This window comes from Pseudoalteromonas sp. NZS11_1 (assembly GCF_015864275.1).
In the GTDB taxonomy this organism is placed as follows: domain Bacteria; phylum Pseudomonadota; class Gammaproteobacteria; order Enterobacterales; family Alteromonadaceae; genus Pseudoalteromonas; species Pseudoalteromonas arctica.
In genome coordinates this window covers 1-115,343 of record NZ_JADYXK010000009.1, presented here as the reverse complement: position 1 = coordinate 115,343, position 115,343 = coordinate 1, and the positions used below count along the sequence as shown (strand labels likewise).

Genomic DNA, 115,343 nt, shown 5'->3' with positions numbered 1-115,343 from the left:
GCAACTGCTAGGTGGGATTAAGTTTTCAAGAGAAAACGACTATCCAATCAGGGGCACATTTATTAAATAGTATTCATTTTAAATGGTTTCAAAAAAGGCACTCTTCAGTGCCTTTTTTATTTATTTTTTAATAAATTTACTTGAAAACAATTTTACTGTCCATATATAGTTAAGTAGGACGCCTGATGGGTCCTAAATTAAACTTAAATAATTGAAATTTATATTATTAATTAAACTTTGCTTGAGCTTGTTCAATAGAAAAGCACATGCAAAATATCGCTTAAATATGAGGATATTATTATGCGTACAGTAGACTTATCACCACTTTATCGTTCATTTATCGGCTTCGAACATTTAGCATCACTTATGGATGCGGCAGCTAATACAGACAAGCAGCCGAGTTTTCCTCCTTACAATATAGAAGCACTCGATAAAGACAAATACAGAATCACTATGGCCGTTGCCGGTTTTAGTGATAGTGAATTGACCATTGAGTCAGAAAACAACACATTAAAAGTTGCAGGTATTAAAGCTAATAAAGATGAAAATAATGAACGTAAGTTTATTCATCAAGGTATAGCAGAGCGTAACTTTGAACGTAAATTTCAGCTTGGAGACCATGTAAAAGTACTTGGTGCCGATTTAGCTAACGGCTTATTGAGCATAGAGTTACAGCGTGAAATTCCTGAAGCACTTAAACCACGTAAAATAGAAATTGGTAATAGTAATCTAATAGAAGGTAAATAGTCTTCTAAAGTACATATTCCCCTGATTATTTAGCCGCCTCATTTGAGGCGGTTTTTTTACTTAAAGCGCTTCTAAATTATTAAGGTAGTATGTTGCTTGTTGCAGCGTTTGTTCTTGAAGTGTTTCATCTTGTTTATCCCAGTTTTTATATACCATACCAATACGTGGATTCTTCTCTAGCCTGTCTCTGTGTCTATTCATGAAATGCCAATACAAGCTATTTAGCGGGCAGGCCTTATCTCCTACTTTTTGTTTAACATTGTACTGACAGCTTTTGCAGTAATCGCTCATTTTATTAATGTAGTTACCGCTTGCAGCATAAGGCTTTGTTGCAATTATTCCATCATCGGCAAACTGGCTCATGCCTCGGGTGTTGGGCATTTCTACCCATTCTATGGCATCTATATAAACGCCTAAGTACCAGTTGTCTACGTCATCAGGGTTAATACCTGTAAGCATGCAAAAGTTCCCAATAACCATTAGGCGCTGAATATGATGAGCATAAGCGGTTTCAAGGCTTTGCTTGAGTGAGTGGCTTAGACAATTCATTTTTGTAGAGCTGTTCCAAAAATAAGATGGCAGTTTATTTTTGGCTTGTAATTGATTTTTAACTGCGTAGTCGGGCATGTTAATCCAATAAATGGCACGTACATACTCTCTCCAGCCTAATATTTGCCTGGTAAAGCCCTCTACTTGCGAGAGGGATATTTCATTGGGTCTTTGTTCGTATTCGCTTATTACACGTTTGATTACATATAACGGGTGGAGTATTTTTGCGTTTAGGGCAAACGATAAACGGCTATGGTACAGGCTGGTATTGTTTTTACTTTGATCTGTCATCGCATCTTGAAAGTGACCAAAGCGACTAAGTAAGTGCTCACAAAAGTATTCAAGAGATTCAATCGCTTGTTTACGCGTTGTTGGCCACTCCAGTGAATGTTCATTTATTTCACCCAAATAAGCGACGTTGTGCTTATTTAAACGAGAAATAATACTGCTAACATCAGTATTGAATAACTTAGGCTCTGGGATGTCGGCTAAGTCTTTTTTGGAAAATTTATTACGATTATTACTATCAAAATTCCATTTGCCACCAGTTGGCTTTGCATCATCAATTAATATATTAAATTGCTTACGCATAGCACGATAAAAGTGCTCCATTGTTACATGCTTGTTTTTTGTAAAGCGTGTTTTTATATCGGTGAACGGTAATAAAAAGTGTTCAGTATCTGTAGCAATTACATTTAATGAGCTATCACTTTTAAACTTAGCTAATTGAGATTTTAGCCTAAACTCGTCAGGGTATTGATATTCAATAGAGTCGCATTGGTATTTATCGGCAACTCGCTTGAGTAATTCAATCAAGTCCTTGTCGTCATCGGTATCATCAAGTGTTAAATGCAAAACATTAAAACCTGCCGTGTTTAATGCAGTTGCAAAGTTTTCCATAGCATTAAAAAAGGCACACAGTTTTTGAATGTGATGTTTAACGTAGTCAGTTTCTTGTTTTAGTTCTGCGATGAGGTAAAGCGTGTCGTCGTCTTTTTGCTTGTACCATGAATGAGATGGGTTTAGCTGATCGCCTAGTATTAGTCTGAGTGTTTTGTGATGGGTCATAGTAAAGCCAAATTTTTTTATACGGACGTATTTAATTAAAGGATCGTTTTACTATTTAACTACGAGTGAATAGAGCAAAAAGGCTTAACCGATTATCAAGGCAATAAAGGCGTGTTGGATCATGGTGTGCAAATGAGTTTAATTAATGGGGAGGTTAAGTAAGTTAAATTGCCACCCCTAAAAATTGTATATTTAAATTTTATTACTTTGCTTTTGCTGCATTTTTTGTTGTAACGAAACCACATTAGATACATTAAATAGAATATTGCTGGCAAAGTTTTCAAAATATTTAAGGGCTTTTTTCCAAGCGAGCTGGCTCTCAGGAGTAAAGTGCTTACCAAGGTGCTCTTTAAGGGTTTCGTAAAACGCATCAGATAATAGTGCAATGTCATTTTGTGAAACACTGCTTTTTTTTAGGTACATTAAATGATGTGCTAAAAAAGGAGCTACCGATGCAGGCTTATCTAAATGTTTAACAATTCGTTCTAACACACAAAAAAGGGTAAAACTCTTTTCGTTAAATTGTAAGGCTGTTGGGTAATTCATTTCAATGGTAGATTCAGCCAATTTACTGTGAAATCGAGCCGTGAATGCATGAAAATTTGGCTTAATAATTGTTAAGTTATTTAACAATGCTGATTGTTGTTGGTTCATTTTTATCTCGCTGCAGTGAGTAATAACTATTATTATTAAGTGGCATAAAATTGATTATAGCGGGCAGATAAAATTCTGCACGTTTTTTTAGTGTTAAAGTATGGGTTTTAGTTATATCAATTTATTTTCTGGTAAATTGTAAGCATCTAAAAGGTACTAAGGTAGCTCAAATTTAGTTTGTTTGATTTTCACTAAAAATAATAAGCTGTAATATTTAATAATTTAGAGACAGCATTTTATAAAATTGATTGATTACTTATGTTACTTATATATACATTAAATTAGCATCTTGACGAATTGGAAATTTTATAAACTAATTGCGTATTATAGTTGCTAATCATCCCGTACATCCTTATAATAGCGGCCATTGTTTAGCATGTTGTAAAACAGCTAACAGCGATATTAAATTTAAAGTTTGATATCTATTGGCGCGGGATGGAGCAGTCTGGTAGCTCGTCGGGCTCATAACCCGAAGGTCGTCGGTTCAAATCCGGCTCCCGCAACCAATTCTACTAGTAGGTATTACCTTACTAATTTATATCGCGCATTCTAAGTAATGCGCGTTTTGCGTTTTAGACTATGTAGTTTAATTAGGTCAGTTTACTGACTCGCAACCAAGCTTGGCCCTAGGCCACACAGTTTTATGCTTTATTGGTGTGACGCCCCGCTTGGTTCGGGGCGTTGTTGTATCTGCACCTTGCGATTTGTGGCAATTGTCATCAAATTAAAACTTAAACTCAGTATTTTAGGGCTATAAGCCCTTTTTTTGTTTGTATGGAGGATTTTCGTGACAAAACTTGAACAAGATTTAGTAACCATGTTAACGCCTGCGGTAGAAATGTTAGGCTTTGAATTGCATGGTCTTGAATTTGTGCAAGCGGGTCGCCATTCTACCTTAAGAGTATATATTGCTCATGAGGATGGGATCTCAGTTGATAACTGTGCGGATGCAAGTCGCCAAATTAGTGCGATTTTAGACGTCGAAGACCCAATTACAAATGAATATGATTTGGAAGTATCGTCTCCTGGTGTTGATCGTCTATTATTCAAACAAGATCACTACGAGCAGGCGCAAGGAGAGGAAGTACGCGTGCGTACTAAACTTCCACAGGATGGTCGTCGTAATTTTAAAGGCGACTTAGTAGCAGTTAGCAGCGATATGATCACACTATCTAGCGATGGTGCAGAGCATCTGATCATGCTTAGTAACATCGAACGTGCGAATTTAATCGCGAAGTTTTAAATTCGAGTGCGAAGGAATAGGGCAAGCGAGGCATTACCCATGGCAAAAGAGATATTATTGGTTGCTGAAGCCGTTTCCAATGAGAAAGCGGTTCCAAAAGAAAAGATTTTTGAAGCTCTAGAGTTCGCTTTAGCGACAGCTACAAAGAAAAAACACGATGGCGAAATTGAAGTACGCGTAGCAATTGACCGTAAAACCGGTGATTACGATACGTTCCGTCGTTGGCAGATTGCCGCTGTATTAGAAGATGGTTCTCTAGAGAACCCATACAGCGAAATCACTCTAGAAGCAGCACAGGTTGAAGAACCTGATTTGCAAATGGGTGATTATGTTGAAGAGCAAATCGACTCAATCAAATTTGACCGTATTACAACACAAATGGCTAAGCAAGTTATCGTACAAAAAGTACGTGAAGCTGAGCGCGCTTTAGTTGTTGAAGCATACAAAGATCAAGAAGGCGAGCTGGTAACGGGTGTTGTTAAAAAAGCAACTCGCGATGCAATCGTGCTTGATTTAGGTAACAACGCAGAAGCGGTAATTTACCGTGATGACATGTTACCACGTGAAAACTTCCGCCCGGGTGACCGTATCCGTGGTCTTTTATATGAAGTTAAGCCTGAAGCACGCGGTGCACAATTATTTGTAACGCGCTCTAAACCTGAAATGCTAATGGAATTATTCCGCATTGAGGTGCCAGAAATTGGCGAAGAGATGATTGAATTACGTGCAGCAGCACGTGATCCAGGTTCACGCGCTAAAATTGCTGTTAAATCTAACGACAAACGCATAGACCCAATTGGTGCATGTGTTGGTATGCGTGGGGCACGAGTTCAGGCTGTATCGTCAGAACTTGGCGGTGAGCGTGTTGATATCGTACTTTACGATGACAACCCGGCACAATTTGTTATCAATGCAATGGCGCCAGCAGAAGTTGCTTCAATCGTAATGGATGAAGACACTCACTCAATGGATATCGCTGTAGAAGCAGATAACCTAGCGCAAGCAATTGGTCGTAATGGTCAAAACGTTCGTTTAGCAAGTCAGTTAACTGGCTGGGAACTAAACGTAATGACTGTTGAAGACATGCGTACTAAAAATGAAGCTGAATCTGATAAGTTACTTAACTTATTCACTGAAAATTTAGAAATTGATGATGAGTTTGCATCATTACTTATCAACGAAGGTTTCTCGACACTTGAAGAAGTGGCGTATGTACCAGCGTCTGAATTTTTAGAAATTGATGGTCTTGATGAAGAGACTGTAGATTTACTGCGCTCACGCGCAAAAGATGCATTGACAACTAAAGCACTTAAAACGGAAGAAAGCTTAGATGGCGCAGAGCCAGCTGAAGACTTACTTGCGCTTGAAGGCTTAGAGCGTCACTTAGCATTTGTTATGGCAAGCAAGGGTGTTGTTACACTTGAAGACTTGGCAGAGCAAGGTATTGACGAATTAGTTGATATCACAGAACTTTCATCTGAAAAAGCGGGTGAACTGATTATGGCTGCACGAAACATTTGTTGGTTTGCAGACGAGTAATTTATTAACGGAGGTATTACACACTATGGCAGAAGTAAATGTTGAAAAACTAGCCGGCGATATAGGTACGACTGTTGATAAATTGCTACAGCAGTTTTCACAAGCAGGTATCACTAAGCAAGCAACTGATAACGTAACAGAAGCTGAAAAAGCAACGTTACTTGATCATTTAAGCAAGCATCATGGCGGTACAGGTTCAGATGGCCCAGCGCGTATGACTTTACAACGTAAGAGCAAAAGCACTTTAAGTGTTACGGGCTCTACTGGTAAAGCAAAAGATGTTCAAGTTGAAGTTCGCAAAACACGTACTTACGTGAAGAAAAGCGCAATGGAACAAGAACAAGAGCAAGCTCGCTTAGCTGCTGAAGAAAAAGTGCGTCTTGAAGAGCAGCAAAAAGCTGACCAAGAAGCCGCAGAATTAAAAGCGAAACAAGAGGCAGAACGCAAAGCGAAAGAAGAAGCCGACCGTAAAGCCAAAGAAGAAGCTAAACGCAAAGCTGATGCAGAGCGTAAAGCGAAACAAAAGCAGATGACCCCAGAGCAAAGTGCTAAGTCTGAGAAAGATCGCATAGAAGCTGAGCGTCTGCAAAAAGAAGCAGAAGAGGCCGCATTGAAGAAAGCTGAAGAAGAAGCGAAACGTCAAGCAGAAGAAGCAAGAAAGCTAGCTGAAGAAAACTCGGCACGCTGGAAGAAAGAAGAAGAAGAACGTAAGAAACGCGAAGAAACAGCGGATCACCATCTTACGACTTCTACTTATGCACGTGAAGCAGAAGATGTTGCCGATGCTCGTGATGAGCAAGGTACACGCCGTGCTAAGAAAAAGAAAAAAGCGCCAGCAAAAGATAAATTTGCAGCGTCAAGAGGCCGTAACAAGTCTAAGTTAAAAGCACCTGCATCATTACAACATGGTTTCCAAAAACCAACTGTTGATGTTAAAAATGAAGTGCGTATTAGCGAAACAATTACAGTAGCTGAGCTTGCATCACGCATGGCCGTTAAAGGCGCTGAAGTTGTTAAAACAATGATGAAAATGGGTGACATGGTTACTATTAACCAAGTGATTGACCAAGAAGCTGCACAATTAGTTGCAGAAGAAATGGGTCACAAGGTTATCATTGTTAAAGAAAACGAATTAGAGCAAACAGTACTTAATGACCGCCACGAAGATGGTAAGTCAGAGCCACGTGCTCCAGTAGTAACTGTAATGGGTCACGTTGACCATGGTAAAACATCAACTCTTGATTACATTCGTTCTGCGAAGGTTGCTTCTGGCGAAGCCGGTGGTATTACACAGCATATTGGTGCATACCATGTTGATGTAAACGGTCACATGATCACCTTCTTAGATACACCAGGACATGCTGCATTTACTTCAATGCGTGCTCGTGGTGCTAAAGCGACTGATATCGTAATCCTAGTAGTTGCAGCAGATGATGGCGTTATGCCACAAACTAAAGAAGCGGTACAGCATGCTCGTGCAGCTGGCGTTCCTTTAATCATCGCAGTAAACAAAATGGATAAAGAAGGCGCAGATCCAGATCGTGTTAAAAACGAACTTGCTGTACTAGACGTTATTCCAGAAGAATGGGGCGGCGATACGCAATACGTTCATATCTCAGCTAAAACTGGCTTAGGTATTGACGACCTTCTTGAAGCAGTATTGAACCAATCTGAACTTTTAGAGCTTTCTGCACCTACTGAAGGTATGGCGGCTGGTGTTGTTATTGAATCTCGTCTTGATAAAGGCCGTGGTCCAGTAGCATCAGTACTTGTTCAATCTGGTACGCTTAACCAAGGTGACATTGTATTATGTGGTCTTGAGTATGGCCGTGTTCGTGCAATGCGCGATGAAAACGGTAAAGACATTAAGTCAGCTGGTCCATCTATCCCAGTTGAGATTTTAGGTCTTTCTGGTATTCCAGCTGCAGGCGACGAAGCGACTGTAGTTAAAGATGAGCGTAAAGCGCGTGAAGTTGCTTTATACCGTCAAGGTAAGTTCCGCGATGTTAAACTAGCACGTCAGCAAAAAGCTAAGCTTGAAAACATGTTTACTAACATGACTGAAGGCGATGTTTCTGAAGTTAACGTGGTACTTAAAGCAGACGTTCAAGGTTCTATCGAAGCAATCTCTGATTCACTAACTAAACTTTCTACTGATGAAGTGAAAGTGAAGATTGTTGGTTCAGGTGTTGGTGGTATTACCGAAACTGATGCAACACTAGCTGCAGCGTCTAACGCAATTGTAGTTGGCTTTAACGTTCGTGCTGATGCTTCAGCTCGTAAAGTTATCGAGACTGAAAACTTAGACCTACGTTACTACAGCGTAATCTACAGCTTGATTGACGAAGTTAAACAAGCAATGTCAGGTATGCTAGCGCCAGAGTTTAAACAAGAAATTATTGGTCTTGCTCAAGTTCGTGACGTATTCAAGTCTCCAAAAATTGGCGCAATCGCTGGTTGTATGGTTACTGAAGGTGTTATTAAACGTAGCGCTCCAATCCGTGTACTACGTGAAAACGTTGTTATCTATGAAGGTGAACTTGAGTCACTTCGTCGCTTTAAAGACGATGTTGCTGATGTTCGTAACGGCATGGAATGTGGTATCGGCGTTAAGAACTACAATGACGTACGTGTTGGTGACCAAATCGAAGTATTCGAAACAGTTGAAGTACAACGTACTCTATAATTGTTACTAGGGAGTATTGAACGCTCAGGTCAACGCCGGACGTTCTACACACCCTACGCTAAGATTTTAAATGGGGGCTTAGCCCCCATTTGCATATCCATTATTTAGTTAACTTATTATTTAATTTCAATAAGTTATTATTTTAGGACAAGTATAATGAGAGAATTTTCTCGCACTGATCGTGTTGCACAGCAAATCCAAAAAGAGATTGCTGTAATTTTACAACGCGAAATTAAAGATCCACGCTTAGGTATGGTGACAGTGTCAGCGGTAGAAGTATCGCGCGATTTATCTTATGCCAAAATTTTCATTACTGTGTTTAACACACAAGATGAAGACGCAGCAAAGCAAAGCGCAAAAGTACTTAATGAAGCAACGGGCTATATTCGCTCGTTACTTGGTAAGCGTATCCGTGCACGTATAATGCCTGAGTTAAAGTTTGTAGTTGATAACTCATTAATGGAAGGTATGCGTATTTCTAACTTAGTGGATTCTATTATCCGCGAAGATAACGCAAAGCATGTAGATGAAGACGTAGAAAGTGTTGATGCTGCTGATATTTCGGATAGCGAAGAAGGTACTGATCACGTAGACGATACAGATAGCGAAGAAGGCACTGATACAGATGGCAAAGCGCAGTAAAGGCCGTGCAGTTGACGGTATTTTGTTGTTAAACAAACCTGAAGGCATTTCATCAAATAAAGCATTACAGCAAGCCAAAAGTGTTTATTTTGCGCAAAAAGCTGGACACACAGGTGCTTTAGATCCACTTGCCACAGGTATGCTGCCAATTTGTTTTGGTGAAGCGACTAAGTTTACGCAGTTTTTACTCGATACAGATAAAACCTATATCGTTCGTGCACAACTGGGTGAGCGTACAACAACATCAGATTCTGATGGCGAAATTGTTAGCACTAAAGATGTGAACGTTACGCGTGAACAGCTAACAAAAGAAATAGCTGCTTTTGTTGGTGAGTCTGAACAATATCCGTCAATGTACTCAGCTCTTAAGTACCAAGGTAGACCGTTATATAAGTACGCGCGCGAAGGTATTGAAGTTCCTCGTAAATGCAGAAAAATAAACGTGTTTAGCTTATCGTTTGACGAATTTGATGAACAAAGCAACGTATTACAAATGACGGCCCATGTATCTAAAGGGACCTACATTCGTACAATCGTTGATGATTTAGGCGAAAACCTAGGCTGTGGCGCACACGTTATTATGCTCCACAGAACCGCTGTTGGTCAGTATCCGGCAGATAAAATGGTCTCGCTTGGTGAGATTGAAGCGTTGCTTGCTAAAGCGAAAGAAGAAGAGCTTGCGCCTTCAACTTATTTAGACTCTCTATTGCTACCAATTGATACTGCTTTAACTGATTTACCCGTTGTTGAAATTACAAAAGAACAAGGGGGAATTTTTAGTCACGGGCAAGCTGTAGAATTATCAATCGCTTTACCTGATGGTGCAATTAAAGTTGTTGCGGATAATATATTTATTGGTACTGGTGAGCGTAACTCAAACGGTCATTTAAAGGTTAAACGTGGTCTTGCTAGTCAGCAAGACGATTACGTGAAGCCTGAATAAGCAACTAATGTGCCTAACGGTGGCTTATTAGTTGTAGTTGGGGATAATTAGCTTGTAGTTATTCCTACAGTTGGTAGAATACGCCCGCTTAATCGTTTTGGCTGAATTAGTGATCGGCTAAGACACCTTTTAAATTTAATTTTTGGAGTTACTATGTCACTAAGCAATCAAGAAAAAATCGATATCATTGCTAAATTTGCACGTGCAGAAGGCGATACAGGTTCATCAGAAGTACAAGTAGCATTACTTACTTTTGACATCAACAAGCTTCAAGGTCACTTTGCTGATCACAAGCATGACTTCCACTCACGTCGTGGTCTGCTTCGTAAAGTAAGCACTCGCCGTAAACTACTTGATTACCTTAAAGGTAAAGACATCACTAGTTATACTGCGTTAATCAAAGAACTTGGCCTACGTCGCTAAGAACTAGATTATAGAAAAAGGAGCTTTTTAGCTCCTTTTTTTGTGCCTAAAATTTGTGTTTGAAAATAAAACAAATATATAAACCTATTGAATTATATTGTAAAACTCCTATTTCATAGCTTATCAAGCATCGTTGTATTTACCCGCTAATTAGCCAAGCTTAAATCTAGTGGCTAGGTTGAACAAATTTCAATCCACAAAGATCAACACACCCTAGACTCGCATTTTGAAGCAGCTTTGGTATATACTATGCGCGTAGGTAAAAAGGTTTATCTACGCTTATTCACATCATTGCCAATTGTAGTACTTAATTGATTTCCAACTGAATACAATTATGTACTGTAATTGGTACTTTGATGACAACTTATTAGAATACATTTAAGGAATATTTTAAGTGCAAGCAATTATTAAAGAATTCAAACTAGGTCAACATACAGTGACTCTAGAAACTGGTGCAATCGCTCGTCAAGCAGACGGCGCTGTACTTGCAAGCATTGGCGACACTTCAGTTTTAGTAACTGTTGTTGGTAAGCGTGAAGCACAACCTGGCCAAGACTTTTTCCCACTAACAGTTAACTACCAAGAGCGTATGTACGCTGCTGGTCGTATCCCAGGTGGTTTCTTAAAGCGTGAAGGTCGTCCTAACGATGGCGAAACACTTATTGCACGTCTTATTGACCGTCCAATTCGTCCACTTTTCCCAAGCGGTTTTGTAAACGAAGTACAAGTTATTGCTACTGTTGTTTCTGTTAACCCTGAAATCCAACCTGATATGGTTGCGATGATTGGTACTTCAGCAGCACTTGCTATCTCTGGTATCCCGTTCAGTGGTCCAATTGGTGCATCTCGCGTTGGTTACATCAACGGCGAATACGTACTTAACCCTACATTAAAAGAGCTTGAAGAAAGCCAACTTGATTTAGTGGTAGCCGGTACTGATAAAGCGGTACTTATGGTTGAATCAGAAGCTAACGTACTTGCAGAAGACGTAATGCTTGGCGCTGTTGTATATGGTCATGAGCAATCTCAAGCGATCATCACTGCAATCGAAGAATTTAAAGCAGAAGCAGGCAAGCCTACTTGGGATTGGACTGCACCAGCTAAAAACGTTGCACTAGAAGATAAAGTTGCAGCAATTGCTGCTGATAAAGTAGGCGCAGCTTACTTAATCACTGATAAAGTAGCGCGTAAAGAAGCACTTGGCGTAGCTAAAGATGAAGTTGTTGCAGTGTTAACAGCTGAACTTGCTGAAGGCGAGTCTTTAGATAAGCAAGAAATTGGTAAAATCTTCGGTTCACTTGAGAAGAAAATCGTTCGTGGCCGTATCGCTTCTGGCGAAAAACGTATCGATGGTCGTGAACCAGATATGATTCGTGCACTAGATGTAATGACTGGCGTATTACCGCGTACTCACGGTTCTGCTATCTTTACTCGTGGCGAAACTCAAGCGTTAGTAACAGCTACACTTGGTACAGAACGTGATTCACAGTTAATCGACGATTTAACTGGTACTCATAAAAACCACTTTATGCTTAACTACAACTTCCCTCCATTCTGTGTAGGTGAAACTGGTTTTGTTGGTTCTCCTAAGCGTCGTGAAATCGGCCATGGTAACCTTGCTAAGCGTGGTATTGCTGCTGTAATGCCAACATTGACTGAATTCCCATATTCAATCCGTGTAGTATCTGAAATCACTGAATCAAACGGTTCATCTTCAATGGCTTCTGTATGTGGTACTTCACTTGCACTTATGAATGCCGGTGTACCAATTAAAGCGTCTGTTGCCGGTATTGCGATGGGTCTAGTTAAAGAAGACGATAAATTCGTTGTTCTTTCTGACATCTTAGGTGATGAAGATCACTTAGGTGACATGGACTTTAAAGTTGCCGGTACTGCTGCTGGTATTACAGCACTTCAAATGGATATCAAAATCGAAGGTATCACTCAAGAAATCATGCAAATTGCGCTTAAACAAGCAAAAGCTGCACGTTTACATATCTTAGAAGTGATGGATGAAGCAATTTCTGCTCCTTCTGAAGAGCTATCAATGTTTGCTCCTCGCATATACACAATGAAAATCCCACAGAAGAAAATCGCTGAAGTTATTGGTAAAGGTGGCGCAACTATTCGTCAGCTTACTGAAGAAACTGGTACAACGATTGAAATCGGTGACGACGGTACAATTAAAATTGCCGCTACTGATGGCGAAAGTGCAGCTAATGCAATTAGCCGTATTGAGCAATTAACAGCTGAACTTGAAGTAGGTACTATCTATGAAGGTAAAGTTGTACGTATTGTTGATTTCGGTGCGTTTGTAAACATTCTTCCTGGTAAAGATGGTCTAGTACATATTTCTCAAATTAGTACTGAGCGCGTTAATAACGTGGCTGATCACCTTTCTGAAGGTCAAGAAGTTAAAGTTAAAGTACTAGAAGTAGATCGCCAAGGCCGTGTACGTCTAAGTATTAAAGAAGCAATGGAATCAGCAGCACCTGCAGCTGACGCGCCAACTGACGCGTAATTGTTAACTTATTAATCTAGTTATATTAGCTAGATGATAAAAAAGGGGCTGTTTAGCCCCTTTTTTTATGCTTTAATGAAACCTTATTGGACAAGGTCTGTCTTATATTAATCGCGATATATCTTGGTATTAAGGATTTTAATGATACTCAAACATTTAGCTTTGGCATCTTTTGCTATTTTGTCTTTAAGCGCTTGCCAAACTACAACAGAATCAGAACCAACCCCGATTGTTAATGTGCCATTTACTGCACCTTTAGCCTCTGACTTCAGAAGTGAAATTGCTATTGCACGCTACTCAGAGTTATTGAATAGGGCTGACTTAAGCGAAGAGCAACAAGCTAAGCTTTATTACGACCGTGGTGTACTTTTCGATAGTCTAGGTATGACCACTCTTTCGCGTATTGATTTTAACCGCGCAGTAAAACTTAAGCCTGATTTAGCTGAAGTGTATAATTTTTTAGGTATTCAACATACGCTTATGCAGCAGTACGAAAAAGCCTATGAGTTTTTTGATTCAGCTCTAGAACTTGATGAAGAGCATGAATACGCCTATTTAAATCGAGGAATTGCACTGTATTACGGCGATAGAGCTGGCCTTGCTAAAAATGACTTTAACGAGTTTTTAGCCCGTTCTCCTAAAGATCCGTACCGTGTTTTATGGGTTTATTTAGCCCAGGCACAAGAGGATAATGTAATCGCACTTGATGCCCTTAAACAAAATGCGACTGCGCTTGATGAATCGCAATGGGCGTATCAGTTAATTTCTCTTTATACGGGCGATATGAGTGAACATGCGTTTTTATCAGGCATTAGTGATGGTGTTAGAACTGAGCAAGAATATGCGCAGCGTTTATGTGAAGCTTATTTTTACTTAGCCAAAATGCATCAAGCAGCGGGTGAGCTGTACTTAGCATCAGACTATTTTAGACTTGCGCTAGCAACCAATGTACATGAGTTTATTGAGTACAAATATGCGCGTTTAGAACTTGAGTTGATGGAAGGTGTTGACGCAAGTTAAGCGTTTTAAATTAATAGGTGTATTACTATGTTGTTTGTTAATTACAGGCTCGAGTAATCACCTTGGCGCTATTGGCTTTTGGCATGTTTTAAATACAAAAGCCAATGTTCTACAAAGTTATTGGAATTCACCAGCTTATTTTTCTGATCACCTAGAGCAGTTACCAAAGACCTCTTTAGCTATACTTGCTCGCAGTAAAATTTCCTCAGCACAATATATGTATTCTCTTAAGCTTATTAAAAGCAGTCAGAGTGATACTGCAAAACAATTTTGGCTCTCCGCTATAAATGACTTAACAATCCCAGAGCGTAAAATATTAGCAACAAAGTTACTTGATCAATCACGTTGGAGCGATTTAGAGTTACTCGCTAGTAAAAACAAATTACCAGCAGGGGATGTACTAAATCATCTAAAACTTCAATTAAAAACACCACAGAGTAAAATATCTACCGCGTTTATTCATGATCTTGGTTTTTCATCTTTAAGAAATATAAGCAAAACTAATAAGCAATGTATGTTTAACGTGCTGACTATGAGCGATCATCGCAGTGGCTTATATAAACTTACAGAGTTTATTAATGCTTATAATAAACAACCAGAGCCCCGTGAAAATATTTTTTGCTTTTCAAAACCCGTTTACGTTGCGGGTATGCTTGAGTGTAAAAGTAGTACTAGTCAAATAGCAAAGTGTGACTGGCAATCATCTAAAGTTAATAGCCAGCTTCCTAACAATTTTGATTTTATAGTGATGATGCCTAAAGATGGAACGGCTAATGTCACGAAGGGAACAATGCTAATAAACTCAAAAGCAAAATACAGTATATTTTTGCATGAGCTGATGCATTTTAACGGTTTTGAAGATGAATACGCTTTGCCTAAAACTAAGCAAGCATGGTTGTGTGCAAAAACGGGTTTTGTTGCACCTAATTTATTTATTTCTCATGGTGAGTCGCCGCCAACAGGTTGGCATAAAGCAAATAGTTGCCAAGTAGGGGGTACTGCTTATAAACCTAGTGAAAATTGGTCTATTATGCAATATCAGCAGTTAGGCCTCTCAGCGCAGTATAGACAACTTTGGTTGAAACATTTAGATATGACCAATGGTAACTTTTATCGTCACCCTGGCGCGCTTACATTTGCAAATAAGGCCATATTAAATTAACAATTATCAGTATTAATTAATTGTTTTTTTAGGCTTAATAAATTGTTAGTTCTTGTTTAAAAAACACCCATACAGAACCGCTTTTTATAGACAAAATCAGTGTTTTTCAGTATAACTATAGTCATTAATGTCGTTTAAAAACAGGCAGTAAAAGCATCACTTAGTATTAAAAAGAGATGCCCTAATAAACTTATGATAATAAAAGGCCCTACATTATGACTTTGCTCTGGATACCCTTGTTATCCTTAATTGGCAGTGTTATTTCTGCATGCACAGGTAAGTTATCCCGCAATTTAAGCACTAGTTTAACGGCTCTTGCGCCTTTGACGGCTTTGGGGATTACTCTATACCATGCACCTGCCGTTTTAGCGGGCGAAACCATTCGTTATTCTTTAGCTTGGATCCCGTCAATAGGACTCGATTTGTCTCTGCGGTTAGACGGCCTCAGTTTATTGTTTATGTTTATGATTTTAGGCATAGGCTTGCTCGTTATCCTCTACACCCGTTACTACCTAAGCGCTAATGACTCAATGGCTAAGCTATATAGTTACTTAATGCTATTTATGACTGCAATGCTTGGTATTGTTATGTCTAACAACGTCATTCAACTGTGGTTGTTTTGGGAATTAACGAGCATCAGCTCATTTTTATTAATTAGTTTTTGGTGGCATAAATCAGAAGCGCGAAAAGGCGCACGTATGGCGCTTGCTGTAACAGGCGTGGGCGGCTTAGCGTTACTTGCTGGATTGATGCTATTAGGTGATATTGTTGGTAGTTACGACCTAGATGTTATTCTAGCGAGTAAAGCAATAATTCAATCTCATGATTTATACGAAGTAGCATTGGTATTGGTGCTACTGGGTGCGTTTACTAAATCGGCACAATTTCCATTTCACTTTTGGCTTCCTCATGCAATGGCAGCGCCTACGCCAGTAAGCGCGTATTTACATTCTGCGACGATGGTAAAAGCCGGTATATTTTTGTTAGCACGTTTTCATCCTGCTTTGGCAGGCACCGATACTTGGTTCTTGCTCGTTGGGTTAACGGGTTTAGCTACGCTGTTGTTTGGCGCTTATATAGCATTATTCAAACACGACTTAAAAGGCTTGTTAGCCTATTCAACAATAAGCCATTTGGGTTTAATAACGCTATTACTCGGACTTGATACTGAGCTTGCGACTGTTGCTGCTATTTTTCACATAATTAACCATGCAACGTTTAAAGCGTCGTTATTTATGGCCGTTGGTATTATTGATCACGAAACGGGCACGCGCGATATGCGTAAATTAAATGGTATGTGGCGATACTTACCATACACTGCAACGCTTGCGATGGTCGCGGCGGCTGCAATGGCAGGAGTCCCTTTACTAAATGGCTTCTTGTCTAAAGAAATGTTTTTTGCAGAAACGCTGCATCAGCAAGTGCTTGGTTCTATGTCGTGGTTAATTCCAGTACTGGCAACTGTTGCAGGTGCATTAGCTGTTGCGTACTCAGCACGCTTTATTCATGACGTGTTTTTTAATGGTGAACCAATTGATTTACCTCGTACGCCGCATGAGCCACCGCGCTATATGCGTGTACCAATAGAAATACTCGTTGTGATTTGTTTGTTAGTGGGTATGTTCCCGCACTTTACAATTGATGGCATTTTATCTGCGGCGTCTTTAGCTGTACTTGGAAAAGAAATGCCAGTGTACGAATTGGCTATCTGGCATGGGTTTAACTTGCCTCTACTAATGAGTGCGATGGCGATTGCTGGTGGCTTATTTATTTATATTAATCGTAAATATCTATTTCAATTTCAAGCATCATTACCACCTCTAAACGCTAAAAAAACGTTTGAACGTGTGATATTAAGCGTTATTGCTTGGTGTCAGTCAAAGGTAAGCAGTATCGAAAATGGATCGCTACAGCGCTACCTTGTAATTATGCTAGCAGTAGTATTACTGTGTGCGGGTTGGCCATTATTTGAAATGCAACAACTTGCCGGTAGCATGCCACTTACGCCTGTTGATGTGCACAATGCAATTGGTGCAGGCTTATTGATTATTGGTGCTCTTGCTACCGTTATTTGGCATCGCTCTCGAATGGTGTCGCTATTAATGCTCTCAATTGTAGGATTAATGGTGTCGGTTGTATTTACACGCTTTTCTGCTCCAGATTTAGCGCTTACGCAGCTAACTGTTGAGGTTGTTACTATTATTTTACTTATGCTGGCATTGTTTTTCTTGCCTCAGCATACGCCAAAAGAATCAAGTTCATTACGCGTACTTCGAGACTTAGCAATAGCCTCTACGTTAGGTGTAGTGATAGCGAGTATTTGTTATGCATTACTTACACGTCCATTAGATTCAATCTCAGACTTCTTTATTGCTAACGCTAAAATTGGTGGCGGTGGTACTAACGTAGTTAACGTTATTTTAGTCGACTTTAGGGGCTTTGATACGCTTGGTGAAATTACCGTATTAGGCATTGCCGCATTAGGTATATTTAAAGTACTTTCTCGAATCCCATTATTTATGCCAGCGAGCGACAGCGAAGGGCGCCCATGGGCACGAGAGCGCCATCCAATATTACTGGCGAGTATTTCACAAAGTTTATTACCGCTTGCGTTATTAGTTTCTGCATATATTTTCTTACGTGGGCATAACTTACCTGGTGGTGGCTTTATTGCTGGGTTAGTAACGTCAATCGCGTTTATTTTGCAATACATGGCGCATGGTACAGCATGGATAAACGAACGCTTTGATGTTAATTATCGCAAAATTATAGCCTCAGGCATTGGTATTTCTTTGTTTACAGGTGTGGGTAGTTGGTTCTTCGATAAGCCATTTTTAACAACTTGGTTTGACTACTTTGATATTCCGTTTGTCGGTAAAACAGAGCTTGCCAGCGCGATTGCATTTGACCTAGGTGTTTACTTAACTGTTGTAGGCGCTACGTTAATGATTTTAGCAAGCTTAGGTAATATGACAGCAGATACCCAGAAAAAAGAGGTAAATATTTAATGGAATTATTGTACGCATCTTGCGTTGGAGTATTGGTCAGTTGCGGTGTATTTTTACTGCTGAGAGCTCGTACATTCCCTGTAGTACTTGGGCTTACTATGATTTCATACGCTGTTAATCTATTTTTGTTTTCAGCAGGTCGCCTTACTATTAATAAAGCGGTAGTACTTGGTACTGGCACAGAATACGCCGATCCTCTACCTCAAGCATTAGTACTAACTGCAATAGTGATTGGTTTTGCGATGACCGCATTTGTGGTTATTTTGGCAATACGTGGGCGCGCCGATTTAGGTAGTGACCATGTTGATGGTTATGTGCCTAACACCTCTGCAGATAATAAGGAGCAAAAATGATCCAACATTTAGCTTCGCTACCTATTTTATTACCTATGTTGACGGCAGTTATTTTATTGCTGCCGCCATGTGGTAAAAGCGTCAAAATTCGCCGCTTAGTTTCAATTGTAATGGCAATAGCTACTTTTGCCATTAGTGTGCTTTTACTTGTACATATTAATAATACAGGTATTAATGTTTACGCTATTGGTAGTTGGTCTGCACCATTTGGGATAGTCTTAGTCGCTGACATGTTATCTACCTTATTGGTTACGTTAACTTCACTTTTAGGTTTGGGCGCTATTTTATATGGTAGTGCTGGCGATGATGAAAAGGGCAGCTTTTATCATCCACTTGTTCATTTTTTAATATTGGGTGTAAATGGCGCGTTTTTAACTTGCGATTTATTTAACCTATTTGTATTTTTTGAAGTGTTACTGATTGCATCATATGCACTGTTAATGCATGCAGGTGATAAACAAAACACTCGTGCGGCACTGCAATATGTAATATTAAATTTAGTTGGCTCAAGCGTATTTTTAATCGGTTTGGGTATTTTGTACGGTGTACTTGGTACGCTTAATATTGCAGATATGGCGCAAAAAGTATCACAGCTTTCGGGCGATGATGTATACCTAGCAAAAGCAGGTGGTTTATTACTATTAATTGTATTTGCTTTAAAGGCCGCACTATTACCTCTGCATTTATGGCTTCCAAATACGTATTCAAGCGCTAAACCTGTGGTTGCTGCATTGTTTGCGATTATGACCAAAGTAGGCGTTTACGCCATGCTTCGTGTTTACACGGTGATATTTGGCGAACAAGCAGGAGCGCTTGAACATATGGCGCAGCCTTGGCTTTGGGGCTTAGCAATTGCCACCATTATAGTGGGTGCCATTGGCGTTATGGCAGCGCAAGACTTACGTAAACTCACCTCTAACTTAGTATTAGTATCGGTAGGTACGTTGGTTGCGCTAATTGCATTGCAAAATGTAAATGCCACTGCTGCACTTTTATATTATTTAGTGCATTCAACACTTGTTAGTGCCGCACTGTTTTTACTAGCAGACCTTGTTTCTACGCAGCGCGGTAAAGTTGGTGATAGGCTAGTAGCGGGTCGCTCTGTTAAACAACCATTTTTATTAGGTGTGTGCTTTATTGTTGCGGCTTTAACTGTAGTTGGTATGCCGCCACTATCAGGCTTTGTAGGTAAAATTTGGATACTTAAAGCCACATTAAATAGTGAGCAAGCTTTACTATTTTGGCCTGTATATTTAGTAACAAGCTTCGCGTTGTTGGTAGCGCTTTCGCGTGCTGGCACGACCTTGTTTTGGGAGCATAAAAGTAAAAATAGCGAAAACGCAGATTGTGCAAATGCACACCCGTTGCAGGTAATTGTAATTATAGGTTTACTTGCGTGTTCGCCATTGCTCGTTATTTTTGGCGGACCAATAAGTGAATACATGCTAGGTGCTGCTACTCAGTTACATGATATAAGCGGCGGTATTAATGCTGTACTTAAAGGAGGCATGTGATGAGATTACAAGCCCGTTTTCGTTGGTTACCAACGCCATTTCGTAGCTTATTTTTGTTTATGGTTTGGCTATTGTTAAATAATAGCGTGTCGGTAGGGCACTTAGTATTAGCGACTATTTTTGCAATACTTATCCCGATATTAAGTTTTTCGCTTCGCGAGCCTCAGCCACTAATTTTAAAGCCGGGCTTGGCTCTTAAGCAGTTGCTTATTGTGCTGTACGATATTGTCGTAGCAAATTTACAAGTGGCTTTACTTATACTTGGGCCATCTAAAAATTTGCGTCCGGCATTTATAAAAGTACCGATAGATTTAACTCATGATATGCCAATTACCATATTGGCCAGTAGTGTATCGCTTACACCCGGTACAGTGAGTGCAGAGGTTTACCCAATTGCTGAATCGTTACCTGAGGGTGAAGAGCCAACACAACGCTACTTATTAATACATGTGCTTGACCTTAAAGATGAAGAAGCACTTATCAAACAAATAAAACAACGCTACGAAGCTCCACTAAAGGAGATATTTCAATGTTAGACACCGTATTACTCATTGTTTTTTCGATGATTGGCTTATCATTATTGCTTAATTTATGGCGATTGATCATTGGTCCATCAGTGCCTGATCGTGTTTTAGCGCTCGATACAATGTACATTAACGTCATTGCACTGATTATTTTATATAGCATTAGTATGGATACAGGGCTTTATTTTGAAGCTGCACTGCTTATTGCCATGCTAGGTTTCATAAGTACAGTTGCAGTGTGTAAGTATTTACTACGTGGCGATATAATTGAATAAGGTGAAAACATGATCAGCGAATGGGTTGTATCAATATTATTGTTATTTGGTGGTACGTTTATTTTAATTGGCTCAATAGGCTTAGTTAAACTACCTGACTTTTTTATGCGTTTGCATGGGCCAACTAAAGCAACAACGTTGGGCATGGCAAGTATGCTAATTGCAGCTATGGTTTATTTTGCAAATTCAGGGCATGGCCTAAGTGTTAAAGAAATACTCATTACTATATTTTTACTAATTACGGCACCGATTAGTGGTTACATGCTAATAAAGTCAGCTATTCATCATAAGCTAAAAGCCAAAGAAGGCACTAAAGGCCTAGATAATGTAGAAGACGATTAACATAAAAATATATTTATAAAAGGCCGAATAAATTCATTTTATTCGGCCTTTTTAGTGACTGCTTGTACCCTTTACAAGACTAATTAATAATGTAACTATAAAACGATTATTTATATGAAAGGATATTATTATGGGTAAGGTACTACTTTTATCATTACTGATTTTTTCTAGTAGTTTGTATGCTGAACAAAATACTAAGCAGCAAAAAATAGATGAACTTATTAGTGTAATGAATTTAGATTCAATGGTTGATTCTATGTACGGCCAGGTTGAAGGCATGATGAAAGGCATGTCAGACCAAATGGGCGTTAAGCCTTCTGAACAGGCAATTTTTGATAAATACTACAGCGACATGACGACGGTATTAAAAACCGAAATGAGCTGGGCCAAAATGCAGCCGATGATGATTAGCGTGTACGACAAACATTTTAGTGAGCAAGAAATTGCCGATATGTTAGCGTTTTATAAAACAGATACAGGGCAAAAAATACTTGAAAAAATGCCTGTTGTAATGCAAGAGTCTATGCAAATGTCACAAAGCTTAATGAAAGATGCTATGCCTAAAATACAAACTTTAGCGCAGCAACTAAGCGACGAATTAGAGCAAAGCCGTAGCGAATCAAACTAGGGCTGCGCATGTTTGGTATTTATGCTGCGTTATCGCCTATTTATGGGGAGTAACCACACTACATAGGCTCTGCCTTGCCTAAAGACCAAACAGTCTGCTGTAAATTAAACCACCAATGATCAACACGCCCTTAGATTAATACGCGCCTTACTTAGGCGCTTCTCTCCTAAATTACCCCCCTCCAGATAATACACGGCCGATATCAGCTTAAGTTAATTATGTTTGTGTCACTATACCAATAACCAACAATACTTAATCAATTTGAGGGATTAAATTCGGCGTTAACTGCGTTAAACATTTTGATATACGACTGCATGGATGCAGAGGCAATTAGTGATAACAACTAAATAACGAAACCTTTGCCTTGTTATCAACACTATTTTCTTGTCTTAAATAGGTTACTTAATTAAGCGAATTGGTATTATTTTATTAGTTTTAAAATAGTCATTGACCTATGTGTTGCACCTAGGTTTATTATGAAGCTACTGAAACACGACGGAGCTAAATTATGTATGTTAAACAACTCGCCAAGTTAATGGGCGTGACTGCCGATACTGTTCGTCATTACACACGTGTTGGGTTACTTAACCCAATACGCAGTGAAGAAAATGGCTATCAAGAGTATACAAAGCAAGACCAGCAGCGTTTAAAGTTTATTATTAGCTCTCGTCAACTTGGTTTTTCACTCAAAGATATTCAACACATTATAGGCGAGTCAGAGCAGGGGAATTGTCCTTGTCCGTTAACGCGTAAACTCATTACTAAACGCCTAGAAGAAACCGAAGCACTATTTCAAGAAACATTAAAATTACGAAACAGAATGCATGCAGCTCTGGCGCAATGGGATACATCAGCCGATGGTGCAAATGCCAGTGACGTGTGTAGTTTAATAGAATCATTTGTTGATCCAATAAACGATTCTGCAAATAAGGAGCAGCGTAATGACGACTAATACAAAAGACACCGCGCAAAACTTTATTATTGAAGGTGCTAATTGCGGCAGTTGTGTGGCTAAAATTGAAAAAGCCCTTAATAGCGTGCAAGGCGCGCAAAATGTAGAAATGAACTTTGCTGAGCGTACAGTACGTGTAGAAGGTAAAGCTTGCGAAAGCACGCTTATTAAAGCAGTCGAAAACATTGGTTATTCAGCTAAGCCAATGAGTAACGAGTCTGATCAAGATGCACTTGATGAAAAAGCAAAGTCGGACGAGGCACATTACAAAAAGCTAATGCGTAATATGATATTAGCGTTAGGGGTCGGTGCACCGTTAATGATATACGGGCTTATTTTTGACATGAGTGTGACCACCGACACACAACGAATAGCATGGTTTTTAGTGGGTATAGTCACGCTTGTGGTTATGGCTATATCAGGTAAACAATTTTACAACGGTGCATGGCAGGCATTCAAAAACCATGCTGCCAATATGGATACATTAATAGCGCTTGGTACAGGTACTGCGTGGTTGTATTCAATGTTTGTGGTAATAGCACCAAACTTATTACCACAAGTCGCAAGACACGTATATTTTGAAGCATCATCGATGATCATCGGTTTAATTAGTTTAGGGCTCGCTTTTGAAGTAAAAGCACGTGGGCGCACCTCACAAGCAATTAAACGCTTAATTGGCCTGCAACCAAAAACTGCACGCGTAATTCGCGATGGGCAAGAGCAAGACATCGACATTAGTGATGTGGTAAAAAATGATGAAGTACGCGTACGCCCGGGTGAAAAAATCCCTGTGGATGGCGATGTTATTGAAGGCAGCAGTACGGTTGATGAGTCAATGCTTACTGGTGAGCCAATGGCTGTAAGCAAAAAAACGGGCGACAAAGTCGTTGCCGGAAGTATTAATAAAAGTGGCACTTTATTATTTAAAGCCACGCACATTGGTAGCGAAACCACACTGGCTAATATTATCAATATGGTAAAACGTGCACAAAACTCTAAGCCATCAATAGGGCGCTTAGCTGATGTTATATCAGGAATATTTGTACCAACAGTCATGATTATTGCAGTACTTGCGGGTCTTGCATGGTTAAACTTTGGACCTGAGCCATCAATTGCTTATGCCGTTGTTGCAATAACCACTGTACTTATTATTGCGTGTCCTTGTGCGCTAGGACTCGCAACCCCTATGTCGGTTATGGTGGGTATTGGTAAAGCTGCAGAGTCAGGAATATTAATTCGAAATGGTGAGTCGCTGCAAACAACATCTAAAATCACCACCATTATTTTAGATAAAACAGGCACTATTACTCAAGGTACACCGCAAGTTACCGATGTAGTTACGTTTAATAACAGTGATGAAAATACAGTAATGCAACGTGTTGCAAGCCTTGAAAGTAGCTCAGAGCATCCACTGGCAGAAGCAATTACGGCACACGCTAAAAAGCAGGGCTTAGCTTTAAGTAAAGTAGCCGACTTTAACGCAATTACAGGTAAAGGTGTAACTGGCAGTGTTGACGGGCAAACATTGTTGTTTGGTAATAAAGCGCTAATGGATAAATACGATGTAGCCGTTGATGATGCAACCGAGCAAGCTCAAACACTTGCCGGTGATGCTAAAACGCCCATGTATTTTGCAAGTAATAATAAGCTCCACGCTATTATTGCAGTAGCAGATCCTATTAAAGAGGATTCAGTTGAAGCTATTAAACGCCTGCAAGATAAAGGTATCCACCTAGTTATGCTAACTGGTGACAACAAAGCCACTGCACAAGCCGTTGCTAAGCAAGTTGGTATTGATGACTTTATTGCAGAAGTAATGCCCGATGACAAAGTAAACGAAGTAACAAAGCGCCAAGCAAACGGTGAAATAGTGGGTATGACAGGTGACGGTATTAACGATGCCCCCGCACTTGCGCAAGCCGATGTAGGGTTTGCAATTGGCACAGGTACCGATGTTGCAATAGAAAGTGCAGACATTACCTTAATGCGTGGTTCGTTACATGGTCTTGCTGATGCAATTGCAGTGAGTAATGCAACTATTTCAAATATTAAACAGAACCTATTTGGTGCCTTTATTTATAACGTGGCGGGTATTCCGATTGCAGCCGGCGTGTTGTATCCATTTTTTGGAATACTACTTAACCCTGTTGTTGCAGGTGCAGCTATGGCACTTTCATCGCTTACAGTGGTAAGTAACGCTAATCGCTTACGTTTTTTCAAACCAAATAAATCGTAATTTAAGCTAAGGAGTACATTATGTTGATGATTAATATAGGTGGTGCACTGTTAATAGCCGCAATTATTTATTGGTTTTGGCTATACAAACCAGAGCAAACACAAAGTGATGACAACAAAGTAACGATAGTCGTTGATAACGGTGTTTATAAGCCAGGACACATTAAAGTGGCAGCCAACAAAGAGGTTGTACTTACCTTTGATAGAAAAGATGGCGCGCCGTGCGCCGAAACTGTGGTATTTCCACAGCTTGATATAAGTAAAACGCTGGCAATGGGTGATGACAATACAGTTAAACTACCTGCGCTTGAAGCCGGTGAGTATGACTTTCATTGCCAAATGCAAATGTACAAAGGCAAGCTAGTTGCGCAGTAGTCTGAACTAAGTAGGTGTTGGGGTCGTATAGTTGCCTCATATAAGTTATGAGTAGGAGTGGTTACATTAAATGAATAAATTAAACCCTAAAAAATTATTGAATAGTAAATGGACCGCAACACCTTCTATAAATAAAGAAAAACACTTCATTATTGTTGAGGTGGAATTTGATGAAGATGGCAATGTAATTGAATGTATTACCGAGGCTGTTATGTCAAAAAATCAATACCCAATTAGTTGGCGAGATTTAAAAGATAACCAAAAGTGGCTACAAGGGTGGAAGTAGTTTAAATCTACATAATTTATCTCACTCCAATAGCGGCACATTTGCAGATAGCTGGAACACGATATAGGTTTGCTTAACTCAAGCGAACCTATATTTTACGGCGCATTAAGTTATGAACTCAATGCTATAACTTAGCTCATATATCACATTCTTTCTGAGTAATTCGCCATTTGGCAACAAAACAGTTAATTTCAAAGTATCCTTCCAAAATTTTTATAACAAATCTCAAAAACAATGTAACTTACTGATTATAAGTAAATTAATTTTTTAATAGCCGCGAATAAATCCTATGTTACTTCCATGTTCATATTCAGTTTATTTTGAAGACTAACCCGAACGCCCCCGTTATTGGCTTTTTAGCTAAAGTGTGTCTTTTTAATTAAACTTAACCAATTGATTTATAGTGGTTTATTATTTTTAGTTAAATGGCTGTTGCTAAATAGCAACAATAACACCTCCCCAAATTAAGTATCTTTTGCTTTATATCGTTTAACTCATTGTTTTTAAGTAATAAATAAAAAGTGGCACCGAAGTTGTAATACCTAGAGTGTATTAAGCAAAACGTGATGAAAGCCAAAGGCCTTAATCGCAACAACCCAATGAAGGAATACTATTATGAAAACATTTCAATCAACATTAGTACTAATGGCGCTAGCTTCTTCATCAGCGGCTTTTGCAGCAACAGATTTTGATACGCTAGACGTAGATGGTAATGGCGCAATCAGCCAAGCCGAAGCTTCAGTAGATGCTGAGCTTTTAAGCAAATTTGAAGAACTCGATACAAACCAAGATGGTGAGCTATCCGAAGATGAGTTTTCTAAGGCCTAAAATTAAAGCCTTAAGCAGTTAATGCTCTGTAATGTTATCTAAATTCTGAGTTGCCAAAGACAACCTAAGTAGGCAAGGGAGCCTACTAAAAAGAATAACCAGGAAGTGACTAGAGAGCACTATAGAGCAAATTTATTTAGGACACCGCATACTTTTGAAGGATTAAATTATGAAAAAGCTACAATCAACATTTGTACTTATGGCTATTGTTTCTTCGTCAGTAGTATTTGCAAACACAGACTTTGAAACACTCGACGCAGACGACAACGCTTCAATTAGCCAAACTGAAGAATCGGCGCAAGTGATAGAGCAATTTGACGAGCTGAATGTTCAAAGCAGCGGTGGTCCGACAGAAAATGATTTTTTTGAATATTAATTTATAAACACTTTACTCCTAAAGGATCTTTGAAAAGGACTTCTTACCCCTAATCAGGCTCATAGCCTAAGGAAACGATTATGAAAACAACTCTAGCTTTTGTAGCCCTAGCTTCTTCTTCAGCGGCGTTTGCTGCGGTAGATTTTGATTCTTTTGATGCTGATGGCGACGGCGTAATTAGTAAAACAGAAGCCCAAGTTAACTCTCAACTAGTACAGCTTTTTGATCAATTAGATGCAGATGGAAATGGCGAGTTATCTAAAGAAGAGTTTTCGAAGGTTCAGTAACAGGCTTTATATTTAAGTTAGTCGTAAAGCCTTACCAGTCATACTCACAAAGCAGCTAAGTAATTAATACTTAGCTGCTTTTTTGTGCATTTAATTTAATATATTACTATTTAGTCACCAAAGTAGTGCAAAAGTTGAGTTTGAATAGTATCAAGTTGCTGATTATTAAGTTATTTTATTGTTGGTTTTAAACTTGCAAATCTATTTATAACTTAGGTCAATGAGTATTTAAAATGGCGCGAATGAGTTATATCAGTAGTGTTGAGCGCTACCACGAATATGAGCATGTAATACACAGCTTACTTGAATCTATTTTGATGAGTATTGAGGATGGGTTAACTAAAGAGCGTGATACCCGCTACCTGATTAAGCAGTACCCATTTTTAGAATTACAATATTGTTTAAATGCAGAAGGTTTGCAGCAGGGTAATAATGTCTGCTTTAAACGGGCATATAGCAAAAAACTAGGTGAAAGTGGTAATCAACAAGATTTAAGCGAGCGACCCTATTTTTTGAACGCTAAAACAAGTGATAGAGTGTGCTTTACTGATCCCTACATTTCTATAGCGACTAACCATTTATGTATATCGGCGATTAAAGAACTAAAAAAACCAATTAATAATCAACATTACTTGGTCGTTGATGTGAGCTTAACGCAGCTTATTGAGTTTGTAATGGGTGATACTGCGCGCGCTAATATGTCGCCTTACTTCAAAGCGGGTTACGGTATTATTGTTGCATGCTTATTTTGCTTAGTATTATTTTTACTGAATATCGTTTTTAATGATATATACGCGCTATTAACCCATGTAGATACCTCATCAGACCCACTTGAACCCTTTAGTATCATTATTTACATCACCCTAGCATTAGCAGTATTCGATTTAGGTAAAACAATACTCGAAGAAGAAATCCTTATGCATAAGGATATTTTTAGGCACTCATCTACGCGGCGCACTATTACACGGTTTATATCTACCGTGTTGATTGCTATATCAATTGAGGCGCTGTTAACTATGTTTAAAGCGGCGCTGGGGCAATCGGAATATTTAATGCCTGCAATAGCGATGATGCTTGCAGTAGTGGGGCTTTTAATTGCACTGGCTATCTATGTTTACTTAGGGGCAAAAGCCGAAACGCTATTAATGCGGGCTCGTTTAAAACAAAAATCCTCCAAGTAGGAGGATTTTTATATTACATAACTATCAATAGTTATTTATTGTTTATCTTGCGCGCGTTTGGCTTTAAAGTCAGACTCGCTCGTCCACTTTGGCCAATCGCCATTGTTTGCAAGTTGAGTGGCTATATCAACAATAAGATCTATATCTTGCTTAACGCCACCTAACGACCAATCAGCTGAGTAGTCGTCTGCTTCTTTATGGTATTTATGCGCAATGTACTCAGGATCGGTATCGCCCAGGCTCATAAATAATAGACTAGGCACACCTTGCTTAGAAAGTGAGAAATGATCAGATCTAAAAAATAAGCCATTTTGCGGGCGAGGATCCATTTTAACAACACGGCCTTGTGATTTTGCAGCCTTTGCTAAATAGTTTTCCATTGTCGATAAATCTTTACCGTATTGTAAAATGTAGTCAGTGCCATCAAGCACGTTCATGCCATCAATATTTAATAGACCGACCATTTTTTTTGTAGGTACAACCGCACCCGATGCAAATTCTTCAGAACCAATTAACCCCGTTTCTTCTGCTGTAAAGTTAGCAAAAATAATTGAGCGTTTAAATGGTTTTTGCTTATTCATTTTGCTCATGATGCGTGCTATTTCAAGCGTGGCTGCAGTGCCTGAAGCGTTATCTACTGCGCCGTTATAAATCTTAGGGCCAGTATCAGTTTGTTTAGTACCAAAGTGGTCCCAGTGAGCGCTAATAACAACGTATTCGTCAGGTGATTCGCTACCTGTAATTTGTGCAACTACGTTATGCGATTTTGCATGAGATACTTCGTTTTTAAAGGCAAGGTTTGCTTTTAAGTTAAGTGGCGTCGCTTTAAAGTCATCATTTAATGCTGCTTGTTTTAAATCTTGATAGTTAAGCTTTGCGGCGTTAAACATTTTCTCAGTCGCATCAAGTGTTAGCCAGCCCATAACCGGTAATTTAGACGCGTTTAAATTGTTATCCATTAACGTGTATTTAGTGCCGGTGTTTGAACTTTCAACTACGCCCCAAGGGTATGCCGCAGGTGCTGTTTCATGAACAATAAATACAGCCTTTGCACCTTGGCGAGCGGCTTCTTCATATTTATAAGTCCAGCGACCGTAGTAGGTCATTGCATTGCCAGTAAAAAGGGCATCGTTTTGAGTAGCAAAGCCTGGATCGTTAACTAGCACAACCACTGTTTTACCAGTTACATCAATATTTTTATAGTCATTCCAGCTATATTCTGGCGCATTAATACCGTAGCCCGCAAATACAACGTCAGAGCTTCTTACATCAATTAATGGCTGAAGTTGCTCGGTACGTGCCGTAAAGTCTTTGCCTGATTCAAAGCTCAAATCACCTACCTTTAACTGCATGTCCTGATTAGCTGTCACCATTGCCATTTTTACAGGCTGTAAGTATTTACCTTTATAAGCACCGGTTAAACCCAGCGCTTTATATTGCTCGCTTAAGTAGCCTACTGTTTTCACTTCGCCATGAGTAAGCGGGCCTCGGCCTTGAAAGTCATCAGAGGCTAGCGTTTTAATATGCTGTTTAATATTGCTAAGGCTTACACCGGCTGTATTTTCTAATGGGGTTTGTTGGCTTGCAGGCTCTGAGCAGCCAAAGAGTGCAACTAGCAGGCTTAGGCTAGCGCTTTTTAAAAGAGTAGATGCCATAGTCTTCATATTGTTATTTAATTAGGCTTTCAATATAAAGGAAGCACCGCAGCGATGTCGAATTTTTATAGAGAACTTTTCATTCAATTGCAGATTGATTTGATAAGGTGTATAAATAACGAACAACCTAAGGGAGCACATAATGAGCCAATGTAAAAAAAGTGGGTATTTATTTATAGCTAGTGGCATTGCATTTTTTGCTGCTGCAATATTAGCTGAGCAGGAGACATTTTTTGTGCTGTCTGCTTCTTTTATAATATTGGGCACTATAAGTATAAAAAAAGCGGCTTAATAACCGCTTAGTTTTTTTAGCTAAATATAAAGCTTAAATACAATACTTGGCACTAAAAGCAAAAAACCAGCATTAGCTGGTTTTTTAGTATAAGTTGCAGTTAGCTTTATGCGTCTGCAAGCTTTACGCGGATCTTACTTTTATCAACAGTAGATTGGTTAAGTGCTTTAATGGCGCTTTTACTTTCTATGTCGTTTGGCATTTCTAAAAAGGCAAAGCCTTTAGATTGGCCAGTTTCTTTATCAAGTACCAAGTTGCAGGTAGTCACTTTACCGTGCTCTGCAAATAAAGTACGAAGCTCATGCTCAGTGGTAGCACGAGACAAGTTACGAACTAATAGTTTCATAATGAACCTAAATAATTATGTCAGTATTAATTATCTCAAGTAACTCAGCTTTAACCTAATTTTATTTTAAAACATATATAAATAAACGTTCTATAGGAATAATTGTTTGTATCACACTGAAAAAACATAGCTTTTATAATTTCAAATGGATTGTCATCAAATTGGTCATGTTAATTGGTAATTGAGTTGTGGTTATTTGCATAGTTAATTGGTAAGTTTATGTTTTATTAACTTACTATTAACTATAAAGCTAACAATGCCTAAATATAATCTTAAACTGTGTAATGTAATTACAACCGCACTTCTATCTTATTTAGTTGTTGGTTGTGGCAGCTCTGGCTCTGATTCTACGGTGCAAAATAATGAAGCGATTACTTTACAAACTCCTGCAATAATTGGTGGTAATAGCCGAGGCGAAGTTATTAGTGATAGTAATGATGCAATAACAGGCTCATTAACTATTACTGATCAACAACCCGGCGAGTCTGCTTTTATAGCACAAGAAAATAGCGCTACAAGCTATGGTTTTTTTAGCTTAAATGCTGGTGGAGATTGGTCATACACACTTGATGATTTAAATACTTTAATAACATCTCTTAATGAGGGTGAAACACTGCAAGACACAATAACAGTAAACTCTGTAGATGGTACTAGCGCACAAATTATCATAACAATTGTAGGTGCACCAATAGCTCAACCTGATGGCTTTGAGAACATTTCGAACGTGTTATTACAATCAGATGGTGTAGATTCGGGTCTTGACGCATATACACTTATTGAAAATGCATTCGGCGAAGGGTCAATTGAATCTCCAGACTTATACGCTGGCAATCATGAAAGTGTTGTCCATATTATCGAAGATACCGATACGATAATTGGTAACCATTTTGTATTTTTAGCCCACCGAGATGATGACCAAGATAAAGACAAAGGTGCAAGTGACAGACAACGCAACGAAATAAAAACCTACGATAAATCACCACAAGAAACACTGGCGTTTGAGGGTGAGACATTTCAATACAGCTGGAAATTTAAAGTAAGCAGCGAGCTTGAGCTTACGAGTAAGTTTAGCCATTTTTTTCAAATAAAAGCCCGTAACGAGAGTAACGACAACACCAATGGTAATGACGATCAGCCTATTATCACTCTCTCAGGTGCGCAAAAAAATAGTACAGGTAATCAACTACAGGTTCGATATAGCGCAGGGTTTGATGAAAACGGTAACGGCACGGGTCTTGATAAAAACTTAATTGAAACCGACTGGTCTTTAATTACAGATGAATGGGTCGAGGTATTTGTACAAGCTACATTTAGTGAAAGTGGTAAGCTTGATATGACATTAACGCGCTTAAGCGACAACGCAGAGATATTTAATATAAGCGAGCAAAACATAGATATGTGGCGCGGCTTTAATGATGATGATTTTGCTCGTCCTAAGTGGGGAATATACCGCTCAATTGTTGAAACCGACAGCCTTCAAGTTGATGAAGAACGTGTTAGGTTTGCTGATTTTTCTATCACAAGAGGTAAGTTAGCGCAGTAAGCTATTTTATCAATTAGCATGAAAAAGCCGTTAATAATTATGCATTATTAACGGCTTTTTTTATTCTTTGATAAAAGTGGTTATTTTACTTCTTTGCCCGCTGCTTGTTGATCAGCATGGTAGCTTGAGCGTACAAACGGACCTGAAGCCGCGTGAGTAAAGCCAATTTCGTCTGCATACGCTTTTAAGCCGTCAAACTCTACTGGTGGCACGTAGCGTTTAACCGGTAAGTGATGCTTAGAAGGTTGTAGATATTGGCCTACAGTTAGCATGTCAACGTTGTGTGCACGTAAATCGCGAAGTACTTCTTCAATTTCGCTAATTTCTTCACCTAAACCTACCATTAAGCCTGATTTAGTTTTAACTTCTGGGTGAGCTTCTTTAAAGCGACGAAGTAATTCTAATGACCATTTGTAGTCAGCACCTGGGCGAGCTAGTTTGTACAAACGTGGCGCAGTTTCAAGATTGTGGTTAAACACATCTGGTGGCGTCTCGATTAATATTTCTAATGCGCGGTCCATACGACCACGAAAATCAGGTACTAAAATTTCGATAGTGATAGTTGGGTTATGTTTACGAATCTCGCGAATACAATCGGCAAAATGCTGAGCACCGCCATCTCGTAAATCATCACGGTCAACTGAAGTGATTACAACGTAGCTTAGCTTCATATCTTTTATAGTAAGTGCTAGCTTTTCAGGTTCAGTGGCATCAGGTTTTAATGGGCGACCATGGGCAACATCACAAAATGGGCAACGACGAGTACAAATAGCACCTAAAATCATAAAGGTAGCTGTACCGTGGTTAAAGCATTCAGATAGGTTAGGGCACGAAGCCTCTTCACATACCGAGTGTAAGCCATGCTTACGTAGCGCTTTTTTAATGCCGTCAATGCGATCGGTTGATTTAGGTAAGCGAATTTTTAACCATTCTGGCTTACGCAACATTTCAGTTTTTTCTGTAGGTAAAACTTTTACTGGGATCAACGCCATTTTTTCTGCGTCGCGTAGTTTTACACCTGGTTCCATTTTGACTGGTTTATTCATTCGTTTTCAAACCCTTCAGTATGCTTAACCTGTGTTGCATTAAGCTTCTTGATCATGTGTTTCACCAATCCTTCACCTGCACTTTCTAGGTTTTGAGGACCATCTAATTCTTTAGTTTGCACCATATTCATGCCCGCATAACCACATGGGTTAATGCGTAAAAATGGACTTAGGTCCATGTTAACATTTAATGCTAAGCCATGAAACGAGCAACCACGACGAACTCGTAATCCAAGGGATGCAATTTTGCTGTCGTTAACGTAAACACCGGGTGCATCAGCTTTAGCATAAGCTTCAATACCATACTCGGCGAGTGATTCAATAATGCACTCTTCAAGCCATGTAACCAATTCACGTACACCAATCTTTAAACGACGTAGATTAAATAATACATACATCATTTGCTGGCCAGGGCCGTGATAAGTTACTTGTCCACCACGGTCAACTTTAATCACCTCAATGTCGCCAGGAGCTAGTAAGTGTTCGTCCTTACCAGCCTGACCTTGGGTGAATACACTCTCGTGCTCTACAAGCCAAATTTCATCTGGCGTATTTTCATCACGGGTGTCGGTAAAGTCCTGCATTTTTTGCCAAATTGGCATATAACGCTGACGACCCAGTTGGCGTACGATCAAAGTGTTTTCGTTCACAACAAATCTCAACTATGGCTTAAAGCATGTGGCGTACGTCATCAATATTGCTGATCACGTTGTAAATTTCTTCAATGTGTTTGCCACTGGTAACCGTTGCTACAAGGCTTACTGACTCGTAATTACCTTTGCTGCTTGGTTTTACTTTAGGGGCGTAATCGCCAGGTGCTATTGGTTGTAACTTAGCTAAAATTTGATCAGTTAAGTTTACATTAGCTAAACCCATTATTCTGAATGTAAATGGGCAAGGGTACTCTAGGTACTCATCAAATTTAGTATCTTTAACAGGTTGAACCACGACGGTGACTCCTCATACAAAAGTGTGGACTCTATGCAAGCTCGAAGCTTAATACAGATAGGCAATTAGCAGTCTTGCTTATATGGGGCGCATTCTAACATTTTTCAAGTAAAAAAAAACGCCTCACAGTGGAGACGTTTAAATTAGTTACCCTAGTTAATAGGGGAGCTATAAATTACTGCATGATCTGTAAACGTAAGTAATCATAAATTTTGCTAAAGAAGCTGCCTTCTTCCACTTCTTCAAGTGTTACCAGTGGGTATTGAGCAATATCTTCGCCCTCTAGTTGTAAGAATAACGTACCTACTTTAGTACCTTTAGCAAGTGGTGCTTCAAGCGTATTATCTAGCTCAAAGTTAGCTTTAAGGTTTTTATGCTGACCACGTGGGATAGTAATCGGTGTATCTTCTAAAATACCTAAAGATACATTTTCTTTGTTACCCATCCAAATACGTTGTTCTGCAAAGCTATCGCCTGCTTTGTACGGAGTAATTGTTTCATAAAAACGAAAACCATAGTTAAGTAGTTTTTTACTTTCTACTTTACGAGCTCGTTCGCTGGTAGTACCCATAACAACAGCAATTAAACGCATATCGTTTTTAGTTGCTGAGGTAACTAGGCTGTAGCCAGCTTCTGATGTATGACCAGTTTTAATACCGTCAACATCTAAGCTTTCGTCCCACAATAATGAGTTACGGTTATATTGCTTAATGCCGTTATAAGTAAACGATTTTTGCTTATAAAGTGCATATTCATCTGGCACATCACGAATAAGTGCAGCACCAAGTGTCGCCATATCGCGAGGCGTTGTGAAGTGCTCGTCAGTATCAAGGCCGTGGCTGTTGATAAAGTGGCTGTTGCTCATACCTAATTTAGCAGCATGGGCATTCATTAAATCAGCAAATGCGCTTTCGCTTCCAGCAATATGCTCAGCCATTGCAACACATGCATCATTACCTGATTGGATAATAATACCGTGGTTAAGCTGATCAACACTAATTTGCTTACCTACTTCAATAAACATCTTTGAAGATTCTGGGAAGTTTTTAGCCCATGCTTTTTCGCTTACCGTTACCATATCGGTAGTGGCAATATTACCTGCTTTAATTTCAGTACCAATTACATAACTGGTCATCATTTTAGTTAAACTTGCAGGTGCTAGCTGTGTATCGGCTTCACCTTCAGCAATAACTTTACCTGTTGTAAAGTCGACCAAAAAATAACCTTTTGCATTAACTTGAGGTGGTGCCGGAATAATTTGGGCGCTGGCTGAAAATACGGCGGCTGTACAAACTAGGCCGCATACACCTTTGAGGATTTTATGTTTAATAGATTTCATCATACTCATTAATGGTTAAAGTTAAAGATTCGCGTTACGCCATTTTATACCCAAACCACCCCAAGATGCGAGCATCCTGGGGTAGTTTGGGTATTAGTCTTACTGAGTGTAAAGCAAGAACGCGTTTTGAAATTGATTTTGTTTTAATTTTTTTAATACTTCGTCTGCATGAGGGGTGTCTTTTATTGGCCCTAAATGCAGTCTGTAAATGTCGTCTTTTTGAACGATATTTGTTGGTAATTTGTATTGCTCTCGCAATGTGCTGGCAAGCGCTTCAATATTAGCAAGTGTACTACCTGCAGCTACCTGAATATAGGTTTGACGCGCAGTTGCGCCCGCAAGCGTAACTGCCTCTAGCTTAACCTTTGCTGTACCATGGGTGTAATAGCCAAGCTTATAAGCGGCTGCGTACGAAAGGTCAATTATTCTATCGTCATGAAACGGGCCCCGGTCGTTTACGCGCACAATTACCGATTTACCATTTGCTGTATTGGTTACTTTAACAAAGCTAGGTAGCGGCAGCGTTTTATGCGCAGCGGTCATGGCAAACATATCGTACGTTTCACCATTTGAGGTGTGATAACCATGAAATTTACGACCATACCAAGAGGCAACACCTTCCTCGCTAAAGCCAGTCTCATCAAGCATGGGCGAATAACTTTTACCAAGCACTGTATACGGACGGCTGGCGCTGGCACTTTTAGTTACTTCGGTAACTATAGCGTCTTGCATCTCAAGTGTAGTTGGGGCTCTTAATGGCGCTGCATCATGACGCATGCTATAACGGCTACTTGAGCCGCTACTACATGCACTTAAAAGCAAAATTAATAACGTGGTAAATATAAGCTGATTAGTGTGTCGCATTATTTTAAAAGCATCCTTTTATCTGTTGCGATTGACATAATAATGCCAAATCCTGCCATTAACGTCACCATCGATGTACCACCATAACTAATCAGTGGTAAAGGTACGCCTACAACAGGTAATAAACCCGATACCATGCCTATGTTTACAAATACGTACACAAAAAAGGTGAGGGTGAGTGCGCCTGCGAGCAATTTACCAAATGCATCTTGTGCATTAACAGCAATGTATAAACCACGGCCAATAATAAATAAATAGAGACTAAGTAAAACACATACGCCAAATAAACCAAATTCTTCGCTTAAAACCGAAAATATAAAGTCGGTGTGGCGCTCTGGCAAAAATTCTAATTGCGATTGCGTACCAAGCAGCCAGCCTTTACCTTCTATACCGCCTGAGCCAATAGCAATTTTAGATTGAATAATATGATAACCCGAACCGAGCGGATCGCTCTCAGGGTCTAAAAAGGTGAGTACACGCTGCTTTTGATAATCGTGCATACCGTAGTGCCAAAATGGCCATGCGGCAAGCGCTACAATAGAGCTTAAAAAGCCGATTAAACGCCAACTTAATCCAGACAAAAACAAAACAAATATACCTGAACTTGCAATAAGTATAGCGGTACCTAAATCGGGTTGTTCTTTAATTAATAATGTAGGGAGCATTACAATCATAAAGCCAATAATTAAGTGCATTGGCCGAGGAGGTAAGTGGTTACGCCCTATATACCAAGCTACCATCATCGGGACTGCCAACTTCATTAATTCTGCAGGTTGAAACCGTGTCACCCCTAAATCGAGCCATCGCTGTGCGCCTTTTGAGCTTACGCCAAATAAAAGTACACCCACTAGCATTAATAAACCAACGCAATAAAGTGGGATCACTAAACGCTTTAATGTGGCAGGCGAAAATTGGGCCAAAACAACCATAGCAACAACCGCACCGCCCATACGAGTCATGTGCCTAATCATCATTGAAGAGTCTTGGCCGCTTGCGCTGTAAACAACCATTATGCTACCAGCCATCATTATGAGTAATGCAATAAGCAGTGGTAGGTCTAGATGCATACGCATCCAAATAGAGCGTTTATCGTGCAAAGCGGTCATGGTGTATCGTTCCTTGCAAGATTAACTGGATTGGCTGCAAAGTAGTAATCCATAAGTTGGCGAGCAATTTGAATACCACCGTGGTTGTTTTCTAATACAACAGAAACCACAATTTTAGGATCGTTGTAAGGTGCAAACCCTACGTAAATTGTGTTGTCACGCTGGCGCTCTTTAAGCGATTCTGCATCGTAGCGTTCACCTTGGGCAATACTAACTACCTGTGCAGTACCCGTTTTACCAGCCGAGTCGTAGTTAGTGCCTTTAAATGCTTTGTGCGCTGTGCCTGATATTTTTTGAACTGTATTATGCATTGCATCTAACGATACTTGCCAATGGCGTGGATCTTTTAAAATAACAGGGGGTTTTTCTTCGTTGTTAATTTGCGTTATGTCGCTATCTTTTTTTATTACTTGCACCAAATGAGGTGGATGATTAATACCACGATTAACTAATATGTTAGTCGCATTTGCAATTTGAATTGGTGTAGCAGTCCAGTAACCTTGACCAATACCTACCGAAATAGTATCACCACGCCACCAAGACTCTTTAAAGCGTCCTTCTTTCCATTCTTTTGAAGGTAGAATAGCAGTAGTTTCTTCATGAATATCAATACCTGACAAATCGCCGTAGCCAAAACGGGCCATAAAATCACTGATTTTAGTAATGCCTAATCGATAAGCCGCATCGTAAAAATAGGTATCGCACGACTCTTCAATCGCCTTGTATACATCCACATGACCATGGCCCCAACGTTTCCAATCTCGCCATTTGTGTTCAACATTTGGAATTTGAAAAAAACCAGGATCCCACATTGATGTTGATTCATTTACTATATTTTCTTCAAGCGCTAATACAGCCATTAAGGGCTTTACCGTAGAGGCAGGCGCATAACGACCTTGCGTAGTGCGGTTTATTAGCGGACGGTCTTGGTTAAGTAACGCTTTATAATTTTTGCTGCTAATGCCGTGTACAAATAAATTTGGGTCATAACTTGGGTTTGAATAAAGTGCCAGCACGCCACCATCTTTTGCATCCATAACTACAACAGCGCCACGCATATCTTTAAGCCCATGCTGTGCAATTTGTTGCAAGCCAATGTCTAAGGTAAGTACTAAATCGCTACCAGGTTGTGGCTGGGTCATGCTTAGAGTGCGAATTACACGGCCACGGTTATTAACTTCTACCCGTTGTGAGCCCACTTTACCGTGCAATGTCTCTTCATAGTATTTTTCTAATCCGAGCTTGCCAATATCATATGTAGCACGGTAATTGGTTGCACGATCTTCTTGTTCTAATTGGTTTAGCTCTTTTCTATTAAGCTTGGCAACATATCCAAGCGCATGCGTTAGCGTGTCGCCAAATGGGTAGTAGCGAGCCAGACGTGCCTCAATACTAAAACCAGGAAATTTATGCTGATTAACCGAAAATTTCGCCACTTCTGTTTCGTCTAAGCGGGCTTTTAGTACTTGCGATTTAAAACGACGGGTGTGTTTTATATCTTTTAAAAAGTCTTGTTTGTCTTGCTCTGTAATCGCAATTATTTTACTTATTTTATCAAGCGATTCGTCAAGGTCGTCTACTTCTTCGGGGATGACTTCAAGGTTGTAAACAGGTTTGTTTTCAGCAAGTAGCACACCGTTACGGTCGTAAATTAAACCACGGTTGGGTGCAATAGGAATAACTTTAATGCGGTTATCGTTGGAGCGGGTTTGGTAGTCTTGGTGATCTTCTACCTGAATAGTATAAAGATTAGAAAGTAGTACAGCGACTAATCCTAATACAAAAACAAAACCCACGAATGCTCGCCTAGCAAATAAGTTTGCTTCTGCGGAGTGGTCACGAATAGTGGGTCTATGTTTTAGCATGGCAAGGGGTTACTCGCGATGATAAGGATGGTTGTTATTTAAGCTCCAGCCTCGGTAAAGGCTCTCTGCAACAATTATACGCACCAAAGGGTGCGGCAATGTTAAATTAGATAACGACCATTTTTGCTCAGAAGCTGCAATGCACTCTGGAGCAAGTCCTTCAGGTCCGCCAATAAGTAAACTTACATCGCGGCCATCGAGTTGCCATTTTTCCATATTTTTAGCAAGTTGGTGAGTATCCAGCGCTTTCCCTGTTACCTCTAACGTTACAATACGATTGCCTTTTGGAATAGCCGCTAATGTTTTTTCACCTTCAATGTGTAAAATACGTTTTATATCTGCATTTTTACCACGTTTTCCGGCTTGAATTTCAATTAACTCTAGGGCCATATCTTTAGGGAAACGTCGCTGATATTCTGCAAATCCCGTTTCTACCCATGCTGGCATTTTAGTACCAACAGCAATCATTTGTATTTTCACGTATTACTTCCAAGCATTGTCTAAAATGAGTGAGCGTTTAGCCCCACAGTTTTTCTAGATCGTAATAGCTACGTGCTTCGTTTTGCATCACGTGTACAACCACATCACCTAAATCAACCAGTGCCCATTCGCCGTCGCCTTCACCTTCATAACCTAGTGGCTCTGAATCTGCATGACGCGCTTCTTTTGCTAAGTGATCGGCAATTGACTGTACGTGGCGTTTAGAAGTACCAGAACAAATTACCATGTAATCTGTGATATCTGATGTTCCAGTAACGTCAATATGAACGATGTCACGCGCTTTCATATCGTCAATTTTGTCCATAGCAAAGGCGAGTAGTTGTTTTGAATCCAAGGTTTTGTCTCAATTTAAAAATTTAATGGCGCGCATTTTAACACGCTAGGAGTTTTTAAGCATCAATTTGATAGAGCTGATGCACTTCTATGTAATGACTCACTGCATCGGGCAATAGTTCATTCTTTTTATTACTTTTTTTCAGTTGTTCGCGAATGGTGCTTGAGGCCGCATCGAGCATTTCGCCCGGTAAAAAATAAAGTTTACCTGCAAGTGAGTGTTTAAGTGCCGCTACTTCGCCGGCATTTGCGCGTTGCATATAGCTTTTGAGCTCACCTTTTACAGTGCAATGTTGAGCAGGGCGCTGGTACACCACAATATGGCAAAGCTGCGTTATTGCCTTCCACTCAAACCACTTATCGAGATTGTTAAACGAGTCCATACCAATTAAAAATAAAATAGGTGTAGTGGGGTGCTCTTTACGAAGTTCTTGCAAACTAAGTAGCGAATACGATGGACCAGCTCGGTTAAGCTCTCTTAAATCGAGTTCAAAATGAGGATAAGGTGCAATGGCTGCGTTTAGCATATTAATACGGTGCTGAGTACTAATTCCCGGCGCTGCTTTATGTGCAGGTAATGCACAGGGCATAAAATAAAGCGTATTTAAATTAAACGCATTTACGCATTGCTGCGCCATATTTAGATGGCCTAAATGGACTGGGTCGAAAGTGCCACCAAAAATTGCGATCATTTTACACCCATTAGCTATTTATTAATTAACCGCGTGGCACGGCATAGGAATGTTGAGCGGCTGGCAAAATTTAATACAAATATGAGCAAGCGCTTGGTAAGGTGCAATTAAATTACCTTGCTTGTAACTGGCATCAAACAACGCAACATCACTGTTTATTTGTTCTAGTGTATGCATGTTTAAACGGTTAATAGCATTTTGAACTGGACCTTGTTGGTTTTTCCAAATTGCTTTTTGTTTAAATAAATTAGCGATAGGTTCGCCATTCAGTAAACCAAGTTGCACACTTATAAGTGTATTAAGCTCTTTGGTTATAGCCCACAAAATACTCACCACTTCGGTGTTATCGCTGGCAAGTTTGTTTAATACTTTTATAGCTTGTTTGGCGTGACCATTTAATAGCGCATCGCTTAAATCAAAAATATCAAACTTGGCTTGGTTTAACAGACCTTGCATTACTAATTGCTGAGTAATTAATGCATTGCCGTGCAGTAGCGAGAGCTTCTCAAGTTCCTGAAAACAGGCTAACAAGTTGCCTTCGGTGGCATTTATTAAGCTTACTTTGGCGTCGCTTTGCATATTAAGTGATAAACGTTGGCATTGCTCATCAAGCCATCGTTTTACATGAGAGCCCGTAAGCGGGTAGCAAGGTACAAATACACCTTGCTTATCAAGAGCTTTAAACCATGCTCCACGTTGTACTTCTTGGCTGGCTTTAGCGCCTTTAACAATTAAAATAGTATCGGGATTAACCAGCTCAACTACTTTTTTAAAGGTGTTGCTGCCAATAACGCCTGGCTTTTGTTGGTTTAAATCAAGCTCAATAATAGTGCGGGCGCTAAACAGCGACATACTTTGGTACTGGGCTATAATTTCTTGCCAATCGAATCCTTGCATTAAAGTAAACTTAATTACTTCATCAAAACCTTGTTGCTTAGCACTGTCGCGAATTTGTTGTACGCACTGCGCTTCTTGAAAAGGCTCTTCTCCAAATACTAAATAAAAGGGCTTTAGCCCTTTATTTAATTCACTCGGTAGTTGATTAGCGTAGCAGCGCATTATAGTTGCGACAGCTCTCTAACAATACGACGACTGGCTTGCTCACGAATTTCGCTAATAAGTAGCTCAAGCTCTTTTGCTTTTGCTAATGCATGATCCGGATCATCTTGGTAATTACGATAAAGCTCAAAACGTTTTTCTATCGCTTTTTCGCCTGGGCGTTTAACTACATACGATACGCCATAAGCGAGCTCATATTCAGCAACTTGGCCGTTTTGAAACAGCGAAAGTGTTTGGCGTTCAATGCTTTCTTTGCGTAAATACAATTGGGCTTTATCTTTAGCTGACGATACTAACTCTACGTTACTCGCTTTAAGCTCTTTTTTAAGCTCAGTGAATAAAGTCGATTTTTCGTCATCGCCTACAAGTGTTAGCTGTTTTAAGTTATCAGGCAGGCTAGAGGCTTTTTTTAAATGAAAGCCACAGCTTGATAACAAAAAACAGACTAGCACTAAGGCTAGTCCATTTTTAATGGCGTTAAATGCAGCCATATTAGTTAGCTACCACGTTAAGTAGCTTGCCTGGTACGTAAATGATTTTACGAATGGTTGAGCCATCAGTAAATTTAGTTACGTTAGATTCTGCAAACGCAAGGGCTTCTACTTGCTCTTGAGTTGCACCAGCTGCCACTGTTAACTTAGCGCGAAGCTTGCCGTTTACTTGTACGATGATTAGTTTTTCATCTTCAACAAGTGCAGACTCGTCAACTTTTGGCCATGCAGCATCTAAAATTTCGCCTTTTTTACCAAGCTCTTTCCAAAGCTCATGCGATAAATGCGGAGTAATAGGTGCAAGCATAATAACTAATGCTTCAAGTGCTTCGTTAGCAATCGCTACATCTTGTTTGTCGCTCAGTGGTGCTTTTAATAACTTATTAGAAAGCTCCATAATAGCTGCAATAGCGGTGTTAAAGGTTTGACGACGTTCAACATCATCAGTCACTTTAGCAATTGCTTTGTGTAAGTCTCGACGTAGTACTTTTTGCGGATTAGTTAGCGCTGATTTATCAAGTGCTTGGTAACCTACTGTTTTAACGTCTACCGCGTACTTCCATACACGTTTTAAGAAACGATGCGCGCCTTCAACGCCTGAGTCAGACCATTCAAGCGTTTGCTCTGGTGGTGCTGTAAACATCATGAATAAACGCACTGTATCTGCACCATACTGGGCAATTACATGTTGTGGGTCTATACCATTGTTTTTAGACTTAGACATTTTGCTCATGCCTGATGAGAATACCGGCTCGCCGTCTTCCTTGTGCCATGCTTTAGTAACGCGGCCTTTTTCGTCGGTTTCGGTGTTTACATCAGTTGGCGAAATCCAAATATCGCCGCCTTTTTCATCTTTACGATAAAATGTTTCAGCAAGTACCATACCTTGACAAAGTAAGCGGTCAAACGGCTCGTCTGAATTAACTAAACCAAAGTCACGTAATAATTTATGGAAAAAGCGCGAGTACAATAAATGTAAAATAGCGTGCTCAATACCACCAATGTATTGATTTACTGGTAACCAGTAGTTAGCAGCAGCAGGGTCTAGCATGCCTTCATCGTAGCGTGGGCTACAGTAACGAGCGTAATACCAAGACGACTCCATAAAGGTGTCAAACGTATCAGTTTCGTGAAACGCCGGTGCGCCATTAACTGTTGTTTTAGCCCACTCTGGGTCTGCTTTAAGTGGTGACGTTACACCGTTCATCACTACATCTTCTGGTAAGCGAACTGGTAGCATATCTTCTGTTGCGGCAAGTTCTTTACCATCTTCATCGCTAAGCATAGGAATTGGAGAACCCCAATAGCGCTGACGGCTCACACCCCAGTCACGCAGGCGAAAGTTTACTTTACGCTCACCAACACCGAGTGCTTCTAATTTATCGGCAATCGCTTTAAAACCAGCTTCAAAATCAAGGCCGTTAAATTCATCCGAATTTACAAGTACGCCTTTATCGGTAAATGCTGATTCTTTTAGGTTTACTTCAAGATCTGAACCTTCAGCAGGCGCTATGACTTGTTTTATATCTAGGCCGTACGCTGTTGCAAACTCAAAGTCGCGTTGATCGTGTGCAGGTACTGCCATTACAGCGCCTGAGCCATAATGCATTAATACAAAGTTAGCAACCCAAATTGGTACTTGCTCGCCCGTTAATGGGTGAGTGGCGTAAAAGCCTGTTGCTATGCCTTTTTTCTCCATTGTTGCCATGTCTGCTTCGGCAACTTTGGTGTTTTTGCATTCTTCAACAAACATTGCAATAGCATCGCTATTTTTAGCGGCTTCTTGCGCAATAGGGTGACCACCAGCAACAGCAACATACGTAACACCCATAAAGGTATCTGGACGAGTTGTGTATACGCTAAATGTTTCGTCGTTATCGGTGCGTTTAAATTCAATATCACACCCTTCAGAGCGGCCAATCCAGTTGCGCTGCATTGTTTTAACTTGCTCTGGCCAATCTTCTAACTTGTCTAAATCGTCAAGTAGCTCTTGTGCGTAGTCGGTAATTTTAATAAACCACTGTGGAATTTCTTTTTGCTCAACCACAGCGCCTGAACGCCAACCACGACCGTCAATAACTTGCTCGTTAGCGAGTACAGTTTGATCCACTGGATCCCAGTTAACTGTCGACATTTTTTTATACACTAGGCCTTTTTCGTAAAGCTTAGTGAAAAACCACTGCTCCCACTTGTAGTATTCTGGATGACATGTCGCAATTTCGCGATCCCAGTCATAACCAAAACCTAATTGCTTAAGTTGGGTACGCATGTAATCAATATTTTCGTATGTCCACTTAGCTGGTGCTGTTTTGTTTTTAATAGCAGCGTTTTCTGCAGGTAAACCAAACGCATCCCAACCCATAGGTTGCATTACGTTTTTGCCTTGCAGGCGCTGGAAACGAGAAACAACATCACCAATGGTGTAGTTACGCACATGACCCATATGCAGTCGACCACTCGGATAAGGGAACATAGAAAGGCAGTAATACTTTTCTTTGCTCTCATCTTCAGTGACTTTAAATACCTGGTTTTCTTCCCAGTAGCTTTGTACTTTTGACTCTATATCTTGCGGGTTATATTGCTCTTGCATCTATGGTTCCAGACTTCTTGCAAACTAATAAAAAATTGCCGTTAGGATACCCCAAATAAAACACTATTCACAGCGTCAAAAACATGCTTTTATTAAATTGTAACTTTCAGTGCAGGTTAACCTGCCTTTTTATAGTGTGGTTAGCTAAAGACATAAGTTACAGACTGATTTAACAGCAATTTTGAAGGAGTAAAAAATGACTGATTACAAAACATGGCTTAGCAGTTTTACCCATTGGATAAAAGATGTGAAAGAACATGGTTTAAAAGATGTGGTTTCTGGGTTTGTTGAATCTGAGCAGGCGCTTAAAGATTTAAGTCAAGAAAGATATGAGCTCTACAAAAGTTATTTAAAGAATGATATTGAACATATAGTAGAGAACGAATCACACTATAATTCGCTTGCATGGCAAGAGCTTAAAGAGTCTCTTTGGTTTGAACTTTCGCACATAGAAGATAAAACTCAACTTGAGTGGCAATCTCTTAGCCAAGATTTTAAGCACAATGGTGTGTATCACGCAGGCGAATGGATAGCCATGGGCACATTAGTATGTAAGAATTGCACCCATAGTTACGATGTTTATCACGCTACACAAATTACACCGTGTATTGAATGTGATGGAATCTATTTTAGTCGTAAGGCACTGCACCCTTAAATATAAGTATTAAGTGGCTGCGGGCCACTTAATACGCCCAAAGGCCAGCGAATATGCTGGTAAAAAAAGAAGTTAGAATGACGAAAAAATTGCTGCCACTATCTGTTTCAAAGCTCGCACCGAGTATTTCTACTAATCACGTAAACACGTGTATGAACAATCCATACCCAGAGCAACTTACGTTTATAGGCCAACAACGCGCCCAAAGTGCTTTAGATTTTTCATTAGGGATGGAACTGCCGGGTTACAACGTTTATGTAATGGGCGAGGCCGCTCACGGGCGCTTTACGCTTGTTAAAGATAAACTTAAACAACACGCAAAAGACCGCTCAACTCCAAACGAATGGTTATACGTAAACAATTACGATGACCACAGAGAACCTATTGCGCTGTTTATGCAACCAGGTCAAAGCAAGCAACTTAGTGACGATATAGATTCATTTTTAGATGAAGTACTCGACACCTTTCCTGCGGCATTTGATAACCCAGCGTATCAGCGTAAGAAAAAATCAATCGATCGTGAATTTAACGATGCCTACGACAGTGCTATTACCGCAGTAGAAATTGCGGCGTTTGAGCAAAGCGTTGCATTAGTTGAAGAAAAAAATTCAGTAGGGTTTGCACCACTTGTAGATGGTAAACAATTAAGCGACAGCGAATTTGGCGAACTTGAAGAAACGTTACGTGAAGAGTTTTTTGAAAAAATTGAAAAGCTAGAAGATGCATTAATAGAAGCGTTAATAGAGCTGCCACGTTGGAAACGCGAATCAAAAGAAAAACAACGCAATCTTAAAAAGTCGACTGCTGAGCAAGCCACTAAACCACTTTTAAAAGACTTAGAACATAAATATGCCACGCATATTGGTGTACTGCGCTATTTAAAAGATATACGCGTTGAAATTATAGACGCGGTACTTGAATGGCTAGATGACGAAGATGAAAGTGAAGAAAGCAAAGAAGACTTTGATCGCAAAGGCATGCTTACCGACTTTTTTGCACCTAACATTTTAGTTGAGTTTAAAGAAGACGACGCAGCACCGGTTGTGTACGAGCCCAACCCAACGTTTGGCAATATATTTGGCAAAATTGAGTATTCAACATCGCAAGGCTCTTTAATTACCTGTTATCGCTCAATTCAGGCTGGTGCATTGCATCGTGCTAATGGCGGTTATTTAATTATGGACGCTGAAAAAATCATGGCAAACCCACAAGTGTGGGATGGTTTAAAACTCGCGTTAAAAACACATCAAATTAAAAACGATTTACCGTACCAAGACAGCACAGTAGGGACTAGCTTTACACTTCGCCCGCAGCTTATACCGCTTGATGTTAAAATTATTTTATTAGGTTCGCGCGAGTTGTACTACACCATAGGTGAATACGATGAAGAATTTGCAGAGCTATTTAGAGTATTAGCCGACTTTGATTACTACTTGCCAAGTAGCGATAAATTGCAATACCAGTTTATTACTAAAGTAACCGAGTATTGCGAGCAAACATTAAAGTGCACTGCAACGCAGGCTGCTATGGTGCGTTTACTTAAATTTAGTTACCGCCAAGCTGAGCATCAAAATAAATTATCAGCGCGTTTTGCTGATGTACTTGAACTTATTGCAGAAGCCAGTTACTACGCAAAGCAAGACAAATTAGCCGTTATTGACGCGCACCATATTGACGAAGCCATTGAAGGCAAGCAATACCGTACCGGCCAAATTAGCGAAAATATGCTCAGTGATATAAAAGAAGGTCACACACTTATTGCAACCGACGGCCAAGCCATTGGTAAAGTAAATGGCTTAACCGTATTACACATTGGTGATACCTCATTTGGTACCCCTGCGCGTATTACGGCAACTGTTTATGCTGGCGCCGATGGCGTAATAGATGTTGAACGCGAAGCTGAGCTTGGTAAAGCAATTCACTCAAAAGGTGTTATGTTGCTTACCGGTTATTTAGGTAATAAATATGCGCAGCACTTTAGCTTAACGCTTAGCGCTAATATTGCCATTGAGCAAAGCTATGGTTACATAGATGGCGATAGCGCATCTTTAGCAGAGTTGTGTGCGCTTATTTCGTCTATTACAAGCCTACCTATTAGCCAATCAATTGCGCTTACAGGCTCTATTAACCAACACGGTGATGTACAAGCCATTGGTGGCGTAAACGAAAAAATAGAAGGCTTTTTTAAACTATGTAAAATGCGTGGTTTAACAGGTTCGCAAGGCGTTATCATTCCTAAATCAAACCAAGTTAACTTAGTGCTTGATGACGAAATACTTAATGCGGTTGAAGCGGGTAAATTTAATATTTACGCAGTTGAAACCGTAGACCAAGCGCTTAATTTGTTAATGGATATAGAAGCTGGCGATATTATTGATGACCAGTATCCAGAAAACTCAGTAAACGGTATTGCACTTGCTCGTCTTAAAGAGATTGCCGACATAGTAAACGGCGATGATGACGACGAAAAAGACGAAGAGCTAGATAACGAAAAAGGTTAATGATGATTAATATAATTTTGGCGGTAGTTATCGCCATTTTTTGTTTTTTAATATTTCAAAATAGTAAAAAAGCAAAACAACAAGCAGGCATAAATGCACAAATAGGTGCAGACTATTTAGCCGCTAACGCAAAGGTAGAAGGCGTAGTAGAAACGACTTCTGGCTTGCAGTATAAAGTAATCCATAAAAGCGAAAACGAAAACACACCAACCCCAAAAAGTATGGTTAACGTGCATTATCATGGCACACTAATCGACGGCACTGTGTTTGACAGTTCAGTAGAGCGTAAAACACCGATTAGCTTTGGTTTACACCAAGTTATTAAAGGCTGGACTGAGGGTTTACAACTTATGAGCCCCGGCGATAAATACACGCTATATGTACCGCACCAATTAGCGTACGGCGAAAAACGTGTAGGGAGTATTCCTCCTGCCTCAGTACTTATATTTGAAGTAGAGTTACTGGCAATTGAGTCTTAGTGATCAAATAACAAGGAAGTAAATTATGAATAAAGACGAATTACTTAAAATAGCCAAAGGTGATATTAACTTTACCTTTCAATCTATTATTTATGCATTAGCGCTGTGCTTACTCGTTGCAGCTGTTTTTTTACTAGAGATGAGCGTTAACCTACAAATGGGTTTAATAGTTTGTATTATCGGTGTGTTTGGAATGACTATTTATAATAATTTAAATACTCGCCTAAATGCGGCGCTTGCACTTATTGCGCTCTCACAAGATAACTAAAGCACTAAGTAAGCAACGAGTTAGTTTAATAAATTGGTATAAGCCCTACTTTAATAAAGTGGGGCTTTTTGCTTTTAGCTAACAATAAAATTTACTCAAGAATTTTAATACGAGGTCGATACCCATAATAGTTACAAAGCTATTTTAGGGATAAAATAATGAAGATTTCACTGACTCCCATTGCATACCAAGTACACAGCTCAAATACTCAACCTTTAGCGCAATCAGATAAACTACCTGTTGAAAAAGCGAGTGAAGAAAAGAGCGAGGAAGAAAATGAGGAAGAGCCAAAATATGTGTCATCAAAGTTTCTAGATACCAAAGCGCAAGAATATAGTGAAGATAACGCAACGTTTGGCAATCAATATAAAAACCTAGAAAAAGTATACAAGCACTTCACTGGGCGAGTTATTGCGCTGCAAGAGCAAATTAACAAACTTAAACAAAGCCCTGTACAACATAGTTTAACTATAAGTACTTCTGCAAGTGAGTTAGATAAAAGTGATGCAAATTCAGTTTTAGATGCTGACCACCTAGGTGCAAAAAAATATAAAAACACACCGCAACAAGAGCAGATAGATATGTTAGAGCTGCAATTAGGGGAGTTAAAGTCAGAGCAAGCAGCAATAAAACAACAAATGGTTGAGCTGGTTATTAGTGAAATGAAGAGGCGGGGCGACGACTATACTATTTAGCGCCGCCAACATGCTGGTGGGCTAGCTTTTAAACTCAATTTTACCCACTTCAAGTTTAAACCTACCTTCTTGCTTGCCTGCAATCATAAAGCCTAGCTGTTTTATATCGTCAAAATCAATAATAACCTGCTGCTCAAGCACGCGGCCGCGATACGTTAAAGTAAAATCACTCGGAGCAAAGTTTATATCTACCCATTCATTTTTTACTGTTTTAAATGAGTGGGTGTACGCTGCGCCATCAAGGTAATTGGTAGTTCTGAGCCTAAGCTGATAGGTTTGTCCATCCCCTTTAACGCGCAGTGCTATAGCTTTAGTATTTTGGCTTTGTGTATTTAGCTCTGTACGTATTGATGCAAAGCCGCCGTTATTATCAAGCGAAACATTGCCCGTAAAAAGCAAACTTTCTTGAGTTTGTGTTACTTGGCTATTAGATACACCGCCCATTACTGAGTCATTAACAACGTACCAGCGCTGATTTGCATTCGCTTGTGTACTTACAACTAATAAATTAAATACAAAAAGTGACGATAGTTGCTTTGTTGTCATACGTGTTTCCTAATTGGCATTAAGTAAGTGGAGTACTTATAACTAATACGCTTTAATAATGTATTTGTTCACTAATTTAAAACTAATTATTTTTACGAGCCCACTTATCCATTATTTTATTAAATAATATTTCATCATCAGTTTGCTCGCCAGGGCAGGTCTGCGCGCTACCTTGAGGCATGCCATTACTACCAAATACGGTTGAAGTATCAATTAAATAGCATTTACCGTTAAATTTTTCTAATCGTCGTGTGCCTATTGTATTTTGGCTAATAACTTCCGATTTTTGTGATTTAACCGGTGATTTAACCGGTGATTTAATTGTGGGCGTGGCAGCTATTGCATCATCAGTACTATCTGAGTTATCTGCTTCGCCAAACGTGACCATTTTTTTATGCGTTAAGTTATTTATAGGTGCGCCATAAATAGGCGCATACGGGTTAAGTTTTTTAAACGTTTGCGTGTTGGTATTAATGGTGTGGGCAGGGGGTTGAGGTTTATTTGTAATAGTGGGCTTTGTTACTGTTGCTGTTTTTGGTTTTTCGTCACGTTGTTTGGGTGTTTTAGTAGCTTGTGTTTGAGTTGTAGGTATTTTATTAGTGCTTACAGATTCAGGTACTTTTTTTACCTCTAACTTTGCAGGCTCAGCAATCGGTGCGTTAGTGGTGGTGTTAACGGTGCTTAACTTAGGTTGGGTTGATAAGTTAACCATTACATAAGCGTTTATTACGGTGTCTTTTTTTGTTTGAGGTTCTTCAACCTTTATTTTTTGCGAAAGTAATTTATGTGAAAGTAATAAGTACAGCAACACGCCATGTATACATAACGAGATAACCCACGGCCACGCATTCCCTTTATTCACATCAAACCCTCAACTTAATAGTGCTGTTAAGAGTCAATAAAATACATTTAGTTCACCTAAAGTTAATGTGTTTTACTTTGTAGCTTTATTGCAGATACAACAAAACTATTTTGCAGTTTTTGTTGTTTTTGCATGTGCTTGGTTACGTTATTATGAGCGCAATCAAACTTAGGAGGCATTATGATATTACTTTTTGAACCAATAGAACTTGCAGGTAAAACATTAAAAAACCGTATTGTTATGCCCCCAATGACCCGCTCGCGTTCAACACAGCCCGGCGATATAGCTAACGACTTAATGGCAACATATTACGCACAGCGCGCAAGTGCCGGGCTAATTGTAAGCGAAGGTACGCAAATTAGTGAGCTTGGTAAAGGTTACGCTTGGACTCCGGGTATTTATTCAAATGAGCAAGTTGCAGGCTGGAGTAAAGTAACAAGCGCAGTACATAGCGCTGGTGGCGTGATGTTTGCTCAGCTTTGGCATGTTGGTCGCGTAACTCACAGTGACAACACCGGTGGCGTGCAGCCTATTTCAGCCTCGGCCATTGCTGCAAAAGACGTAAAAGTATTTGTAGATACAAACGGCACACCGGGTTTTGTAGATACTCAGTTACCACGCGAGATGAGCAAACAAGATATTACGCAAGTCATAGGCGAATTTCGTCAAGCTGCTAAAAATGCAGTTAATGCAGGATTTGATGGCATAGAGCTTCATGCTGCAAATGGTTACCTTATTAACCAATTTTTAGACTCAGAGTCAAATGCTCGCACCGATGAATATGGTGGCAGCGTGCAAAACCGTATACGCTTTTTAATTGAAGTCGTAAATGCTGTTAGCGACGAAATTGGTAGCAGCAAAGTAGGCGTAAGACTAGCCCCGTTAACAACCCTTAATGGCACAGTAGACGAAAACCCTGAGGAAACTTATTTAGCGGTTTCTGAGGCATTAAATAAAGCCAGCGTAGGTTACATGCATATAGCTGAAGCAGATTGGGATGATGCACCTTTAATGAGTGTTGAGTTTAAACACGCCATTCGTAAAGCCTACAACGGTGTATTAATTTACGCAGGCAAGTACACCAAAGAACGTGCAGACAAAGCACTTAGCGAAGGTTGGGCCGACATGATTGGCTTTGGTCGCCCGTTTGTATCAAACCCAGACTTACCAGCACGCTTAAAGCAAGGCAAGCCTCTTAACAACCACAACCCCGACACTTTGTTTGGTGGTGCAGAGCAAGGCTATACCGATTATCCAACGGTATAATTACAAGTAAGTAATAAACATTTAGTAAAAACATGAAGGGCTGCATTTTATGCAGCCCTTTTTTGTGCACTGATTCTATTAGCTTTATCTTGAGCAAAAAATAAAAAACGCGTAAGTTAACCGGGTTACCTATTTTAATAACAAGAAAATAAATGAAAGCCAAAGAGATAGAACAATTAGAATTATCAAATTCTGAAACCCGAGAAGTTATTACCCCCTACGCCTTTAAAATTGACAGTGCTTTACTAGGCTTGCCTTTGGCTACACCAAGTAGGCGTGCATTAGCGATTATTATTGATGTTGCACTGATATTTTTAGCCGCCAAGCTCAGCGCGGCTTTAATAGCATTTGTCGCTGCAATGGCTTTTTATAAAGGTACGGCTCAGCAATACCTTCCAAAAATGTCGAGTGTGTGGCGAAGAATCTTAAAAGTAACGGCAGCAAGTATTTTATTTGTAAGCGCACTTACTGTGCTTTCAATTGGCATAGATTACCTAGAAGACGATAACGCTGATCAAGGTTTGGCTGTTCAGGGCGTAAAAATACAAGATGAAATTCAGCTTACCGCCACAGAAAAACAACGGGTAAATACTTATTTAGCGCAAACAGCCGATGACAGCTGTGATCAACCTTGCCAACAAACCGCGCTTGATAATTTAATAGGGGAAGTTCCCAAATTAGCAGAAATGGACGACCTACAAAACCCACAACTTGCTACCGTGTTTTTACAGTTATTAGTACTCAGTGAAAATAACGAAATAAAGCCTGCAGAGTTAATAGAAGAAAAACCAGCGCAAACAACTACAAATAGTATTTTGCAGTGGAGCAAAGGCATTATTCAAGACCTAGGCTTGGGTTTTGGCTGGGCTGCGGTTTACTTTACGTTGTTCTCGCTGCTTTGGCGTGGCCAAACACCAGGTAAAAAAGCATGTAACATCCGCGTAGTTGCCCTAAGCGGTGAGCCATTAGGTTTATTAGATTGTTTTGGTCGCTACGGCGGCTACGGCGCAGGCTTTGCCACAGGCTTGTTAGGGTTTTTACAGATATATTGGGACCCAAACAGACAAGCGATTCAAGATAAAATATCAGCGACAGTAGTTATTAAAGGTTACTTGAATCAAGTTGTAAATGTTGAAACGGTAGAAGAGACAGTTCAAAATTAGTTAAGAAAGGACTAAAATAAGGTCTTAATTTAGTTCTTTATAGATGTTTTTTGAGACAATCAGAATAGTCGTCTCTGTATAACTTATCTAAATGTTTAATGGTTTGAAATATACAATTTATTGACATATTCGTCAGGATGATTAATATCAGTATCGTAGTAGATTTGAATTAAAAGCTACATCACAATCTATTTGTTAAATTATGTTTCTTATAAGGAGCGCCGTTATGAGCTGGTTCAATTTCTTTCGTTTGTCTCCTAAAATAGATAAACAGTTAAAAGAACTCTCAACTGAGTTGAGTGATCATCAAATCAAAGAAGTAAAAAAATTATTTGCTCAACACGCTAAAAGTGAAATTGATGTATATATGCCTAGGAATGACACATTTAGAGTGGATATGAAGTCTTTAAGAGACAGCCCTGTTGTAAAAGAGCAATTACAAGCCGCTAGTAGGTTGACTCATCCAACTTCTTAAAATTTAAAATAAAGTGCCTATATTTAATAAGGCACTTTTTAGTTGCACCATATGATAAAGCCTACAATATTACTATTACTTGTTTTTGGAGTCTCAGGGTATAGCCTGCTGAATCACTACCACAAAACACACTTTCCTCTTCATAGAAGTAATGGTTATCATACATTTTTTAAGTCTACTTCCGTAGGCTTGTTTGCATTCCTTATAAGTGCATTTATTTTCTTACTTATCAGTGAAGTAGCAACGTTATGCGATATTAATGTCGACTTGGGGCATTGGTTTTTAACGGAAGTTTTGTTATTTTCCCATGTAGAAAAGCATTGGGTTGCTATTGTTGATATCAGTACAATAAGTTTTTTCATGTCGATTGTATTACCATGGTTGATATACAAGTTATTTGATAGGGAACACCTCCTAGAGGATGAGTTTCTAAAAGATGCTGATAGTCCTGAATTTTCTCGATTATTCCACCGTTCAAATAAAACGGGGCTCCCAATTTTATTTACTATGTCTGATAGAAAAGTTTATATAGGTTATATCTATGAGATACAGGCGAAAATACAATCTAATGATATATATATTCTTCCTGTAATGGCTGGCTATCGTGACAAGGATAATTTAAAGTTTATTGAAGTTACACCTTATGAAAGTGTAATTAAAAATATAGAGAAAGAAAAAAAACTAGAGTTATTGGATAATTTGAACTCTTTAGCTTTGGACGAGGTTTCCAGAGATAAATTATTAGAATATAGCTCTGTATTGTATGAAGCATGGGACAAGTTCTTAGTCGCGTTACCATTAAGAGAGATTACATACGCACATTTACACGATTTGAGCCATGAGCAAAACTTTAAACTGGGTGAGGAAGCACTTAGATCATCAGTGAAAACACAGTAATTTAATATTACTCTATGCGCAGACAGAGCTAATATTAAAGGTATCTTAAAATTTATAGTTATACTCAGTGCAGGTGAAATTATAAATTCAAGTAGCAAGAGATACTCAACCCCTTGCTACAGACTATAGCCATCAGTATTTACTTATTTTCTAAACCTAACCCCAAACCCAAACCCGACAACCCCCATCAACAACACAAATCCCCACACAAACATGTTGCCGTATTGGCTGTACACGCTGTCGCCTTTTATAAGCTTAATGTTGGCTTTCAATATGGTAGCTTCAAACTGAGGCATGGTTTGCTGTGTGTGGCTTATTGGGTCGTATACGGCGCTTACCCCATTGTTGGTAACACGTACTAGAGGGCGTTGTAGCTCGAGCGCGCGCATACGGGCTATTTGCATGTGCTGCAAAGGCCCAATGGAGTCGCCAAACCAGGCATCGTTACTGACCGTAAAGAGTAGATCGGAGTCGTTTTTGTAATTTCCGCGTACTAAGTCGGCAAAAACAATTTCGTAGCAAATAGCAGGGAGTAAGTTATAGCCGTTGGCGCGCAAGTTATTTTGCACTTTGTCGCCACGGGTAAACGATGACATAGGCAAATCGAATAATGGGGCAATAGGGCGCAAAAAGTCTTGAAACGGTACAAACTCGCCAATAGGTAATAGCTGGTGTTTTTGATAGCGGTTTTTATCAAGGTAATGATAATGCCCGTGATCGTCGCCGCGCTCTTTATTACCGACTACAATAAGCGTATTGAATATGTTTTTGGTGTCTCGCTGGTAGTCAACAATACCGGTTACAAGGGCGGTTTTATTAAACGAGGCGGCACTGTCTAAATTGGCTAGGTAGGAATCAGCAAGCATTTCTATTTCAGGCACTGCGGCTTCGGGCCATACTATTAAGTCGGCATCCCAATGTGGGCGTGTCAGGTCTTGGTATTTGCTCATTGTGGTCCAAAACTCACTGGGCTCAAAGCGCAGGTGTTGCTGTATGTTGCCTTGTACGAGCAATACTGACATGTTTTTATCTGTGTAATGAATACTGCCTGTGGTGTTTGCACCTGTAAAAATAAGCGCAACAGCTGTCGCAGTAACCGCCGGGGTTTTAAAATCTTTTTGGGTAAGTCTATACAGTGCAAAGCCAATAGCGACACAGGTAAGGGTTAAGCCAAACTCGCCAATATAAGGGGCAAGCAGCCTTAAAGGTCCGTCGGTTTGTGTGTAGCCAAAACTTAACCACGGGAAACCGGTAAGTACGGTGCCACGTAAATACTCACTAACTGCAAAGCAGGCAATTAGTAATGCGCCAAAGCTTTTAGGACCAGTGGCAAAGCGTGTAGTTGCCCAAAAGGCAAGTGCGGGAAATAACGCTAAGTAGGCGCACAAAAATGCCATTAACGAGAGTGACGCTATAAGCGGCATACCGCCAAAGGTGGCAATTGAAACATGTACCCAGCTTATACCAGCACCAAACCAGCCTAGGCCAAATATAAAGCCATATTTAGCAGCGGTTTTTGCGTGTGCTTTACCGGTATTATTGGGGTTAACGCAAAAAATTATGGCACCAAGGCTAATAAATACGATGGGCCAAATTTCAAAGGGGGCATAGCCAAAAGTTAAAACAAGGCCCGCAACGAGTGCGAGCCATGCTTTTTTATCTTTTGCTAATAGGGTAAGTCTAGTTAGCAGTTTCTTCACTGTCGTTATCATCAGCCTTAGGAACGGTGACTTGCAGTTGCAAAATACGACGATTATCGGCGTTGGTTACTTTAAATTGGTAACCTTCTATGTCAATCGTTTCACCACGGCTTGGCATATGGCCAAATGCGTGCAGTACAGTTCCGCCAATAGTATCGGCTTCGTCTGTGCTGTAGCCTGTTTTAAAATGCTCGTTAAAGTCATCTACAGGTGTGAGTGCTTGCACTACGTGAACATGTTTAGCAAGTCGACGAATATCTTGATGTTCTTCTTCTTCGTCGTGCTCATCTTCGATTTCGCCAACAATTATTTCAAGAATATCTTCAATAGTTACTAAGCCCGATACGCCGCCGTATTCGTCAATAACAACAGCCATATGGTAGCGTTGCTGACGAAATTCGTTTAGCAATGTATCAACACGTTTGCTCTCAGGTACTACCATTGCTGGGCGTAAATAATCGCGTATTGATGGTAAATGCTCGTCTTTATTTAAGATCAGTGGCAATAAATCTTTAGCGAGTAAAAAACCTTCTACATGGTCTTTGTCTTCAATCACCACTGGAAAACGTGAGTGAGTTGAGTCAACCATCATTGGAATTAGCTCTTCAAGCGGGCTGTCGATCTCAAGAGTGATCATTTGTGAGCGCGGAACCATTATGTCTCGCACTTTAAGCTCAGACACGCCAAGCACACCTTCTATCATCTCTTTTGTTTCAGGATCGATTACGTCTCGTTCTTGCGCATCGGCAATAACTTCGACCAGCTCTTCTCTATTCTGGGGTTCCCCTTGCAACATTTGAGCTATTCTGCCCAACCACGTTTTGCCAGAAGAACCCTGGCTAGATTGCGAGTTACCGTCGCTCATTGCGTCTAATTGCTCCGTTAATTTAAATATCGTCCCGGTATGGGTCTGCTATGTTTAGCTCTGCAAGTAATTGCTTTTCGATGCTTTCCATCTCTAAAGCATCGTCACTCTTTATATGGTCAAATCCAAGCAAATGCAAGCATCCGTGAATAACCATGTGGGCAAAGTGGTCATGAAATGACTTCTCTTGCTCAATTGCTTCAGCTAATACAATGGCTGGGCAAATAATTAAATCACCAACCAGGGGAATATCTATTCCTGGTGGTGCTTCAAATTCAAACGACAGTACGTTGGTCGGTTTATTTTTACCGCGATAGTCGTTATTAAGTTGTTGCGATTGCGCTTCGTCGCTAATAACGATACTGAGTTCTGACTCGTCACGGTATTGGCTAAGGGCTTTGTCAGCCCACAGTGCAAATTGCTCTTCGCTTGGGAGGTTGTCAAACTCACAGGCTATTTGTAAATCAAGTTCGGTTGTCAAAGTATTACTCTTTAGTAGTAGGCTGTTGAAGAGCAGCAAGTGCGTCTTTTGCATTTTGCTTTTCAATGCGCTTTAGTCGCTCGCTTTCGTCGTTTCGCTCGTAGGCTTCAACTATGCGTGCTACAACAGGGTGGCGTACTACGTCTTGGGCTTTAAAGTAGTTAAAGCTAATTTCGTTTACGCCATCAAGTACTTCCATTGCATGGCGAAGGCCTGAACGTGTGCCACGAGGTAAATCGACCTGTGTTATATCGCCTGTAATAACCGCTTTTGAGTTAAACCCTATACGGGTTAAAAACATTTTCATTTGCTCGGCGGTGGTATTTTGGCTTTCATCTAAAATAATAAAGGCATCGTTTAAAGTACGTCCGCGCATGTAAGCAAGTGGGGCGACTTCAATGATATTTTTTTCGATGAGTTTTTCTACTTTTTCAAAACCTAGCATTTCAAAAAGAGCGTCGTAAAGAGGGCGCAGGTACGGGTCTATTTTTTGACTTAAATCACCGGGTAAAAAACCAAGCTTTTCGCCCGCTTCTACAGCAGGACGCGTTAATAATATGCGGCGTATTTCTTGGCGCTCAAGGGCGTCAACGGCGGCAGCAACTGCAAGGTAGGTTTTACCAGTACCAGCAGGGCCAATACCAAAGGTAATGTCGTGGTTTAAAATATTAGCCACATAAACACCTTGGTTATCGTTACGTGGTTTAATAACACCACGGCGCGTTTTAATCACCATTTCTTTGCCGTAAGCGCTGCTTGATGCGTCTTGCTCTAGGGCTTTTGATTCGGTAATAGCTAAATGAACGGCTTCGGGTTCTATTTCGCCTAAAACACCACGAACTGGCTGAGTATCAACATAAAGGTTTTTTAAGATTTCTACAGCGCCGGCGCAGTTGTGTAGTTTACCGGTTACTTTAAAAAAGTTGTCGCGGTGAATTATTTCAACAGCCAGGTGGCGTTCAATTTGTTTGATGTTTTCGTCAAACGGGCCACATAAAGAAGAAAGGCGTTTGTTATCGGCAGGTTCTAAATAAATCTCTAATGTTTTTAACTGATTACTCAAAATTGCTTCCTATAGTACTGCGCCAGCGTTAACTGGCGCTAATAGTGTGACTAAGGAACGAAAGAAGCTACGCCAATTTCGTTAACAGTGTCTGGTTTTGGCTCTGCAGCTGCAGCTTTAGTTAAAATAGCTGAAGGAGCGATTTCACGTCGTAAGTTCATTTCTGATTCTGTACGAATTAAGTCACCACGTAAAGAGTTAGGTAGTGCTTCGGTAATACGTACGTCAACAAACTGTCCGATCACTGTGTGCGGGCCAACAAAATTTACTACACGGTTATTTTCGGTACGGCCACGTAATTCCATTGGGTTCTTTTTAGAAGGACCTTCAACAAGTATACGTTGCTCTGTATCGAACATTTGACGGCTAATTTGCTGCGCCATTTGTGTAATACGGTTTTGTAGTAAGTATAAGCGTTCTTTTTTCTCTTGCTCTGTTACGTCATCTGGTAAATCTGCCGCTGGCGTACCTGGGCGTGCACTGTAAATAAAGCTAAAGCTCATATCAAAACCAATGTCGCTAATAAGCTTCATGGTTGCTTCAAAGTCTTCTTTACTTTCGCCTGGGAAACCAATAATGAAATCTGACGACATGCTTAAGTTAGGACGAATTTTGCGTAACTTACGAATTGTCGATTTGTATTCAATTGCCGTATGGCCACGTTTCATTAGGTTTAATATACGGTCTGAACCACTTTGTACTGGTAGGTGTAAGTGATCTACAAGCTCTGGTACATCAGCGTAAACGTCAATGATGTCTGGCGTAAATTCTACCGGGTGCGATGTGGTGTAACGAATACGGTCAATACCATCAATAGCGGCAATAAGACGAATTAAATCTGAGAAATAACATATTTCGCCATCGTGTGTGTCGCCGCGGTATGCGTTTACGTTTTGGCCTAGTAGGTTTACTTCACGTACGTTTTGCTCAGCAAGTTGTGCAATTTCAAGTAGTACGTCATCTACTGGGCGGCTAACTTCTTCGCCGCGAGTATACGGTACAACACAAAAAGTACAGTACTTAGAACAGCCTTCCATAATTGATACAAACGCAGATGGGCCATCCGCTTTTGGCTCTGGCAGGCGGTCAAACTTTTCAATCTCTGGGAATGAAATATCAACAACCGATGAGCCTTTGTTGCCTTGCACTTGTTTAATCATTTCTGGTAAACGATGCAATGTTTGCGGGCCAAAAATAACATCTACAAATGGTGCGCGTTGGCGAATAGAGTCACCTTCTTGTGAGGCAACACAACCACCTACACCAATTATTAAGTCTGGCTTGTCGTCTTTTAACAACTTCCAGCGACCTAACTGGTGAAATACTTTCTCTTGTGCTTTTTCACGAATTGAACAGGTGTTAAGTAAGATTACGTCGGCATCTGTTGCATCATCAGTTAGCTGGTAGCCGTTGGTGGCATCTAAAAGTTCAGCCATTTTCTGAGAGTCGTATTCGTTCATCTGACAACCCCAGGTTTTAATATGCAGCTTTTTGCTCATTGAAATATTGCCTCGTGTTCAATTCGATAGTGGCACAAAAATGTGCTAGAAACAGGATTAAGGAGCAAGCATGCTCACTTAAAGGAGGCGTATTTTAGCTGGATACCCGCCCAGATCCAAGTATAGTTTTCATGTTTGTGATCTCAAATCAATACGGGGCGAGTTTAATGTGCTGTTAGGGATATCCTCTGGTATAAAACAAATTAATTTTGATACAATCAAAACAGACTCAAGTAATAATAAAATGATGAAAAACATGACTAAAAATAATGTGATAGTGGTTGGCGGGGGCATGGTTGGCGCGGCTATGGCGATAAAGCTGGCTCAGCAAGGCTTTGGCGTGCGCATAATTGAAAAACACCTAATAGACCCATCGCACATTCTTAGTAGCGATAAGGTGGATATTAGAGTGTCTGCTATTAATCGTTTTTCAGAAAATTTACTTGATGAATTAGGGGCAATGCCTCTTTTAAGGCAAAACCGCATAGCACCTTATCAACAATTAGAGGCTTTTGAGCGCGGTGGTGACAATTTATTATTTGATTGCGCCGACATAAACACGACACATTTAGGCCACTTGATTGAAAATAGTTTAATTCAAGCAAGTTTGTGGCAGCAATTTGGGCATTATAAGATTGAGGTTATTGAGCAATCATTGCCGGTAACTAAAATAGAGCAAACGGATGATTTAATTACGCTTGTGTATGGTGATCGAACTTATACGGCTGATTTAGTAGTTGCCGCCGATGGTGGGCAATCGCAGCTGCGCGATAAGGCGAATATTGGTATTACGGGTTGGCAGTACCAACAGCATTGCATGGGGGTGTTAATTAAACTCGATGCACCGCAACAAATTAAAACATGGCAACAGTTTACACCAAGTGGGCCGTTAGCATTTTTACCAATGCAGGCACCGTACGCTAATTTAATTTGGTACGACGATGCAAATACATTGCAAGCATTTAAAGGGTTAAACCCAACTCAGTTAAAAACGCACGTACTGAATAAATTCCCAGAACTTGCTGGAGACTTTGAAGTACAAACCCATGCAGTATTTCCGCTTACTCGCCAACACGCTAATAATTATTCGCAAGGGCGCTTGGTTTTAGTAGGCGACGCTGCACATACAATTAATCCCCTTGCTGGGCAGGGCGTTAATTTAGGTTTTCAGGACGTAGTGGCACTTGCTGAGGTTTTAAACGAAGCAGGAGATATAGGTTGCCCACTAAAACTTAAAGAATACGAGCGAGCTCGCCGCAGGGCTAATTTATTAATGATGAGCATGATGGACGCGTGTTACTTTGGGTTTTCTAATCAAATTACGCCACTTAAATGGGCACGCAGCCAGTTTTTAAAAATGGCTAATAATACGGGGCCGATAAAAAACTGGGTTTTAAAATACGCAATTAGTGGTGATTTAGGCTAAATTTAAAGTAGATATTAGAAAGGCTCATTTATGAGCCTTTTTTTATGTCTGTTTTTAAGTCAGCAAATAGTGACTCGGCTATATTGAACACGGTTTTAATTTAACTGGTGTTACATCACTAAATCGCAATTTAATAACTTTAAAGAGCCTGTGTGTGGATAATTTTTTTACAGTAATAATTATTTTAGGTGCGCTACTGCTTGTTGCTAGCTTAAAAACAACCGTTAAAGTTTGCAAAAAAACATCGCAAAGAGCATGGAGTGTACTGCTATGCGCTATTATTTTTTTTATTATAGGGTATTGGTGGATACTCTATTATTTTTCAAACCACGACATTGCACCCGTCGTTATGAATATGGTGGCTATGTTGTTACTTGGCGGTGGTGGGTTTGTTTTTTTAGTTATTAAACTGAGCTTAAAAAGTATTCTTAAAATAGAGCAAGCAACGCAGTATCAAAAATATCAAACTGAGCACGATAACTTAACAACTCTACCTAACCGCGATAAATTTTTTAAATCTTTAAGTAAACAAGTTGAATATCCTTCCCCATTTTCACTATTTTATATCGACTTAAATAACTTTAAACAAATTAATGATGCGTTTGGGCATCAGTGTGGTGACCAACTCTTGGCTGCATTTGCCAATAAACTAAATAAAGAATTATGCGGCATTGCTAAGTTATATCGAATAGGTGGCGATGAGTTTGCTTTTTTATTGCATACCGATACAGATGAAAGCATGAATTATTGTGTAAACATTATAAACTCAGCCGTCAAAAGTCCGTTTTGTACGAATGAGCAAATGGTTAAAATACAATTAAGTATAGGCGTAAGCCGTTTTCCTGATGATAGCCGATTGCCCGATCAGCTATTAAAAAAAGCTGACTTGGCACTGCATGAAGCTAAAAAAACATTTCAACCTTTGGTAAATTACTCATCTGCAATAGGTAAACGAGCTGAGGACTTTTTTGATTTATCAGCCAAAATTAAAGTGGCATTACATAAAGATGAGTTTGAGCTTTATTTACAACCCATAATGGACTCTAAAGATCTGCAATTACATGGCCTAGAAGCGCTTATCCGATGGCCGCAAGATGATGGTAGCTTTATTAGTCCAGAAAAGTTTATAACCGTAGCTGAGCGTACAGGGCTTATTTTTCCTTTATCGAAATGGGTTGTACAAGAAGCCGTTAATCATATTAGAAAGCTCAAGCTATTTGGTTTCACCGGTACTATACATGTCAATTTATCGACTAAAGATATTGAAAGCAGCGAGTTTTACGATTTTATAATTAGTTTACTCGCAACCGACCCTACATTAAGCGACTCGTTAATTTTTGAAATTACAGAAGGTGCAATGATGACAAATATACCGGCTGCTAGAAAAATGATGCAACAGTTGAGTATGCGCGGGTTTAAATTTAGTGTTGATGACTTTGGTACTGGCTTTTCGTCACTGTCATTATTAAGAGAGCTGCCAATCAATCAAATAAAAATTGATCAGTCGTTTGTCAAAGATATGCTTACTAACTCGCCTGATTACGCCATTGTAGAATCTACATTGTTTTTAGCGAGTCGATTAAATTGCGATGTAGTTGCTGAAGGAATAGAAACTAAAGAGGTAGAACAGGCGTTGTTGAGTCTTAACTGTGATTATTTACAAGGGTATTTATATAGCAAACCAATAAATATAGATGAATTTATAAATGTTTATTTAAGTGCAGAAAAAGTAAGTTGAATTTAATGAGTATTGAGAAGTTTTAGACAGGGGAGTCAAATTGGCTGGGATACCAGGATTTGAACCTGGGAATGCCAGGATCAAAACCTGGTGCCTTACCGCTTGGCGATATCCCAACTATAAATTTGAATTAGTTTTAGTTCTTAATAAGAACATGGTGCGGAAGGAGAGACTTGAACTCTCACAACCTAAGTTACTGGAACCTAAATCCAGCGCGTCTACCAATTCCGCCACTCCCGCATTACTAAGTTGCTAATTTAAACTCTAAGCTAGAGCAATTCTTTTATCCAACTTTCCTTGGTAGAAGAAGTTGGCTGGGATACCAGGATTTGAACCTGGGAATGCCAGGATCAAAACCTGGTGCCTTACCGCTTGGCGATATCCCAACTATAAATTTGAATTAGTTTTAGTTCTTAATAAGAACATGGTGCGGAAGGAGAGACTTGAACTCTCACAACCTAAGTTACTGGAACCTAAATCCAGCGCGTCTACCAATTCCGCCACTCCCGCATTACTAAGTTGCTAATTTAAACTCTAAGCTAGAGCAATTCTTTTATCCAACTTTCCTTGGTAGAAGAAGTTGGCTGGGATACCAGGATTTGAACCTGGGAATGCCAGGATCAAAACCTGGTGCCTTACCGCTTGGCGATATCCCAACAAAGAATTCTTTATAATTTTAGTTCTTATAAGAACATGGTGCGGAAAGAGAGACTTGAACTCTCACAACCGAAGTTACTGGAACCTAAATCCAGCGCGTCTACCAATTCCGCCACTCCCGCATCAACAATTTGCCAATGTAAACTCTAAGCTAGAGCAATTCTTTTATCCAACTTTCCTTGGTAGAAGAAGTTGGCTGGGATACCAGGATTTGAACCTGGGAATGCCAGGATCAAAACCTGGTGCCTTACCGCTTGGCGATATCCCAACAAAGAATTAATGATAATTTTATTTCTTATCAAGAAATGGTGCGGAAAGAGAGACTTGAACTCTCACAACCGAAGTTACTGGAACCTAAATCCAGCGCGTCTACCAATTCCGCCACTCCCGCATCGTTTGTACAATAAAGTACAGGTAGTTATTTTAAACTCTTCATTGAGCTGCAATTTAACTCTTGCAGAGCCATTTCTAAAAGAAGAAATGGTGGCTAAGACGGGATTTGAACCTGTGACCCCATCATTATGAGTGATGTGCTCTAACCAGCTGAGCTACTTAGCCATTGTTGGCTGGGATACCAGGATTTGAACCTGGGAATGCCAGGATCAAAACCTGGTGCCTTACCGCTTGGCGATATCCCAACAATAACAATTGATAGTTTTAATTCTTATCAAGAATTATGGTGCGGAAGGAGAGACTTGAACTCTCACATCCTAAGATACTGGAACCTAAATCCAGCGCGTCTACCAATTCCGCCACTCCCGCACACAAGGTAGTTATTTTAAACTCTTCATTGAGCAACAAAAAAATAATGGTGGCTAAGACGGGATTTGAACCTGTGACCCCATCATTATGAGTGATGTGCTCTAACCAGCTGAGCTACTTAGCCATCTTTTTTTGTTAGCACTTCATCGCTGAGTGCGGGGCGTATTATGCTGATATGACCCAAATTCGTCAACACCTTTTTTGCAAAAAAACACTTAACTGTGTTTGTTTGCAGGAAAATTAAGCTAACAGGCTAAAATTTAATAAAAATGCTGTTTTTTTAGCTGCCTTTAAGGCGCGGAATCTTAATTAACCCTGTACTTCTTTAATTAAGCGATATTACAAAGATAGACTAGTTGAGGCTAATTATTATTTTTATAATGCTTAAATACAAAAAAGGCTCGTAAAAACGAGCCTTTAAAAATTATTACCAAGTGAAATTGGTTTAATTTGTACTTATACGTTGAACAAGAAGTTCATTACATCGCCATCTTTAACAATGTACTCTTTACCTTCTTGACGCATCTTACCTGCTTCTTTTGCGCCACTCTCACCTTTAAAGGCAACAAAGTCGTCAAAAGCAATAGTTTGCGCACGGATAAAGCCACGCTCGAAGTCGGTATGGATTTTACCCGCTGCTTGTGGTGCTGTTGCACCTACAGGGATTGTCCATGCGCGTACTTCTTTTACGCCAGCTGTGAAATAAGTTTGTAATTGTAGTAATTCATAACCACCACGAATAACAAGGTTAAGACCTGGCTCTTCTAGACCAAGATCAGCCATAAACTCTAGCTTGTCTTCGTCATCTAGTTCTGAAAGCTCAGACTCGATAGCGGCACATACAGGAACAACAATCGCATCTTCAGCTGCGGCAATAGCGCGTACGCGGTCAAGGTATGGGTTATTTTCAAAACCATCTTCAGCAACGTTTGCAATATACATTGTTGGTTTAATCGTTAAGAAGTTAATAGAGCTGATTGCTGCTTTTTCTTCTTTAGTTAGTGCTAGACCACGTAAAGTTAAGCCTTCGTCAAGATGCACTTTTACTTTTTCAAGTACAGCATTTTGCTCTTTAGCGTCTTTGTCGCCACCTTTTGCTTTTTTTGAATTACGGAAAAGGGCTTTTTCAGCGCTATCCATATCAGCAAGTACTAACTCAGTGTTGATTACGTCAATATCGTCAGCAGGGTCAATAGTGCCTGCTACGTGGATGATGTTTTCATCTTCAAAACAGCGAACTACGTGGCCAATTGCATCGGTTTCACGAATGTTAGCTAAAAACTGGTTACCAAGACCTTCACCTTTAGATGCGCCTTTTACTAAGCCAGCAATGTCTACAAATTCCATACTGGTGGTAAGAACTCGTTGAGGATTAACTATTTTAGCAAGTTCGTCTAGACGAGGATCTGGCACAGGTACCACACCTGTATTAGGCTCAATGGTACAAAAAGGAAAGTTAGCGGCTTCAATACCCGCTTTAGTTAGTGCATTGAAAAGCGTTGATTTACCAACGTTAGGCAAGCCAACGATGCCACATTTAAAACCCATAGTAAGATACCTTGTTTAGAATTCGTTTAAACGGTGTACTTGGACCCAAGTTACTAGGGTTTAAACGAATGTAGTCTGTTTTGTGCTTTTAACACACCATCTTTTGCAAGTATTTCCATGCAACGAACTGCTTCATCAACAGCAGCATCCATTTTTTCTTGGTCTGCTTTGGCCGCTTTTCCAAGCACCCAACCAGTAACCATTTCACGATGCCCCGGATGACCTACACCAATGCGCAAGCGCATAAAGTCTTTTTGATTTGCCATTTTTGCAATAATGTCTTTTAAACCATTATGACCGCCATGCCCGCCGCCTTTTTTTAACTTGGCAACGCCTGGGTCTAAATCCAATTCGTCATGGGCAACTAAAATGTCCTCGACAGGGATTTTGAAAAAATTAGCTAAACTACCGACCGCTTTACCACTTAAATTCATGTAAGTAGTGGGGATCAATAATTTGAATTCTTGGCCTTGAATGATCACTTTGCCTGTAAGGCCGTGATATTTAGGATCGTATTTTAGGGTGCAGTTGTAGCGTGCAGCGATTTGCTCGATGAACCAAGCACCTGCATTGTGGCGTGTGTTTGCGTATTCGGGGCCTGGATTAGCCAGGCCCACAAGCATTTGAATAGAATTCAAGGTTGCGAGACCTTAAAAATTATTCTGCTGCTGCAGCGTCGTCTTCAACTGGAGCTGCTTTGTTTGCTTTGATAGTCAGGATAGACTGATCATGGCCTTCGCCTTTACCTAAATCTACAGAGCTAACGCCTTTAGGGAAAGTAAGGTCAGAAATATGAACAGAATCGCCAACAACAAACTTAGAAACATCTACTTCAATGAATTCTGGAAGTGCTTTTGGAAGACACGTAATTTCAACTTCAGTTAACTGGTGAACAACAGTTGCGCCAGCTTTAGTTACAATATCTTCACCGATGAAGTGAAGAGGAACTTTAGTTTGAAATTTATGAGTAGCATCTACACGTTGGAAATCAAGGTGAGTAAGCTTAGGCTTGAATGGGTGACGTTGGATATCTTTTAAGATTACTTCAACAGCTTCGCCATCTACGTTAAGCGTAAGGATATGCGTGTAAAAACCTTCGTCTTCTTGTGCTTTGATCATATCTTTATGAGCAAAAGTAAGAGATAAAGCTTCTTTGTCAGCTCCGTAAAGGATTGCAGGAACTTTGTCTTCGCGACGTAGGCGGCGGCTCGCACCAGTACCAGTTTCTACGCGAAGTTCAGCGTTATATGTATAAGTTTTGTTAGACATGATGTCTCCAGTTATTAAAATGTGTAGGGCCTTTGCGACCAAGGTCCCTAGCCAAAAGGCGCGCTATCATACCACCACGCCCAGACAAAATAAACATCGCTTACAAAAAAAGCGCCAAAAGGCGCTTTTATACTCAGGAATGTTTAATTTTAGTGTTCAAACATCGCTGAGATAGATTCTTCGTTACTAATACGACGAATAGTCTCTGCTAACATGTCAGCAAGCGTAAGTACCTTAATTTTATCAAGGGCTTTAAGCTCGTCAGATAGCGGAATTGAGTCAGTTACAATTACTTCGTCAATCATCGAGTCACGTAAGTTTTCTGCTGCTTTACCTGAAAGAATAGGGTGCGTTGCGTATGCAAATACGCGTTTAGCGCCATGTTCTTTAAGTGCTTCTGCGGCTTTACATAACGTACCACCGGTATCAATCATATCATCTACGATAATACAATCACGACCTTCAACGTCACCAATAATGTGCATTACTTGAGAAACGTTTGCTTGAGGGCGACGTTTATCAATGATTGCTAAATCGGTATCGTTTAGTAGTTTTGCAATTGCACGTGCGCGTACAACACCACCAATATCTGGAGATACAACAACGACGTCTTCAAAGTCGCGTTCTTTCATATCTTCAAGTAATACAGGGCTGCCAAATACGTTGTCTACTGGTACATCAAAGAAGCCTTGGATTTGTTCAGCGTGTAAATCAACCGTAAGAACACGGTCAACACCAACGCTTGATAAGAAATCGGCAACAACTTTAGCGGTAATTGGAACACGAGCAGAACGTACACGACGATCTTGGCGCGCATAACCAAAATAAGGAATGACGGCAGTAATACGACCTGCAGATGCACGACGTAGAGCATCAACCATAACGATAAGTTCCATTAGGTTATCGTTTGTAGGGGCACAGGTTGATTGCAAGATAAAAACGTCCGAGCCACGAACATTTTCATTTATTTGAACACTGATCTCACCGTCGCTAAAACGGCCAACAACAGCATCGCCTAATTCAATATATAAACGTTTTGCAACTTTTTGAGCTAACTCAGGTGTTGCGTTACCAGCGAAGAGCTTCATGTCAGGCACGGTAGGGTTCCTCAGGCACTGAATATTTGGACTAACGAGCAATGATAAATACCACTGCGAGTTAACTTATGATTACTTGTACGTTACTTCATTGATCGAATATGGCGGTTAACTCCGTATGAGCAGGTGAGACATTTGCGCTTGAAGCCACAAAACCCTGCCAAGTATGGGGGAGATTTTCAAGTACATCTTGTGCTTGAACTTGACTAGCAAATTCGACAAAACAACATGAACCTGTTCCGGTCATCTTCGACGGTGCGTATTTTAGCAACCACTGGAGGGTTTTTTCAACCTCGGGGCAAAGCTTTTTAACTAAAGGCTCACAATCGTTGGTTAAAGTATGGTGTTTCCAATCGCCTATTATTTTTGGTGTGTCGCGTTTTAAATCTGGATGTGTAAATATTTTTGCGGTACTTACATGTTGGTTTGGGTGTACAACGCAGTACCATTTTTGTTCAAGTTTTACCTGGTGTAATTTCTCACCAATACCATGCGCTATGGCGCTTTGCCCTTGTATGAACACCGGAACATCAGCCCCTAATTTAAGTCCTAATTGGGCTAGAATTTCTAAATTTAGTTCTAATTTCCATAATTTATTTAGCGCTAATAAAGTACTTGCGGCGTCGGATGAACCACCTCCAACACCTCCGCCCATCGGTAAGCGTTTAATTAAATTTATTTTTACACCTAAAGAGGTTTTACAGTGTGTTTGTAATAATAAAGCCGCTTTATAGATGAGATTATCATTTAGGGGTATGTCTTTAGTATCACCCCCGACAGAAATACCACCGTCTGTTGTTAGCTCAAAATGCAACTCATCACCAAAATTTAAAAAAGTAAATAAGGTTTCTAGTTCATGATAGCCATCTTCTCGGCGAGCATTAATATGTAAAAATAAATTGAGTTTTGCCGGAGCAATAAGTGAAAAAGAGGTTTTGTTATTCATACTTATTTAAACTGCCAATCGTAGAGTTGAATTTTTATTTTTATTTGTTGGTGCTTTAACGTCAGTTTAGTAGGTAACCAGTAACCTGCGTTTTGTACGTAAGTGCCGTAATCTATTTGCCATTTCTTGCCTGCATTATCAAACCATAATACTTGCTTAGCACGGCCTAGTTCATCAACGACTAAACTTTGATCGTCAATGGTGCCCTTAAGCCAGTTATCGGCGTTATCAACAGGGAGTGTAAAACCCGTTAAACGCTTTAAAAGCTCTGCAGCATTAGTATCAAAGTACTCATCGCCGTCAAACTCTAATTCAGCACCATTTGCTGTTTGTTTAAGCGACAAAATACGAGTACCAATAAAAGTAGTCAGTATTAAATTATTGGAATTTGTTGTTTGCTGCCAATTTAAGTTTGCAGATTGACGCTCTTCTGGGCTTATAAACGCGAGTTTACCCTCGACCTGCCAAGTTTTTTGAGCAGCTAAACGTGGCTTCCAATCATCATAAAGTGTTGTTTTTGTATCAATTTGATGGGCACAGCCACCTAATAATAAAAAAAACATGAATAAAATCAAATATTGTCGAATCAAATGTTGTTCCTTACTTTCCATATTCCGCTGATTTTTGGTAAAATTACCGCCTTTGAAGTAGGGCTCAGCAATATTTGGCAAATATGACCATAATAGCACTAGGTATAAATCACAAAACCGCATCCGTAGAATTACGTGAAAAAGTGGCTTTTTCGCCTGAGCAAATTTCAGAGGCGTTGCAACAATTAAGTGGCCATGCCGACTTTAATGAAGCGGTTATTGTGTCTACCTGTAATCGAACCGAGATCTATTGTAGCCTCGCTCAGCAAAATTCCCAAACACTGTTAACGTGGCTTGCCAGTTTCCATGGTTTGGATGAACATGAACTGAGCAGCAATATATACTGCCATGAAGGTAATGACGCCATTAACCACTTAATGCGTGTAGCTTGCGGTTTAGACTCCTTAGTATTAGGGGAACCGCAAATTTTAGGGCAAATAAAGCAATCGTTTTTTAGTGCTAAAACCCACGATGCAATAGGGGTTACTTTTGATAGGTTGTTTCAAAAAACCTTTTCGGTAGCAAAACAAGTTCGTACTGAAACAAATATAGGCGCAAGTGCCGTGTCGGTTGCATTTGCGGCTGTTAACTTAGCAAAACATATTTATGGCAAGCTTGATCAAACCAATGTGCTATTGATTGGTGCTGGTGAAACCATTGAACTGGTTGCTAAACATTTATATCAAAATGAGCCTAAAAAAATAACGGTAGCTAATAGAACAATTGAACGTGCTCGCAGCCTTGCTGATGAAGTGTCGGCAGATGTTATCGCACTTGCACAGTTGCCAGAACGTTTACATGAAGCCGATATAGTCATTAGTTCTACCGCCAGTACTTTACCTATTATTGGTAAAGGGGTGGTTGAGCAAGCGCTTAAGCAGCGCCGACACAAGCCTATGCTATTTATAGATATTGCGGTTCCGCGCGACATAGAAAGCCAAGTAGGTGAGCTAGATGCTGCCTATTTATATTCCGTTGATGACTTACAAACCATTGTAAGCGAGAATATGGCAGCGCGTGAGCAAGCTGCACAGCAAGCGCAAATAATTATTACTGAACGCACCAAAGAATTTGCAATGTGGATGCGCTCACTCGATTCGGTAGATTTAATCCGCCATTATCGAAATGATGTACAAACAATTAAGTCAGAACTTGTAGAGCGTGCTGTTAGTCAGCTTAATACAGGTAAAGATGCAGAAAAAATTATATTAGAGCTCGCCAATAAATTAACCAATCGCTTAATGCACGCGCCTACCCGTGCAATACAAGACGCAGCGAAAAAAGGTGAAGTGGCGCAGCTAAACCAGTTGAAAAAAATGTTAGGTATTGATCAGGAATAACCGTTAAATGAAAGAGTCTGTTTATAATAAATTAGAAACCTTAGTAGAGCGTTACGAAGAAGTACAAGCGCTGCTAAGCGACCCGTCGGTCATTAGTGATCAAAATCGTTTTCGTGGGCTTTCAAAAGAATATTCTGAGCTTGAAGAGATTGTAAAAACGTTTTTAACTTACAAAGAAACGCAAGATGATTTAGCCAGTGCAGAAGAAATGCTTAAAGATTCTGACCCTGAAATGCGTGAAATGGCGCAAGAAGAATATAAAGAAGCTAAAGCGCAAATTTTGGTAATTGAAGATCAAATTCAAGTATTAATGTTGCCAAAAGATCCACGAGATAATAACAACGTATTTGTTGAAGTACGTGCTGGAACAGGCGGGGATGAAGCGGCTATTTTTGCTGGCGATTTATTCCGTATGTACAGTCGTTATGCAGAAACTAAAAAATGGAAAGTAGAAGTTGTGAGCACCAATGAAGGTGAGCACGGTGGTTACAAAGAAGTTATTGCAAATATTAGTGGCGAAGGCGTTTACGGTCAATTAAAGTTTGAATCAGGTGTACACCGCGTACAACGTGTGCCAGAAACTGAGTCACAAGGGCGAGTTCATACCTCTGCGTGTACTGTTGCGGTAATGGCGGAAGTACCAGAGGCCGAAGCGATACAAATTAATACCGCAGATTTAAAAGTTGATACATTTCGTGCATCAGGCGCAGGTGGTCAGCACGTTAATAAAACAGATTCTGCTATTCGACTTACACATATACCTACCGGTGTTGTGGTTGAGTGTCAGGATCAGCGTTCACAGCATAAAAACCGTGCTAAAGCGATGTCAGTACTTGCAGCACGTTTGCAACAGGCTGAAGATGAAAAGCGCCATGCGGCAGAAGCATCTGAACGTCGTGACTTAGTAGGTAGTGGCGATCGTTCTGAACGTATCCGTACTTATAACTACCCACAAGGTCGTATTACCGATCACCGTATTAACTTGACACTTTATCGTTTGAATGAAGTGGTAGCGGGTGATTTAAGCTGCGTTATTGACCCATTAATGCAAGAACATCAAGCTGACCTATTAGCGGCTATGGGCGACGAGTAATCGTGAGCCAAACTCTTGAACAAGCTATTGCTGCAGGTGCTAATTTATTAGCACCTAGCAGCGAAAGTGCTAAATTAGACGCACAAGTTTTACTTCTACATATTCTTCAAAAACCTCACAGTTACCTTTTTACTTGGCCAGAGCATGCGCTTAATGCCGAACAACAACAGCAATTTAATACATTTTGCCAAAGACGTTTAAACGGTGAACCTGTTGCACATATTACGGGGCAACGTGAATTTTGGAGCTTATCGCTTGAAGTTAACGCAACAACTTTAATACCTCGACCAGATACTGAAACGTTAGTAGAACAAGCACTTGAAGTGGCTGTACCTGCTACAGCTAAAGTGCTTGATTTAGGCACGGGTACTGGTGCAATAGCACTGGCATTGGGTAGTGAAATGCCTAATTGGCAAATTATTGCAGTAGATAGAGTAAGCGATGCAGTTGCACTGGCTACACGTAACCAGCAGCGATTGGCAATTAATAATGTACACGTTAAGCAAAGCAACTGGTTTAGCGAGTTACATGGTGAGAAATTCAACCTAATTGTCACTAACCCACCTTATATTGAAAGCAGTGATATACATTTAAATCAGGGCGATGTGCGCTTTGAGCCTTTGTCGGCATTAGTGGCGGATGATTGTGGAATGTCTGATATTAAACAAATAATTACGCAATCACGTGACTATTTGTTATCTAGTGGCTATCTTTTAATAGAACACGGTTTTGAGCAAGGTGAAGCTGTTCGTCATTTTTTCCAAAAAATGGCATTTGTGAATATTAAAACAGTGAAAGACTTTGGTGATAACGACCGTGTAACGTTTGCACAGTGGCCCTAAAGAATAATAATTGCCTGCTAGTGTGTTGTATAATGCCATGAAGGAATTTCGACTATGATGGGTGATTTTTTATTTTCAGATGAGCCAGAAGAAGCAATCAATGAGATTGAACTCGGTACCTGGAAAGTATTAATCGTTGATGATGAACCTGAAGTTCATGCTGTTACAAAACTAGCGTTGAGTGATTTTGAGTTTCAAAATAAACGCTTAGAATTCATTAGTGCGTACTCAGGTGCTGAAGCAAAAGAGCTTGTGAAAGAGCATCCAGATGCAGCCATTGTACTACTTGATGTAGTAATGGAGACCGATGATGCCGGTTTGCAAGTTGCTAAGTTTATTCGTGAAGAAGCTAAAAATAATCATATTCGAATTATTTTAAGAACGGGTCAACCTGGTCAAGCACCTGAACGACAAGTAATTATTAATTATGATATTAACGATTACAAATCTAAAACAGAGCTAACGGCTCAAAAGTTATTTACTGTTATTATGTCGAGCCTGCGCTCGTATCGGGATATTATTTCGATTGAGCAGTCACGCGAAGGGCTTGAGAAAATAATTATAGCGTCCCGTGATATTTTTTCTGCGCATTCAATAGAGCACTTTATTGAAGGCGTTATGCAGCAGTTAACTTCTTTACTTGGTATTGCTGATCAAGCTATGTATGCAACTACTTTAGTTGCACAAAATCCTGAAGCACAAAATAATAAAAAATTAATTGTTTGCTCGGGTACCGGTGACTTTGAAAAAAGTGAAGGTAAAGAGCTCGATGAGGTATTACAAGCTGAACAGTTAAGTGCATGTCATCAGGCGCTTAATGAAAAAAGCATTATTTATAAAGATAACTACTTATTCGCGTATTGTAGCAGTGAGTACAATCATAATTCGATGCTATTTATATCAGGTATTCCAAAGGATTTAACGGATACTCAGCGCCATTTAATTAAGATTTTCTCTCAAAACGTGCAACTTGCGTTTGAAAATGTACAACTTCAGTCTGAAATAGAAGCAACGCAACAAGAGCTTGTTTACAGGTTAAGTGAAGCGGTAGAGCAACGCTCAACAGAAACGGGTAATCATGTTAAGCGTGTAGCACATATTTGTCATATATTGGCACAAGGGTATGGCTTATCTAAGCATGATGCTAATTTAGTAAGGTTGGCGTCGCCTCTTCATGATGTAGGCAAAGTGGGCATTCCTGATGCGGTATTAAATAAACCAGCAAAGTTAGACGCCCAAGAATGGGAAGTGATGAAAACTCATACTGATAAAGGCTATACTATTTTAAAAGACTCGTCGCATGAGATTGTTAGTGCCGGCGCAATTATTGCAAAAGAGCATCATGAAAAATGGGATGGCTCTGGTTACCCACAAGGTTTAAGCGGAAACGCAATTAATGTATTTGGTCGTATAGTTGCACTTGCTGATGTATACGATGCACTTCGCCATAAACGATGCTATAAAGAACCCTGGACACTGCAAAACGTAGTTGATGAAATTAACGCTCAAAAAGGCACACACTTTGAACCAAAATTGGTTGAAGTATTTAACGAGAAGCTTGATGAGTTAGAAGCGGTTCTTAACCGTTTTCCTGATTAAATTTTTATAAAACAGAAGTACAGGGGCATATGGATTATTTAGCAGTAAAGCATTCACACATGGCAATTGCGATGTTGAGTGTGATTTTATTTTATGTTCGCGCATTTTCGCGAATGGGCAGTGGTAAATTAGCAAAAAATAAAGCGGTAATGATTGGTAGTCATAGTATAGATACTTTGCTATTAGTGTCTGCACTTACGCTTATATTTATGGCTAAAATTAACCCGTTTGAACAATATTGGCTATTAGAAAAAATAGTTTTAGTGGTTATATATATTGGTATTGGGGCTAAAAGCGCCAGACAAACTAAAATGACGGCTAAAGTTGCTTACGTTTTAGTTAACACTGCTGTTATTTTAGCGATAGGTTATTTAGCGACGTCTAAATCAGCTTTTTTGCTTTAAGTAATACCTGACTATTTGAGCTTTATAGTTGTTTTATAAAGCTCAAATACGACTCCCTCTCAGAAAATATTCAAAAACATCTCTATATTGGTATATAGCTTTAAAGTTAGGTAAACTACGCCTTCGTTTTCTAAAATGTTGCAGTATTAATGACTACCCTCGGGTTTGACGAACACGATGAATCTTATCTTGATGATGCTTACGATGAATTTACACCTCCAGCGATTTACCGCTGTATTAAAGCAGAGTCAAAATGGGACCCTCAGATAGATTTAACACCATGTTATGAAACTTTAACTGACTTTGAACAGCAAATTTCAGCGCTGTGTTTAAAAGTGAGTGATGAGCACGATCGCTTCGAAAAATTATTAGATATGTTTTACAGCGATTGGCTATTTAGTGCCTCAGGCTTAAAAGTGCCAGAATACAAATTAAATACATTAAGCTATACGCTTTCTATGCGTAGTGGCTCACCAACAACGCTTGCAATTATACTTTGTCACTTTTTACAACAAGCTAACTTTGATGCAAATCTTAGTCTTACGCTGGGTGATGTTGGTGTTCATGTGGCGATAAGTGATGAAGAGGGCTACATAATTGAGCCAAGCAGCGGGCAACAAAGCTGGTATATCATCCCTGAAAACGCAGATGAAGATGATGGGCAAGAACAAGAACCTTTAGAGTTAATTTTTGATGACGAAGTATATAAGCTATTTTTAGCTCAGCAAAAATGGTCTTTCATTAGCGAAAACAAATTTGGTCATGCTTTGACCTGTGTAGAGATGCTAATGGAGCTAATAGGCGACGACCCGTATGAGAGACGCGACAGAGGTTACTTATTAAATCAGCTCGGTTGCCCTAAAATGGCACGTGATGATTTACAGTTTTTTGTCGATGAGTGTCCGGACGATCCTGCAATAGAGATTATTCAACACCAAATAGAAGAACTAGAAGATAATAATAAAACGCACCATTAAGAATAGGAATAATTATGGTTGAAACTCAAAGCGCATTAATTACAAATGATGCCGTTGTGCTTGGTTTGCTTGCTGTTATTTTGGGGGTTATTTTTAAAACCTCAAACAGTGAGCGTCCAGCTTTAAAACGATTTTATAAATACGTACCTGCTTTACTACTGTGTTACTTTTTACCTTCGTTATTAAATACCTTTGGTATTGTAGATGGTAATAAATCTAATGTTTATTATGTGGCTTCGCGCTACTTACTGCCTGCTTGTTTAATACTACTTACCATTAGTATTGATTTAAAAGCTATTATTAACTTAGGCCCTAAAGCGCTCATTATGTTTTTAGTGGGTACATTAGGTATTGTTATTGGTGGGCCATTAGCTATTTTAGTAGTGAGTGCATTTGATCCAAGTATTGTTGGTGGTCATGGGCCCGATGCAGTATGGCGCGGTATGACAACCGTTGCGGGGAGCTGGATTGGCGGTGGTGCTAACCAGGCATCAATGAAAGAGATGTTTGAAGTTGGTGGTGATATATTTTCTGTAATGATTACAGTAGATGTAATAGTCGCGAATATTTGGATGGCTGTTTTATTGTTAATGGCAGCAAATCATAAAAAAATTGATGCTGCTACGGGTGCTGATACAAGCGCAATTGAAGATTTAAAAAAACGTGTTGAAGCCTATCATGCTGAACACGCACGTATTCCTACTCTTAACGATTACATGACGCTGCTTGCAATTGCATTTGGTATAACCGGTTTAGCGCACTTTTGTGCTGACTTTTTAGGTCCGTACTTTGGCACTACTTACGAGTGGGCAAAAGAGTACAGCTTAAACAGTAAATTCTTTTGGCTAATTGTTATATCAACAACGATTGGCATAGGCTTATCGTTTACTAAAGTGAGACAAATAGAAGCGTTTGGCGCTTCAAAGGTAGCCTCTAGCTTTTTGTATATTTTAGTTGCATCGATTGGTTTGCATATGAATGTAACCGCTATTTTTAATAACCCAGGGTTATTTTTAGTTGGTGCCATTTGGATGTTAGTGCATGCAAGCATAATGTTAGTAGTAGCTAAACTAATTAAAGCACCGTTATTTTATATGGCTGTGGGCTCGCAGGCTAATGTGGGCGGTGCAGCGTCTGCACCTGTTGTAGCATCAGCGTTTCATCCCTCATTAGCACCTGTTGGTGTCCTGTTAGCTGTACTGGGCTATGGTGTGGGTACTTATATGGCTTATATTTGTGGATTAATGATGCAAGCAGTTGCACCGTAAGGAATTTAAATGAAAGACCAAATTATTAAAATTAATGAAATTGAACTAGCAAACAACAAACCGTTTGTATTGTTTGGTGGTATTAACGTATTAGAATCTCGTGATTTAGCAATGCGTGTTGCAGAGCATTACGTAGAAGTTACGACGAAACTCAATATTCCTTATGTATTTAAAGCGTCGTTTGATAAGGCTAACCGCTCTTCAATCAATTCTTACCGCGGTCCGGGTATGGAAGAAGGTTTAAAAATATTTGAAGAGATTAAAAAGACCTTCAACATACCGCTTATTACCGATGTACACGAACCGCATCAAGCAGCACCTGTTGCTGAAGTTGTTGATGTAATTCAGTTACCAGCCTTTTTAGCACGTCAAACAGATTTAGTTGTGGCGATGGCTAAAACAGGTGCAATTATTAACGTGAAAAAACCACAGTTTTTAGCGCCGCATGAAATGCGCCACATCATTACTAAATTTAATGAAGCGGGTAATAATAACATCGCACTTTGTGAGCGTGGTTCTAGCTTTGGTTACAACAACCTAGTGGTTGATATGCTGGGTATGGATGACATGAAAGCAATGGCGCCTGTTATTTTTGATGCAACACATGCGCTACAACGCCCTGGTGGACGAGCTGACTCTGCTGATGGTCGTCGTGCACAAGCTGCAGAGCTTGCACGCAGCGGTATGGCGCTAGGTATTGCAGGTTTATTTATTGAGGCGCATCCAAACCCTAATGAAGCTAAATGTGATGGCCCATGTGCGCTAGCGCTTAGTAAGTTAGAAGGGTACTTAACGCAAATGAAAGCGGTTGATGATTTAATTAAAAGCTTTGCCCCACTTGATACAAGTGCAAGCGATTTATAATTAAACATGATGTTTATTAAAAAGCGACTCAGGTCGCTTTTTTTATGCCTTTAATATACACAAACTTATATGATGTATATAATCTCACGCATAAGAAAAACTAATTCTAAGCTTGGTTATTATGTCAAGACGGGTACCTCCATTAAACGCATTAAAAGCCTTTGAAGCGGCTGCGCGTCATTTAAGTTTTACTAAGGCTGCAGAAGAGCTCTATGTAACGCAGGCGGCAGTAAGTCATCAAATAAAAACACTTGAAGAGCATTTAGGTTTAAAGTTGTTTTTACGTAAAAACCGCTCATTATTATTAACTGAAGAAGGCCAAGGCTATTTTTTAGATATAAAAGAGATTTTTACTCAGCTTATTGATGCAACTGAAAAGCTATTAGCCCGTGGTGCTAAGGGCTCATTAACAGTTAGTCTAACACCAAGTTTTGCTATTCAGTGGTTAGTGCCTCGTTTGAGTTTGTTTAATGAGTTACACCCAGAGATAGACGTGCGAATAAAAGCACAAGATCAAGATGAAAACTCACTGACTGATGACGTAGATATTGCTATTTACTATGGAAGAGGTCATTGGAATGGCGTACAAGCGTACAAACTTCATACCGAGTATTTAGTACCACTTTGTAGTCCTATGTTATTAAGCGGATTAAAGCCGCTTGATCAACCTAGTGATTTAGCGCATCACACCTTATTGCATGACACCACACGTAAAAACTGGAAAACGTGGATGAAAACTGCAGGCGTGCGTAACATTCAGGTAAATCAAGGACCTATATTTAGTCACTCATCAATGGTGTTACAAGCTGCAGTACATGGGCAAGGTGTGGCAATTGGTAATAGTGTATTAGCTAAACCCGACATAGATGCAGGGCGTTTGGTTATTCCGTTTAATCACAGTCTAGAAAGTAAAAATGCATATTACTTAGTGCTTCGCGAATCGCAAACAGAGCTTGGTAAAATAGTTTCGTTTAAAGAGTGGATGCTGAGCTTAGTAGAGCATGAGCAAGAACATGAGTATTAATAATGATTGAATGGTTTAAAAGCACCGCACAACCTGCAATTGCACAGTTTATATTTGCGCATGGTGCAGGTGCCGGTAGCGATTCTGACTTTATGCAACATATGGCAAAATTAATAAGCGAGCAAGGTGTTGATGTTGGTTTATTTGATTTTGAATATATGCAAATTGCTAAACAAACTAATAAACGTAGGCCTCCTGAGCGAGCGCCAAAGCTACTTACTTATTATGAGCAAGTGCTTGGTCAGGCGCAGCCAGATTTACCGTTATTTATAGGCGGCAAATCGATGGGCGGACGCATGGCATCAATGCTTGCGTGTAGCACAGAGCAAAGACTTTCGGGTGTTATTGCATTTGGTTATCCATTTCATCCGCCGGGTAAGCCAGAAAAGTTACGCACCGATCATTTTGCTGATATTGTTTGCCCTTTTTTAGTATTACAGGGTGAGCGAGATACATTTGGTACACGTGAAGAACTGCTTACTATGGAAATGCCAAAACAGCCTTTACTCACATGGCTGACTGATGGCGATCATTCATTAAAACCACGTAAAAAAAGTGGCGTAACTGAACTGCAAAATAGAGAAACAGCAGCGTTAAGTGCCGTTGAATTTATTAAGCAACAAGTAGAGATGTGTTAAGACTCGATTAGGGGATTAGATGATTAAATTATTTTTAATGACCGGCAGTATTTTTTGTATGCTCTCGGTTATGTTAGGTGCATTTGCTGCCCATGGTTTAAAAAGCCGTTTATCGGAGTATTCATTAGGGGTTTTTAAAACAGCTGCTGAGTATCAAATGGTGCATGGCCTTGCACTTATTGCGGTGGCTATTTTAATTAAATGGGGCATAAACCTGAGTTGGGCTGGTGGCTTTTTTATAACGGGCACACTACTTTTTAGTGGCAGTTTATATTTACTCGCTCTAACAGATATGAAGTGGCTAGGGCCGATAACACCGCTTGGTGGATTGTGCTTTATTATTGGTTGGATTGTTATTTTAGTGCAAGTCGCACGATTTAAGTTTTAAAGAGTTTAAGGGTTAATATGTCTAGTGTTGTGATTTATTGTCGTAGTGGTTTTGAAAGCGATGCCGCTGCTGAAATAACGTTTCATGCTGCAGAGCAGGGTTTTGCAGGGTATGTAAAAGCAAAGCCAAATACAGGTTATGTTGTTTACGAATGTTTTGAAGCGCATCACAGCGACGAAATAATCAAAAAAGTCGATTTTAAAAATATGGTGTTTGCACGCCAATGGTTTGCCGGTACATTACTTGAAAACATGCCAGTAGAGGACCGTGTAAGTGCAGTAGTTGAAGCTGCTAAAGATTTTACATTGTGCTCAGAACTGCGCGTAGAAACGCCAGATACAAATGAAGGCAAAGAGCTTTTAACGTTCTGTAAAAAAATATCAACGCCGCTTAAAAAAGCCCTCGAAAAACAAAATACAGTACTGCGTGAGCCAAAAGCAAACCGCCCAGTAATGCATGTCATGTTTTTAACAAACAATACGGCTTATGTTGGTTACTCGTATAGCTTTAATAATTCTCCATTTTTCATGGGTATTTTACGCCTTCGTATGCCAAGCGATGCACCGAGTCGTTCAACGTTAAAACTCGACGAAGCGTTTAATGTATTTATTCCTGAGCAACAACGTGAATCACGCGTGGCAGCAGGTATGCGCAGTGTTGATTTAGGTGCATGCCCGGGTGGTTGGACTTATCAGCTCGTACGCCGTGGTATGTTTGTAAGTGCGATTGATAACGGCCCAATGAATGACGATTTAATGCAAACGGGTCAAGTTAAACATTTTAGAGCAGATGGTTTTAAATATCGCCCAGAAAAAAGAAATATTACTTGGTTAGTGTGCGATATGGTGGAAAAACCAACCAAAGTGACTACGCTAATGATTGACTGGGCAGTAAATGCATACGCAAAAGAGTTTATATTTAACTTAAAACTACCTATGAAAAAACGCTTTGATAGTGTTTATGAATGTCTTTCGATGATAAGAAAAGAGCTTGAGAAACATAGCATTAATTACGAGTTACAAGCTAAACATCTCTATCATGATCGTGAGGAAATAACCGTTCATTTAAACGTTACTAAGGTGCCACAAAATTTGTATAGTTAATATGTAGAGGCTAAAAGTGGTAAAAAACAATATTAATAAATGGCTAAGTTTACTTTTTTTATCACTTTTAATCACAGGTTGTGGCGGCGGCGGAGAAGGTAGTGATTCAACTACGCCCTCTGGTAACGCTGCGCCCAGTGTTACGCTCTCTGTTAGTAGTAACGTTATTGTCTCTAACCAATCGTTTACTATTACTGCGCTTGCAAGTGATAGTGACGGGCAAATAGCCAATTATCAATGGCAACAACTTAGTGGTCCTGAATTTACATTTATTGTTAATGGCAATACGCTTACAGCCACTGCACCGAGTGTAACCACTGACACGACCTTTAGTTTTTCAGTTACTGTTACTGATAATTCAGGTGCTACTGCACAACAAGTATTTTCAGGCACTATCACTTCTCAAAATAATGCACCTACAGTTAATATTACAGGCCCAAGTAGTGCACTTGCTAACACACAAGTAAGCTTAGTTGCTAACGCTCAAGATACAGATGGAACCATAAGCACTATTAGTTGGATTCAGTCTGCGGGAGATAATGTTGATTTTAGCCAGTCAGATGGTGTACTTAGTTTTACTGCCCCCAATGTATCTGAAAATACAACGCTAGGCTTTAGCGTAACCGTAACAGATAATGCCGGTAAAAGCGCTCAAGCGAGTAAAACGGTTTTAATTAATCAAGTAAATAGCGCGCCAACAGTCATTGTTACAGGCCCAGAAGAAGCTGAAAAAGATGACAGTGTAACCCTAGTTGCAGATGCACAAGACAGCGATGGTAGTATTAATAACATAACCTGGCAGCAAACAAGTGGCCCTGTAGTTGAATTTACCCAAACAGAAACAAGTATTAGCTTTAATGCGCCCACTGTTGCGCAAAATACCAATGTAACGTTTGTAGTAACTGTTACCGATGACGATAACGCTACAAATAGCGCCCAGAAAATAGTTGTAATATTAGCCCCAAATAATCCACCGGCTGCCGATGATGTAAATATAAATGTGCAATATAACCAAGCCACGGAATTTAGTTTAGTGGTTAGCGACGCTGATAACGATAGCGTACAGATTGACTTTGGTGATGATTTAAATGGAGCGCAAATCAGTGTTATTGATGCCCAAGCCTTACGTTTTAGTTACACACCTCCTGCAAACAGTATCACTCCACAAAGCTATACGTTAACGGCGACTGATACAAAAGACACAACCGAATTTGTACTGAGTGTTACCGTTGTTGATTCAACGCCCGCTACAATTAGTAATGTAACGCCCCAAAATAGTAATGAACCAGTCTTTGTAGATAGCCCTGTTAGCATTACATTTTCAGATATTATGCTCGTGAGTACTTTAGCCGTTAACTCTAGTAGTGGTACTTGTACTGGAAGCGTACAAGTGTCAGCAGATAATTTTACTACTTGCTTGGCCTTAACTATTGAAAGTTTGTCGGGTACTACCAGCGACACAAGTACTTATTTTCATACTGTAAATTTAAGCGCAAGCTTTGATGAAGACACTCAATATATTGTTCGTGTTACAGCTGATTTAGCTAATTTTGATAGCACAACTATTTTGGCGCAAACTGCCACCTCATTTACAACTTCTAGCCAAGATATAAAAATAACAGAGCTTTCATCTGTGCAATTTAGTAATGACTTACCTTGGATTGAACTTTATAACGGCACCGGTGCGACAGTAAATTTACAAGACTACTCTCTTAAAGCTCGCAGTATTAATATGTCTGATAGTACGTTGAGTGATGAGCAAGTATTTGCGTTGCCTAATAAAGAGCTTTTAAATGGCGCCTATATTATTTTACAAAGCCGCTTTGGCGATGATTTTTTAGCAAGTGCGTCATTAAATAACACTAAGCTTGTGCTTGTTGGTAGCGCGAATGATCAAATTAGGCCTTATTGGTACATAAATGGTTTTGCAGAATTACTTAATAGTGCGGGTACACAAACTATCGACTTTGTTAAGTTTGGAAATTCAACCCAAGAGGCTGTAACAGCCTCGCAGTGGCAAGGCGAAAATGCTGCACAAATACTGCCAGAGCAGGGCGCCAGCTTAAAGCGTACGCTCAGCGCAACCGATACTAACCAAAATACAGACTGGAACTACTCAGTATTCAATACTCCGGCAGGGCCTAACGATATATCTTGCTCAATAGATGATGATGAAGACGGTATTCCAGATTGCGCAGAGGTAGAGGGGGCAACATTTGGTGGGCTGCCTTTATATGAATGGGGAGCGCGTACTTCACAAAAAGATATATTTATTGAAATAGATTATATGGATAGTAGTGATGTTGGAATAACGCCTCATCGAACTGCACTTGAAAAAATTGTTAGTGTATTTGCAAGTAAAGGCTATACCGTTCATTTTGATGTAGGTGACTTATTTGATCAAAATAGCGATATTGCGCCGCAAAACTTTGATTTAGGTGGCGGAAATGTTGTCCCTTTTAATAGTTATACTCCGTTTGAGTACGATTTAAGTAGCCCTAATTTGTTTGCTTATAAAATGGAATATACCGATATAACCCGCAGACCCATCTTTCATTACTTATTAATGGCAAGTAGTGGAAATGAAGATGGCAGTATTAGTGGGTCGGGTATTGCTGAGATCAGCGGTAATGATTTAATGGTAACTATGGGCGGCTGGGGCTTAACGCTCGATACGCAAATAGCAACCAATGTAACTTATAATTATCAAGCATCAACTATCTTTCATGAGCTAGGCCATAACTTAGGCTTATACCATGGTGGCGATGAAGAGGTTAACTTTAAGCCTAATCATTTAAGCTCTATGAATTATTTATATCAATTAGCGGGTTTATCAACAATAGGTAATAACGAAGGCGATCGTTATTATGAGCGTTTTTATCCCGGCAATGCTAGCTGCGATATTACACCAAATACTAATAGTCATTTAGGCTCTACAGATGATTTTATTATTGATTATTCAAGTGGTAGTTCAGCAGATTTAAATGAGAGCACAATACTTGAAGCACAGGGGCTAAATCGAAATGGCTCACTACCTGTTGATTTTAACTGTAATGCAATTAACACCGAAAGCCTAACCAGCTTTGATACTAACCAAGATAATACAATATCAATACTTAGTGATGTAGATGAGTGGAGCATGCTTAATTTGCAGTTTTATATGCAAAGTGCAGGTAATCGATTTGGCGTGCCAAATACTAATAATAGTAAGGTGTATAATTTACAAAGCTCACCTACTAATATTGAAACGCTGCCCAGTTATATAAAAGAAGCGCAGCCAAGTAGTGCAATTATTGCTGAGTTAAAAGCAATTAAAGAGCATTAATATGAAACTAGGGTTAAGTATTAAGTTTATTGTTTGTAGTAGTTTTTTAAGCTTACTAATAGCGTGTAGCGATACTAACAATGCACGTGAATGGTTACTAAAAAATGACAATTTATATTACAAAAATATAGCTATTGACTGGCGAGTTGAATCAGTAAAGGGCTGTAAGACATGCGTTATAAACCAAGATGTTGTTTATCAGCCTGAAGGCATTAGTAGTTATAATACGTTAATGCAGAGTCAAAATTGGGTGGCGGTACATGAGTTAAGTAAAATCAATGTTATCCGTTTAAAGATGCCAGACCAAACACCTTACTTATTCGTAGAGCGTATAAAAGGGCGAACACTAAAGCTGTTTGATCAGCAGCAAAACTACAGTATAAAAATTGGTGAAGTTACAGCCGTTAATTTTAACAATCAGCGCTTTAGTATTTTGATTAAAAAATTTGAAGAAGTAGATAAACAAAGTGTCGCATTACCAAGGCGTGCATCGCTTGAGTTTATTGCTTTAAAAATAGATTAAAAAAGCACCTTAGGTGCTTTTTTATCTCGGGTGCCGTGACCTTTGAATATTGAAAAATCAGCAACCTCTTAATTAACTACGGTATTTTGGTCGATAATTATCGACCCACAAACGTGTTGCACCACACACAGCTACAGGCATAACTATTAAGTTTACAAAGGGTATAGCCGTTAATAACATAACAGCAAAACCAAACCCGTATGATAAACCTTGCTTAGATTTTAAATCGTCTTTCATCTGCTTAAAGCCAATTTTATGGTTATCAAACGCATAGTCTTCATACTGCACCGCGTACATCCAACAGGTAAACAAAACCCATAGTATTTGTCCAATGACAGGTAAAACCCAAAGTAGTATGAAAAAACCAATAGCGCGAGGAAGGTAATAGCACAACTTCGTCCACTCACGGGCAAGCATTCTAGGTACATCTTTAACTAATTCGGAAAAACCATCATCGTTAATTTTTTGACCCGTTAAATAAAGCTCAACTTTTTCGCTTAATAAAGCATTGAATGGGGCTGCAATAAAATTAGTGATTATAGTAAATAGCATACTGTAGCTAAATAATACGACTAATACAGCAATTGGCCACATTAGCCACTCAAGCCAGCTTAACCATTCTGGTAGCATGTTACTGATGTAGCTAAAGCTATCACTTAGCCATCCAAATAAGAAAAACAACGAACTACCAAATAGCAGAACATTAATTAAAAGCGGGATAAGTACAAAGCGCTTTAACCCTTTTTGACTAATTAATTTAAATCCCGAAAAAAAATATTCCATACCTTGTGTGATCTGCACTGTAACCTCAAAAAATATTTACCATTAGTTATAGTATAAATAGCTTAATAATTTTGAACAGTAATTTTAAGTAACAAAGTGTTAGCTTTAATGTTGCGGTTTTGGTTATATAGTAATTACAGGTGTTTAGTAATATGCAATTATGATTAATCAATGTAGACCCGGTTAGTTTTTTATTAATAAAAGAATGAACTTACTAATCATGACTATACTGAACTTTACTACGTAGAAAAAAAGCATCTACCAGAGGCTTTTTGTTGTATCAATATGTATAAATAATGCGAGCAAGTGAAAATGGGTACGGATAGGTTAAAAAAGTTATTATCTCACCAGCAAGGCATTTTATCTAAAATTGCATTAGGGGTACCTTTAAATGAGGTGCTTACTGAAATTTGTTTATCAATAGAGCAGATTATTAATGATGAATCTGCTAGGTGTTCCATTTTATCAGTTAAAGGCGATCAGCTTTTTCATTGCGCAGCCCCTAATATTCACCCAGAGTACTGTAGTTTGCTTAATGGAGTTCACATAGGACCAAAAGTAGGTTCATGTGGTACTGCAGCATTTTCGAGATCGCGCACAATTGTAGAAAATATTGAAACCTCACCGCTTTGGGAGGACTTTAAAGATTTAGCGCTAAAGTTTGATCTTAAGTCATGTTGGTCAACACCTATTTTTTCAACTCAAGCTGATTTGTTAGGCACCTTTGCTATTTATCACAGCACCCCTAAAGCCCCATCAGAGCAAGATTTAGAATTAATAGATTTTTTTGTACACTTTTCAAGTATTGCTCTTGAGAAAAGTAACGAATTTGAGAAGGCAAAACAGCTTGTCTTTAATTTACAGCACAGTAATGAAAAATTTAAAGCCTTCACCAAAGTAATGCCTGATCTCATCCTCATTTTAAGTGAGGATGGCACATATACCGATGTTTATGGTACCTCTAATGAGTTACTGCTTGATTCGACCACGGATCTTATTGGCGAAAATGTTAAAGACCTACTTCCTCAAAAAGATGCGAAGATGATAATGGATGTCATCGAAACAACACTCTCGACTAACGAGATGCAAATATTTGAATATGAATTAAATGTTCCCAAAGGGGGCATAGTTTTTGAGGGACGAGCTGCCGCTCTAGATCATTACAATCCCAGTAGTCCTACAAAAAGACATGTAGTGTGGATGGCCAGAGATATTTCAATAAAGAAAAAGGCTGAGCAAGAAGTTCATAAACTCGCCTTTTACGATCCATTAACTAATCTTCCAAATAGAAGGATGCTTAGCGACAAATTAAGCCGATGTGTAGAGAGTGTTAAGCGTAATAAAAATATAGGGGCATTATTATTTTTAGACCTAGATAACTTTAAGCGTATTAATGACTCGTTAGGGCACAGTGCGGGTGATGAAGTACTTGTAGAGTTATCAAAAAGGTTAAGCGCAATAATAAAAGGCTCAGATACACTGGCCAGAGCGGGTGGTGATGAATTTATTATTTTGCTTAAACACATAGGGCAAAATACAAAGCAGGCAATTCTAGAATGTAAAGCCGTCGCTAAAGAAATTCAAAGAGCTTTTCATGATAAGTTTGAAGTGGGCAACCTTGCATTTCAAGTAAGCTGTAGCATCGGTATTTGCCTAATTGATAGCGTAAACGCACAGGCTGACAATATATTAAAATTTGCAGATACTGCTATGTATTGTTCTAAAAATAAAGGGGGTAATAGCAGCAGCTTTTACGACCCAGCCTTGCAAACACTACTTGAAAAGCAAACAGAGCTAGAAACCGACATAGTGAGAGCAATTGCGTCTAATGAGTTTTGTGCTTACTTTCAGCCACAAGTTAATACGCAGGGTGATGTTGTTGGTGCTGAAGCACTTATTAGGTGGAACCATCCTCAAAGAGGGCTGATAACAGCAAACGAATTTATACCTATTGCAGAGCAATACGGACTTATTCAAAAACTACAAAATATTGTTTTGCATGATATATGTATTTTAATTAATGAGCTTAAAGCAAGCGCTATCATTGACGACTCGTTTAGTGTTTCAATTAATATTAGTCAAAGTCAGTTCAATTCATCAAATTTAAAAGGTGAGCTGTTCAACACTATCAATGAATTTGATATTCGAGCATCACAAATTAAGTTAGAAATAACCGAGTCAATGCTCTCTAGTGATATAGATTATACAATTAGGCAAATGAAAGAGCTCATTGCGGCTGGCTTTTTATTTTCGATTGACGATTTTGGAACTGGATACTCTTGCTTAGCTTACTTAAGTGCGTTTCCTGTTAAAGAATTAAAAATAGATAAAAGCTTTATTGATAAAATTTTAGATAATGAGATTGGCTTTAATATCGCGCAAACAATTATCAGTTTAGGAAAAAGCTTAAACTTAGTGGTCGTTGCAGAAGGCGTAGAAACAACAGAGCAGTATGACTTACTTAAAAAAATGAATATTGACACTATGCAAGGCTACTTAGTTGCAAAGCCGATGGATAAAGAACGTTATTTAAAATGGCATAGTGCTAATAGCAATCCGCAATAATACTTAATCAATTAGAGGGATTAAATCTGGCGGTAACTGTGTTAAAAAATTCTGTCTTGTTATCGACACGATTTTCTTATCTCAAAATAGATCATTTAATTGAGCAAATTGGTACGAAATGCTCTTAGAGCTTAATTACTTAAAGGCCAGTATTTACTAATTGGTAATAACCTAACAAAAACTTCCCATATGCAAGGTCATTTTACTTTTTCTAGCTGCTAAAATTCCTCAAACTATATGCTAAATAAGGACTAAAGATTTTTTGGTTAAACAATGCTAAGCTATGCCCGCTTGAATATATTATTTAAAGCTTAATAAACTTATAACAATGAATGGAAGCTTTATGCAGTTAGTCGATTTGAACCCTAATGATCCCGATGTAGTAAATGTATTTGACGATATAGACCGACTTATAAATTCTTTATACCCTGTTGCTACAGCGCAGTCTCTGGAGTTAAACGAATTAACCTTACCTAATGTGTATGCTATTGGTTTAAAAACTGATGAAGGTATTATTGCCTGTGGTGCGATTGTAGAGAAATTTGATACTCAGCCTTATGGCGAAATAAGACGTTTATATGTAAAACCAAGTCATCGTGGTAAAGGGCTATCAAGACGTATTATGCAGATTTTATTACATCAAGCTGGCGAAAAGCAAATCCCGTTAATACGTTTAGAAACAGGTCCAAAACAAATAAAATCAATCAATTTATATGAAAACTTAGGCTTTAAACGCTGTAGCAGTTTTGGCTCATATGTAGATAATCCACAAAGTGTATTTATGGAGTTAGGGCTTAGCCAATAAGCTTATTAACGCTACGACATGTTAAAGCTTAATGTGTCGTAAATATCTGGCCTCATTATTACCTTGTAATAAAAGTCATACTCAAGCTATTAACTATAAAAGCAGCTTTTATAGTGATGAAAAAAATACTTCACTGTTTTTAACACCTGTCTTCGTATAAAATCTGCCTCGATAATTAGTGACTAACTTACAAAGCGAGAATTTTTATCTTTTCTAAAAGTAGCAATAAACAAATGAGCGAAATAACAGTAGTAACCCACAATGGTAATTTTCATGCAGATGACGTTTTTAGTATTGCGGTACTTAAACATGTTTTGCCAACGTTTAAACTGGTACGTACTCGCGATAAAGCGCTTATAGAAAGTGCCGACTTTGTAATTGATGTAGGTGGCGAATACGATCCTGAAACTAATCGCTTTGATCATCACCAACGCGGTGGTGCAGGCGAGCGAGAAAATGGCATTCCTTTTTCATCATTTGGTTTAGTGTGGAAAAAATACGGCTTAGCGCTGTGTGATGATAACCAAGCCGTGGCTGATAGAGTGGATTCAGGCTTAGTTTCAACCATTGATGCCATTGATTGTGGTCATGTTGAAGGTGTATCAAAGGGAATAAGCTTGAGCCAAACAATCTCAATGTTTAACCCTACGTGGGAAGAAGAGAGTAACTTTGATACCTGTTTTGATGAAGCTGTTGAATTTGCAGCTCGCATGCTCATTCGTTTTATCGCCTCAGCTCACGGTAGTGTAAATGCAAAGGCGATCGTTGCTAAAGCAATCGAAAATGCAGAAGATGCCAGAGTTATAGTGCTTGAAAAATACACACCGTGGAAAAAAACAGTGCATATTTTATCAAGCGATGCGCTATACATGGTTTACCCATCGCATTCTGGGCAATGGATATTACAAACAGTACCCGTTGAGCCTGGCTCGTTTGAAGATAGAAAACCGCTTCCTAAAGCATGGTCAGGTTTATCTGATCAAGCGTTTGTAGATGAAACCGGTATTGATGACGCTGTGTTCTGTCACAATGGCTTATTTATAGCGGGCACTAAGTCGTTTGAAAGCACAATGAAGCTTGCCACTATGGCGCTTAGCGAATAACAACGCAGATTCATAACAAATACTAAGCATAACAATTTATATAGATTGTTATGCTTGTTATCTTAGCGTGGAGCATTATGTTTGAACTAAAAACAATCGCACTTTTTACTATTACAGCCTTAGCAGAAATAGTGGGTTGTTATTTGCCTTACCTTTGGCTTAAGCAAGATAAAAGTATTTTACTTTTAATTCCAGCGGCTTTAAGTTTGGCATTATTTGCATGGTTGCTATCCTTACATCCTACTGCAGCAGGGCGCGTGTATGCAGCTTATGGCGGCGTATATATTTGCGTTGCGCTGTTATGGTTATGGGTTGTTGATGGCGTAAAGCTTACTATGTGGGATATTATTGGTGGTTTAGTTGCACTGCTAGGTATGGCTATAATTATGTTCGCACCAAAAAGTGCATAGCTGGCTCATACTCAATAAATAAAAAGCGCCTATTTATAGGGGGAAACACATATAGGCCCTGCCTTGGCTAAAAACTAAATGCACAGCTGCAATTTCTACCTCCAAAGATAAACACGCCCTAGTGCTATTTAAAGTCCTACCTCGATTATTTTCAAAGTGCCAATAAAATATAACAACTTCAATACGACAGGTAGTACCTAACGCTACATATGCGCCAAGCAACTATTGAAGTTGGTGGATGTTATGCTGAGCGTTTTAGAAGTGCAAATTATATTCAATTTAAAAATATATGGGTATTACTTGGTCACAACACGTTGGCTAAACTGTAAGTAATTTGAGGCGTTGAGAACGCCTTGCTCTAATCCATCAAAAGTAAATTCTATAAACAAAGTAACTCAAGATTAATTTTAGTGAATGAGCTAACTCATTTTTGCTAATAAAATTTATAATGAGTCATTTAAAAACAGCCATTTTTTACAACTTTTCTTATCTTTAACAATCATCAAAGTCCTATTTTATATACGCTGGAGGGCAATGCGTGATTGGTTGTTTTTTTAACATTAAAAATCACTCGTTACGAGTAAAAATACTTGTTGGACTTAGATCTCTATTTTTCTTTTAATGCGCGGCACTAGCCGAGTTGGCACTAATTAATTAAATAAAAGAGAAAGATAAATGAAAGAAACAACATCACTAGAACAAGCTCGTACGAGCTACAATGTTCGTCATTGGAGCCAAGGTTTTTTTGGTATTAATGATCAAGGTGATGTGTATGTTGCGCCCAAGGCTCATGCCCCAGAGCAAACCATTGCATTAACAGATATCGCAAAGCAACTACAAGATAAAGGTTTAAGCTTACCTGCTTTAGTTCGTTTTCCGCAAATTTTACACCATCGTGTACACAGCTTATGCGGCGCATTTAATACTGCGATTGAAAACTATGGTTACCCTAAAGACTACCTATTAGTTTACCCAATAAAAGTAAACCAACAACGTGAAGTGGTTGAGGAAATAGTAGCAAGCCAAGCACAAGTAGAAAAAAAGCAACTTGGTTTAGAAGCAGGCAGCAAGCCTGAACTACTTACAGTATTAGCATTGGCTGAAAAAACCAGCGCCGTTATTGTATGTAATGGCTACAAAGATAAAGAATACGTACGTTTAGCACTTATTGGCGAAAAGCTAGGTCATAAAGTGTATATCGTACTTGAAAAGCTTTCTGAGCTAGACATGGTACTTAGCCAAGCAAAAGAGCTTAACGTAAAACCACGCATTGGTATTCGTGTACGTTTAGCGTCGCAAGGTAAAGGTAAATGGCAAGCGAGTGGCGGCGAAAAATCAAAATTTGGTTTATCTGCATCGCAAGTTTTGCATGTAGTTAATCGTTTAAAAGACGCAAACCAGCTTGATTTACTTCAGCTAGTACATTTTCACTTAGGCTCACAAATGGCGAACATTCGTGACGTACGTTTAGGTGTAAGCGAAGCCGCGCGTTTTTATTGTGAGCTACGTAAACTAGGCGCAGAAATTGATTGCCTTGATGTAGGTGGTGGTTTAGCTGTTGATTACGACGGCACACGTAGCCAGTCGCATAACTCTATGAATTACAGCTTAGCTGAATATGCAAATAACATTGTGTACACCATTGGTGATACATGTAAGCAATATGAGCAACCAATGCCGACTATTATTTCTGAGTCGGGTCGTGCGCTTACAGCGCATCATGCTGTGCTTATTTCTAATGTTATTGGTACTGAAAGCTATACGCCAGAAGAGTTAGTAGCGCCAGCGGCAGATGCACCCCTGTTATTAAAAAACATGTGGGCATCGTTTGTACAATTAACTGATTTAACGGATGACCGTGCATTAATTGAAATTTATCACGACAGCCAAGGTGATTTAGCTGAAGCGCATAACCAATTTGCACTCGGTTTATTAGACTTATCGCAGCGTGCGTGGGCTGAACAAATTAATATTCGTATTTGTTATGAACTTAACAAGCACATGGATAACAAAAACCGTTTTCATCGTCCTATTATTGACGAGTTAAACGTACGTTTAGCCGATAAGTTTTTTGTAAACTTTTCGTTATTTCAATCGCTTCCAGATGCATGGGGCATTGATCAAGTGTTTCCGGTATTGCCATTAAGTGGCTTAACTGAAGCACCAAAAAAACGTGCTGTATTACTTGATATAACCTGTGATTCAGATGGCGCACTTGAGCATTACGTAGATGGACAAGGTATTGAAAGCACATTACCTGTACCAGAATTTAGTGCCGATAAACCTTATTTAATGGGCTTTTTCTTGGTGGGTGCTTATCAAGAAATTTTAGGTGACATGCATAATTTGTTTGGCGATACGCACAGCGCAATTGTTAATATGGATGAGCAAGGCGTTGCAAGTATTACCGAGATAAACCAAGGTGACACTGTTGCCGATATGATGCGCTATGTACATTTAGATGTTGAAAGTTTTCAGCAATCATACGAGCAGTTAGTAAGCACTAAAATTGAAAAACACGAACAGCAAAGCGTTTTAGACGAGTTGCAAAGCGGCCTTGATGGCTACACTTATTTAGAAGAGTTATAAGCAATGTCGACTTTGTTTGGTCACGCAGATCACTCATTGTACTCAAATGGGATGACGTTTTTACGTCGTCCTATGGTGCAAAATATTAATGCAATTGATGCAGACGTAGTCGTTTTAGGCTTACCGTTTGATTTAGCGACATCGGGTCGCCCTGGTGCACGTTTAGGCCCTGATGCGATTCGTCGTGCGTCGGTTCATTTAGCATGGGAAGACACTAAGTACCCATGGACGTTCCCGTTGTTTGAGCGCTTAAAGGTGGCAGACGCAGGGGACTTTACTTACCCCGTTGGCGATCCTGAATATTTTACTGCGCAACTAGAAATGGCTGCTGAGCAAATACTTCGCCAAGGTAAAACGCTATTAGGTTTAGGGGGCGATCACTTTGTGACGCTTCCGCTATTACGCGCTCATGCAAAAATACATGGCAAAATGGCGTTAGTGCACTTTGATGCGCACACCGATACCTATAGCAATGGCTCGCGTTTTGATCACGGCACTATGTTTTATCATGCACCAATGGAAGGGCTGATTGATGTTGAGCACAGTATACAAATAGGTATTCGTACCGACTTTGATCAAAGTAAACATGAGTTTGCTGTGATTGATGCAATGCAAGCCAACGATTTACATGCAAATGATATTGCAGCGCAAATACTTGAACGAGTAGGTGACCTACCTGTTTACTTAACGTTTGATATTGATTGTTTAGACCCTGCGTTTGCGCCTGGTACAGGCACTCCTGTGTGCGGTGGTTTAACGTCAGATAAAGTACTTAAAGTACTGCGTGCGCTAAAAGGCATAAACATGGTAGGTATGGATGTGGTAGAAGTATCACCTTCGTACGACCAAAGTGAGCTTACCGCTATTGCCGCAGCAACCATTGCGAGCGAATTACTGCATTTGTGGACGCATAAAAATAAGTACTAATTTTACAAATTAAATACTACAAAAAAGGGTATGCGCTTGCATACCCTTTTTTTACTTAGAGGTATCGATTATTCAGCAGCTTAATTTCCTTTAACCAAATAACGCTTAGCCCAATAAGAGGCAGGTTAGTAGTTACAGGGTTAAATGCTTCAATAAGTAATTGTGGCTGCATTACAACTACAGCGAGTAGAAGGCCAATTAACGCTAAAATATTTAAAATTACTAAGTGTTTATTTTTATAAAACACAAATAAACACAATCCAAATATAATTTCGCCAACACCCGCCGAACGTGTAATTAAGTCAGACACTTCTGCTGAAAAACCAGCACTGCCAGTCATTAATTTTTCAAGTGGTGCAATATGATAAAGCTTTGGAAAAAAGCCATGATATATCCAACTTAAACTCACTATGTAGCGAGCAAGTTGAATATAACCGCGATTATTTCCTAGCATTGTCAATACGCTCTTGTGCACTTGGGTGGCTAGATAAGTACTCTAAAAAGTCATTTACTTTTTCGAGGTGCTCGTTTTCGCTGGTATGGCTTTCTTGTAGGGCCTCTATTGCATCAGCAAAGTCATTACTCGAATACCCAAGCGACTCTAATTGAATGAGTGCAAAGGTATCTGCCTCGCGTTCCATATCTCGTGAAAACCCTTGCTGAGCAAACGATGCACCCGTACCTAATGCAACCTCTGCAACCCCTTCTAAATCACCAAATACAACCGCTAGCACAATCGTACTTGCGGCAGATTGTGCTGTAATACGTACGCTATGCTGGTGGACTACATGGCCCATCTCGTGTAGCAATACCGCTTTTAGTGCATTGGGTTTATCGGCAAGTAAATTTGCTAAATCATCAGTGACCACGATACGACCATGGGGTAGCGCGAACGCGTTAGCACCAAAGCTGTCTGATTTATAAAACGATAATCTATAAACCGATTGATCAAGCGATAACGCATTAAGCATACTTGTAAAATGTGCTTGTACTTTAGTTTGCTGCTCTGCGGGCAGCTCACTTGGGTCAAGCGCAATCTTTTTAATAAGTGTAAAGCTTTGCTCCCCCATTTGTTCCACAACATTACGTGGCAGGGTATCAACACTGTAAACAGCAATAGCCGGTACCGCTTTATAAAGTACTAACCACATAAAAAGCGGTGTAAATATTACTGCGGCTAAAATTGCCCATTTACTTTTTTCAAGACGCTCCATTACGTGATGGTTATTTTCTTTAAATGGCCATCTGTAACTTACATCTTGAGGGATAAAACGACTGCCATCTTCAAAGTTTAGTTCGTCGGCAAGCCCTGCCATCCCCGAACTTAATTTTAGACTTGAGATTGCGTGGTGAGCTATAACGTGTTCATCGTTGATAACTTCAATGTGTGTGTCGCTAATAGTTGCAACACACACTTGATAGTTACTCGATGCGATGGGGAAAAAATGTCCCTTTACATGCATAGTGAGCTCTTAAGTTAGAGAAAGGTCAATATCAAATACGTTTGCAGCTTCTTCAGCAAATGATGATTGCTGTTCTTGCGCGGTATCGATTAGGTTTAATGCACCAGGATAAATAGTGACGTTAGTTACATCAGCGAGCATTTTTGATGTACGTACTTTTGTCCATGGGTATGCAAGGCCTAAAGAAAATACAATAGCCAACATATTAGTTAATAGTAAAACAGCGAAAGGAATTGGTTTTAGCTCTGATTTAAATGTAGCAACGCCTTCAAAATAGCTGTTATCAAAAATGTGATTTCTAATAGCGGCGTGCCATACAGCAGAAACAATGGCAATCATTAGCACATAGGCAATCATCATAAAGATAGGAAGCATAACCATAGCTGCAGAGTTTTCTAAATTTTGTTGGTTTTCAATATCTACTAAGTTGAGGCCAAATAACCCTAAAATCCCCATAAATACCACCATGGTGATAGAGCTCACTACAAAGCAAATAAGCGCTGTTAAGTAATAGGTTTCGCCTTTTAGATTTACAGTAAGCGGTTTGTCACCGTAACTAATATTGCTATGGATATAGCTATCAATACGTTTTATAACGTAAGGCATTAATAAATAAAGCGTAAATATGCTGGCAATAGGTAATAGTATAAAGTTAACAAAGGCTTCGCCATAGCTGCCTTTAAAAGCAAAGCGAACATTACGATGGCGGGTCATACGCAGATTAAAACGTAAACCTTGGTTAATAATCCATGGCATTAAAAAGATAAAACCAAGAGCAATAAATAGGCCTAAAATAGGCATAAAGCTAATAGAGAATGTATAAATAAAAAATACAATAACCGCTAAAATCCGACCTTTTAAAATTTGTATTGGCGTTGCTAGGTAGTCAAAACTATGACCATCTATGCGGGTGTGGCCGTAAAAATAGCGATGCGTACGTACTTTAGCCCACGCTGAGTATATGCCAAGCGTAATAACGCTAAGTAATATATTTACAATCCAAATTCCAAAAAACTCACCGCCTTTACCACTAAACTGCACTTTTCCGCTAAAAATTGGTTCAGCAGGCTCATTTATTGGTGGGGTTGTTTCAGAGGGGGTAGGGTGTACTGATTCCATTAAAATTATATCCATGTTGTTTTTTTGTTAATTTACCCATTTTTAGTGCAAAATTCAATGTTTATAATTATCTCACCCTTCTGTAAACAGCTATAAATAGGCGTTTTAAGTATTGAGTTAAATACTCTAATACTTTTTTATAAATAAACCTCGCTGGTTTTATTTATTTGGCTGGTAACTGGGATCTTTAGCTTTTTAATATGCGATTTAGCTACTATACATAGTTAATGCTGCTTAAATGTAATGGCATTAATTATGTATTAAGCACACCTACGTACAATTAAGCTAATTGATTTATATGCCAAAATAATAGATTGTAAGAGTAGTGGGGATGTAAATTTATTTAGGTTTTACAGCTTTTATCACCGCTTTAAATAACATTAGGATATTTATTATGTTTCAAGCAGTCGTGTTAGGGGGATTAGAGTTTAGCCCGCTGATTGTTTACTTCCCAATTGCGTTTATTTTAACAGCGCTGACTCGTTTTGCTTTGCATCGACTAGATTGGCATGACCGTATTTGGAAAGTGGCTTGGTTTGAAGTGTCACTATTTGTTTGTTACTTGGCACTGGCCGTCTATTTACTAAGTGGAAGATAAATTGAATGATTAAATATCTGCGTATTACTTTTACTATCTTGGTTGTTATAGCTGCGGTTTTTGCTGGGCGTTGGGTATGGACTGACTACATGCATACTCCTTGGACGCGCGACGGTCGCATTCGAGCAGACATAGTTACAGTTGCTCCAGACGTGTCGGGTTGGGTGACTGCTTTAAACATTAAAGATGGTCAAAACGTACAAAAAGGCGAAGTACTTTTTAATGTTGATCAAAAGCGTTACCAAGCAGCGCTTGATAAAAGTAAAGCCAATACAGAAAATACGCTATATACATGGGAGCTTGCTAAACATAAATACGAAAGACGTGTTGAGCTAAACACTCAACAGGCAATAAGTGAAGAAACGCTAGAATCAACACGTATCAATACTAAAATTGCTGAGGCAAATTATAACCTAGCTAAAACAGAGCAAACAATTGCGCAATTAAATGTTGATAGAACTAAAATTGTTGCGCCTGCATCGGGACAAATAATTAATCTGAATTTACGCCAAGGTAACTATGTAGCTCAAGGCACACCTGTGTTTGCTATCGTGCAGTCAGATTCATTTTACGTAACGGGTTACTTTGAAGAGAGTAAAATACCGCTTATTTATCCTGATCAAGAAGCTAAAATAGCGCTTCTAAGCGGTGGTAAGCAATTAACAGGGCATGTAGTGAGTGTAGGTAAAGCAATTGCAAATACGAATACACAAAGTAACGGACAACTTTTACCGCAAGTGCAACAAACATTTAATTGGGTACGTTTATCGCAACGTATTCCTGTTGATATTAAGTTAGATTCATTGCCCGAAGATACACAGCTTAGCGCAGGAATGACCGCCACAATACATCTCGCTACACGTTAAGGGGAAGACAGTGGGCGTTGTATTACAAAATTTGTTTTTTCCTAAAAAACAGGCAATTATTTTTGCGACTAAGGGCGTTATAGCCATGGTAATGGCGCTTACTATTGCTATGTGGCTTAATCTTGAAAGACCTTATTGGGCGTTAGTCTCGGCTATATTTTTGCAATTACGCCCGCAAAGCGGATTGGTTATTGAAAAAGCAATTTGCCAAATAATAGGCACCATAGTGGGTGGTTTATTTGGCATATTGCTTTTAACTCAGTTAATTCTCTACCCTTATTTAGCGCTCGGTGCACTTGCATTATGGTTGGGGGTAAACTCTGCGTTATCGGCAATGGTACGCCAAGCAAACTTTGTTTATGCGTTTGCTATGGCAGGTGTAACAGCCGCTATTATTGTACTTTTAGTCATGGTTACTCCGGCAATGGTAAGCAGTCAAAGCATATTTGATATTGCACAAGCGCGCGTGAGTGAAATAGTAATAGGCTCAATATGTGCAGGCCTTGTGAGCCATTTATTTTGGCCTGTAAAAGTTAAACACTTACTGCAAGTACAAGCGCGGTCGGTTATAAACCAAACGTTAGATTATTTAGTAACTGAGCTTGATTCTAAAGGCTCGCACGAAAATCGTCATCAGCAAATAGATGGCATTATGGCAACATTAGGATCAATAAACGAAGACTCTAGCGCAGTAAGGTACGAAGGGCCAAAAGGTCCAGGGCGCTCACGTGCTGCAAATCAATTGTCGCAAAAAGTACTTTCTTTACTGGCTTCAATTCAAATAATTGGTCGCCTGCAACGAAACCACGCAGACCTCATTACTCCCACATTAGACAAATTAATAAGTAAACTTAAACACGTATTCGCGCAAATTAAAGAATCTGACGATTTTGATTACTGCGCCGAACAAGTTAAAACACTGCGTAAAGAGCTAACCGACTATAGAGCAAATACGGTGTGTGATTCGCCATTTGAATCTCACATGCTCAATGTGAGCTTAGAAGTGGCAGCCGACTTAACAATTTTACTACGGGCATACAGAGCTTTAGAACAACGCGATAAAACATTATTAAATGCACCCAGTATGCTTACATATCGCGACCCATTAGCTGGCATTATTGTTGGATTTAGAACTGCTTTGGTGTTTTCTATCGGCGCATTTATTTGGATTAATACAGGTTCTTCAGCTGCATTATTAATTATGATATTACCGGTCATATTTTCGATAATGCTGGCGCGAATACCCTTGGCTATTTTACAGGTTGTAATTAAACGTTTATTGGCAGGTATAATTGTTGCTACTTTTGTAACTATTTTTTATGCGTTAAATTTACTGTCGCAAAGTGGTGGGCAATTAGAAATATTGTTGCTTGTATTAGCTGGTCCGTATTTTTTGGGTTTGCTGTTACTCGCTGATCAACAAACGCTGCCATACGGCTTAGGGTTTTGTATTCCATTTACTATTTTGGTTAGACCCAGCACGGATATGAGCCTAGCTTTTTCAATTGATTATACACTCAGCTCTGCAATCGCGATTTTTGCTGGCGTGAGTATTTTATTTTGGATTTTTCAGTTATTTACAGGACCAAGTGTTCAGTTACTTGTTCATCGTGTTTTTAAGGCTACCTATAAAGATTTACTCGAAATAAATACACATCAAACTCCGAGTATTTGGTACAACCGCCGCATGGCAGATAGGTTAATACGCTTAACTAATTACGATCAGGGCTCACACTCACGCGCCATTACTGACCTTGCCCTAACCGGCTTAAACTTAGGACATGCCTCAGTGCGATTAAACTCAATTTGCGAAAATCTTGCTGGTGACACAAAGCTAAAATATTTAAATGAATGGCAACGCACGTTGGCTGATGCATTTATGCTGGCTACCAAAGGTAAGTTTGATGAAAACTTTAAGCAAGCGTCTGATAATCTTTATAATGAATTAGCCGCATCTGTTGGTGATTCAAACCAATTAGAGGCAATAAAAGGGATGTTTATTCGCATTAATCTGACTTTTGAAAGAAGTGCCAGCAAGATAAATTAACCCCATTCGCTGCTTTTCGAGTTCAGATGTTATAACGAAATCTGTTATACTTAATGGACAATTTTATGGGGCTGTTATGATTTCAAAAAACCAACTCAAACTTATTCGCCAACTTGGCCAAAAAAAGTACCGAAAGCAATATAATCAATACCTTGTACAGGGTGAAAAAAACGTACTTGAGTTATTAAACAGCCCATTAAATGTGGTTAATATTTTTGCTACAAACGAATTTATAAATGCATACCAAAGTGAGTATCAGCACGCTAATTTTATTGAAGCGGATGAAGAGATCCTCACTAAAGCGAGCACATTAGTTAGCAATAATGCAGCCATTGCGATTGTTGATATGCCAAAGGCGGCTTTACCACAAGCAAATGGCTTAATACTCGCGCTTGATGGCGTATCTGATCCTGGTAATTTAGGCACAATAATTAGAGTAGCCGATTGGTACGGTATTAAACATATAGTAACTAGCACCGACAGCGCTGACGCTTACAACCCTAAAACAATTAGCGCCACAATGGGCTCGTTTGTAAGGGTATCGGTAAGCCAAGTAGATTTACCTGATTACTTACAGTCTTTAAATTTACCTGTTTACGGTGCTTTTTTAGATGGACAAAGTGTACATAAAACCCAATTTACGGGCTCAGGCGTTTTACTAATGGGCAGTGAGTCGCATGGTATACGCGAGACATGTGCAAAGTTAGTGACCAATAAAATAACCATTCCCGCTTTTGGTGGTGCAGAGTCACTTAATGTTGCAATGGCGACCGGTATCATTTTAGATAACTTTAAACGACAAGCTTAATCTATTAGTAAATTATGGGTTAAATTGTTTATGACAAATAACAATAATAAATTGGTAATAACAACAAGATGCGCTTAAGCACTATTAAATTAGCGGGCTTTAAATCGTTTGTAGAGCCCACTAAAATTCCATTTCCTGATCAAATGACGTGTGTTGTAGGCCCTAATGGCTGTGGCAAATCTAACGTTATTGATGCAGTACGATGGGTGCTAGGTGAAAGCTCTGCTAAAAACCTGCGTGGCGATGCCATGACCGACGTTATTTTTAATGGCTCAACTAATCGTAAAGCCATATCACAAGCTTCTGTAGAGCTTGTTTTTGATAACGATAAAGGTAGTCCTTCAAACACATTTGCCGACAGAAACCAAATTGCCATTAAACGCTTAGTAACGCGCGACGGGCTATCGCTGTACTTTTTAAATGGCAGTAAATGCCGTAAGCGTGATATTACCGATATATTTTTAGGTACAGGTCTTGGTCCGCGTAGTTACGCAATTATTGAGCAAGGGATGATCTCGCGCTTAATAGAAAGTAAACCACAAGAATTACGCGTATTTTTAGAAGAAGCTGCTGGTGTTTCTAAATACAAAGAGCGCCGCCGCGAAACACAAACACGCATTAAAAGCACCCGCGAAAACCTTGAGCGTTTGTTAGATGTGCGTAAAGAGCTGCAAAGCCAGTTAGATAAATTGGCTGTGCAGTCGGTTGATGCAAAAAAATACCGCGAGTTAAAAGCGCAAGAGCGAACGTTAAAAGGGCAAATTGCGGTTTTAAAATGGCAAAAATTACACCAGCAGCAACTTGAAAAAAGCGCCAAAATTAAAAAGCTTAATGACCAAATTTCGTTTTTTAAAACCGCTAACTCAGGGCATGACGATGTACTTGCAAGCTTAGAAGGGCAAGTACAAGCTCAGCAAGATAAACTAAGCGATGCACAGCACCAGCAACATGTAATACATACCGAGCTTACCCGCGCTGAGCAACAGCAAATAAATGTAAAGCAACAAACTCAAACGCTTAAACAAAATTTAATTAAATTACAGCAACGCCAAACCCATAGCACTGAAGTTAAAATGCAGCAGCAAATTGTGTGCGAGCAACTAAATGAAACCCTGCAAGAGGCAAGTGAAAACGCGTTAATGTGCGAAGAGCAAGTAAGGAAGTTAACGCATGAGCTTGAGGAATTATTAGCACTGAAGCAGCGCCACAATACACACTGGCAAACTTTGTGTGAGCAACAGCAGCAACTTAATAATAATGCGCAACTGCATAGCAGTCACATTAAACAAACTCAGCAGCAAATAAGCCACGTTAACGAGCAAATTGATCAGTTAAATGCGCAGCTTACTGACTTACAAAGTAGCGATGTAGAACAACAATTAACGCAGCAAACACAGCAAACACAAACATTAACCCAAGAACTTGCCGCTAAACAAACAGCGCACACGCAGTGCAGTGCTAAGCTTGAAGTGCAAAATGAGCGTGTTAATAACTCACAAAAGCAATATTCGACGCTTACTCAAACAATAAATGAGTTAAAAGCCAGTATAACGGGGCTTAAAAGTACATTAGGGCTTGATGAAGAAAGTGAAAGTACTAATGGTTTGTTTAATCAGCTAAGTGTTAAAGAAGGCTTTGAGCCCTTAATAGAGCAAGCACTTAAATCGCTAGAGCACTTAAATGTAAGTGAGCAGCAAGCTGATAATAGTGTGTGGCCAATTAGTACTAAGCACATTGCTGAAAATAGCTTAGCGGCATTCATAACAAGCGGCGTGTACCCAGATCATTTAACGCGCATTGCTTATAGCGAGAGCGGTGATCTAACGCTCTTAAAAGATGCTTATTATACAGCCGTTATGGATAAAAACGGTGCTTTATATGGTCGTAACTGGCATGTAAGTGCCGATCGAAATGCCGAAAACTCATTGCTTTTAAAACATAAGCAGTTGCAGGATAAAGCTCAGCAGTTAACCAATGCCGAGGATGAGCTAAAACAAGTAACACACACTCGTGATGAACATACAGCTGATCAAATAAAGTTAATTAACGAGCAAAGCGAGCTAAAAGAAGCCATACATGAGCTTGCGCAAAATATAGCAGTAGCCGGTACACGCAGCGATATGCTTAAACAGCAAGTAGCGCACTTTAAGCTGCAACTAGAAAAGCTACAGCAACAAAAACAGCAATTAACCACCCAGCTTTTGCAATTAAATACCGTGCTTGATGAGCAAACAGAGCAATTTGAAGTGTTAAATGAGCAGCAACTCAACTTAACGGATGAGTTAGACGCTGCAAATAGCCTGCGCTCACAAAGTGATAAAAGTTATAGCGAAGCATTAAGCATGCTTGAGCAATATAAAACGCAAGCGCATAAGGCAACGCTCTCAGAGCAAAAGGCACGCAGTGAATGGCAGTTAAGCCAAACCAAATTGAGCCATGCAGAGCAAGAGCACGTTAGTGCATCTGAAGGTGCACAAGAATTACTCAATGAAATAGAAGAACTGCTTATACCAGAGCAAGAGCTTAGCGATAAAATAACGCAGTTTTTAGTACAGCATCAAAAAGGTGAGCAGGCCCTGGTAATGCTACAAAAAGAATTAGCTCACGCTAAAGAAAGTTTAAATAGCAAGCAAGCAAGTCTTAAAAACTCACAAGGTGAGCTGGTGGGCTTGCAAGAGCAGCATCAAAAGCTAACAATTGAAGAGCAAAGCTTACTAATAAAAGCGCAAGTTGCGCTCGAACCATTAGAAGAGCTAAAGCAAAGCTTAAAAGCAATACTTGATGAATTACCTGATTCATTGAATTTAAGTGCAGCGCAAAATCAGTTAACCGGATTTACTAATCAGTTAGATAAATTAGGTGCAGTAAACTTAGCGGCAATAGAAGAGTTTGATTTAGCTAAAGCTCGTAGTGATTATCTTGATAATCAATTAGATGATTTAACAAAAGCGTTAAGTACCCTTGAAGGTGCAATTCGTAAAATTGATAGTGAGACCAAAACACGCTTTAAAGCGACGTTCGATCAAGTTAACGAAGACTTTGCAGAGCTATTTCCTAAAGTTTTTGGTGGTGGTAGTGCGTATTTAGAATTAACCAGTGACGATTTACTCGAAAGTGGTGTTAGTATAATGGCAAGACCACCGGGTAAGAAAAATTCAACAATTCATTTGTTAAGTGGTGGAGAAAAAGCGCTGACCGCATTATCATTAGTGTTTTCTATATTCAGGATCAATCCAGCTCCTTTCTGTATGCTGGACGAAGTAGATGCACCATTGGATGATGCCAACGTTGTGCGTTTTTGCCGTTTGGTTGAAGAAATGTCACAATCAGTGCAGTTTATTTATATTAGTCATAATAAAATTGCGATGGAAATGGCTGGTAGATTAACCGGTGTTACTATGGCAGAACCTGGCGTATCGCGTATGGTTGCTGTAGATATAGAGCAGGCTGTGCAACTTGCACATGCATAAATTTTTATAACAAGTGTATTATTTTTAATTAATATACAGGTTTTAGGCATATCAAATAATAAAAGGTGAGGGGATGGCCGAACAATTAAGATGGGTTTTAATCATTATCAGTGTAGTTGTCATTGGTGGTTTATTAATACATGGATTGTGGTCTGTGAGAAAAAAAGACCGCCCAGAAGTATCTGATAACGAGCGGGTTGAACCATTACAAGAAAGCGCATCAGCTTCATCTAAACCGTTTCGAACTGAGGCTGAGCCAAAAGAGCCAATGCAAAACGAACGTGATGAGCCACAGTTTGGCGAGCTTAACTTTGATGCAAATGAGCCGCAAATAGATACAAGCGTGCCAGAAGTGCCGATTGAAGATGACCTAGAAATAGTTGATGACCTAGAAGCAAAAGAGCAAAGCGCTGAAGAAGCACCTGCCCAAATGTCTGACTTTGTTATTGTACATATTCAAATGCCAGAAGAGCTTAGTATGCAGGGCAGTAAATTATTGCCAGCAGTTAACACTTTAGGTTTTAAATATTCTGAGGAAGGCTTTTTTAATCGCCATTTAGATCCGGCTGGTCAAGGCCCTGTTTTATTTAGATTAGTAAATATGTACAACCCAGGTACGTTTGATATTGATAATATGGAACAGTTTAGTACCGCAGGGGTAAGCTTATTTATGACGTTACCGTGCGACGGCGATGGTCTAGCTGCATTTAATATGTTGCACAGCGCAGCTAAAAAGTTAGCGGATGAATTTGGTGCGCAAATTTTAGATGCTGAGCGAAATGAAATGACAGTAGATCGCGTAAGACAATATGTTGAGCAGGTTCGTTCTTTTTCAGCGTAAATAACGCATATATTATATTTTTATAAGCCACTGGACGGTGAATCGTCAAAGTGGCTTTTTTTATGTTTATTGAGGTTTAAATGTCTAGCAGCATTAGTGAGCAAGTTAATCATCTTCGTACTACATTAGAGCAACACAACTATAATTATTATGTGCTCGACACCCCCAGTATTCCTGATTCTGAATACGATAGGTTATTACGCGAACTAAGCGCACTTGAAACCGAGCATCCTGAATTTTTAACCGCCGACTCACCTACACAAAAAGTAGGCGGTGCAGCACTTAGTAAATTTGAACAAGTAGCGCACCAAGTACCCATGCTCTCACTTGATAACGCCTTTAGTGAAGAAGAATTCACTGCGTTTAATCGCCGTATAAAAGAGCGTTTAATGAGTACTGATGAGCTTACTTTTTGTTGTGAGCCAAAACTTGATGGTTTAGCTGTATCAATTATTTATCGTGATGGTGTGCTTGTACAAGCAGCGACTCGAGGTGATGGTTTTACCGGTGAAAACATTACTCAAAATGTAAAAACAATTCGTAATGTACCGCTTAAGTTACGTGGCGATTATCCGAAAGAGCTTGAAGTGCGCGGCGAAGTATTTATGGATAGCGCAGGTTTTGACAAACTAAATACTGAAGCAGAAAAGCGTGGCGATAAAGTATTTGTTAACCCACGTAATGCAGCAGCCGGTAGCTTACGACAACTCGACTCTAAAATTACCGCTAAGCGCCCACTCATGTTTTACGCATATAGCACTGGGCTTGTTGCCGATGGCAATATTCCCCAGGATCATTATCAGCAATTAGAAAAGTTGACTGATTGGGGTTTACCTCTGTGCCCAGAAACAAAATTAGTTGAAGGTCCAAAAGCCGCGCTTGAGTACTACAGCGATATTTTAACGCGCCGTAGCTCACTTAAATACGAAATTGATGGCGTAGTAATTAAAATAAATGAAAAAGCCTTACAAGAGCGCTTAGGCTTTGTAGCTCGCGCACCTCGTTGGGCTATTGCGTATAAATTTCCGGCACAAGAGGAAATAACCCAACTACTTGATGTTGATTTTCAAGTCGGTCGTACTGGCGCCATTACACCTGTTGCACGTTTGAAGCCTGTTTTTGTGGGTGGCGTTACCGTATCAAATGCAACACTGCATAACAGTGATGAAGTTGCACGTTTAGGTGTAAAAGTGGGGGATACGGTTATTATTCGCCGTGCAGGTGATGTAATCCCACAAATAACACAAGTTGTACTTGAACGCAGACCTGATGATGCCAGAGATATTGAATTCCCGACGACTTGCCCAATCTGTGATTCTCATGTTGAAAAGGTTGAAGGCGAAGCTGTAGCCCGTTGTACGGGTGGACTTGTATGTCCTGCACAGCGTAAGCAAGCTATTAAGCACTTTGCTTCGCGCAAAGCGCTGGATATAGATGGTCTTGGCGATAAGATTGTTGATCAGTTAGTCGATAGAGAACTTATAAAAACGCCTGCTGATTTGTTTATTTTAAAACAGGGGCATTTTGAGTCACTTGAACGTATGGGACCTAAGTCAGCTAAAAACTTAGTAACAGCACTTGAAGAGGCTAAAGGCACTACGCTTGCTAAGTTTTTATATTCATTAGGTATTCGAGAAGCCGGGGAGGCGACAGCACAAAATTTAGCTAATCACTTTCTAACCCTTGAAAATGTAATAAATGCCAGCATTGATAGTTTAACGCAAGTAAGTGATGTAGGCGAAATAGTAGCTGCTCATGTTCGTGGCTTTTTTGATGAAGAACATAATTTAGCAGTTGTTAATGCGCTGATAGATCAAGGTGTAAACTGGCCAGCGTTGAGCGCACCTTCTGAGGAAGAACAGCCGCTCGCTGGGCTTACATATGTACTTACAGGTACACTTAATACACTTAATCGCAATGATGCAAAAGCACGATTACAACAACTTGGTGCCAAGGTGTCTGGTAGCGTATCGGCTAAAACAGATGCGTTAGTGGCGGGTGAAAAAGCAGGTTCAAAACTAACAAAAGCACAAGACCTAGGCATAGACATACTAACTGAAGATGAATTAATTGAGTTGCTTATAAAGCATAACGGTTAGGAAAATGACAATGAGCCGATATGGGCCAGAATACTGGGATAAGTACGGAAGTTACCGTACGCCTATTGCATTTCATTTAAGTGTGCTTGTGCTATTACGCAGTTATTTTATTTGGGTTATTGCGGCTTTAAGCCGCAGGCCTGAACTAGATTTAATGTCGTTATTTTTTAAAAATAAAAATGATTTTTTTATCGCAATAACGATTGGAAGTATTGCAATAATACCGACTATTTTATTTTGTTTACGCAGACCACGAGATTCACACAGTGCAAGCAACAGGTTAGAAAGAATATGGCGACATATGCGCTGGCCTCTTATTTTATGTGCAGTTGTTGATTTAACATGGTTAAGTGTTCAAGCAGCGCATAGCCATTATCGATTTTCATCATTTTTAGCAGTACAAATGATGATTGTTTTATGGGTATTATGGTATTTGGTGAAAAGCCGCTATTTAACTGTTTTCTTTAATGATTGGCCTGAGCCGACAGAAAAGGCATCAGAAGAAAAAAAGCGACTTAAAAGGGATTAGTTGTGGACGCCGTAAATAAAAAAATAGCGATAGCTATATCGATAATAGGCTTTGTGCTTATTATTTTAATGATTAGCACTGAGCTTTTAGAGTTTATGTGGTTTAAAGCGTTATTTGGGTTATGGGTATTTGTTTTTTGCTCAAGCGTTTATAGGTTAACGCCTTTATTTAAATCAAGAAACAGGTTGGAGGATTTTATTCAGCGAGACGCCCAACACTTATTACTTTTTAGTTTGATGGGATTTTTTGATAAAAAGCACGGTCCAGATTGGTTAGTTATTGAGAGTATTGAACGTATAACGACAAAAGATGATGAGCTAATAATTTACAGTAATAACGAGCGCCAAATGAGTGTTAGTTTACCTGTAAAAAAAGCAGAGCTAGATAGTTTTATTAAACGAATACTTACCGACTCAGAAAAACAAAATATTACCTTTAGCTAAGAAAATCACCTTTAAGATTGAACGAGTTTTAGTCTTAAACGGTCAACACTCCTTAGCTGATCTTTAGTGTATTAAATAACGTAATAATTAGCCGTACTTTTTATGACTTTATAAAGTATAGCTAATCAACTATTCAATGAGGCTATTATGTTGAAGTGGAATGATGTTATTAACTTTGCCACCAATGGCAATCCTACCCCAAGTAAAAAAGTAGTCAAAACTGACGAGCAGTGGCGGATGCAACTATCAGAAGATGAATATTACGTAACACGTAAAAAGGGAACAGAGCGCCCAGGTAGCTCGGGTAGTTGTACATTACTCGAACCTGGCAAGTATGTGTGTATTTGCTGTGATAATCTATTGTTTGATGCTGATGAGAAGTTTGATAGTGGTACTGGTTGGCCGTCATTTACGCAACCTGCGACAATTGAAGCGATTGGCTATGTAAGCGATACAAGTCATGGTATGGAGCGCATAGAGGTGGTTTGTAACGTGTGCGATTCGCACTTAGGCCATATTTTTCCAGATGGTCCATTACCAACGGGTTTACGTTATTGCGTTAATGCCGCATCAATGAAAAAGCTCTAATATTTTATTTACTAGCGCTTTGAATATCTAAATTCATTTCTTTTGCTATGTGCAAAATCTTATCTAAACGCTGCGTCTGATCTGCTTGTAATTTAGTTTTATCAAGAAGGGCGTAGCACCTTCTAGCAAGATCCATATTAAATGAGCTGCCAGATTGCTTAGTTGAATCAAATAGGCACTGTAATAAATTAAGTGCGATACTTTGATTACGAGGCATGACTCTAAACGCTTGTGTAAAAGCTTCCAACGCAGTATTTAATTGGCCTTTATTAAATTGACTAACGGCATGGTTGTTAAGCTCTTTTGGACCCATTTTAATATCGCGTCGCTCACTTTGTTGCTGCTGAATATAACGTAAGTAAGTTGTGTCGCTAACTGCGGGATGTCTTTCACAGTGGCTAATTATTTGTGTGAATAAGGTTTGCGCCTTTTGATGAAACCCCAGTTCATGAAATGCTTTTGCTTTATCAAGTGCGCCATCAACCGATCGGATATGAGTATCGTCATCATCAAGTTGTTCAATTAGCTTTTTCGCTTTTTGATGCTCGTCTTTTAAGTAATGGAGTCGTGCATTAAGTACATCAATTTGAGCTTGATTTGTATTATTAGGAAACTGTTTTTTTAAATCATTAATGTACTGATTGGTTTGCCTAGAAATTCGTTGAATTTGATCGGTTTGATCAGTCGTTAGCGCAAAGTCGATACCTGCACGTGCTGCATTCAAATATACATCGGGGTGGTCGTGTATTGAGTGTTTTGCAAAGGTGGCTATATCTTTTTGAGTTAAATAGCTTTTTTCGTAGTCGTGATTAATTAGCGACACATTACTTAGCGATTTTTGGCGTGTGATATTTCGCGGTGCAATTTCTGCAGCTTGGCTTAAAAAGCTTTGTGCTAGCTCAAATTGATTTAGCTTTATTTCTAATCTGCCCAACAAATCAAGGGCTACTAAACGAGTTTCTTGGCGCTCTAACATTGTTTTGAGCATTCGCTGCGCCAAAATATGTTCGTTATTCGCTATAAGTGCTTCTACTAAGCCTACTTTTGCCCAAGCAAATTTTTGAATGTCGAGAACAGACTTAAAAAAGTCTTTCGCATCTTGAGCGCGCTTTAAGCGAAGTAAGGCATCACCTTTTAAGCGAAGTAGGATAGGGCTGTAATTATTATTTTTTTTATCCAGAGCGGTATCAATAAACTTAATAGCTTTTGAATCGTTACCATCATCAATTAATGAATACACTGTTTGTAAGTCATGTTTACGCTTTAAGATTCGTTCAATGCGTATTTTAAGCTCTTGTACTGTAAAAGGTTTAACTAAAAAGTCATCAGGCTGCAGCTCAAGAACACTATGAACGAGTGAGCCACTTGTTTCTGCTGAGATAAAAATAAAGCCAGTCGAGCTTTTTATGAGTTGCTTTACACGTAGCTCTTCATAAAGCTGGTAGCCATCTTGGTGTTTATTTAAGTTGAATGAGCAAACGATTAGATCAAATTCTTCACTTAAACACTGCTCTTTTGCAGAATTTGCATGATCAGCAAAGCGCAACTGCCGAAAGCCAAGCCTTTCTAACGATTGTTTCATATAGCTTTGAGCAAGTGGCTGCTCCTCTACTATAAGTATTTTGGCTTTTGAATAGATCTTAGTTGGCATTGGCTTAAGCGTAATTGTATTTAACACAGACTATAATCAACAGTTTAACTCCTTACAAGGGAATTTAAATGATAGCTGTATTTATTAGGTACTTAACTTTGCCTAATACGTTTATCTAACTACGAAGGTACTGAGCCGAATAACATAATTAAAAACTAAATAAGTAAAATTGATAACGCTATATTTGATGAGTGCTTTGATATGGAAGCTTAGATTTGAATAAAAGTATAAAATATATTTAAAGCAAGAAAGAGGAATTATTACTAGTAGAGCTACTGAATGATATTTATATGTGGTGGGTGATACTGGACTTGAACCAGTGATCCTCGCCATTATTTGTAAAGGGAGGCGATGCTCTCTTTTCTTACAACTGAGTTAATTACCTAAATAGGCTCTTTACGATAAATAATCAGAGGAATTAATATTAGATGATGTAGAAGTGCTTATATGTGGTGGGTGATACTGGACTTGAACCAGTGACCCTCGCCTTGTAAGGGCGATGCTCTCCCAACTGAGCTAATCACCCACATATAATAGGTATGCCTGTTATTTAATTCTTTATTATCAAATTAACGCTTGATGTAATTTGGTGGGTGATACTGGACTTGAACCAGTGACCCTCGCCTTGTAAGGGCGATGCTCTCCCAACTGAGCTAATCACCCAAATTACATTTTAATATGCACCACTGTAAATAGTGGTGGGTCGTACTGGACTTGAACCAGTGACCCTCGCCTTGTAAGGGCGATGCTCTCCCAACTGAGCTAACGACCCATATTAAATTTTAAAACGCGACTATTGATATAATAATAGGTTTATATGTGGTGGGTGATACTGGACTTGAACCAGTGACCCTCGCCTTGTAAGGGCGATGCTCTCCCAACTGAGCTAATCACCCACATATAAATTAAAACGCTACTATTAAAATAAATAGTACTGGACTTTAACCAGTGAACCTCGCCGTTACTTGTAAATAGCGGTGATGCTCTCTTTTTTCTAACTGAGCTAATCACCCATTTAGATTTTTGTAATATACACCATTTTAAAAAAATGGTGGGTCGTACTGGACTTGAACCAGTGACCCTCGCCTTGTAAGGGCGATGCTCTCCCAACTGAGCTAACGACCCATATTACATGCTACTACCTATATAGATAGTACTGGACTTTAACCAGTGAACTTCGCCATCTTTTATAAAAGGCGGTGATGCTCTCTTTTCTTGTAACTGAGCTAACGACCCATATTACAATTTTAAAACGCGACTATTAAATAATAATAGGTTTTATATGTGGTGGGTGATACTGGACTTGAACCAGTGACCCTCGCCTTGTAAGGGCGATGCTCTCCCAACTGAGCTAATCACCCACATATAAATTAAAACGCTACTATTAAAATAAATAGTACTGGATTTTAACCAGTGAACTTCGCCGTTGCTTGTAAGTAGCGGTGATGCTCTCTTTTTTCTAACTGAGCTAACGACCCATATAGAATTTAGATGTGAACACTTTAATTAAAAAGTGGTGGGTGATACTGGACTTGAACCAGTGACCCTCGCCTTGTAAGGGCGATGCTCTCCCAACTGAGCTAATCACCCACATCTAAACAACATCACATTGCTGCGTTGTTGTGGGGCGCTATTATAGATAGAGTTGGAAATGTGTCAACACTTGAATGATAAAAATGTACTGAGTGAAGCTTTTATAAACAATAGGATACTTTGGAAGTCTATTTTATCATCAAATTCAAGGTGGCAGTTCAATTAAGCACCTAAAAGTGAGCAGGAATTATAACTCTATTAATCTTAAATTTAGTTTTACGATACTCATTGTTTTTTTATTGGAGTCGTTTTTAGGATTATAATCCAGATGGATTAATATTAGGGTGAGTTATTTAGCTAATAGAGTTGGCCTTTAAAAATGAATTTAATTTAAACTTCCCCAAACGAATGATACTTACAATACTCTAAACTTTATTTTTGTACTTGTTTTATTTTTTATAAGCCAACCTAGCCAATTCGAAAGACGCACTCCTCACTAACAGCCTTTCGGGTTAAGACTAGGGCGTGTTGATCTATCGAGGTTAAATTTGCAGCAGTATGTTAGGTGTTTAGACAAGGCAGAGCCGATGTCGTCTGGTTACTCCCCATAGATAGGCGATAACGCAGAATAAAGACCAGACATGCGCTGCCCGAAGGATTCTGCCCAGGGATAATTACTCTTTGTTGCTCGGTTTTTACTTAGCCCACTAGGTTACAAACCTCGCGCCGCGATTAAATCGCCCCTAGATTGAACAAATTTCAATCCACAAAGGTCAACATGCCCTAAATAAATCACACATAGCTAAAGTTTTGTACATAGAATTACGAAGCTACAATGCTCTTTAAAAAATGTTCTTCAAACAATAACCGACTTTTCTCAGTACGAGCTACGCTTGTTATTAAGCGAGTGAAGGCTGTGGGCACTCTCAAACCCACATTTAAACTTTGGTTATTATAAGTAATTATAACTTTTAAAAGATTAAGGCAATTGGCGAGGCCTTAATTGGTAGTTTTTAGATAAATTCAATTTGCATATAAATGTATACCTTTGCTTTGATGTAGTTTCGTTGTATTAATTAGGGGGAGTAGGGTGTTGTTGAGTATTCGCTGCGATATAGTGATGTTATTATAAGCAGTAGGGCTAGAATATTATTCAAATTGTATTTTTTAGCACGCTTGATAGCCAGTTTGTTGAAAATTAAACCATTTAAATAAAGCTAGGTAAAAAACTGTTGACTTTATTTTGGGTGGTGCATAGAATGCGCCCCGCACTAAGCGATACACGATGTGTTTATCACGACGGGTATTGATTAAGTTGGGGCCATAGCTCAGCTGGGAGAGCGCTTCGCTGGCAGTGAAGAGGTCTGCGGTTCGATCCCGCATGGCTCCACCAAAAATTAGTGTTTTGTCCTAGGGTAGCAGTTTTCTGTGTCCCCATCGTCTAGAGGCCTAGGACACCGCCCTTTCACGGCGGTAACAGGGGTTCGAATCCCCTTGGGGACGCCACTTAGCTTTTATTAGTTAAAGGCGGTTTTACCGAGAAAATAGCGTCACAATTAAAGCTCGAGTCTTTACTTGTATTAAACGCAATTACCTTAAAGCTCATGATGTGAGTTAAACTTATCAATTGTCCTAGTGACACATTTATGTGTCCCCATCGTCTAGAGGCCTAGGACACCGCCCTTTCACGGCGGTAACAGGGGTTCGAATCCCCNTGTGTCCCCATCGTCTAGAGGCCTAGGACACCGCCCTTTCACGGCGGTAACAGGGGTTCGAATCCCCTTGGGGACGCCACTTACTATTTTAAGTATTGTGTAAAGCAGTGTGACACCGCACTCTCTATGCACGACGTTATCAAGAGTACTAATCTCTTGGGGACGCCACTTACTTATTTTCAATAGGGAAGTGAAGTGTTATTAAGAAAGCTCGCCTGAAACGAGTCTAAAAATTCAGTTGTCCTAGTGACAGATTTATGTGTCCCCATCGTCTAGAGGCCTAGGACACCGCCCTTTCACGGCGGTAACAGGGGTTCGAATCCCCTTGGGGACGCCACTTGCTTATTTTTAATAGGGAAGTGAAGTGTTATTAAGAAAGCTCGCCTGAAACGAGTCTAAAAATTCAGCTGTCCTAGTGACACATTTATGTGTCCCCATCGTCTAGAGGCCTAGGACACCGCCCTTTCACGGCGGTAACAGGGGTTCGAATCCCCTTGGGGACGCCACTTACTATTTTTATAGTG

At 39.5% G+C, this 115,343-nt stretch carries 104 protein-coding genes and 25 tRNA genes (1 of these 129 running past the window's edge); 75 read left to right on the top strand and 54 right to left on the bottom strand.

The window, feature by feature from the left end; genetic code table 11:
* Together I6F44_RS09105 and I6F44_RS09100 are read left to right on the top strand one after the other, a co-directional pair.
* Positions 1 to 70: the final stretch of a peroxiredoxin-like family protein gene (locus I6F44_RS09105; protein ID WP_007585494.1), read on the top strand. It extends 461 nt beyond the left edge of the window; 70 of the gene's 531 nt are visible here — the last part of the coding sequence; the start codon falls outside the window, past its left edge; its stop codon occupies positions 68 to 70.
* 230 nt (positions 71 to 300) lie between these two features.
* The gene (locus tag I6F44_RS09100; RefSeq protein ID WP_007585496.1) at positions 301 to 747 is read left to right on the top strand and encodes an Hsp20 family protein; all 447 of its coding nucleotides are present in this window, start codon (positions 301 to 303) and stop codon (positions 745 to 747) included.
* A 60-nt stretch (positions 748 to 807) separates the two neighbouring features.
* Here the strand turns inward: I6F44_RS09100 and I6F44_RS09095 are convergent, their stop codons facing one another.
* A complete protein-coding gene (locus I6F44_RS09095) occupies positions 808 to 2,364 on the bottom strand; it encodes a cryptochrome/photolyase family protein (protein WP_197173633.1) in 1,557 nt (518 codons plus the stop codon).
* 192 nt (positions 2,365 to 2,556) lie between these two features.
* Positions 2,557 to 3,018 carry a globin domain-containing protein gene (locus I6F44_RS09090; RefSeq protein ID WP_197173632.1) on the bottom strand — a complete coding sequence of 154 codons (462 nt, stop codon included), beginning with the start codon at positions 3,016 to 3,018 and terminating at the stop codon, positions 2,557 to 2,559.
* A 429-nt stretch (positions 3,019 to 3,447) separates the two neighbouring features.
* Here I6F44_RS09090 and I6F44_RS09085 point away from each other — a divergent pair.
* The 25 genes from I6F44_RS09085 to I6F44_RS08965 all read left to right on the top strand — a co-directional run bounded on the left by I6F44_RS09085 (position 3,448) and on the right by I6F44_RS08965 (position 28,361).
* Positions 3,448 to 3,524, top strand: a tRNA-Met gene (locus I6F44_RS09085).
* A 281-nt stretch (positions 3,525 to 3,805) separates the two neighbouring features.
* Entirely contained in the window at positions 3,806 to 4,261 is a 456-nt protein-coding gene (gene rimP / locus I6F44_RS09080; RefSeq protein WP_002958482.1) for a ribosome maturation factor RimP, read from the top strand.
* Between the two features lie 39 nt (positions 4,262 to 4,300).
* Positions 4,301 to 5,800, top strand: a complete 1,500-nt coding sequence (nusA, locus tag I6F44_RS09075; protein ID WP_007585502.1) for a transcription termination factor NusA — start codon at positions 4,301 to 4,303, stop codon at positions 5,798 to 5,800.
* Positions 5,801 to 5,825: 25 nt separating this feature from the next.
* Complete coding sequence (gene infB, locus I6F44_RS09070) at positions 5,826 to 8,486, top strand: translation initiation factor IF-2 (protein WP_007585504.1); 2,661 nt, start codon at positions 5,826 to 5,828, stop codon at positions 8,484 to 8,486.
* A gap of 156 nt (positions 8,487 to 8,642) precedes the next feature.
* Entirely contained in the window at positions 8,643 to 9,128 is a 486-nt protein-coding gene (gene rbfA / locus I6F44_RS09065; RefSeq protein WP_197173631.1) for a 30S ribosome-binding factor RbfA, read from the top strand.
* Complete coding sequence (gene truB / locus I6F44_RS09060) at positions 9,112 to 10,071, top strand: tRNA pseudouridine(55) synthase TruB (RefSeq protein WP_197173630.1); 960 nt, start codon at positions 9,112 to 9,114, stop codon at positions 10,069 to 10,071. Before rbfA ends, truB begins: the two co-directional genes overlap by 17 nt.
* Before the next feature lie 153 nt (positions 10,072 to 10,224).
* Positions 10,225 to 10,494, top strand: a complete 270-nt coding sequence (gene rpsO, locus I6F44_RS09055) for a 30S ribosomal protein S15 (protein WP_007585509.1) — start codon at positions 10,225 to 10,227, stop codon at positions 10,492 to 10,494.
* A 394-nt stretch (positions 10,495 to 10,888) separates the two neighbouring features.
* Complete coding sequence (gene pnp / locus I6F44_RS09050; protein ID WP_007585511.1) at positions 10,889 to 13,015, top strand: polyribonucleotide nucleotidyltransferase; 2,127 nt, start codon at positions 10,889 to 10,891, stop codon at positions 13,013 to 13,015.
* Between the two features lie 141 nt (positions 13,016 to 13,156).
* The gene (gene nlpI, locus I6F44_RS09045) at positions 13,157 to 14,035 is read left to right on the top strand and encodes a lipoprotein NlpI (protein WP_197173629.1); all 879 of its coding nucleotides are present in this window, start codon (positions 13,157 to 13,159) and stop codon (positions 14,033 to 14,035) included.
* Positions 14,022 to 15,197 (top strand): hypothetical protein, encoded by a 1,176-nt coding sequence (locus tag I6F44_RS09040; protein ID WP_197173628.1) that lies wholly within the window; start codon positions 14,022 to 14,024, stop codon positions 15,195 to 15,197. Before nlpI ends, I6F44_RS09040 begins: the two co-directional genes overlap by 14 nt.
* A 215-nt stretch (positions 15,198 to 15,412) precedes the next feature.
* Positions 15,413 to 18,205, top strand: a complete 2,793-nt coding sequence (locus I6F44_RS09035) for a monovalent cation/H+ antiporter subunit A (protein ID WP_197173627.1) — start codon at positions 15,413 to 15,415, stop codon at positions 18,203 to 18,205.
* Entirely contained in the window at positions 18,205 to 18,558 is a 354-nt protein-coding gene (locus I6F44_RS09030) for a Na+/H+ antiporter subunit C (RefSeq protein WP_010554685.1), read from the top strand. The genes I6F44_RS09035 and I6F44_RS09030 overlap by 1 nt, the downstream gene beginning before the upstream one ends.
* Positions 18,555 to 20,072 carry a monovalent cation/H+ antiporter subunit D gene (locus tag I6F44_RS09025; RefSeq protein WP_197173626.1) on the top strand — a complete coding sequence of 506 codons (1,518 nt, stop codon included), beginning with the start codon at positions 18,555 to 18,557 and terminating at the stop codon, positions 20,070 to 20,072. The genes I6F44_RS09030 and I6F44_RS09025 overlap by 4 nt, the downstream gene beginning before the upstream one ends.
* Positions 20,072 to 20,608, top strand: coding sequence for a Na+/H+ antiporter subunit E (locus I6F44_RS09020; RefSeq protein WP_007585523.1), 537 nt, complete (start codon positions 20,072 to 20,074; stop codon positions 20,606 to 20,608). Before I6F44_RS09025 ends, I6F44_RS09020 begins: the two co-directional genes overlap by 1 nt.
* Complete coding sequence (locus tag I6F44_RS09015; RefSeq protein WP_007378493.1) at positions 20,602 to 20,871, top strand: K+/H+ antiporter subunit F; 270 nt, start codon at positions 20,602 to 20,604, stop codon at positions 20,869 to 20,871. The genes I6F44_RS09020 and I6F44_RS09015 overlap by 7 nt, the downstream gene beginning before the upstream one ends.
* A 9-nt stretch (positions 20,872 to 20,880) precedes the next feature.
* Positions 20,881 to 21,213: a Na+/H+ antiporter subunit G gene (locus I6F44_RS09010; protein ID WP_007585525.1), complete on the top strand. Its 333-nt coding sequence runs from the start codon at positions 20,881 to 20,883 to the stop codon at positions 21,211 to 21,213.
* Positions 21,214 to 21,343: 130 nt separating this feature from the next.
* On the top strand, positions 21,344 to 21,841 hold the full coding sequence (locus I6F44_RS09005; protein WP_010554687.1) for a DUF2059 domain-containing protein: 498 nt from the start codon (positions 21,344 to 21,346) through the stop codon (positions 21,839 to 21,841).
* A 508-nt stretch (positions 21,842 to 22,349) separates the two neighbouring features.
* Positions 22,350 to 22,793: a MerR family transcriptional regulator gene (locus I6F44_RS09000; RefSeq protein WP_010554688.1), complete on the top strand. Its 444-nt coding sequence runs from the start codon at positions 22,350 to 22,352 to the stop codon at positions 22,791 to 22,793.
* Positions 22,783 to 25,029 carry a heavy metal translocating P-type ATPase gene (locus I6F44_RS08995; RefSeq protein ID WP_197173625.1) on the top strand — a complete coding sequence of 749 codons (2,247 nt, stop codon included), beginning with the start codon at positions 22,783 to 22,785 and terminating at the stop codon, positions 25,027 to 25,029. The genes I6F44_RS09000 and I6F44_RS08995 overlap by 11 nt, the downstream gene beginning before the upstream one ends.
* Before the next feature lie 20 nt (positions 25,030 to 25,049).
* The gene (locus tag I6F44_RS08990) at positions 25,050 to 25,403 is read left to right on the top strand and encodes a cupredoxin domain-containing protein (RefSeq protein ID WP_197173624.1); all 354 of its coding nucleotides are present in this window, start codon (positions 25,050 to 25,052) and stop codon (positions 25,401 to 25,403) included.
* Positions 25,404 to 25,473: 70 nt separating this feature from the next.
* Positions 25,474 to 25,689, top strand: a complete 216-nt coding sequence (locus I6F44_RS08985; protein ID WP_007585532.1) for a TIGR02450 family Trp-rich protein — start codon at positions 25,474 to 25,476, stop codon at positions 25,687 to 25,689.
* A 615-nt stretch (positions 25,690 to 26,304) separates the two neighbouring features.
* Positions 26,305 to 26,517 (top strand): calmodulin, encoded by a 213-nt coding sequence (locus I6F44_RS08980; protein WP_007585535.1) that lies wholly within the window; start codon positions 26,305 to 26,307, stop codon positions 26,515 to 26,517.
* Positions 26,518 to 26,686: 169 nt separating this feature from the next.
* The gene (locus tag I6F44_RS08975; protein WP_197173623.1) at positions 26,687 to 26,893 is read left to right on the top strand and encodes a calmodulin; all 207 of its coding nucleotides are present in this window, start codon (positions 26,687 to 26,689) and stop codon (positions 26,891 to 26,893) included.
* Between the two features lie 80 nt (positions 26,894 to 26,973).
* On the top strand, positions 26,974 to 27,180 hold the full coding sequence (locus I6F44_RS08970) for an EF-hand domain-containing protein (RefSeq protein ID WP_197173622.1): 207 nt from the start codon (positions 26,974 to 26,976) through the stop codon (positions 27,178 to 27,180).
* 233 nt (positions 27,181 to 27,413) lie between these two features.
* Positions 27,414 to 28,361, top strand: a complete 948-nt coding sequence (locus tag I6F44_RS08965; protein WP_024591129.1) for a PDC sensor domain-containing protein — start codon at positions 27,414 to 27,416, stop codon at positions 28,359 to 28,361.
* A gap of 35 nt (positions 28,362 to 28,396) precedes the next feature.
* Here the strand turns inward: I6F44_RS08965 and I6F44_RS08960 are convergent, their stop codons facing one another.
* Positions 28,397 to 30,016 carry a M28 family metallopeptidase gene (locus tag I6F44_RS08960; protein ID WP_169043892.1) on the bottom strand — a complete coding sequence of 540 codons (1,620 nt, stop codon included), beginning with the start codon at positions 30,014 to 30,016 and terminating at the stop codon, positions 28,397 to 28,399.
* A gap of 142 nt (positions 30,017 to 30,158) precedes the next feature.
* Between I6F44_RS08960 and I6F44_RS08955 the strand changes: the two genes are divergently transcribed.
* The gene (locus tag I6F44_RS08955) at positions 30,159 to 30,308 is read left to right on the top strand and encodes a hypothetical protein (RefSeq protein WP_007585545.1); all 150 of its coding nucleotides are present in this window, start codon (positions 30,159 to 30,161) and stop codon (positions 30,306 to 30,308) included.
* 106 nt (positions 30,309 to 30,414) lie between these two features.
* On the opposite strand, the gene I6F44_RS08950 is transcribed toward I6F44_RS08955, so the two are convergent.
* Positions 30,415 to 30,654, bottom strand: coding sequence for an RNA recognition motif domain-containing protein (locus I6F44_RS08950; protein WP_007585551.1), 240 nt, complete (start codon positions 30,652 to 30,654; stop codon positions 30,415 to 30,417).
* A gap of 256 nt (positions 30,655 to 30,910) precedes the next feature.
* Here I6F44_RS08950 and I6F44_RS08945 point away from each other — a divergent pair, with 256 nt between their 5' ends.
* Positions 30,911 to 32,197: a VCBS domain-containing protein gene (locus tag I6F44_RS08945; protein ID WP_197173621.1), complete on the top strand. Its 1,287-nt coding sequence runs from the start codon at positions 30,911 to 30,913 to the stop codon at positions 32,195 to 32,197.
* Positions 32,198 to 32,277: 80 nt separating this feature from the next.
* On the opposite strand, the gene lipA is transcribed toward I6F44_RS08945, so the two are convergent.
* The 13 genes from lipA to leuS form a co-directional block, all read right to left on the bottom strand.
* Complete coding sequence (gene lipA / locus I6F44_RS08940) at positions 32,278 to 33,243, bottom strand: lipoyl synthase (RefSeq protein ID WP_002958515.1); 966 nt, start codon at positions 33,241 to 33,243, stop codon at positions 32,278 to 32,280.
* Complete coding sequence (gene lipB, locus I6F44_RS08935) at positions 33,240 to 33,893, bottom strand: lipoyl(octanoyl) transferase LipB (RefSeq protein WP_010554695.1); 654 nt, start codon at positions 33,891 to 33,893, stop codon at positions 33,240 to 33,242. The genes lipA and lipB overlap by 4 nt, the downstream gene beginning before the upstream one ends.
* Positions 33,894 to 33,912: 19 nt before the next feature.
* Positions 33,913 to 34,191: a DUF493 family protein YbeD gene (gene ybeD, locus I6F44_RS08930; RefSeq protein WP_002958517.1), complete on the bottom strand. Its 279-nt coding sequence runs from the start codon at positions 34,189 to 34,191 to the stop codon at positions 33,913 to 33,915.
* A 175-nt stretch (positions 34,192 to 34,366) separates the two neighbouring features.
* On the bottom strand, positions 34,367 to 35,530 hold the full coding sequence (locus I6F44_RS08925; RefSeq protein ID WP_010554697.1) for a serine hydrolase: 1,164 nt from the start codon (positions 35,528 to 35,530) through the stop codon (positions 34,367 to 34,369).
* A 99-nt stretch (positions 35,531 to 35,629) separates the two neighbouring features.
* The gene (locus tag I6F44_RS08920; protein ID WP_121954930.1) at positions 35,630 to 36,394 is read right to left on the bottom strand and encodes a septal ring lytic transglycosylase RlpA family protein; all 765 of its coding nucleotides are present in this window, start codon (positions 36,392 to 36,394) and stop codon (positions 35,630 to 35,632) included.
* Positions 36,394 to 37,500 carry a rod shape-determining protein RodA gene (rodA, locus tag I6F44_RS08915; RefSeq protein WP_007585558.1) on the bottom strand — a complete coding sequence of 369 codons (1,107 nt, stop codon included), beginning with the start codon at positions 37,498 to 37,500 and terminating at the stop codon, positions 36,394 to 36,396. Before rodA ends, I6F44_RS08920 begins: the two co-directional genes overlap by 1 nt.
* Positions 37,497 to 39,365: a penicillin-binding protein 2 gene (gene mrdA, locus I6F44_RS08910; RefSeq protein ID WP_024591126.1), complete on the bottom strand. Its 1,869-nt coding sequence runs from the start codon at positions 39,363 to 39,365 to the stop codon at positions 37,497 to 37,499. The genes rodA and mrdA overlap by 4 nt, the downstream gene beginning before the upstream one ends.
* Before the next feature lie 9 nt (positions 39,366 to 39,374).
* The gene (rlmH, locus tag I6F44_RS08905; protein ID WP_007585562.1) at positions 39,375 to 39,845 is read right to left on the bottom strand and encodes a 23S rRNA (pseudouridine(1915)-N(3))-methyltransferase RlmH; all 471 of its coding nucleotides are present in this window, start codon (positions 39,843 to 39,845) and stop codon (positions 39,375 to 39,377) included.
* A 37-nt stretch (positions 39,846 to 39,882) separates the two neighbouring features.
* Positions 39,883 to 40,200 carry a ribosome silencing factor gene (gene rsfS, locus I6F44_RS08900; protein ID WP_007585564.1) on the bottom strand — a complete coding sequence of 106 codons (318 nt, stop codon included), beginning with the start codon at positions 40,198 to 40,200 and terminating at the stop codon, positions 39,883 to 39,885.
* A 55-nt stretch (positions 40,201 to 40,255) separates the two neighbouring features.
* Positions 40,256 to 40,891 carry a nicotinate-nucleotide adenylyltransferase gene (gene nadD / locus I6F44_RS08895; protein ID WP_121954931.1) on the bottom strand — a complete coding sequence of 212 codons (636 nt, stop codon included), beginning with the start codon at positions 40,889 to 40,891 and terminating at the stop codon, positions 40,256 to 40,258.
* 21 nt (positions 40,892 to 40,912) lie between these two features.
* A complete protein-coding gene (gene holA / locus I6F44_RS08890) occupies positions 40,913 to 41,950 on the bottom strand; it encodes a DNA polymerase III subunit delta (RefSeq protein WP_010554702.1) in 1,038 nt (345 codons plus the stop codon).
* The gene (locus I6F44_RS08885) at positions 41,950 to 42,441 is read right to left on the bottom strand and encodes an LPS-assembly lipoprotein LptE (protein ID WP_010554703.1); all 492 of its coding nucleotides are present in this window, start codon (positions 42,439 to 42,441) and stop codon (positions 41,950 to 41,952) included. The genes holA and I6F44_RS08885 overlap by 1 nt, the downstream gene beginning before the upstream one ends.
* A 1-nt stretch (position 42,442) precedes the next feature.
* Positions 42,443 to 45,031, bottom strand: a complete 2,589-nt coding sequence (gene leuS / locus I6F44_RS08880; RefSeq protein WP_197173620.1) for a leucine--tRNA ligase — start codon at positions 45,029 to 45,031, stop codon at positions 42,443 to 42,445.
* Positions 45,032 to 45,227: 196 nt separating this feature from the next.
* Between leuS and I6F44_RS08875 the strand changes: the two genes are divergently transcribed.
* From I6F44_RS08875 to I6F44_RS08855, 5 genes are all read left to right on the top strand, one after another.
* Positions 45,228 to 45,686 carry a zinc ribbon-containing protein gene (locus tag I6F44_RS08875; protein WP_007585575.1) on the top strand — a complete coding sequence of 153 codons (459 nt, stop codon included), beginning with the start codon at positions 45,228 to 45,230 and terminating at the stop codon, positions 45,684 to 45,686.
* A 77-nt stretch (positions 45,687 to 45,763) separates the two neighbouring features.
* Positions 45,764 to 48,187 (top strand): Lon protease family protein, encoded by a 2,424-nt coding sequence (locus tag I6F44_RS08870; protein ID WP_231612815.1) that lies wholly within the window; start codon positions 45,764 to 45,766, stop codon positions 48,185 to 48,187.
* Between the two features lie 2 nt (positions 48,188 to 48,189).
* A complete protein-coding gene (locus I6F44_RS08865; protein ID WP_007585579.1) occupies positions 48,190 to 48,666 on the top strand; it encodes an FKBP-type peptidyl-prolyl cis-trans isomerase in 477 nt (158 codons plus the stop codon).
* Between the two features lie 25 nt (positions 48,667 to 48,691).
* Positions 48,692 to 48,934, top strand: a complete 243-nt coding sequence (locus I6F44_RS08860) for a hypothetical protein (protein WP_197173619.1) — start codon at positions 48,692 to 48,694, stop codon at positions 48,932 to 48,934.
* A gap of 158 nt (positions 48,935 to 49,092) precedes the next feature.
* Positions 49,093 to 49,629, top strand: coding sequence for a hypothetical protein (locus I6F44_RS08855; protein ID WP_197173618.1), 537 nt, complete (start codon positions 49,093 to 49,095; stop codon positions 49,627 to 49,629).
* Positions 49,630 to 49,650: 21 nt separating this feature from the next.
* On the opposite strand, the gene I6F44_RS08850 is transcribed toward I6F44_RS08855, so the two are convergent.
* The gene (locus tag I6F44_RS08850) at positions 49,651 to 50,175 is read right to left on the bottom strand and encodes a CIA30 family protein (protein WP_197173617.1); all 525 of its coding nucleotides are present in this window, start codon (positions 50,173 to 50,175) and stop codon (positions 49,651 to 49,653) included.
* Between the two features lie 82 nt (positions 50,176 to 50,257).
* Positions 50,258 to 51,037, bottom strand: a complete 780-nt coding sequence (locus I6F44_RS08845) for a hypothetical protein (RefSeq protein WP_197173616.1) — start codon at positions 51,035 to 51,037, stop codon at positions 50,258 to 50,260.
* A 180-nt stretch (positions 51,038 to 51,217) separates the two neighbouring features.
* On the opposite strand from I6F44_RS08845, the gene I6F44_RS08840 reads away from it, so the two are divergent.
* From I6F44_RS08840 to I6F44_RS08825, 4 genes are all read left to right on the top strand, one after another.
* The gene (locus I6F44_RS08840) at positions 51,218 to 52,303 is read left to right on the top strand and encodes an alkene reductase (RefSeq protein WP_197173615.1); all 1,086 of its coding nucleotides are present in this window, start codon (positions 51,218 to 51,220) and stop codon (positions 52,301 to 52,303) included.
* A 152-nt stretch (positions 52,304 to 52,455) separates the two neighbouring features.
* Positions 52,456 to 53,466, top strand: a complete 1,011-nt coding sequence (locus tag I6F44_RS08835) for an RDD family protein (protein WP_197173614.1) — start codon at positions 52,456 to 52,458, stop codon at positions 53,464 to 53,466.
* A gap of 226 nt (positions 53,467 to 53,692) precedes the next feature.
* Positions 53,693 to 53,941: a hypothetical protein gene (locus I6F44_RS08830; protein WP_197173613.1), complete on the top strand. Its 249-nt coding sequence runs from the start codon at positions 53,693 to 53,695 to the stop codon at positions 53,939 to 53,941.
* 51 nt (positions 53,942 to 53,992) lie between these two features.
* Positions 53,993 to 54,838 carry a hypothetical protein gene (locus I6F44_RS08825; RefSeq protein ID WP_197173612.1) on the top strand — a complete coding sequence of 282 codons (846 nt, stop codon included), beginning with the start codon at positions 53,993 to 53,995 and terminating at the stop codon, positions 54,836 to 54,838.
* Positions 54,839 to 54,981: 143 nt separating this feature from the next.
* On the opposite strand, the gene lnt is transcribed toward I6F44_RS08825, so the two are convergent.
* Genes lnt through miaB form a run of 5 tightly spaced genes read right to left on the bottom strand, consistent with a single transcriptional unit; the run spans position 54,982 to position 60,446 of the window.
* Positions 54,982 to 56,538 (bottom strand): apolipoprotein N-acyltransferase, encoded by a 1,557-nt coding sequence (lnt, locus tag I6F44_RS08820; protein ID WP_197173611.1) that lies wholly within the window; start codon positions 56,536 to 56,538, stop codon positions 54,982 to 54,984.
* A complete protein-coding gene (corC, locus tag I6F44_RS08815; RefSeq protein WP_007585597.1) occupies positions 56,519 to 57,403 on the bottom strand; it encodes a CNNM family magnesium/cobalt transport protein CorC in 885 nt (294 codons plus the stop codon). The genes lnt and corC overlap by 20 nt, the downstream gene beginning before the upstream one ends.
* 22 nt (positions 57,404 to 57,425) lie before the next feature.
* Positions 57,426 to 57,884 (bottom strand): rRNA maturation RNase YbeY, encoded by a 459-nt coding sequence (gene ybeY, locus I6F44_RS08810; protein WP_002958542.1) that lies wholly within the window; start codon positions 57,882 to 57,884, stop codon positions 57,426 to 57,428.
* Between the two features lie 4 nt (positions 57,885 to 57,888).
* Complete coding sequence (locus I6F44_RS08805; protein WP_007585598.1) at positions 57,889 to 58,947, bottom strand: PhoH family protein; 1,059 nt, start codon at positions 58,945 to 58,947, stop codon at positions 57,889 to 57,891.
* Positions 58,948 to 58,997: 50 nt separating this feature from the next.
* Positions 58,998 to 60,446, bottom strand: a complete 1,449-nt coding sequence (gene miaB, locus I6F44_RS08800; protein ID WP_101216148.1) for a tRNA (N6-isopentenyl adenosine(37)-C2)-methylthiotransferase MiaB — start codon at positions 60,444 to 60,446, stop codon at positions 58,998 to 59,000.
* Positions 60,447 to 60,615: 169 nt separating this feature from the next.
* Here miaB and I6F44_RS08795 point away from each other — a divergent pair, with 169 nt between their 5' ends.
* Positions 60,616 to 61,872 carry an FAD-dependent monooxygenase gene (locus I6F44_RS08795; protein ID WP_197173610.1) on the top strand — a complete coding sequence of 419 codons (1,257 nt, stop codon included), beginning with the start codon at positions 60,616 to 60,618 and terminating at the stop codon, positions 61,870 to 61,872.
* A gap of 154 nt (positions 61,873 to 62,026) precedes the next feature.
* A complete protein-coding gene (locus tag I6F44_RS08790; protein WP_007585601.1) occupies positions 62,027 to 63,610 on the top strand; it encodes a putative bifunctional diguanylate cyclase/phosphodiesterase in 1,584 nt (527 codons plus the stop codon).
* A gap of 41 nt (positions 63,611 to 63,651) precedes the next feature.
* Here the strand turns inward: I6F44_RS08790 and I6F44_RS08785 are convergent.
* From I6F44_RS08785 to lolB, 18 genes are all read right to left on the bottom strand, one after another.
* Positions 63,652 to 63,726 (bottom strand) — tRNA-Gln (locus tag I6F44_RS08785).
* 39 nt (positions 63,727 to 63,765) lie between these two features.
* Positions 63,766 to 63,850 (bottom strand) — tRNA-Leu (locus I6F44_RS08780).
* Positions 63,851 to 63,921: 71 nt separating this feature from the next.
* Positions 63,922 to 63,996 (bottom strand) — tRNA-Gln (locus I6F44_RS08775).
* A 39-nt stretch (positions 63,997 to 64,035) separates the two neighbouring features.
* Positions 64,036 to 64,120 (bottom strand) — tRNA-Leu (locus I6F44_RS08770).
* A gap of 71 nt (positions 64,121 to 64,191) precedes the next feature.
* Positions 64,192 to 64,266, bottom strand: a tRNA-Gln gene (locus I6F44_RS08765).
* 38 nt (positions 64,267 to 64,304) lie between these two features.
* A tRNA-Leu gene (locus tag I6F44_RS08760) sits at positions 64,305 to 64,389 on the bottom strand.
* A gap of 71 nt (positions 64,390 to 64,460) precedes the next feature.
* A tRNA-Gln gene (locus tag I6F44_RS08755) sits at positions 64,461 to 64,535 on the bottom strand.
* Positions 64,536 to 64,573: 38 nt separating this feature from the next.
* A tRNA-Leu gene (locus I6F44_RS08750) sits at positions 64,574 to 64,658 on the bottom strand.
* Between the two features lie 90 nt (positions 64,659 to 64,748).
* Positions 64,749 to 64,825: transfer RNA gene (locus I6F44_RS08745), tRNA-Met, on the bottom strand.
* Between the two features lie 5 nt (positions 64,826 to 64,830).
* A tRNA-Gln gene (locus tag I6F44_RS08740) sits at positions 64,831 to 64,905 on the bottom strand.
* Positions 64,906 to 64,944: 39 nt separating this feature from the next.
* Positions 64,945 to 65,029, bottom strand: a tRNA-Leu gene (locus tag I6F44_RS08735).
* A gap of 47 nt (positions 65,030 to 65,076) precedes the next feature.
* A tRNA-Met gene (locus I6F44_RS08730) sits at positions 65,077 to 65,153 on the bottom strand.
* 332 nt (positions 65,154 to 65,485) lie between these two features.
* On the bottom strand, positions 65,486 to 66,577 hold the full coding sequence (ychF, locus tag I6F44_RS08725; protein WP_007583951.1) for a redox-regulated ATPase YchF: 1,092 nt from the start codon (positions 66,575 to 66,577) through the stop codon (positions 65,486 to 65,488).
* Positions 66,578 to 66,630: 53 nt separating this feature from the next.
* On the bottom strand, positions 66,631 to 67,215 hold the full coding sequence (pth, locus tag I6F44_RS08720) for an aminoacyl-tRNA hydrolase (RefSeq protein ID WP_007583954.1): 585 nt from the start codon (positions 67,213 to 67,215) through the stop codon (positions 66,631 to 66,633).
* A 19-nt stretch (positions 67,216 to 67,234) separates the two neighbouring features.
* On the bottom strand, positions 67,235 to 67,846 hold the full coding sequence (locus I6F44_RS08715) for a 50S ribosomal protein L25/general stress protein Ctc (protein ID WP_008171830.1): 612 nt from the start codon (positions 67,844 to 67,846) through the stop codon (positions 67,235 to 67,237).
* Between the two features lie 149 nt (positions 67,847 to 67,995).
* The gene (locus I6F44_RS08710) at positions 67,996 to 68,943 is read right to left on the bottom strand and encodes a ribose-phosphate pyrophosphokinase (protein WP_007583957.1); all 948 of its coding nucleotides are present in this window, start codon (positions 68,941 to 68,943) and stop codon (positions 67,996 to 67,998) included.
* 88 nt (positions 68,944 to 69,031) lie between these two features.
* Positions 69,032 to 69,889 carry a 4-(cytidine 5'-diphospho)-2-C-methyl-D-erythritol kinase gene (gene ispE, locus I6F44_RS08705; RefSeq protein WP_010554716.1) on the bottom strand — a complete coding sequence of 286 codons (858 nt, stop codon included), beginning with the start codon at positions 69,887 to 69,889 and terminating at the stop codon, positions 69,032 to 69,034.
* Positions 69,890 to 69,891: 2 nt separating this feature from the next.
* Positions 69,892 to 70,479, bottom strand: a complete 588-nt coding sequence (gene lolB / locus I6F44_RS08700) for a lipoprotein insertase outer membrane protein LolB (RefSeq protein WP_024593864.1) — start codon at positions 70,477 to 70,479, stop codon at positions 69,892 to 69,894.
* 83 nt (positions 70,480 to 70,562) lie between these two features.
* Between lolB and hemA the strand changes: the two genes are divergently transcribed.
* From hemA to I6F44_RS08630, 14 genes are all read left to right on the top strand, one after another.
* Positions 70,563 to 71,819 carry a glutamyl-tRNA reductase gene (gene hemA, locus I6F44_RS08695; protein ID WP_010554718.1) on the top strand — a complete coding sequence of 419 codons (1,257 nt, stop codon included), beginning with the start codon at positions 70,563 to 70,565 and terminating at the stop codon, positions 71,817 to 71,819.
* A 7-nt stretch (positions 71,820 to 71,826) separates the two neighbouring features.
* Positions 71,827 to 72,912 carry a peptide chain release factor 1 gene (gene prfA, locus I6F44_RS08690; protein WP_007583962.1) on the top strand — a complete coding sequence of 362 codons (1,086 nt, stop codon included), beginning with the start codon at positions 71,827 to 71,829 and terminating at the stop codon, positions 72,910 to 72,912.
* Between the two features lie 2 nt (positions 72,913 to 72,914).
* Positions 72,915 to 73,754 (top strand): peptide chain release factor N(5)-glutamine methyltransferase, encoded by an 840-nt coding sequence (gene prmC, locus I6F44_RS08685; protein WP_101216151.1) that lies wholly within the window; start codon positions 72,915 to 72,917, stop codon positions 73,752 to 73,754.
* A gap of 54 nt (positions 73,755 to 73,808) precedes the next feature.
* Positions 73,809 to 75,353, top strand: a complete 1,545-nt coding sequence (locus I6F44_RS08680; RefSeq protein WP_180961419.1) for a response regulator — start codon at positions 73,809 to 73,811, stop codon at positions 75,351 to 75,353.
* A gap of 29 nt (positions 75,354 to 75,382) precedes the next feature.
* Positions 75,383 to 75,757, top strand: coding sequence for a SirB2 family protein (locus I6F44_RS08675; RefSeq protein WP_007583965.1), 375 nt, complete (start codon positions 75,383 to 75,385; stop codon positions 75,755 to 75,757).
* A 149-nt stretch (positions 75,758 to 75,906) separates the two neighbouring features.
* Positions 75,907 to 76,734, top strand: coding sequence for a tetratricopeptide repeat protein (locus I6F44_RS08670; RefSeq protein WP_007583966.1), 828 nt, complete (start codon positions 75,907 to 75,909; stop codon positions 76,732 to 76,734).
* A gap of 14 nt (positions 76,735 to 76,748) precedes the next feature.
* On the top strand, positions 76,749 to 78,002 hold the full coding sequence (locus tag I6F44_RS08665; protein ID WP_024591612.1) for a DUF819 family protein: 1,254 nt from the start codon (positions 76,749 to 76,751) through the stop codon (positions 78,000 to 78,002).
* A 9-nt stretch (positions 78,003 to 78,011) separates the two neighbouring features.
* On the top strand, positions 78,012 to 78,866 hold the full coding sequence (gene kdsA, locus I6F44_RS08660) for a 3-deoxy-8-phosphooctulonate synthase (RefSeq protein ID WP_007583968.1): 855 nt from the start codon (positions 78,012 to 78,014) through the stop codon (positions 78,864 to 78,866).
* 121 nt (positions 78,867 to 78,987) lie between these two features.
* Complete coding sequence (locus I6F44_RS08655) at positions 78,988 to 79,890, top strand: transcriptional regulator GcvA (protein ID WP_002958561.1); 903 nt, start codon at positions 78,988 to 78,990, stop codon at positions 79,888 to 79,890.
* Positions 79,891 to 79,892: 2 nt separating this feature from the next.
* Complete coding sequence (locus I6F44_RS08650) at positions 79,893 to 80,528, top strand: alpha/beta family hydrolase (protein WP_165725707.1); 636 nt, start codon at positions 79,893 to 79,895, stop codon at positions 80,526 to 80,528.
* A 19-nt stretch (positions 80,529 to 80,547) separates the two neighbouring features.
* Positions 80,548 to 80,916, top strand: a complete 369-nt coding sequence (locus I6F44_RS08645; RefSeq protein WP_024591610.1) for a DUF423 domain-containing protein — start codon at positions 80,548 to 80,550, stop codon at positions 80,914 to 80,916.
* 17 nt (positions 80,917 to 80,933) lie between these two features.
* Positions 80,934 to 82,019 carry a 23S rRNA (cytidine(2498)-2'-O)-methyltransferase RlmM gene (gene rlmM, locus I6F44_RS08640; RefSeq protein ID WP_007583974.1) on the top strand — a complete coding sequence of 362 codons (1,086 nt, stop codon included), beginning with the start codon at positions 80,934 to 80,936 and terminating at the stop codon, positions 82,017 to 82,019.
* Positions 82,020 to 82,035: 16 nt separating this feature from the next.
* Complete coding sequence (locus I6F44_RS08635) at positions 82,036 to 85,344, top strand: PKD domain-containing protein (protein ID WP_197173609.1); 3,309 nt, start codon at positions 82,036 to 82,038, stop codon at positions 85,342 to 85,344.
* A gap of 1 nt (position 85,345) precedes the next feature.
* Positions 85,346 to 85,867 (top strand): hypothetical protein, encoded by a 522-nt coding sequence (locus I6F44_RS08630; RefSeq protein ID WP_197112243.1) that lies wholly within the window; start codon positions 85,346 to 85,348, stop codon positions 85,865 to 85,867.
* 72 nt (positions 85,868 to 85,939) lie between these two features.
* On the opposite strand, the gene cysZ is transcribed toward I6F44_RS08630, so the two are convergent.
* A complete protein-coding gene (gene cysZ / locus I6F44_RS08625; RefSeq protein WP_010554723.1) occupies positions 85,940 to 86,650 on the bottom strand; it encodes a sulfate transporter CysZ in 711 nt (236 codons plus the stop codon).
* A 312-nt stretch (positions 86,651 to 86,962) separates the two neighbouring features.
* Between cysZ and I6F44_RS08620 the strand changes: the two genes are divergently transcribed.
* The 6 genes from I6F44_RS08620 (at position 86,963) to speB (ending at position 95,049) form a co-directional block, all read left to right on the top strand.
* A complete protein-coding gene (locus I6F44_RS08620) occupies positions 86,963 to 89,215 on the top strand; it encodes a sensor domain-containing phosphodiesterase (RefSeq protein ID WP_007583981.1) in 2,253 nt (750 codons plus the stop codon).
* A gap of 343 nt (positions 89,216 to 89,558) precedes the next feature.
* Entirely contained in the window at positions 89,559 to 90,020 is a 462-nt protein-coding gene (locus I6F44_RS08615; protein ID WP_007583982.1) for a GNAT family N-acetyltransferase, read from the top strand.
* A 233-nt stretch (positions 90,021 to 90,253) separates the two neighbouring features.
* Positions 90,254 to 91,123 (top strand): MYG1 family protein, encoded by an 870-nt coding sequence (locus I6F44_RS08610; RefSeq protein ID WP_007583983.1) that lies wholly within the window; start codon positions 90,254 to 90,256, stop codon positions 91,121 to 91,123.
* Positions 91,124 to 91,200: 77 nt separating this feature from the next.
* Positions 91,201 to 91,533, top strand: coding sequence for a YnfA family protein (locus tag I6F44_RS08605; protein WP_007378102.1), 333 nt, complete (start codon positions 91,201 to 91,203; stop codon positions 91,531 to 91,533).
* Between the two features lie 675 nt (positions 91,534 to 92,208).
* Positions 92,209 to 94,122 (top strand): biosynthetic arginine decarboxylase, encoded by a 1,914-nt coding sequence (gene speA / locus I6F44_RS08600; protein WP_024593856.1) that lies wholly within the window; start codon positions 92,209 to 92,211, stop codon positions 94,120 to 94,122.
* 3 nt (positions 94,123 to 94,125) lie between these two features.
* Positions 94,126 to 95,049, top strand: coding sequence for an agmatinase (gene speB, locus I6F44_RS08595; RefSeq protein WP_007583987.1), 924 nt, complete (start codon positions 94,126 to 94,128; stop codon positions 95,047 to 95,049).
* A 55-nt stretch (positions 95,050 to 95,104) separates the two neighbouring features.
* Here speB and I6F44_RS08590 read toward each other — a convergent pair whose 3' ends face one another.
* Genes I6F44_RS08590 through I6F44_RS08580 form a run of 3 tightly spaced genes read right to left on the bottom strand, consistent with a single transcriptional unit; the run spans position 95,105 to position 97,631 of the window.
* Entirely contained in the window at positions 95,105 to 95,503 is a 399-nt protein-coding gene (locus I6F44_RS08590) for a DoxX-like family protein (RefSeq protein WP_197117990.1), read from the bottom strand.
* The gene (locus tag I6F44_RS08585; protein ID WP_197173608.1) at positions 95,490 to 96,512 is read right to left on the bottom strand and encodes a M48 family metallopeptidase; all 1,023 of its coding nucleotides are present in this window, start codon (positions 96,510 to 96,512) and stop codon (positions 95,490 to 95,492) included. Before I6F44_RS08585 ends, I6F44_RS08590 begins: the two co-directional genes overlap by 14 nt.
* A gap of 9 nt (positions 96,513 to 96,521) precedes the next feature.
* Positions 96,522 to 97,631: a YjgN family protein gene (locus I6F44_RS08580; RefSeq protein WP_197173636.1), complete on the bottom strand. Its 1,110-nt coding sequence runs from the start codon at positions 97,629 to 97,631 to the stop codon at positions 96,522 to 96,524.
* Positions 97,632 to 98,025: 394 nt separating this feature from the next.
* On the opposite strand from I6F44_RS08580, the gene I6F44_RS08575 reads away from it, so the two are divergent.
* From I6F44_RS08575 to msrB, 10 genes are all read left to right on the top strand, one after another.
* The gene (locus I6F44_RS08575) at positions 98,026 to 98,229 is read left to right on the top strand and encodes a DUF1656 domain-containing protein (protein WP_008171772.1); all 204 of its coding nucleotides are present in this window, start codon (positions 98,026 to 98,028) and stop codon (positions 98,227 to 98,229) included.
* A gap of 5 nt (positions 98,230 to 98,234) precedes the next feature.
* Complete coding sequence (locus I6F44_RS08570) at positions 98,235 to 99,095, top strand: efflux RND transporter periplasmic adaptor subunit (protein ID WP_101164109.1); 861 nt, start codon at positions 98,235 to 98,237, stop codon at positions 99,093 to 99,095.
* A gap of 10 nt (positions 99,096 to 99,105) precedes the next feature.
* Positions 99,106 to 101,142: an FUSC family protein gene (locus I6F44_RS08565; protein ID WP_101164110.1), complete on the top strand. Its 2,037-nt coding sequence runs from the start codon at positions 99,106 to 99,108 to the stop codon at positions 101,140 to 101,142.
* Between the two features lie 76 nt (positions 101,143 to 101,218).
* Positions 101,219 to 101,950, top strand: a complete 732-nt coding sequence (locus tag I6F44_RS08560) for an RNA methyltransferase (protein WP_101164111.1) — start codon at positions 101,219 to 101,221, stop codon at positions 101,948 to 101,950.
* A gap of 68 nt (positions 101,951 to 102,018) precedes the next feature.
* Complete coding sequence (locus I6F44_RS08555) at positions 102,019 to 105,420, top strand: chromosome segregation SMC family protein (RefSeq protein ID WP_197173607.1); 3,402 nt, start codon at positions 102,019 to 102,021, stop codon at positions 105,418 to 105,420.
* A gap of 73 nt (positions 105,421 to 105,493) precedes the next feature.
* Positions 105,494 to 106,261 carry a cell division protein ZipA gene (zipA, locus tag I6F44_RS08550; protein ID WP_007584012.1) on the top strand — a complete coding sequence of 256 codons (768 nt, stop codon included), beginning with the start codon at positions 105,494 to 105,496 and terminating at the stop codon, positions 106,259 to 106,261.
* Between the two features lie 80 nt (positions 106,262 to 106,341).
* Complete coding sequence (gene ligA / locus I6F44_RS08545) at positions 106,342 to 108,360, top strand: NAD-dependent DNA ligase LigA (protein ID WP_024591595.1); 2,019 nt, start codon at positions 106,342 to 106,344, stop codon at positions 108,358 to 108,360.
* A 10-nt stretch (positions 108,361 to 108,370) separates the two neighbouring features.
* A complete protein-coding gene (locus tag I6F44_RS08540) occupies positions 108,371 to 108,889 on the top strand; it encodes a DUF2919 domain-containing protein (RefSeq protein WP_197173606.1) in 519 nt (172 codons plus the stop codon).
* A gap of 2 nt (positions 108,890 to 108,891) precedes the next feature.
* Complete coding sequence (locus tag I6F44_RS08535) at positions 108,892 to 109,332, top strand: hypothetical protein (protein ID WP_007584019.1); 441 nt, start codon at positions 108,892 to 108,894, stop codon at positions 109,330 to 109,332.
* A 147-nt stretch (positions 109,333 to 109,479) separates the two neighbouring features.
* Positions 109,480 to 109,920 carry a peptide-methionine (R)-S-oxide reductase MsrB gene (msrB, locus tag I6F44_RS08530; RefSeq protein ID WP_007584021.1) on the top strand — a complete coding sequence of 147 codons (441 nt, stop codon included), beginning with the start codon at positions 109,480 to 109,482 and terminating at the stop codon, positions 109,918 to 109,920.
* A 4-nt stretch (positions 109,921 to 109,924) separates the two neighbouring features.
* On the opposite strand, the gene I6F44_RS08525 is transcribed toward msrB, so the two are convergent.
* From I6F44_RS08525 to I6F44_RS08490, 8 genes are all read right to left on the bottom strand, one after another.
* A complete protein-coding gene (locus tag I6F44_RS08525) occupies positions 109,925 to 111,571 on the bottom strand; it encodes a tetratricopeptide repeat-containing response regulator (RefSeq protein ID WP_024591593.1) in 1,647 nt (548 codons plus the stop codon).
* 450 nt (positions 111,572 to 112,021) lie between these two features.
* Positions 112,022 to 112,097: transfer RNA gene (locus I6F44_RS08520), tRNA-Val, on the bottom strand.
* 61 nt (positions 112,098 to 112,158) lie between these two features.
* Positions 112,159 to 112,234, bottom strand: a tRNA-Val gene (locus I6F44_RS08515).
* A 33-nt stretch (positions 112,235 to 112,267) separates the two neighbouring features.
* Positions 112,268 to 112,343 (bottom strand) — tRNA-Val (locus I6F44_RS08510).
* A gap of 48 nt (positions 112,344 to 112,391) precedes the next feature.
* Positions 112,392 to 112,467 (bottom strand) — tRNA-Val (locus tag I6F44_RS08505).
* 153 nt (positions 112,468 to 112,620) lie between these two features.
* Positions 112,621 to 112,696, bottom strand: a tRNA-Val gene (locus I6F44_RS08500).
* A gap of 160 nt (positions 112,697 to 112,856) precedes the next feature.
* Positions 112,857 to 112,932 (bottom strand) — tRNA-Val (locus tag I6F44_RS08495).
* A 153-nt stretch (positions 112,933 to 113,085) separates the two neighbouring features.
* Positions 113,086 to 113,161 (bottom strand) — tRNA-Val (locus I6F44_RS08490).
* A gap of 1,260 nt (positions 113,162 to 114,421) precedes the next feature.
* On the opposite strand from I6F44_RS08490, the gene I6F44_RS08485 reads away from it, so the two are divergent.
* The 5 genes from I6F44_RS08485 (at position 114,422) to I6F44_RS08465 (ending at position 115,325) form a co-directional block, all read left to right on the top strand.
* Positions 114,422 to 114,497: transfer RNA gene (locus tag I6F44_RS08485), tRNA-Ala, on the top strand.
* 37 nt (positions 114,498 to 114,534) lie between these two features.
* Positions 114,535 to 114,610, top strand: a tRNA-Glu gene (locus tag I6F44_RS08480).
* 212 nt (positions 114,611 to 114,822) lie between these two features.
* A tRNA-Glu gene (locus I6F44_RS08475) sits at positions 114,823 to 114,898 on the top strand.
* A gap of 182 nt (positions 114,899 to 115,080) precedes the next feature.
* Positions 115,081 to 115,156 (top strand) — tRNA-Glu (locus tag I6F44_RS08470).
* Positions 115,157 to 115,249: 93 nt separating this feature from the next.
* Positions 115,250 to 115,325 (top strand) — tRNA-Glu (locus I6F44_RS08465).
* The last annotated feature ends 18 nt before the right edge of the window (positions 115,326 to 115,343 follow it).

Excerpts from the sequence above, each read along its gene's own strand:
- I6F44_RS08575 (WP_008171772.1), top strand. The coding sequence starts at position 98,026 with ATGTTTCAAGCAGTCGTGTTAGGGGGATTAGAGTTTAGCCCGCTGATT.
- I6F44_RS09100 (WP_007585496.1), top strand. The coding sequence starts at position 301 with ATGCGTACAGTAGACTTATCACCACTTTATCGTTCATTTATCGGCTTC.
- I6F44_RS08590 (WP_197117990.1), bottom strand. The coding sequence starts at position 95,503 with ATGCTAGGAAATAATCGCGGTTATATTCAACTTGCTCGCTACATAGTG.
- I6F44_RS09010 (WP_007585525.1), top strand. The coding sequence starts at position 20,881 with ATGATCAGCGAATGGGTTGTATCAATATTATTGTTATTTGGTGGTACG.
- nlpI (WP_197173629.1), top strand. The coding sequence starts at position 13,157 with ATGATACTCAAACATTTAGCTTTGGCATCTTTTGCTATTTTGTCTTTA.
- I6F44_RS09090 (WP_197173632.1), bottom strand. The coding sequence starts at position 3,018 with ATGAACCAACAACAATCAGCATTGTTAAATAACTTAACAATTATTAAG.
- I6F44_RS08970 (WP_197173622.1), top strand. The coding sequence starts at position 26,974 with ATGAAAACAACTCTAGCTTTTGTAGCCCTAGCTTCTTCTTCAGCGGCG.
- leuS (WP_197173620.1), bottom strand. The coding sequence starts at position 45,031 with ATGCAAGAGCAATATAACCCGCAAGATATAGAGTCAAAAGTACAAAGC.
- I6F44_RS08580 (WP_197173636.1), bottom strand. The coding sequence starts at position 97,631 with ATGGAATCAGTACACCCTACCCCCTCTGAAACAACCCCACCAATAAAT.
- I6F44_RS08715 (WP_008171830.1), bottom strand. The coding sequence starts at position 67,846 with ATGTCTAACAAAACTTATACATATAACGCTGAACTTCGCGTAGAAACT.
- I6F44_RS08620 (WP_007583981.1), top strand. The coding sequence starts at position 86,963 with ATGGGTACGGATAGGTTAAAAAAGTTATTATCTCACCAGCAAGGCATT.
- I6F44_RS08655 (WP_002958561.1), top strand. The coding sequence starts at position 78,988 with ATGTCAAGACGGGTACCTCCATTAAACGCATTAAAAGCCTTTGAAGCG.
- I6F44_RS08560 (WP_101164111.1), top strand. The coding sequence starts at position 101,219 with ATGATTTCAAAAAACCAACTCAAACTTATTCGCCAACTTGGCCAAAAA.
- speA (WP_024593856.1), top strand. The coding sequence starts at position 92,209 with ATGAAAGAAACAACATCACTAGAACAAGCTCGTACGAGCTACAATGTT.
- I6F44_RS08865 (WP_007585579.1), top strand. The coding sequence starts at position 48,190 with ATGATTAATATAATTTTGGCGGTAGTTATCGCCATTTTTTGTTTTTTA.
- I6F44_RS09095 (WP_197173633.1), bottom strand. The coding sequence starts at position 2,364 with ATGACCCATCACAAAACACTCAGACTAATACTAGGCGATCAGCTAAAC.
- I6F44_RS08540 (WP_197173606.1), top strand. The coding sequence starts at position 108,371 with ATGAGCCGATATGGGCCAGAATACTGGGATAAGTACGGAAGTTACCGT.
- prfA (WP_007583962.1), top strand. The coding sequence starts at position 71,827 with ATGAAAGAGTCTGTTTATAATAAATTAGAAACCTTAGTAGAGCGTTAC.
- nusA (WP_007585502.1), top strand. The coding sequence starts at position 4,301 with ATGGCAAAAGAGATATTATTGGTTGCTGAAGCCGTTTCCAATGAGAAA.
- I6F44_RS09000 (WP_010554688.1), top strand. The coding sequence starts at position 22,350 with ATGTATGTTAAACAACTCGCCAAGTTAATGGGCGTGACTGCCGATACT.
- I6F44_RS08610 (WP_007583983.1), top strand. The coding sequence starts at position 90,254 with ATGAGCGAAATAACAGTAGTAACCCACAATGGTAATTTTCATGCAGAT.
- rodA (WP_007585558.1), bottom strand. The coding sequence starts at position 37,500 with ATGACCGCTTTGCACGATAAACGCTCTATTTGGATGCGTATGCATCTA.
- cysZ (WP_010554723.1), bottom strand. The coding sequence starts at position 86,650 with ATGGAATATTTTTTTTCGGGATTTAAATTAATTAGTCAAAAAGGGTTA.
- msrB (WP_007584021.1), top strand. The coding sequence starts at position 109,480 with ATGTTGAAGTGGAATGATGTTATTAACTTTGCCACCAATGGCAATCCT.
- speB (WP_007583987.1), top strand. The coding sequence starts at position 94,126 with ATGTCGACTTTGTTTGGTCACGCAGATCACTCATTGTACTCAAATGGG.
- I6F44_RS08885 (WP_010554703.1), bottom strand. The coding sequence starts at position 42,441 with ATGGCTGCATTTAACGCCATTAAAAATGGACTAGCCTTAGTGCTAGTC.
- I6F44_RS08860 (WP_197173619.1), top strand. The coding sequence starts at position 48,692 with ATGAATAAAGACGAATTACTTAAAATAGCCAAAGGTGATATTAACTTT.
- I6F44_RS08870 (WP_231612815.1), top strand. The coding sequence starts at position 45,764 with ATGACGAAAAAATTGCTGCCACTATCTGTTTCAAAGCTCGCACCGAGT.
- I6F44_RS08980 (WP_007585535.1), top strand. The coding sequence starts at position 26,305 with ATGAAAACATTTCAATCAACATTAGTACTAATGGCGCTAGCTTCTTCA.
- I6F44_RS08525 (WP_024591593.1), bottom strand. The coding sequence starts at position 111,571 with ATGCCAACTAAGATCTATTCAAAAGCCAAAATACTTATAGTAGAGGAG.
- I6F44_RS08680 (WP_180961419.1), top strand. The coding sequence starts at position 73,809 with ATGATGGGTGATTTTTTATTTTCAGATGAGCCAGAAGAAGCAATCAAT.
- I6F44_RS08650 (WP_165725707.1), top strand. The coding sequence starts at position 79,893 with ATGATTGAATGGTTTAAAAGCACCGCACAACCTGCAATTGCACAGTTT.
- holA (WP_010554702.1), bottom strand. The coding sequence starts at position 41,950 with ATGCGCTGCTACGCTAATCAACTACCGAGTGAATTAAATAAAGGGCTA.
- lipA (WP_002958515.1), bottom strand. The coding sequence starts at position 33,243 with ATGAATAAACCAGTCAAAATGGAACCAGGTGTAAAACTACGCGACGCA.
- ligA (WP_024591595.1), top strand. The coding sequence starts at position 106,342 with ATGTCTAGCAGCATTAGTGAGCAAGTTAATCATCTTCGTACTACATTA.
- I6F44_RS08925 (WP_010554697.1), bottom strand. The coding sequence starts at position 35,530 with ATGAAATCTATTAAACATAAAATCCTCAAAGGTGTATGCGGCCTAGTT.
- I6F44_RS08665 (WP_024591612.1), top strand. The coding sequence starts at position 76,749 with ATGGTTGAAACTCAAAGCGCATTAATTACAAATGATGCCGTTGTGCTT.
- I6F44_RS08945 (WP_197173621.1), top strand. The coding sequence starts at position 30,911 with ATGCCTAAATATAATCTTAAACTGTGTAATGTAATTACAACCGCACTT.
- I6F44_RS08985 (WP_007585532.1), top strand. The coding sequence starts at position 25,474 with ATGAATAAATTAAACCCTAAAAAATTATTGAATAGTAAATGGACCGCA.
- I6F44_RS08875 (WP_007585575.1), top strand. The coding sequence starts at position 45,228 with ATGACTGATTACAAAACATGGCTTAGCAGTTTTACCCATTGGATAAAA.
- I6F44_RS09025 (WP_197173626.1), top strand. The coding sequence starts at position 18,555 with ATGATCCAACATTTAGCTTCGCTACCTATTTTATTACCTATGTTGACG.
- truB (WP_197173630.1), top strand. The coding sequence starts at position 9,112 with ATGGCAAAGCGCAGTAAAGGCCGTGCAGTTGACGGTATTTTGTTGTTA.
- I6F44_RS08825 (WP_197173612.1), top strand. The coding sequence starts at position 53,993 with ATGATAAAGCCTACAATATTACTATTACTTGTTTTTGGAGTCTCAGGG.
- I6F44_RS08675 (WP_007583965.1), top strand. The coding sequence starts at position 75,383 with ATGGATTATTTAGCAGTAAAGCATTCACACATGGCAATTGCGATGTTG.
- I6F44_RS09030 (WP_010554685.1), top strand. The coding sequence starts at position 18,205 with ATGGAATTATTGTACGCATCTTGCGTTGGAGTATTGGTCAGTTGCGGT.
- corC (WP_007585597.1), bottom strand. The coding sequence starts at position 57,403 with ATGAGCGACGGTAACTCGCAATCTAGCCAGGGTTCTTCTGGCAAAACG.
- I6F44_RS08630 (WP_197112243.1), top strand. The coding sequence starts at position 85,346 with ATGAAACTAGGGTTAAGTATTAAGTTTATTGTTTGTAGTAGTTTTTTA.
- I6F44_RS08965 (WP_024591129.1), top strand. The coding sequence starts at position 27,414 with ATGGCGCGAATGAGTTATATCAGTAGTGTTGAGCGCTACCACGAATAT.
- I6F44_RS08585 (WP_197173608.1), bottom strand. The coding sequence starts at position 96,512 with ATGCATGTAAAGGGACATTTTTTCCCCATCGCATCGAGTAACTATCAA.
- I6F44_RS09015 (WP_007378493.1), top strand. The coding sequence starts at position 20,602 with ATGTTAGACACCGTATTACTCATTGTTTTTTCGATGATTGGCTTATCA.
- I6F44_RS08855 (WP_197173618.1), top strand. The coding sequence starts at position 49,093 with ATGAAGATTTCACTGACTCCCATTGCATACCAAGTACACAGCTCAAAT.
- I6F44_RS08570 (WP_101164109.1), top strand. The coding sequence starts at position 98,235 with ATGATTAAATATCTGCGTATTACTTTTACTATCTTGGTTGTTATAGCT.
- miaB (WP_101216148.1), bottom strand. The coding sequence starts at position 60,446 with ATGAGCAAAAAGCTGCATATTAAAACCTGGGGTTGTCAGATGAACGAA.
- ychF (WP_007583951.1), bottom strand. The coding sequence starts at position 66,577 with ATGGGTTTTAAATGTGGCATCGTTGGCTTGCCTAACGTTGGTAAATCA.
- I6F44_RS08670 (WP_007583966.1), top strand. The coding sequence starts at position 75,907 with ATGACTACCCTCGGGTTTGACGAACACGATGAATCTTATCTTGATGAT.
- rbfA (WP_197173631.1), top strand. The coding sequence starts at position 8,643 with ATGAGAGAATTTTCTCGCACTGATCGTGTTGCACAGCAAATCCAAAAA.
- I6F44_RS08830 (WP_197173613.1), top strand. The coding sequence starts at position 53,693 with ATGAGCTGGTTCAATTTCTTTCGTTTGTCTCCTAAAATAGATAAACAG.
- I6F44_RS08840 (WP_197173615.1), top strand. The coding sequence starts at position 51,218 with ATGATATTACTTTTTGAACCAATAGAACTTGCAGGTAAAACATTAAAA.
- I6F44_RS08995 (WP_197173625.1), top strand. The coding sequence starts at position 22,783 with ATGACGACTAATACAAAAGACACCGCGCAAAACTTTATTATTGAAGGT.
- ispE (WP_010554716.1), bottom strand. The coding sequence starts at position 69,889 with ATGAATAACAAAACCTCTTTTTCACTTATTGCTCCGGCAAAACTCAAT.
- rlmM (WP_007583974.1), top strand. The coding sequence starts at position 80,934 with ATGTCTAGTGTTGTGATTTATTGTCGTAGTGGTTTTGAAAGCGATGCC.
- I6F44_RS08555 (WP_197173607.1), top strand. The coding sequence starts at position 102,019 with ATGCGCTTAAGCACTATTAAATTAGCGGGCTTTAAATCGTTTGTAGAG.
- hemA (WP_010554718.1), top strand. The coding sequence starts at position 70,563 with ATGACCATAATAGCACTAGGTATAAATCACAAAACCGCATCCGTAGAA.
- I6F44_RS08605 (WP_007378102.1), top strand. The coding sequence starts at position 91,201 with ATGTTTGAACTAAAAACAATCGCACTTTTTACTATTACAGCCTTAGCA.
- I6F44_RS08955 (WP_007585545.1), top strand. The coding sequence starts at position 30,159 with ATGAGCCAATGTAAAAAAAGTGGGTATTTATTTATAGCTAGTGGCATT.
- I6F44_RS08975 (WP_197173623.1), top strand. The coding sequence starts at position 26,687 with ATGAAAAAGCTACAATCAACATTTGTACTTATGGCTATTGTTTCTTCG.
- I6F44_RS08645 (WP_024591610.1), top strand. The coding sequence starts at position 80,548 with ATGATTAAATTATTTTTAATGACCGGCAGTATTTTTTGTATGCTCTCG.
- I6F44_RS08615 (WP_007583982.1), top strand. The coding sequence starts at position 89,559 with ATGCAGTTAGTCGATTTGAACCCTAATGATCCCGATGTAGTAAATGTA.
- I6F44_RS09020 (WP_007585523.1), top strand. The coding sequence starts at position 20,072 with ATGAGATTACAAGCCCGTTTTCGTTGGTTACCAACGCCATTTCGTAGC.
- I6F44_RS08960 (WP_169043892.1), bottom strand. The coding sequence starts at position 30,016 with ATGGCATCTACTCTTTTAAAAAGCGCTAGCCTAAGCCTGCTAGTTGCA.
- I6F44_RS08950 (WP_007585551.1), bottom strand. The coding sequence starts at position 30,654 with ATGAAACTATTAGTTCGTAACTTGTCTCGTGCTACCACTGAGCATGAG.
- zipA (WP_007584012.1), top strand. The coding sequence starts at position 105,494 with ATGGCCGAACAATTAAGATGGGTTTTAATCATTATCAGTGTAGTTGTC.
- infB (WP_007585504.1), top strand. The coding sequence starts at position 5,826 with ATGGCAGAAGTAAATGTTGAAAAACTAGCCGGCGATATAGGTACGACT.
- mrdA (WP_024591126.1), bottom strand. The coding sequence starts at position 39,365 with ATGCTAAAACATAGACCCACTATTCGTGACCACTCCGCAGAAGCAAAC.
- kdsA (WP_007583968.1), top strand. The coding sequence starts at position 78,012 with ATGAAAGACCAAATTATTAAAATTAATGAAATTGAACTAGCAAACAAC.
- I6F44_RS09035 (WP_197173627.1), top strand. The coding sequence starts at position 15,413 with ATGACTTTGCTCTGGATACCCTTGTTATCCTTAATTGGCAGTGTTATT.
- I6F44_RS08990 (WP_197173624.1), top strand. The coding sequence starts at position 25,050 with ATGTTGATGATTAATATAGGTGGTGCACTGTTAATAGCCGCAATTATT.
- I6F44_RS08835 (WP_197173614.1), top strand. The coding sequence starts at position 52,456 with ATGAAAGCCAAAGAGATAGAACAATTAGAATTATCAAATTCTGAAACC.
- rpsO (WP_007585509.1), top strand. The coding sequence starts at position 10,225 with ATGTCACTAAGCAATCAAGAAAAAATCGATATCATTGCTAAATTTGCA.
- I6F44_RS08850 (WP_197173617.1), bottom strand. The coding sequence starts at position 50,175 with ATGACAACAAAGCAACTATCGTCACTTTTTGTATTTAATTTATTAGTT.
- I6F44_RS09005 (WP_010554687.1), top strand. The coding sequence starts at position 21,344 with ATGGGTAAGGTACTACTTTTATCATTACTGATTTTTTCTAGTAGTTTG.
- I6F44_RS08920 (WP_121954930.1), bottom strand. The coding sequence starts at position 36,394 with ATGCGACACACTAATCAGCTTATATTTACCACGTTATTAATTTTGCTT.
- nadD (WP_121954931.1), bottom strand. The coding sequence starts at position 40,891 with ATGATCGCAATTTTTGGTGGCACTTTCGACCCAGTCCATTTAGGCCAT.